We start from the raw sequence: 108,150 nt of genomic DNA, 5'->3' as shown, positions 1-108,150 counted from the left end.
GGCACGCCGGCGGGAAGGCCCTCCAGCGTCGCGACGAGTGCGGGACCATGGGACTCCCCCGCGGTCAGCCAGCGCAACCTGCTCAACGGTGCTCCCCGGAGACGATCAGCGCCCGCACGGCCACAGCACCCCTGACAGCGCGTCGCCGACGATGCGTACCCCGTCCTGGGTGAGGACGGACTCGGCGTGGAACTGCATCGAGGCGAATCCCGGCCCGCGCAGCGCGTGCACCTCCGCCGTGTCGGCGTCCCGGCTCGTCTCGACGACGCCGGTACCGGGGACCTCGAACAGGTCCCTCGGGCTGCGGGCGGCGAACGTGTTGTAGAAACCGACCCGTTCCCGCGCGCCGAACAGGTCGATCTCCCGCTGGACGCCCTGGTGGGGCTCCGGGCGCCGGACGAGTTCCAGCCCGAGCAGGGAGCTGAGCACCTGGTGGCTCAGGCACACGGCGAGGAAGGGCCGCTCCTCGTCCAACAGGGTCCGGATCGCTGACCGCAGGTGCCGGATCTTCGGATGGCCCGTGTCACGGGGGTCGCCGGGGCCGGGACCCATCACGACGACGTCGTAGCCGTCGAGGGAGTACGCCTCGTCGAAGCGGCGGACCGTCGGGGTGAGCCCGATGGCGCGCAGTTGGTGGTCGATCATCGAGGTGAACGTGTCCTCGGCGTCGACCACGAGCACGCGTCGCCCGGCCAGTTCGGGCCGTCCGGCGGACGGGGTGCCGCGCGTGCTCAGCCAGAAACCGGCGACGGTGCGGTTGCGCTGTTCGAGCGCCGCGCGCACCCGGGGGTGGTCGGCGAAGCCCGGCGTCCCCGCGGTGCCGAGCGCGGCGAGGAGACCGGCTGCCTTGGCCCGGGTCTCGGCCACCTCCGACCCGGGGTCGGAGTGGCGTACCAGCGTGGCGCCGACCCCGATGCCCAGTCGCCCCGAGGCGTCGATCTCGGCGGTGCGGATGAGGATCGAGGAGTCCAGGGTGCGTCGGCCCCGCTCGTCCCGTCCGATCAGCGCGGCGACCCCACTGTAGTAGCCGCGTCCCCGGGGTTCGTACCGGTTGATCACCCGGCAGGCGCTCTCCAGCGGGCTGCCCGTCACGGTGGGCGCGAACATCGTCTCGCGCAGGATCGTGCGGGGGTCGTGGCCACTGGTGCCCTCGATGAAGTACTCGGTGTGCGCGAGCCGTGTCATCTCCTTGAGGCGGGGGCCGACGACCCGGGGCGCCGGGTCGCAGATCCGCGCCATCATCTTCAGCTCCTCGTCGACGACCATGTACAGCTCGTCGGTCTCCTTGCGGTCGGCGAGGAACTCCAGCACCTCGGTCAGCTCCGGGCCCGACGGCGGGTACCGGTAGGTGCCGCTGATCGGGTTCATCACGGCCCGGCCCGCGTGCAGGCTCACGTGCCGTTCGGGGGTGGCGCCGACGAAGGTGCGCTCCCCGGTGTGCACGAGGAAGGTCCAGTACGCCCCCTGCTCCCGCTCCAGCAGCCTGCGGAAGAAGGACAGCGCGCTGGCCGGGGTGTAGTCGGTGATGTCGGCGACGAACGACCGCTTGATGACGAAGTTCGCTCCCTCGCCGGTGCCGATCTCGTCGGCGATCACCTTGCGGACGATGCCCGCGTACTCGTCGTCGTCCAGGTCGAACCGGCCGCCGCGCAGAGCGACCGACTGGTCCGGCAGCCGACGCAGCGCCTCGTCGACGGGGAGTGCGGTCTGCTCGTCGACGGTGACGACGACGAGGGGTGCCCCGTCGTCGGTGCAGGCGTAGCCCCGCTCGGCGACCTGGCGGAAGGGCACCAGCGCCAGGACGTCGTGCCGGACTCCGGAGGACGGGTCCCCGCGGTCGGCGAGGGGGACGCGGGCGAGGGTGTCCACCGTGGACGCCGTGCCCGTCAGGACCTCCAGGGTCTCCGGCCCGGCCGTCTCCGGGCGGTACAGCAGGGCGAAGGCGGAGGGTGCGGAGCGCAGGATCCGGTCGAGCAGGTCGGGTTCGCGGGAGGAGGTCGCCTGCGTCATCGTTCGAGCTCCGCTGTGAGCGACTTGGTGGTGGTGACGACGGCACACCGCTCGGCGGCGTAACGGAGCGCCCGCCGGTGGTGGTCTTCGGTGAAGTCAGCGACGGCGTCGGCGACCAGGAACGTCTGGATGTCGTGGGTGAAGGCGTCGACGGCGGTCGTGAGCACCCCGATGTGCGCGTACACCCCGCACAGGACGAGCTGGTCACGGCCCCGGGAGCGCATCCGCTCCAGCAGGTCGGACCGGAAGAACGCGCTGTAGCGCCACTTGGCCAGCATCCAGTCGTCCGGGGCGGGGGCCAGCGGCGCGACGACCTCACGGTCGGCCGGGTCGACCCGCATCCCCGGTCCCCAGAAGTCCTTGAGCAGACCGCGCTGTTCCTCGGTCATGCCGCCCGGCTGGGCCGTGTAGGCGACGGGCATCCCGGTGGCCACGGCGCTTTCACGCAGGCGGGCCGCGTTGCCCACGAGGTCGGTGACGGGTGCCTCACCGGCGGGGAACTTCCGCAGGAAGAAGCGTTGCATGTCGTGGATGAGGAGGACCGCTCGGTCCGGATCGGCCTGCCAGGGGGCCGTGTTGGCGGGCAGCTCGCCTGTCTGGGGCATCGGATAGGGCTCGATGGGGGGTATCCCTGCCATGTGTCTTCCTCGTGTCGGCATCGGCTGTCGGACGCGGGCGGCCCGGGACCCGGTCAGGTGGTCAGAGCGCGGTCCACCAGGCCCCCGGCCGCTCCCGGGTAGGTGGTGGGATCGCAGAGCTCCGCCAGTTCCGCGGCGGTGAACCACCCGGCCGCGTCGGCCTGTCCGGACGTCTCCGCCAGTTCGGCCAGGACGGCCAGGAGCGGTCGGCCGGTCGCGGCCGCCTCGGTGGAGGCACGGGTGAGCAGGTGCCGGGCGCGGACCCGGCCGAGACGGGGCGTGAGCCGGGCGGCGATCCGCTCCGACACGACCTGACTGCCGGTCAGGTCGAGGTTGGCCCGCATCCGCCCGGGGTGCACCTGGAGCCCGGTGGTCAGCTCGACCGCCGTGTGCGCGGCGCCGCCGACCAGCCGCAGGCACTCCCGCAGCGGCAGCCACTCGGCGTGCCAGGCGCCGGCGGACCGTTCGTCCTCCGTGACCAGGCAGTGGGTCAGCACCGAGGCCAGCGCGGGCACCTGGAGCGCGGCGGCGCGCACCATGGTGGCGAGGACGGGGTTGCGCTTGTGGGGCATCGCCGAGGAACTGCCGCGGCCGGTCACCGCGGGTTCGGTGACCTCACCGATCTCGGTCCGGGCCAGGTTCTGCACGTCCACGGCGATCTTGCCCAAGGCCCCGGAGGCGCAGGCGAGGGCCGCGGCCAGGTCGGCGAGGGGCGTGCGCAGCGAGTGCCATGGCAACGCGGGCACCGCCAGGCCGGTCTCCTCGGCGAACGCCTCGGTGAGGCGGACCGCGTAGGCGCCCCCACCGCCGCCGTCCCCGGGCGCCCCGTCGATGGCCGCGTACTCCAGATAGCCCGCGAGCGTGCCCGCCGCGCCGCCGAGGGAGACCGGCAGCCCCTGCTCGGCCACCCACGCCAGGCGGCGGTCCGCGGCACGCAAGGCTTCCCGCCACCCGACGGCCTTGAGGCCGAAGGTGGTCGGGACGGCGTGCAGCGCCAGGGTCCGGCCGGCCATGGGGGTGTCGCGGTGGACCCGGGCCAGGTTGCCCAGCGCGTCGATCGACGTGCCGAGGGCGGTGCGCACCAGGCCCAGGGCACGTCGGGTCACCAGCATGGCCGCGGTGTCGAGGATGTCCTGACTGGTGGAGCCGCGGTGCACGTACTCGGCGGCGGCCGGGTCCACCTCGGCGACCCGGCGGGTGAACAGCCGCACCAGGCCCACCACGGGGTTGGCGCTCTCCCGGCAGGCCAGGGCGAGGGCCCGGGTGTCCGGTTCCGTCGTGGCGGCCGTCTCGGTGATGACCCGCGCCGCGGCGGCGGGAACGGTGCCCAGTCGGGCCTGGGCCCGAGCCAGCGCCGCCTCGGTCTCCAGCATGGCCCGCACCCAGGCGGGGTCGTCCACCGCCGCCTCCACGGGGGTACCCGCCCGCACGGGGGAGAGCAGTCCGGTGTCGGGGGCCGACGGCTCCCGCGGAACGCCCGTCACACGATCACCCCGGCGAGGTCGGCCTCGTCCAGCGCGGGCCGGACTTCGAGGGGTACCTGGGACAGCGGCGGCAGGGCCAGTACGGCCCGCGCGATGGCGTCGGAGTCCCCGAGAGTCACCGAGTCCACGCCGGGGCGGATCCCGGCGGCCGTGACCCAGTGCACCGCCTCGGTCGGCACGCCGAAGGCGAAGCGCCGCGGATGCGCTCGGCCCCGGGCGTCGAGGAGGTGGTACGGGCGCTCGGTGACGGCCAGGCCGCCGGTCTCGTACGTGGTGCCGCAGGCGCCGGTGATGCGGTAGGGCCCGGCCTGCTCGGTGGCGAGCAGATGCCTCAGCAGCGGGTCCCGGGTGCGGCGGACGTCGGGTTCGGGCAGTCGCGCCTCGATCAGCGCACGGGCCCGTACGGGCGGGCCGGGGACGGTGCTGGACTGGGCGACGAAGGACGGGTTGGTCGTGTCGAAGCGGATCTGGGTGCCGGGCCCGGTCAGGGTCAGCACGCCCGCGTCCAGCAGCGCGATCATCTCCTCGATCCGCGAGACGGGCGGGCCGATGGAGAGGAAGGCGTTCAGCGGCGTGTACCACCCCTCGACGTCGTCCCGGTAGGAGTTGCCGTCGATGCCGCCGTGGTCGACGGCGAGCCGGATCTCGTTGCGCAGGTCCCGCAGCACGTCGAGCGCGGCCTTGACCGGCCCGTCGACATTGCCCGCCCGTGCCTCGCGCACGTCCGCGGCGAGGTACTCGCGCAGCCACGCCTGGAACGCGTCGCGGTCGGCGAACCCCTTCCCGGCCAGCGGGGAGATGAGCCGCTCCCAGTCCCAGCGGGCCGCGGGCTCGATACCGGCGGACTCCAGCAGCGCGACGGGGTCCTGGTCCGGGCCGAGGGCCAGGTAGGCGTCGGTGAAGGCGGCTCCGTCCCGACCCCGGGAGGCGAGCAGGGTGGCGTAGTAGACGCTCTCCACCTCCCGCCTGATCAGCGGCCAGAGATCCTGCGCGAAGTAGGGCCGCCGCGCGTCCGCGGAGGCGGCCCGCAGTCGCTCGATGTAGTCGGTGGTCAGCAGCCGCGGGTGGTAACGGCCGTGCGCGCCCTTCTGGTTGGCGCCGCGCGCGTGGTACGGCACCCCGCGGCGGGACGACGCGTACATCACCGGCTCCCGGCCGCTGGGCCGGTAGGTGAGCGTCCCGTCGGGCTCCCTGTCGAACGTGCCGCCGCGGCCGAGCGTGAGCAGTGCCATGTAGTCGAAGAAGTTGAGCCCCAGACCGCGCAGCAGCACCGGTTCACCGGGCCGGACGCCCCCGAGGTCGGCGTCGGCCGGGTTGGTGGGGGTGATGTAGGTCAGGTAGTGGATGCGGGCGAGGGCCGCGGTCCGTTCCTGCCGGGCGGTGAGCCGGGCGGGTACGTGGCCCTGGGCGAGCACCACCGCGTCCAGGCCGTTGAGCCGGGTGCCGTCGGCGAGCCTGACCCCCTGTGGACCGCCCCGCACACCGTGGGTGTCGGACATGGCGACCGCCTCGGACCGGTGCACGTGGACCTTCACGTGGTCCGGCGCGCGGGCCACGATCTGCCGGAAGCAGTCGCGCAGGTAGTGACCGTAGAAGGCCCGGGAGGGGTACGAGTCGGGCTCCAGCCGACGGGCCTCCGCGAGGGTCTCCTCGTCGTAGTCGTGCCCCCGCACCCCGAGCAGGGCCAGCTGCTGGGCCCATTCGTACAGGCTCGGCCCGGGCTCGACCGGGCCGTGGATCCGCACGCTGTCGTCGGTGAAGACGGTCACCTGTGAGGCGACGGTGTTCATCAGCAGGTGACGGGACTGCTCCTGGCGCCAGACGCGGCCCGCGCCGGGGGCGTGGGGGTCCACCAGGTGGACCACGACCGCCGCGCCCGACGGCGCGTGCCGCTCACTCGCGCACAACCGCTCCAGCACGGACAGTCCTCGCGGGCCCGCACCGACGATGCAGACCTCCACACACCTTCGGGTCATGTGCGTGTCTCCTCACCACTCCGCGAATTCCCGTGGAGAACTTCCGGTCGGGGACCCGGGTGGGTCAACGCGGGCCGGGCCGGTACGTCAAGTCAGGGGCCCCGCGGGATGGCGGACGCAGCCGCGCCGCCGGGGACTTGACGCATTCCGGCGCGGGACGTGCCCGTTCGGTCCGGGCGCCGACAGTCTGAGGCCATGCGTGCTGCCTACATCCCAGAACTCGGACCCGCTGAGGAGATCCGCTACGGCGAACTGCCCGAACCGCGCCCAAGCCCGACCGATGTGCTCGTCGAGGTGCTGTGCACCACGGTCAACCCGGTCGACACCTTCGTCCGCTCGGGCCTGTTCCGGACCCCGGTGCCCTTCCCGCTGGTCGTCAGCCGCGATCTCGTCGGCACGGTCGTCGAGGCCGGTCCGGGCGCCCCCGGGTTCGCCCCGGGTGACCTGGTGTGGAGCAACAGCCTGGGCCACGGTGGCCGTCAGGGCGCCGCCGCCGAGCGCGCCGTGGTGCCCGCCGACCGGCTGTACCACCTGCCGTCCGGCGTCGACCCGGAGCGGGCCGTCGCCGTACTGCACCCCGCGGCCACCGCTTACCTCGCGCTGTTCACCCATGCCCGGGTCCGGCCCGGCGAGACGGTGTTCGTGGCCGGCGGGGCGGGGAACGTCGGCTCCGCCGTGGTGAGCCTGGCCGTGGAGGCGGGTGCCCGGGTGGTGGCCACGGCCTCCGCCGCGGACGCGGCGTACGTCAGCGGGCTCGGCGCCGCCCGCGTGCTGGACTACCGGGACCGGGACCTCGACGAGGCCGTGCGGGCGGCGTGCCCCGACGGGATCGACGTCCACGTGGACACCTTCGGGCTGAACGACCTGCCCACGGCGGTGGAGCAGTTGGCGCCGCGCGGCCGGATCGTCCTGCTGGCGGGTGTCGGCGCGCGGCCGACGCTGCCCGTGGGGCCGTTCTACATGAAGGACGCCTCGATCCTCGGTTTCGTCATCTCCCACGCCACGACCGACCAGCTCGGCGCGGCGGCGGCCGAGATCAACCGGCTGCTCGGGGCGGGGCGGCTTCGCCCGCGGTACGTCGAGCGCGTCCCGCTGAGCGCCATGGCCGAGGCCCACCTGCGCCTGGAGAAGGGCGAGTTGCGCGGCCGCCGACTGATCGTCCGTCCCGACCTTGACCGTTAGGAGACAGCTGTGGCACACGTCGTAGTCGTCGGTGGCGGCATCGGCGGACTGGCCGCCGCGGTGGCCCTCGCGCGGTACGGGCACCGGATCACGGTGCTGGAACGCCGCGCCGAGTTCACCGAGCTGGGCGCCGGCATCCAGCTCGCCCCGAACGCCTACCACGCCCTGGACCGGATCGGCGTGGGCCACGAGGTGCGGGCCCGCTCCGTCTTCGTCGACGCGTTGCGACTGTTCGACGGCACCACCGACGAACTGGTCAACGCCATGCCGCTCACCGAGGGGTACCGCCGTCGCTTCGGCAACCCGTACGGGGTGGTGCACCGCACCGACCTGTACGCGCCGCTGCTCGCCGCCTGCCGCGAGCTGCCGGAGGTCGAGTTGGCCACGGGCGCCCGGGTGACCGGGTACGACCAGGACGCGGCCGGAGCGGTGGCCGTGCTGGCGGACGGGTCCCGGGTGCGGGCCGACGTCCTGGTCGGCGCCGACGGCATCAGGTCCGCCATCCGCGCCCAACTGGTCGGCGACGGTGAGCCGAGGGTGTCGGGGCACACGATCTACCGATCCGTGATCCCGATGGAGAAGGTGCCCGAGGAACTGCGGCAGAACGCCGTGTGTCTGTGGGCGGGCCCCCGCTGGCACTTCGTGCACTACCCGATCAGTGGCGGCCGTGAACTGAACCTCGCCGCGACCAAGGACGACGGCGCCCGGACGGTCGTCACCGGAGAGGCCGTCGAACGCGGTCTGGTCCTCGACGAGTTCCCCGGACTGGGGAGGAGCGCGGGACGGCTGCTGGCGCTCGGCGACGACTGGCGCCGCTGGGTGCTGTGCGACCGGGACCCGGTGGACACCTGGGTCGACCGGCGGGTGGCGCTGCTCGGGGACGCCGCGCACCCCATGCTCCAGTACGCCGCCCAGGGTGCCTGCCAGGCGCTGGAGGACGCGGTGCTGCTGGGCGGGCTGCTCGGCCGGACGGACGGCGACCAGGGGGCGGCCGGGGATCCGGTGCCGCTGCGGCTGGCCGCCTACGGGGCGCTGCGGCGTGCTCGCGCGGGGCGGGCCCAGCGCGTGGCCCGGTACATGGGCGAGGAGGTCTACCACCCCGCCGGGGTCGCGGCCAAGGAACGCAACGCCACCCTGTCGGCCTTGTCCGTGGACGAACTGCACGAGGAGGTCGCGTGGCTGCACGGCGACCGCGCGTTCCACCGCGCCGCCTGACCGGGCCCCGCGGCGCACCACCCGGGATAGGCCCTTCTGTTGACCCGCGCGTGCGGCTCGGCACGGATCGCGGATGTTCCTGGAGAGAGTGAGGAGAGAACGATGACCGATCACGAGCGCGACGGCGTCACCACTTTTCAGGTGCGCGCCCAGGTGTTCGTCGCGGCGCCTCCCGAGACGGTGTACGAGGCCGTGAGCGACCTGTCCCGCAGTGGTGAGTGGAGCGTCGAGTGCCAGGGCGGCACGTGGGTCCGGGGCGAACCGTCGACGGTGGGCGCCGTCTTCGAGGGCAAGAACGTGCGCGGTCCGGAGGCCGTGCCGTGGGCGCCGGTGATCCGCGGTGAGTGGACCACCCGGGCCGAGGTGGTCGAAGCCGTGCCGGGCAGGGTGTTCCGCTGGGTCATCCTCACCGAGGCCGGGGAGCGGCAGGAGAGCACCTGGTCCTTCGAGATCCAGCCCGCCGAGGGGGGCAGCACCCTCATCCACCACTACCGGCTCGGCAGGCTGACCGAGGGCCTGGCGAAGATCTTCCGTTCCGGGCTGGACGAGGCCGGCCGGAAGCGCTTCGTCAAGGAGTGGAACGCCAAGCTCGCCTCGGACGTGGAGCAGACGGTCCAGCGGATCAAGGCCGTCATCGAGCACGGCTAGGCCCTGGGGCCCCCGCTGTCCAGGCCCGCCCGCACGCCGCTTCCCGCCGTGCGGGCGGTTCCTCTTCCGCACGGCGGAACGCCCGGCCGGGACGACCGGCCGGGCGTTCCCGGGGTGTCACCCCTTCGGATACACGGGGAGGGCCCGCGCACCGGACTCGAACAGCGCCTCGACCACCCTGGCCTGCTCCACGGCGTCCGCACGGCCGTACACCGGGTCCTCACCCTTCCTGATCGCGGTGGACACCGCGTCGAACTGGAGGCGGGAGACCGCGTACGGGTCGCCGCAGCGGTACTCCCCGTCCGGGTCCACGGCGAGGTACTCGCTGACCGGGTCGGCGTGCGGCGGCGGCCCCTGCCGCTGAAGTTCGACACGCCGGACGTCCCGGCAGAACCACGGGTCCTCCAGGACGAGCCGACCGGTGGTGCCGACGATGTGCAGGGCGTCCCCGCGGCACACCTCCTGACCGACCTCGAACTGGGCCAGCACGTCACCCGGCATCCGCAGGGTGGCGGCGAAGTTGTGGTCGGCCTCGCCGTCCCTGCGCACCTCCTCGGCGTAGACCCGCTCGGGCGTTCCCCCGTACATCCGGATCGCCGCCAGGGTGAAGGCACCGAGGTCGAGCAGGCCCCCGCCGCCGCGCTCGGGGAAGCGGCGGAAGTAGTCGGGCGGGAGGCTGGCGGTGCAGGCGGCGTAGAGGTAGCGCAGCTCACCGATGAGCCCTTCGTCCAGCAGCCGCTTCGCCAGCAGGTGCTGGGGGTGGTGACGGAACATCACCCCTTCGGTGCAGACGCGCCCGGCCGCCTCGGCCGCGTCGAAGACCCGCTCGGTGTCGGCGGCGGTGAGGGCGAGCGGCTTCTCGACCAGGACGTGCTTGCCCGCCTGGAGCGCCTTGACCGCCCACTCGGCGTGGTCCACCGGGTCCAGGGCGATGAAGACCGCCTCCACCTCATCGTCGGCGAGGAGTTCGGCCCGACTCGGGTAAGCCCGCGCGATGGTGTGGGTCTCGGCGTAGGCTTCGGCCGACCGCGCGTCGTCGTGCGCGACCGCCACGAACTCTGTCGTGTGGGAGGACGCCTTGGCCTTCATGGCCACGTCGGCGTACCCGCCGGTGGCCAACAGGCCCCAGCGCACCTTGCTCATGTCCGTGATCCCTTCCGGGGCCCGGCGGGCCCTCGAACCACCTTGCGCGAGGGGGCCGTTGACCGGACAGGCAGGACCTCATACTCCGTCAAGTACCGCGTCCTAGGGGCGACAGGGACGTCCTTGAGGTAAAACGATAGAGGGCGGTCGCTTTTTTTACTTCTCGCGGGCCCCCCGCACGCCCCCGTCCCGCGAGGACTCCCCTCGGATCGTTCCGGTCCGTCGTCCAGACAGCCCCTGTCACTCTTCGGAGAGGAACATGGCGAAACAGGAGAGAGCCCTCAAGACACGTCACGCGCTCGTACGGGCAGCCGCGACACGGTTCGACCGTGACGGCTACGCCGGCGCGTCCCTGTCACAGATCCGCGACGCGGCGCGGATATCCATGGGGGCGCTGACCTTCCACTTCTCGTCCAAGGCGGAACTGGCCGACGCCATCGAGGGCGGCGCACGGGCGATGATCGCCGAGGTGGTGGAGCAGGTGAGCGCGAAGGGGACGCCGAGCCTCGACCTGGCGGTCGAGCTGACGCTGGAACTGACGCGGCTGCTTGAGGAGCAGGAGATGGTGCGCGCGGCGGCGCGGCTGGCCCGGGAACGGCCGGGCAGTCCCGAGTGGTCGTCGGCCTGGGTGCCGGCGCTGCGGCGGATGCTGGAGCAGCTCCAGCGCGAGGGGAGCCTGCGTCCGCCCGCCTCCCCGGAGCGGGTGGCCGCGCTCGCGGCGTGCCTGGTCGAGGGGATGGACATCGTGCTGCGTCGGCGCGCGGACCCCGCGACGGCGTCGACGGTGCCGGTGAGCGCCGTGGAGGAACTGGCCCAGATGTGGGGGCTCATCCTGACGGGTCTGCGGCCGGGACCGTCAGGATGAGCCCTGGGACGGGCAGGCAGAGCGGTGAGGAGCGGCGGCGGCCCGGGCGGACACGGCCGGGCGGACACGGCCCGGGCGGAGGCGGCCCCTACGGCAACGGACCGCGCGACACCGGTTCGGACGGCGGTGGCCCGGACGGCACCGGCCCCACGGCAGGGGACCGGGCAGCACGGGCCCACACACCAGCGGACCCGGCGTCACCGGTTCCGGCGGCGGTGGCCCCACGGCAGCGCACCGGACAGCACGGGCCCACACACCAGCGGCCCCGGCGACACCGGTTCCGGCAGCGGTGGCCCCACGGCAGCGCACCGGACAGCACGGGCCCACACACCAGCGGTTCGGGCGGCGGAGTGGCGGACGCGTCCGCCACTCCGGCCCTGGCGGTCAGACGGCCGTCCTGCCGCCGTCCACCGGTACGGCGGCACCCGTGACGAACGACGAACGCTCGCTGCACAGCCAGGCCGCCGCCTCCGCCACCTCCCGAGGGTCGGCGATGCGCCGCTGTGGTGTGCGCCCGGCGAAGCCCGCCTCCGCCGTCGGGCCCTCCGCCAGGGCGGCGTCCAGCAGTTCCGTCCGGGTGGCGCCGACCACCAGCGCGTTGGCACGGATGCCGACCGCGGCGTACTCCTTCGCCACCGCCTTGGTCAGTCCGACGACCGCGTGCTTGGCGGCGACGTAGGGCGCGATGGCGCTGCTGGCCAGGACGCCCGCCGTGCTGGCCGTGTTCACGATCGCGCCGCCCGACTCCAGCATCGGCGGGATCTGGTGCTTCAGGCAGTTCCACACCCCGCGCAGGTTGACGTCGAGGACGCGGTCGAAGACGGCGTCGTCCGTCTCGTGCACGCGGCGGCCCATGGGGGTCCAGCCAGCGTTGTTGAAGGCGGCGTCGAGCCGTCCGAAGGCGTCGACGGCCTGCCGCACCACCCTGCCGACATCCCCGCCGCGGCAGACGTCGCCCGGCGCCGCCAGGGCCTGCCCGCCCAGGCCACGGACCTCCTCGGCGACGGCGTCGAGGAGCTTCGCCCGGCGGGCCATCAGCACCACCGTGGCCCCTTCCGCGGCGAACACCCGTGCCGCCGCGGCTCCGATGCCGCTGGAGGCACCGGTGATCATGACGACCTTGCCGCTGAGCAGTGCCGGGCCGCCCGTCGCGCCACCCCCGCTCACGGCCACCCGCCCCAGCAGGTTCCCTCCGCCGCCTCCGCGTCGATCCGCAGCAGCAGTTCCTCGTCCACGGCGTCCAGTGAGTCGACGAGGTGCCGGACCCCGGCCTCTTCCATCAGCGTGCGCTGGAAGCTCGCGTGGTACGTGCTGGGGTGTCCGACGAAGGGGGTGCGCAGCCTCCTGGCCTCCTCGGCGACGCGGGCCACGTCGTCGATGAACAGCACCTGGTCGTGGGCGAGTCCGAAGAGATCGCTGGTTATCTCCTTCAGCCCCGGCCTGAAGGAGTTGGTGCACACGTAGTGCGGCGGGGCGAAGTACCCCGTCAGCGCGCCGAGGTAGGTGTCGAAGTGCTCGTTGTCCAGGCCGCCGTAGCAGATCACCCGGGCACCGAGGGAGCGGATCCGGGCCAGCAGTTCCACCGCCCCGTCGAGGAGCCGGACGGGATTCTCGTCCAGGTACTGGTTCCGCGCCTCGAAGTAGAGCCGCAGCGCCTCGGAGCCGGAGACGTCGACACCGGCCGCGGCGGCCAGTTCGGGGCCGGCCACGCTGCGCGGCTGGGAGAAGATGCGCCGTTCGACGTCGGCCGTGTAGCGGCCGCCGCGGCTGGTGATGAACTCGTGGATGACAGGGCTGAAGGTGTCGTTGAGCAGCACACCGTCGATGTTCAGGGACACCAGACGAAGCTGCCGAAGACGCGGTGACATGTGCGCTCCGGGAACAGGCATGGGGGGGGGAGGTGATCAGGGAGAGGTGACGAGCGCCGCGACGTGCCCGTTCAGACGGTGGCGGCGTCCCGGAAGAAGGCCGTGGCCTGGAAGGCGCTGCGACCGCCCTGTTCGGCGCGGACCTCCACGTCGCCGCGGGCGCCGCCGTGCTGGGCGGCCGTCGCGGGCACGTCCACCCAGCAGGGGGCGTCGAACTCGATGTACCGGTCGAAGGTGATCTCGACTCCCGTGAGGAAACCGGGGCGTTCACCGTGCCGGGCGGCGAGCGCGGCCTGACGCACGGCTTCGATGCTCAGCATCCCGGGCACGTGGTCCAAGGGGTGGTCGAAGAGGGTCGGGTGGCTGGTGTCGACCCGCAGCCGCCAGGTGTGGGCCGGGTCGCCCGCCGGGGAGAGCACGATGTCCTGCGTCCGGTCCCGGCCGACCAGCGGCCCGGGGGCGGGTGGGGTGGGGGCGGGGGCGGCGGCGAAGACGGCTTCCTTGTCGGCGTACCTGCCGCGCAGCCGCCGGTAGACCTCGCCTACGCGGCACCAGAACCGCGTCTCGGACCATCCGGCCAGGGACTCCCCGCGCCACACCTCGGTGCGCACCCTCATGGACGTCGGCAGACCGGCGCGGAAGCGTATGTCGTCGCACACCGTGCGCAGTTCCAGCTCGGCGGGTCTGGTCGTCACCTGGAGGGCCTCGGGCCGGACGTGGAAGCCGAAGAAGACCCAGCCGCACTCGTAGCTGTGGGGCAGGCCGTACTCGCAGTGGAGAAGCAGCGGCACCGACTGGCGTACGGTCTCGGCCAGGAGCAGCGGGTCGTGCAGGCCGTGTTCGGGGGTGAAGAACGCGTGTCCGCGAGGCCACTGGGCGGTGACGGTGAAGGTGTCCGCGCCGGTGCGTTGCCAGCCGGTCAGGAAGACCTCCGACAGCGCGGCCCGGTGGACATGCTCCCTCGCCACCGTGGTGGTCAGCCGGGGCCCGTCGGTCGCTAAGGCAGGTCGTGCGGCTAAAGCGGTCATCTGCTTCTCTCCGTTGAGAAACGCTGGTTACCCGTTTCTGGCGTCCTGAGCTGCGGTGATGTAAATATAAAGGATGACCGTTATTTTGTCGACGAAGCGAAGTTGACCCATGCGCGAACCCAAACAGGAACGAGCAGTCAGGACCCGGGCGATCATTCTGCGAGCCGCGGCCGAGGTCTTCGACGAACTCGGCTTCAGCGGCGCCAACATCCGTGAGATCACTCACCGCGCCGGGATCACCCAGGGCGCCATGTACTTCCACTTCAAGTCGAAGGAGGACCTGGCGCGGGCCCTGATGAAGGCCCAGCCGAGCACTGTGCTTCCGCACACGGCGACCAGCGGACTCCAGGGACTGGTCGACCTGACCCTCGTCTGGTCCCACCAGTTGCGCCAGGACGTGCTCCTGCGCGCGGGCGTACGCCTCACCGGGGAGCAGAACAGCTTCGGCGTGCACGACGCCACCCCCTACCGGGAGTGGGCCGAGGTGCTGGCGGAGCGCCTGCGGGAGGCCCGCGCACAGGGCGAACTGGCCGACCACGTCGACATCGGGTCGATGGCCGACTTCGTGGTGAGCGCCTGCACGGGTATGCAGATGTACTCCCAGGTGGCCACCGGACGGCAGGATCTGTCGGAGCGCGTGGTGGCCATGTGGCAGCACCTGCTGCCGGCGCTGTGCACCGGGGAGGCCCGGGCGTCGATCGACGCCAGCGCGTCCCGGGCGGAGGCCCTCACCCACAGCGGTGTTCCCGTGGGTGAACGCATCGCGCCCAGCGTGCTCGCGTCGAGAGGGCGCTGAGGCGTCGGCGATCCCGGTAGCGCCGACACCCCGGGGCCTGCCGCACCGGGCCCCGCGCCGCCGGGCGCACGCAGGGACGAGCCGTCATCACTGTGGGAGCTCAACGGTATTCGATAAAAAAATCGATCGTTCTGTATTATTCTTGGGGCGTGACGGCCACCGCCACCCAGCGCGCCGACCGTCACCCGGTCCCGGCCACTTCCGCCCAGGAACGGCCGCCGACGTCGACCCGGACCACTCAGGCACTCGCGTTCGCACACGAAGTGAGGGAGTTCCATGGCGGGCAGACCCACACCCCAGGGGCGGGCGACGGAACTGGCCCCGGGCCGGGCTCCGTTGGACATCAAGATCCTCGGTCCGTTGCGGGTCACCGTGGGCGGCATGGCCGTCCAACCACCCGACGTGGCGTCCTGGCGTCTGCTGGCGCTGTTCGTGGTACACGCGGACCACGTGGTGCCCACCCACGTGATGACGGAGGAACTGTGGCCCGACGGCCCGCCACCCGGGGCCGAGTCCGAACTGCACCGGCGGATCAGCGACCTGCGGGACCGGCTGGCACGGGCCGACGAGAGCGTCCCGCGCCATGACGGTCCGGTGTCTTCCCGGGGCGCCACCGGCACCCGGCTGACCGCGGCCCCGGGCGGGTACCGGCTCGACTGCGCGCACGCCACCGTGGACGTACGGCAGTTCTGGCGCGACTCGGGCGCGGGTTTCCGCGCCCTGGCGGCCGACGACGTGGGGACCGCCGCGCACCGGCTCGGGTCCGCGCTGCGCCTGTGGACGGGGGACGCGCTGGCGAACGTACCGCTCGGGCCCCGGCTGCGCCGGGAGGCCGCACAGCTGGCGGCGGCTCGGGCGCGAGCCGCCGAACAGTGGTGGGAGGCCGAACAGCGGCTCGGCCGCCGTGAGCAGGCCGCGGAGCTGGTGGGCGCCACCGCCCAGGCCAGCGGGCGCGAAGGGTTCTCCACCGCTGCCTCCCCCGCCGGGCCGCACCACGGGGCGCTCGGCGCGGAGGCCGTCGAGATGTTCGAGTGGGTGCGCAACACCAGGCACCTGCCCTGGTGGGGAACGCCCGACGGCCCGTCCCGCGCGCCCCTCGCGGCGGCCGGGGCGCGGGAGGAGTGGCGGCTGACCACACGATGACCTGACCGGACGACGCGCGGGGGTTGGGTCCGCCGGGCGCTGTCATTCATCGGCCTACCGGGGGAAGGTTCCGTGCCGCACCGCACGCTGACACAGGATCACGTACTCAGTCTGCTGGGTCTCCTCGCCGAGGAGGCCGCTCCCGCCCGGTTCGAGGAGGTCCTCCAACGGGCACGCCAGGACGAGACCGCCGAGCCCCCCGGCTACCTCGACCACGTCGGCGACCTGGCACTGCGGGTCCGCGCGCTGATAGGCGACCAGCGGCGGCGCGAGGCCGAACTCACGGCCCTCGTCGACGCCGCGCGTGAGCTGTCCGCCCAGGGCGACCTGGCTGGGCTGCTGGACATCCTCACCAAGAAGGCCCGCAGCCTGCTGGGCCTGTCCATCGCCTACGTGAGCCTGCGCGACGGCCCACAGGCGTCGACCGTACGCGCCTCGGACGGCGAGACCACCGCGAGCAACGTCGGACGCGTCACCCCCAACCGGTACGGGATAGCGGGGCTGATCCACCAGAAGAAGACCGCGGTGTGGACCGCCGACTACCTGGAGGACGACCGGTTCGCGCATGACGACGCCATCGACTCCTTCGTACGGACCGAAGGGCTGCGGGCCGTACTGGGCGTACCGCTGCGCCGTGGTGACGTCGTCTTCGGGGTGCTCTTCGGCGCGGACCGCAGGGTGCGCCACTTCACGCCCGGCGAGGTGAGTCTGCTGTTCTCGCTGGCCGACCTGGCGGCCGGACCCATCGAGCGGACCCAGCTGCTCGCCGGGGCCCACGCCGAGGTCAGCGACCTGGAGCGGGACCGGTCGCGGTTCCGGACGGCGCTGACCTCGCTGCGCCACATGCTCGACGTCCACCACCGCGCCTTCGACCTGGTGCTCGGCGGATGCGACATGCGGGCCCTGATGACGGCCGTCTCCCTCGCCCTCGACGGCGCGGTGGTACTGCGCGACTCGGGCGGGCACACCGTGGCGTCGAGCGGCGAGATACCGGGCCTGCCTCCGGCGGTCGCGGACACCGCGGCCCTGGAGGCGCACACGCGTGGCGAACCCGTCCGGCACGCCGACAACACCTGGACGGTGCCTCTGGTCGCCGCCGACGAGAACCTCGGCGTCCTGACCGTGCGGCCGGAGCTGCCCCTCGTCGACGACGACGCGCCTCTGCTGCGGCTGGTCGCGCAGACCATCACCGTCGCGGTGCTGCTGCAACGCGGCGCCGTGGACGGCCCCGGGAAGGACGACCTGCTCGACGACGTGCTCGCCGAGCCGGCGCACCCCCACCGGTTCGCCCAGCGGGCCCGGCGGCTCGCGGTGGACCCGGACGCCCCGCACGTGCTGGTGGTGGCCCGCCCCGAGGGCGCGGAACTGGGCCGGGCCACGGTCTGGGCCTCGTCGTACGCCAGCCGTCTGTCGGGGCTGAAGACCGTGCGCGACGGCTGTGTGGTGCTGCTGTTACCCGGCGAGGACGCCGCAGCCGCCGCGCGCAAGGTCTCCTCGGCGCTGTCACCGCTGCTGGACCGCCCGGTCTCCGTGGCGTCGGCGGGCCCGGCGCCGGGGACAGCCGCGGTTCCGGGCCTGTACCGGGAGGCGATGCGGACCCTGGACGCGCTGACCCTCCTGCACGGACCGGGCGCCACGGCCGCCACCTCCGACCTGGGCTTCCTGGGACTGCTGCTCTCTGACGACCATGACGTCGACGGCTTCGTCCGATCGACCATCGGACGAATCCTCGACTACGACGACAACACCCCCGGGGAACTGGTCAAGACCCTCCAGGTGTACTTCGACTCGGGCAACAACCAGCGGCTCGCGGCGGACCTGCTGCATGTGCACCCCAACACCGTGGCCCGGCGCCTGGAGAGGGTGACACAGCTGCTCGGCGACGACTGGCAGCGCCCGCACCAACGCCTCCAGATCCAGCTGGCCCTGTTGGTCCATCGCGCCCGCACGGCCCTGGCGAGGCCGTCTACCGGGCGCCGCTGACCGGCCCGACCGGCGACCGTTCCCCGCCCCCGGTCCCGTCCGCGACGCCAGCGGGCCGTCCCGTACGGCGCCGTCCTCCGCGGCGGATCCGGCCGGGGCTCCGCGCTGCCGTGCGCGTCCACGTGGACGGACTTGACGCACGGGGAGCCGACTTGACGCAAAGCCACGTCAGCCGTTGGTGACGGTGCCCGGGCCGTTGACGATCGGAGTGTCGAGTGGGCCCGGCGGCGCCGTCCCGCGCCGCCGCCCGCGGGCGGCCCCGCCATCGGGGCGGACAGCGGGGCCGCCCGCACCCGTTCCGCGGGGCCGCACCCACGCACCGCACGTCCCGCGTCCGGCCGCCGACGGCAGCACACCGCTCACCGTCAGTCAGGGAGACCTCAGTGGACCACACTCAGCTTGGAATACGGCACAAAGCCGCGCAGCAGCAGCCCGCGTGGGAGGACAGCGAGCAGATCGACCTGGTGCGCACGGAACTCAGTATCCGTCCCCCGCTGGTCGCCGCTGACGACATCCACACCCTGCGCGCCCACCTGGCCCGGGTCGCCGCGGGCGAGGCCCACGTCATCCAGTGCGGGGACTGCGCCGAGGACCCGGCCGAGAGCACGGCGGCCCAGGTGCACCGCAAGACCGCCGTGCTGGACCTGTTGGCGGGCGCGCTCAAGATGATCACGCACAAGCCGGTGCTGCGCGTCGGACGCATCGCGGGCCAGTTCGCCAAGCCCCGCTCCCAGCCCACCGAGGTGGTGGACGGCCGGGAACTCCCCGTCTACCGGGGCCACTTGGTCAACTCCCCCGATCCGGACCCCGAGCAGCGCCGCCCGGACCCGCTGCGGCTGCTCACCGGCTACATGGCGGCCAGTGAGATCACCCGGCACCTGGGCTGGGACGCGACGCGTCCGGCACACCCGGAGCCGCGGGTGTGGACCAGCCATGAGGCCCTGCTGCTGGACTACGAACTGCCCCTGGTCCGCAAGGGCGACGACGGTCGCCGACTGCTGGCCTCCACGCACTTCCCCTGGATCGGCGAGCGCACCCGCCAGGCGGACGGCGCGCACGTGGCGCTGCTCGCCGAGGTCGCGAACCCGGTCGCGTGCAAGGTCGGCCCGGCAGTGAGCGAGGACGAGCTGCTGGGGCTGTGCCGCCTGCTCGACCCGCAGCGGGAGCCCGGTCGGCTCACCCTGATCGCCCGGATGGGCGCCCGGACGGTCAGCGAACGGCTGTCGGCCCTGGTTCGCGCCGTACGGGCCGCCGGGTTCCCGGTGATCTGGCTGTGCGACCCCATGCACGGCAACACCGTCAAGACGCCCACGGGCCACAAGACCCGGTTCCTGGAGTCCATCGAGCGGGAGGTGCGGGCCTTCCGGTACGCGGTGGCGGAAGCCGGCGGGGTGGCGGGCGGTCTGCACCTGGAGACCACTCCGGACGATGTCACCGAGTGCACCCAGTCCGTGGAGACCGCACACCGGGTGCCCGACTGCTACACCACCCTCTGCGATCCGCGGCTCAACCCGAGCCAGGCCATCTCGGTAGTCACCGCCTGGCAGTCCTGAGTCCCGGTTCCGCTCCCCCAGCGTCCCCTCGCCCCGGCCGGGGCGACACACCACGGAGGTCGAAGGATGCACGGCAAGGTCGCGCTCGTCACCGGAGCGGCGGGCGGCATCGGAGCCGCCACGGTCCGCGCGCTCGCGTCACGCGGCGTTCGGGTCGCGGCGGTCGACCGCGACGGGCAGGGTCTGCGCGAGCAGGCCGGGAAACTGGCCGCGGACGGGCTCACCGCCACCCCCTTCCCGCTCGACGTCACCGAGGCCCGCGAGGTGGAGGCGGCGGTCAGCCGGATCGAGGACGGACTCGGCCCGGTGGAGTACCTCGTCAACGCCGCGGGCGTGCTGCGGCTGGGGACGGCGACCGGCTACGAGGACGCGGACTGGCAGACCACGTTCGCGGTCAACGTCGACGGTGTCTTCCACGTGTCCCGGGCGGTGGTGCGGCGCATGGTACCCCGGGCGTCCGGCGCCCTCGTCACGGTGGCGTCCAACGCCGCGGTGACACCGCGCGTCGGCATGGCCGCCTACGCCGCGTCCAAGGCGGCGGCCGCCATGTTCACCAAGTCGCTCGGTCTGGAAGTGGCACGGCACAACATCCGGTGCAACGTGGTCCAGCCCGGGTCGACCGACACCCCGATGCTGCGCGCCATGTGGGGGCCCGACGACGGCGCCGCCCGCGCCACCGTGGAGGGCGACCCCGCCGCCTTCCGCGTGGGCATCCCGCTCGGCCGGGTGGCTCAGCCGGAGCAGGTGGCCGAGGCTGCGGTGTTCCTGCTCTCCGACGAGGCGGCCCAGATCACGCTCCACTCCCTGACGGTGGACGGCGGCGCGTCGCTGGGCGCCTAGCTGTCTTGCCCTGTGAGGTTCGGGACGCGGCTGACGGGTGGGTGGCCGCCGAGTGCGGTGTGGCAGCGGTGGTGGTAGGTGTGCCGCAGACGCGGGGCGGGCGGGGCGGCCTGCCGCCCCGCCCGCCCCGCGTTCGCCTGCGGGTCGCAGCCCGCGCGGCTCTCAGGCCGGGAGCCAGTCGACGTCGTCCCAGAAGCGCAGTTGGCGCAGCTTGGACGGGGCCGCGACGCGGGCCACGCCGGGCCCACCGAGCACCAGCGCGCTGGGGCTGCCGGGGCGGTACTCGGGCCAGCGCGGGGTGTGCGGGCTGCCGGGCTCGGCACCCCGGGCGAAGGAGGCCACGAGGTCGACGAAGGCGTCCGAGACCCGTCGCTCCAGAGGGCTGTCGCCGAACTGGTCCACGAAGGCCGGGTGGGCGTGCGAGCCGAACAGGAACTTCGAGGTGGCGTCGTGCGGGGTGCCGAAGTGGGGCGGGCGGACGGGGTGGGCGAACTCCATCACGTACTGCGACGAGGTGCCCTGGCGTGCGTGCCGCTCGGCCAGCCGCACGATCTGGTAGCGGAAGACCGCGTCGCCCCAGATCTCCGTCCACAGCGAGAGCGGGTCGGCGGGCCGCTCCTCCTCCGCGGCGGCGTCCCGGTAGGCGCGCAGACAGGCGTCGGGGAGGTGGTCGTCGACGTGCGGGGCGCACTTGAGCATCACGTCGCGGACGGCGGCGCGCAGTTCGTCCTCGGTGCGGGGCGCTGGCGGGGCGGGCGGGAACGAGACGCTGTGCGGGTCGGTGAAGAACGAGCCCTCGGTGCGGTTGTGCACGGACATCACGGGCACCGTCGGCGGCGACGGCTCCGGTGCCACCCCCGTGGCCGGGTCCACCACCGGGCCGCGGTACTCCCGTCCACTGCTGAGCGGGCGCCGCTCGGGCGGCCCGTCGAACAGGGCCGTCCACGCCCGTTGCAGGACGGCCGCGGGCACGGTCCGCAGTCCGGGCACGGTCGTGCCCAGGTCGGCGGCGAGACGCTCGTACGCCGACGCGGCGTCCTGCGGGGTGAGCGACAGCGCCGGGGCCCAGGGACGGCTGGCGCTGATGGCGATGAGTCGGCGGGCGATGCCGCGGGTGCCCTCGGCACCGACCAGCAGACGGGCGGTGACCGCGCCCGCGGAGGTGCCGCACAGGGTGATGTTGCCCGGGTCGCCGCCGAACGCCTCGGCGTTGTCCCGTGCCCACCGCAGCAGCGCGGCCTGGTCCTGAAGGCCCCAGTTGGCGGTGAGTCCGGTGGCGGGGTCGGCGAGTTCCTCGTGCAGTCCCCAGCCGAAGGCCCCGAGCCGGTAGTTGAAGTTGACGACGACGAGCCCGCCCAGCGCGGCTGGCTTGGCCCCGTCGAAGGTGGGGACGCTGCCGGCGCCGACCTGCCAGCCGCCGCCGTGGACGTAGACCAGGACTGGCAGGCGTCCGGCCGGGTCCGGCGTCCAGACGTTGGCGTACAGCGCGTCCTCCGCGCTGCCGGGGTCTCCGGGCTGGAGGAAGGCCGGGGCGAAGGAGGTGGCGTCGCGGACGCCGGTCCAGGGACGCGCCGGGCGCGGGGAGGCGAAGCGCAGGGCGCCGACGCAGGGTTCGGCGTACGGGATGCCGCGGAAGACGCACAGCGGGCGCCCTCGGTAGGGCTCCGTGGTCCCGCGGACCAGACCGGTTCGGGTGCGCACCAGTGGGCCGGGCCGGGGGGCGAGAGGGGCGGCCGGCGCGTCGGGGGTCAGGCCGGATGTCATGGTTCGGGCACTCCTCGGAGGTAGGGGACGGTGGGCAGGCGTCCGGCGTGCGAGGGGCCCCGGCGTCGCCGGGGCCCGGAGGTCCGGTGGGTGGGTTCCGCCCGTGCCGTGCCACCCGCCCCGGCGGCACGCCGGCCGCCCGGCGGGCGTGGCAGCCACCCGGCGGGCGTGGGAGGGCGCCGTCACCTCGGGGCCGCGGCGCGCCGGGCCGGTCCGGCGCGGCGGTGGTCAGCCCGCCAGCAACAGGGAGCGGGCCTCGGCGAACAGCTCGTACTGCCGGTAGGGGTCGTCGTCATCCGCGCCGGAGGGGACCAGGACGAACCGCCGTGCGCCGGCCTCGGCGTACTCCCGCAGGCGTTCGGCCACCTGGCGGGGGGTGCCGCCGAGGCCGATCTCGCTGGCCGCCGCGCGGTCCAGGCCGTACTTGGCGCCGAGCCGGTCGGCGACCACGGCCGACGCGGTGGCCGCGGCACCGGCGCGCTCGGTCATGCGCAGGAACACGTAGATGCCGACCGGCGGCGCGGGTACGCCGCGCTCAGCCGCGATCCGCTCCAGCTGGTCCGCGTCCTGCGCGAGCCGCTTGGGCGACTTCAGGGACGCCAGCCAGCCCTGGCCGTGGGTCACGGCGCGCAGCAGGGCGCTCCCGGAGCCGCCCCCGATCCAGACGGGCGGCATGGCGACGGCCGGAGCGAGGGTCGCCGTGGGCCGTCCGGGCAGGTCGGTCAGAGCGGTGGGTTCACCGGCGAGCAGACCGGGCAGCAGGCCCAGCAACTCCTCGGTGCGTCTGCCGCGCCCCTGCGGCGGAACCCCGGCCGCTGCCCACTCGGCCCGGTCCCCGCTCCCCACGCCGACGCCCAGGACGACCCGGCCGCGGGAGAGGTGCTGGAGGGTGCCGATCTGTTTGGCGGCCCATGCCGCGGAGCGCAGGGCGAGCAGCATGACGCCGTAGCCGACCTCCACGCGCTCGGTGGCCGCCGCCGCGGTGGCCAGCACCAGGGACGGGTCGAGGACGGGGAAGCCCGCGCTCAGCCGGTCCCCGACCCACACGGAGTCCAGTCCGAGCAGTTCGGCGTGCCGGGCTACCCGGCCGAGGTCGGGGTTGGTGCGCTCCCCCGCGATCGAGTTGACGGGCAGTTGGACGCCCACGTGGTAGGTCATGCCGGGCCCCGCTTCCCCAGCGTCAGGACGGCACCGAGCTCCTGTTCCAGTCGGCCGAGGTCCTCCTCGTGGCCGTGGGCGGCGATGTGTCCGTCCGGGCGCACCAGGTGGTAGCCGGGCCGACGACAGCCGACGGCCGCGGCGGCGGTCCCGCCAGGCAGGGTGACCACGCGGAGCCGCGGTCGCCGGGCCACGATGTGGTCGATCTCGGCACGCCAGCCACCGGGACAGCGGGAGCTCTCGGTGACCACGAGCGTCCAGGCGGTGCGGTCGGTGCCGGGGCCCGCGAGCTGGTGGGCGAGGGCGTGCTCGCGCGGGAAGAGGGCGCCGACCCCGACGCCTCCGGGCAGCCGGGCGAGCCGCTGGCAGGGCGACCAGCCGGAGGGCAGTTGTGTGGCGCGTCGCGGGAGGTAGCGCTGACGGCGCCCGGCCAGGACGGGGGCGTAGAGGCGGGCCACCGCGCCGGTGCGGTCGGCGAGCCGGAAACCGGCGTCGCGCGCCCACGTCCTGGCGCGGCCCCTCACCATCCACGCCTTGGTGTGCAGGTCGGTGTCGCGGACGCTGCGCCGGGTGGCCTCGGCCCGCTCCGGTCCGTAGCTGGCCAGCAGGGAGGCGGGCGAGTCACCCCGGATCACGGCGGCGAGTTTCCATCCGAGGTTGTGCGCGTCCTGGAGTCCGTTGTTCATTCCCTGGCCGCCGGCGGGGCTGTGCACGTGGGCGGCGTCCCCGATCAGGAAGACCCTGCCGAGCTGGAAGTCGGCGGCCAGCCGGGCGTGCACGCGGAAGACGGTGGTCCACACGGGTTCTTCGACGCGCACGCCGCGCGGGCCGCGTTCGTCCACGATGTCCTGCATCATGGCCACGCCCGCCGTCCGGGAGCCCCGGGGGAGCACGGAGAGGAAGCGGAAGACGCCGTCCGGCTGCGGTACGACCGCCAGGGTGCCCGTCGGGTCCTGGTAGTAGAGGATCTCCTCCGGGTCCAGGTTCCCGCGTACCCTGGCGTCGACCAGGGCGAACTCCAGACCGTAGGTGGACCCCTCGAAGCCGATGCCCAGTTGGCCGCGGACCGCGCTGCCGGCGCCGTCCGCGCCGACGACGTAGGGCACGCTGGCCCGTTCGATGACGCCGTCGGGTCCTTCGAGGACGGCGGTGACGTGGGGGCTGGCCTCGATGTCACCGGTGTAGTCGACATCCTCCAGGCACAGCAGCCGCACGCCGCGCTCCACCTTGCCGCCCAGTTCCTCCAGGCGTGCGGTGAGGATCCGCTCGGTCTCGTACTGCGGCAGCACGCGGGCGGCGTGCTGCCGCGGGATGTGGAAGGAGGCGAGGTGGTTACGGTCGGAGAAGTAGCTGAGGGTGCGGATGGTGCTCGACACGGCGAACACCGCGTCGCGCAGTCCCTGGTCCTCCAGGATGTCCATCGCCCGCGGGTAGATGGACAGCGCCCGGGGCACGCGCATCGGCTCGGGGCTCCGGTCGACGATCCGGACGCGGATCCCGCGGTTGAGCAGTTCGCAGGCCAGGAGGAGGCCGGACGGCCCTGCTCCGACCACGAGGACGTCGAAAACCGTATCGGAGTGTGTACCGCTCTTCATCGCCTTCCACTTTCTGGGTCGGTGGCTCGACTGGAGGCCCGCGGGGGCCCAACGGTCCGTCAGGCCCCGTCGGCGGGCATCGGGGGCAGGTGGGGCAGCCGGTCCAGCTCGATGCCGAACCAGCGTCGGCACGCGGCGGGGAAGGCGTCGTCATCGAGCACCTCGCGGACCTGCCGGCCGTCCTCGGTGCGGGAGAGCGTGCGGTCCAGCAGGGAGACGCGGCCGTCAGCGGTGACGATGGAGGCCCAGACCGATCCGCCGGTGACCGGGGAGTCGGGGGAGGTGCAGTACCACCAGAGGGTGGGGACGAAGTCCTCGACGTCACGTTCGCGGGTCTCGAGCCGGATCCGGGGGACGCCGTCGTGGACGATCGCCACGTCGCCGTGGTCTCCGTCGACGATCCGGTACTCGCCGTTGTCGTCCTTCTGGGGCTCGCGGTCCCTGAGCCGGAGCGGGCCGCGGCTGGCCCAGCGGAAGCCCACGTCGACCAGCCAGGGCTCGCCCTCGATGGTCACCCGGAGCATCATGTGCCCGCCGTGCACTCCGAGCAGCGGCTCCTTGCCGTTGTGCAGGGTGCGCGCCGGGAGCAGATCGACGGTGAAGCCGAGGCTGCGCAGGAGTACGGCGAAGGCGGTGTTCAGTTCGTAGCAGCCGCCCCCGCGCCGCCGGTCCACTATCTTCTCCAGTACCTCCTCGCCCATCTTCACGGGTACGCCGAGGTTGAAGTCGATCGTCTCGAAGGGCACCGACCTCAGATGGCGTTCCTGCAGGTGGGTGAGCGTCTTCAGGTCGGCCCGTTCGGGACGTTCGGCCCCGATGCGCCGCAGGTACGCGTCCACGTCGACCACGTGCGTCCTCCGCTCTCTCGTGTCCTGTGCCGCGCTTGGCGGCGTCACCACTCGACCAGGGCGTATCCGAAGGAGAAGCCGCCGCCGAACGCGCTGAGCAGCACCTTCTCGCCGGGCCGCAGGGCGCCTTCGCGCACTGCCGCGTCGAGCGTTACGGGGATGGAGGCGGCACCGGTGTTGCCGTACTCGTCCACCGTGGTGTGTAGGCGGGCCAGCGGGAAGCCGAGTTCCTTCTCCAGTTCGCCGAGCATCACCCCGTTGCCCTGGTGCGGGATGACGTGGGCGATCTCCTCCTTGCCGACGCCGGCCTCGTCGAGGAAGGCGAAGAGGGTCTCCGGGAGTTTCTCGGACACGATCTCCTTGACGCCGCGTCCGTTCATCACGAAGTGGTGGAGCCCGGCCGCGACGGTCGCGGACGTCACGCCGAGTCGGGTGCCGCCGGCCGGCACGCCGACCAGGTCGTGGCCCTCGCTGTGGGTGAGCAGCCGGGTCGCGGTCAGTCGCCGTCCGTCGCGCACGGGGCCGAGGACCACCGCCCCGGCCCCGTCGCCGAACAGGACCCGGGTGCGTCGGTCGGTGGGGTCGGTGATCCGGCTGTAGAGGTCGGCGCCGATGACGAGGGCGTGCCCGCCGCCGGTGGCGACCATCCGCTGGGCGGTGGCGAGCGCGTAGACGAAGCCGCTGCACACCGCGTTGAGGTCGAAGGCGGCGGCCGTGCTGGGGGCGTCGAGCAGATGGGCGACGAGCGCGGCCGTCGGCGGCTGCGGGGAGTCCGGGGTCGAGGTGGCCACGATGATCAGCGACAGGTCGTCGACCGGGACGCCCGCGTCGTCCAGCGCGCCCCGGGCCGCGGCTGCCGCCAGGTCGGACGTGGCCTCGTCGTCCTTCGCGAAGCGGCGTCGGTGAATGCCGGTCTTGCGGACGACCCACTCGTCGGTGACCCCCGCCAGCGGCCCGAGATCGTCGTTGGTGACCACGCGGGACGGCAGGTGAGCACCGGTTCCCAGGATCCCCACCGGTATCGGGGGTGTCCCGGCCCGGCCTGCGACTGCAACGTTCATCTGAGGCTCCCTCGGCGGTTTTCCTCTTCTGCGTCGTTATCATCAGCCGCTGTTCAGGTCCCGCTCAACGGTCTCCGAGGGAATCCGTCAGGTCGGCTCTTTCCCTCTGGCGGAAAAAGGAAAAGGCCGCTCTCCCGGGACGGGAAAAGCAGCCCACACGGCTAGGCAAAAGCCCGCATTCGATAGGTGACCGACCACGCGCCGGACCTCGCCCGGCCCGTGTCGTCCCGGATTCCGGGACCGACGTGACGGGGGATTTCTACGCCGGTCCCGGAAGTCTCCGCCGCTCCTCGGGCCCTCGGTCAGACCAGGAGGATGCGAGCCGCCAGCGCGTCGATGAGGTCGTTGAGCAACGACAGCGTCATCGGGTCGGTGACGTCACCCTCGGCGTTCACCCGCTCGTGGCAGTGGAACACGGCGACCTCGGGCTTGGCCAGGACATCGGCACCGATGGAGGCCAGGATCTGGCGCAGCGCGAGCTGGCCGCGGGACGACCCGAACGCCCCTGGCGAGGCGCCCGCGATGGCGATGGGCTTGCCCACCAGGATGCCGCCCGCGGGCTGGGTGCTGGTCCAGTCGAGGGCGTTCTTCAGCGCGGCCGGGACGGAGGCGTTGTGCTCCGGCGTGACGATGAACAGCCCCGCCGCCTCCGCCACGCGACGCCGCAATTCCACCACTTCACGCGGAGGATCGTCATGGTCGTGGTCCTGGTTGTACATCGGCAGCCGAGCGAGATCCTCGTAGATCTCGATGGTCGCCTTCCCGGAATTGTGCTTGACGGCGGCCTTCAACAGAGCCGTGTTGTAGGACTGCGCCCGCAGGCTTCCCGATAAGGCGAGAATGGTTCCCCGGTTTCCCTGGGCCATGGCAATTACCGTCCCTTGACGTGTGGTGCTGGAAGGGGGTGCGCGCCGCGGGTGGCGTGGGGCCGCCTCCCGCTCTAAGCTCCGTATCCATATCCGAACACCCCTGGTATCTGACTGTCAAGTCTCTTACCGTTCAGATACACACCGAGGAGACTCCATGACAGACGCAGTGGACGCCATCCGGGATCTGTGGCGCGCGGAACGCCCCGACCTCGACACCTGGCCGACGGGCATCGTGGGCCGTGTGCAACGGCTGAGCCGGATCCTGGAACGGGAGCTGCGGTTCTTCGACTCCCGGCACGGGCTGGAGGCAGGCGAGTTCGACGTGCTCACCACGCTGCGCAGGTCGGGCCCGCCCTACCGCATGACGGCGGGCGCCTTCCTCAAGGCGTCCATGGTCACCTCGGGGGCGGTCACCAAGCGCATCGACCGCATGGAGGCGAGGGGCCTGGTGGAGCGGGTACGCCCCGCGGGCGGCGACCGGCGCTCGGTGCAGATCCAGCTCACGGACAAGGGCATGGAGATGGTCGACGAGCTGTTCCCGCTGCACCTGGAGAACGAGAGCCAACTGGTCTCCGCCCTCAGCCGCGAGGAGTGCGAGGAACTCTCCCGCCTGCTGCGCCGCCTCCTGGAGTCCTTCGGGGACTCGTCACTGAACTGAGTCACCCTCCCCCGCCTGGAGGAGGGCGACGCGGACCGTACGGCGGCCCACGCGCCGCCGGGTCGGTTCCGCCGGGCGGTCGGCGACCCGTCAGGCCGTGGCCGGACCAGCGCCGTACAGCCGCAGGAAGGTGTCCACCCCGTCGACCACGATGCCGGTGGTCTCGGACTCGGGCAAGGTCAGCGCCCCGTAGAACGTCCGCTGGTTGACGTCCGTGACGGTCAGCAGATTGAAGTGGTTGGCGGCCCGCTCCGCGTCATCGAGGACGAGCAGGCCGAGGTCGGCGATCCGCCGCAGGTAGGGCGCGAGCTTCTTGTGGGAGGAGAGCGGCCCGACCTCCTTCCACACCTCCAGCACGTCGGGCGGAATACGGGTCACCTCGGCCTCGATGGTGCGCACCAGAGCGAAGTGGTCGGGGAACCTGGTGACCGCGGTGACCCGCTCCAGCCCGAAGCCGATGAGGTCCTCCCGCAGGTCGACGATCTTGCGGAGATGGCGTTCGAGGATCTCCCCGACAGCCTCGGTGACCTGCTGGGCGCCCTCCAGGGCGACCGTCTGGAAGAGCTGTTCCTTGTCGGTGAAGTGGTTGTAGATGGTCCGCTTGGACACCCCGGCCTCGACGGCGATGACGTCCACGCTGGCGCGGGAGTACCCCTCCCGGCCGAAGACGGCCCGCGCCGCCCGCGTGATGGCACGCCGCTTGTCCGGCATCCCCCGGCGCACACCCGTCGGCGCCGTCCCCGCGCCCGTGCCCATGCTCATGGCAGTCCTTCCCCGCGCCCGCGTTCCGCGCAGCCTACCCGGGTCCCCGCATCCCTCCCCCGTTCCACGGGAGAGCGCCGACTCCGGACGCGGTCTGATGGCCGAGACTGAGATTGCACTGTTCAGTGCAATGGGTACTCTACACGGTGTAGTTCATTTTGAACCGCACTCCGTGCCCCGAGGAGGCACCCATGCACCGCTCGTTACCCGAGAGGCCCGGCGCCCACGGCCGTACGCCGTCGCGCCCCGGCCCCGGCCGCGCCAGGACGGGGGCCTCCGACGGCGCGGCGATATCCGCGATTGCCCTGGGCCTGCTGGCCACCCCGACCGCACTGAGCGCCAACGCCACCACGATGACGCTGCCCGACATCGCCCGGGACATCGGCGTGTCCGTGAGCACGGCGACCTGGCTCGCCACCGTCTTCGGCCTGGCCGTGGCGGTGAGCACCCCGCTGACGGCGGCCCTGCTGCGCCACCGGGGCGTGCGGGTCGCCGTGCTGACGAGCGCCGCCCTGGTCGCCGTCGGCACGCTGACCGTCGCCCTGGCGGAGTCGATGCCGGGACTGCTGGCCGGCCGCGCGGCCCAGGCCCTCGGCGGCAGCGGCTTCGTCACCACCGCCATCACCCTCGCCGGGACCCCGCGCCGGATGGCCGTGATCACGGCGGGCAGCGGCATGTGCGGGGCGCTCGGCCCGCTTTCCGGCTCGCTGCTCACCGACGGCCTGTCCTGGCACGTCGCCCTCGCGCTCTCGGCCGTCGCCCTGCTCGCCGTCCCGCACGTCGCCCGCCGGGCGCCGACCCCCCGGCCGCGGACGGACGGCACCGCCTTCGACGGTGTGGGCGCCGCCCTGTCGGTCGCGCTGATCTGCTCCCTGGTACTGCTGGCCCGCTTCCCCGTCCCGGCGCTGACCGGCACGGCGGTACTGGGCGCCACCCTGGCCCTGTGGGTACGGCGCCGACCGGACGGCTTCCTTCCGGTCGCGGTGCTGCGCTCCCCCGTCTTCCTCCCCGTCGCCGGGGTCGTGTGCGCCCTGTCGACGGCGTACTTCGCGATCCTGTACACCGTGCCGCGGCTCCTGGAGGACGACGCGGGCTGGGACGCCGTCGACATCGGGGTGGGCAGCCTGGTCGCCCTGCTGGTCGGCTCCGCGGCCTCGTGGGGGATGGCCGCGCACGCCCACCGCATGGGCCGCTCGGCGGCGTTGGCGGTGCTCCTCACGCTGGGTGTGCTGGCCCCGGTGACCGCGGCCGCAGGGTCGGCGCCGGGACCGTGGCTCGCCGCGGCCGGGGTCGCGGTGTTCGTCGCGGCCTCCGGGCAGGCCATCCTGGCGCTGGTGGCGGGCGGCGCGGTGCCGGAGCGGCAGCGCACCACCGCGCTCGGCCTGTTCACCCTCTGCTACCAGCTCGGCGGCGCCTTCGGTCCCGCCATCGCCGCCCTGTTGCTGGCCTGATCCGACGGCCGCGGGCCCGCGCCGATGACATCCGGCAGCTCGGGCGACCGGTCCCCGGCTCCTGCCTCCCCGTACGTCCCCGTGCCACCACCCGGCTCCTCGCGGGTGGTGGCACGGCTACACCCGCGACGCCTCCGGGCCGCCCGCGGGGCCGACGGCCGCTGTGTCCGGCGCCACAGCGGATCCGCCGGACGGTGGGCCGCCCACCATTCCCCGCGCCGGACGGGTGGACGGAGTCCCTCCACTCACGCGGCGGCGGCCCCAAGAGTGGCGTGGAGTCGCCGCGAACCGAGGAGGGACCGGATGAGCACCATGCCGTTCATGGACACCGCCGTGGACGGGCGCGGGCGCAGACAACCGTCCGCTCCGCCCCAGGACGAGGTGGCGCGCGAACTGTGCGCCGCGGTGTTCGGCTCACTGCCCCGACGGGACCAACGCCACCGGGCCGAGCAGTACGTGCGCGGTCTGCTGTGCACCCCCGGCCGCAAGTCCATCCGCAACATCACCGCGCACCTCGGCGGTGACGCGGCGGCCGAGCAGCGCCTCCAGCACTTCATCACCAGCTCCACCTGGGACTGGCGTCCGGTGCGGGCCGCGCTCGTCGCATGGCTGCAAGCGGCGCACACGCTGTCGACCTGGGTGGTGCAGCCCTTGCCCATACCCAAGACCGGGGAGCGCTCGGTGGGCGTGGGCCGCCGCTTCGACCCCCATCTCGGCCAGATCCTCTGCGGGCAGCAGTCGTTCGGCGTCTGGTTCGTCTCCCCCGAGGTGGTCACCCCGGTGGGGTGGCGGCTGCTGCTGCCGGAGGAGACCCACGAGGACAGCGTCCTGGCCGCCGTACGGGAGACCGTGGGCACGCGCACGGCGCCCACGCGGCCCGTCGTGCTGGACGTGCGGGGCATCGACGTCAGGACGACGCTGAGCCGCCTGCCGCTGGCCGGTCTGCCAGTGGCCGCGCGGGCCGAGCCGGGCACCCGGCTGTGGGTCGCCGACCCGGCCATGCCGGGGTACGGGGCGGGCCCCCAGCCCGCCCGCGACATCCTCACCGCGGTGAAGGCCCTGCGCCGCCCCGTGGAGTGGTACGACGGCACCCTGCCCACCGATCCGCGCGTCTCCCTGGCCGCCGCGATGCCCGTGACGACGGCCGCCGGGCCCCTCTCCCGCACACCGCCCCTGCTGCTGGGCGAATGGGCGGATCCCCGCCGCGCCCCCGCGCAGTTCTGGCTCAGCAACATGCGGCTCCCCGTGCCGCCGCTGCTGCGCCTGACCAAGGAGGCGGGCCGTGTCAGCCGCGCGGCGGCGCACTACGCCCGCCAGACCGGCCTGCGGGACTTCGCCGGGCGCTCCCTGCCCGGCTGGCACCGTCACCTCACCCTCGCCTCCGTCGCCTGCGCCGTCCGGGCGCTGTCCGCCGTGCCCGACGAGGGCGCCGTGGCACGGCCCGCGGCCCTCACGGGCTGAGACGCCCGGTCTTCCCCACGGACCTGACGGACTGGCCCCGAGCCGATTGCCCGGCACCGACCCCCCTCGCAGGATCCGACACATGCCCATGGACAACACCGTGCTCAGCCCACCCGTCGCCGCCTCCGACCACCGGGACCCGCACTGGGAGACGGAGTCGTTCGATCCCGGCGCCTACCTGGCTCGCGTCGGCTACGCGGGGCCCCGCACCGCGACGGTGGCGACGCTGCACGCGCTGCACCGCGCCCACCAGACCGCCATCGCCTTCGAGAACATCGACGTGGCCCTCGGCCGGGAGGTCTCCCTCGACCTCGCCGACATCCAGCACAAGCTGGTGCGGTCCGGGAGGGGCGGCTACTGCTTCGAACAGAACCTCCTTTACGCGGCGGCGCTGGAGCACTTCGGCCTGCCCGTCACCCGGCTGCTCGCCCGAGTCCGGCAAGGCCGGTCCACGGTCCGCTACCGGGCCCACACCACCCTCCTCGTCACCGCCGAGGACCGGCTCTTCCTCACCGACGTCGGGTTCGGCGCGGAGGGCCCGCTCACCCCGTTGCCGCTGGCCGACGGAGCCACTGCCGGAAGCGGCGGCTTCCACTGGCGGCTGGTGCGCGAGGGGGACCAGTGGGTGCTCCAGACACTGCACGACGACGGCTGGTTCGACCTGTACGCGTTCCGCATGGAGCGCCACTACGCGGTGGACTTCGACGTCTCCAACTACTACACGGCGCACCACGAGCGCTCCACGTTCACCGGCAAGCTGGTCGCCATGCGCGGCGACGGCCGCGTGCAGCGGACGCTGACCAACTCGCGGCTCCTGACCCGCCACGCCGACGGAAGCGCGGAACAGGCCCACCTCACCGGCGACGAGGTGATCGACGCGCTGCGCGAGACCTTCGCCATCCGCCTGAGCGACCCCGACGCGCGGCTGCTGCGGCAGCGCCTGTCCACCACCTTCTCTTCGCCCCTGGAGGCATGATGGTGCTCCACCTGCCCGCCAGCAAGAAGCCGCTGTGGCTCGGCCTGCTCCCCGAGGAGGCCGCCGCCCGGCACCCGGGTGTCCCGGTCACCCTGGACCACGACATCGACTCGGCTCCGGAGGCCGGGCGCGAGCTGACCTTCGCGTCGCTCGCCGAACTGGTCGACGACCTGGCCGCGCGGCTGTGGGCGGCCGGGGTCCGGGCCGGTGAACACCTGGCGCTCTACAAGAGGCACAACTTCGACATCTACCTCCTGGCCTGCGCGGCTTCCCGGATCGGCGCCGTGCCCGTCCTGCTGTCCCCCGCCCTCGACGGGCCGACGGTGCAGGCCCTGCTGGACCGGCTGGAACGGCCGAACCTGCTGACGGACGAGGGCAAACTCGCCGGTGAGCTGGCCGCGCTGCCGCTCGCCAAGACGGCCGCCCGGGTGCTCGTGCCGCGCGGCGAGCACCCCGGCACCGTCTCGCTGGACTCCCTGACGGGCGCGCCGCGGCGCTCCCCGGTGCGGCTGGACGGTGACCAGCCCGCGCTGATGACCCACACCTCGGGCACCACGGGCGTTCCCAAGCTGGTCGTGCACACCGCGTTGTCGCTGCGCGGACGCTACCGGCCGCAGGAACAACTGGTCGGCCTGATCCGCCGCAAGGAGACCTACGCCGTGCACGTCTCCTTCGTGCACTCGCGGATGTACATGGCGCTGGCGGTGATGCTGGAGCACGGTATGCCGGTCGTGGTGATCGACGACGGGGAGCCGGAGCGGGTGGCCCCGCTGCTGGCACGGACCCGGCCGGGCATCATCGAGACCCACCCCAACACCTTCGTGGAGTGGGAGCGGTTGGTGGACCACCCGCTGCGCCCGCTGTCCCACGTCAAGTACTACAGCGGCACCTTCGACGCGATCCACCCGCCCACGATCCACAGGCTGCTGTCCGCCTCGCTGCGCCGCAACCCGGTGTTCTTCCAGTTCTACGGGCAGAGCGAGTGCGGTCCACTGGTCGCCCGCTGGTACACGCGGAAGAACGCGCTCCGGGCCAACGGCCGGTGTCTCGGCTACCCGCTGCCGGGCATGACGCACGTGCGGGTGGTCCCCCGGAAGGGGCGGCGCCCCTCGAAGAGGACACCCGGTTTCATCGAGGTGATGAGCGACGGGCGGGCCGTCACCTACTACGCCGAGGACGAGCGCTACCAGCAGGAGTGTGACGGCCGTTGGTGGCGTACCGGCGACGTCGGCTACCGGGACCGCCTCGGCAGGGTGCACGTGCTGGACCGCGCCGTCGACGTCATCGACAGCGTGGACTCCACGCTGGAGGTCGAGGACACCATGCTCGGCCGACTCGACGAGCTGATCGAGCTGGTCCTGGTGCCGGGCCCGGGCAACGAGCCCGTCCCGGTGGTGTGCACGAAGAACAACGTGCCGCTGGACCGGGCCCGCTGGCGGCGTGCCGTGACCGACTTCCCGCAACTCGCCGACCCGGTGCAGCTGCCGCTGTCGGAACTGCCGCGCACGGCCACGATGAAGGTCCAGCGGCTCGAACTGGCCCGTCGGCTCCGGGAACGGCTGGAACCGGCCTGACGCGGGGCCGCGAGGGGCGCACCGCGCACGGGGGCGGGCGCCAGGGGCGCCGCCCCTCCCCGCCAGCTCGCCCGCCGCCGCACGCGGACCGACGCGTGCGGCGGCGCACCGGTGACGCGCCCGGTCCGGACGGCTTCCGCGGGCGAACCGCTCGCGGGTGCCGTTCGTACCCCGCTCCGGGCCCGGCCGGAACCGGGGCCAGCGCCGTCAGGTCAGCTGTCCCCGGTAGGGCGCCCACCCCTCCGACCGGGACAACTGCCGTGAGTCCGGGACGGTCACCTCAGGCACCGCCCGGCAACCCACCGCTCGGCACGGGGCAGGGCCCCGCAGATCAGGAAACGGACGCGCACGACGGCGCGGCCCGGGCGGGCCCGTCCCCGCGTCCGCCTCAGGCGCAGGTGCGTATCCGGTCACGGAACTGTTTGGCTACCTCACCTCCGGTTATCCCCTTCTCGATGTCACCGTCCTCACATCCGGCGTCCTCGCGGGCGCGTTCCGCGTTCGGGGCGGCGCATCACTGCTGTTGGGCGACCTAGGATCCGAGGACATCCGTCACTCTCACCGGAGGTACCCGTGAAGATGCTCATCAACGTCCCCGAGACAGTGGTCGCGGACGCCCTGCGGGGCATGGCGGCGGCGCATCCCGAGTTGACCGTGGACGTGGAGAACCGGGTGATCGTACGGCGGGACGCGCCCGTCGCGGGGAAGGTCGCCCTGGTCTCGGGCGGTGGGTCGGGGCACGAGCCGTTGCACGGGGGGTTCGTGGGGCCGGGGATGCTGTCGGCGGCGTGTCCCGGTGAGGTGTTCACCTCCCCGGTGCCGGACCAGATGGTGCGGGCCGCCGCGGCGGTGGACAGCGGGGCCGGGGTGCTGTTCATCGTGAAGAACTACACCGGCGACGTGCTGAACTTCGACATGGCCGCCGAACTCGCCGAGGACGAGGGCATCCAGGTCGCGAAGGTGCTCGTCAACGACGATGTCGCGGTCACCGACAGCCTCTACACGGCCGGGCGGCGCGGGACCGGCGCGACGCTGTTCGTCGAGAAGATCGCGGGCGCGGCGGCCGAGGAGGGCCAGTCGCTGGAGCGGGTGGAGGCGATCGCGCGGCAGGTCAACGAGAGTTCCCGGAGTTTCGGGGTGGCGCTCAGCGCGTGCACGACGCCCGCCAAGGGCTCCCCGACCTTCGACCTGCCGCCGGGTGAGCTGGAGTTGGGCATCGGCATCCACGGTGAGCCGGGCCGGGAGCGGCGGCCGATGATGACCTCCGGGGAGATCGCCGACTTCGCGGTCAACGCGGTGCTGGAGGACCTCGACCCGCGCAGTCCCGTCCTCGTCCTCGTCAACGGCATGGGGGCGACGCCGCTACTGGAGCTGTACGGCTTCAACGCCGAGGTGCAGCGGGTGCTCACCGAGCGCGGGGTCGCCGTCGCCCGCACGCTCGTCGGCAACTACGTCACCTCCCTCGACATGGCGGGCGCCTCCGTCACCCTGTGCCAGATCGACGAGGAACTGCTGCGGCTGTGGGACGCGCCGGTGCGCACGGCGGGGCTGCGCTGGGGCATGTGACGCGACGGGCAGAGCGGGCAACGCACCTATCACGCAAGGAGATCCAGTGCTCGACGCCGATTTCTTCCGCCGTTGGATGACGGCGACCGCCGCGTCCGTCGACCGGGAGGCGGAGCGGCTCACCGCCCTCGACTCCCCCATCGGGGACGCCGACCACGGCAGCAATCTGCAACGCGGGTTCACCGCCGTGGTGGCGGCGGTGGGGCAGGAGGCGCCGGACACGCCCGGCGCCGTTCTCATCCTCGCCGGGCGGCAGTTGATCTCGACGGTCGGCGGGGCCTCGGGGCCGCTGTACGGCACGCTGCTGCGCCGTACCGGCAAGGCGCTCGGGGACGCGGCCGAGGTCAGCGAGGAGCGGTTCGCGGAGGCGCTGCGGACCGGCGTCGACGCGGTGATGCAGCTCGGTGGGGCCGCGCCGGGTGACAAGACGATGATCGACGCGCTAGTGCCGGCGGTGGACGCGCTGGGTGAGTCGTTCGGGGCGGCCCGGGTCGCCGCCGAGCAGGGCGCGGAGGCGACGACGCCGTTGCAGGCCCGCAAGGGCAGGGCGAGTTACCTCGGCGAGCGGAGCATCGGGCACCAGGACCCGGGCGCCACCTCCTCCGCGCTGCTGATCGCCGGGCTGGAGCAGGCCGCCGGGGGCGGCGATGAGTGACGGCGCGCTGGTCGGGGTCGTGCTGGTGTCGCACAGCGCGGAGGTGGCGGCGTCCGTGGCCGAGCTGGCGCGGGGACTGTCGGGCAGCGGCGCGGTGGTGCCGCTGGCCGTGGCGGGCGGCACGGAGGGCGGCGGGCTGGGCACCAGCTCCGAACTGGTCGCCGCGGCTGCCGCGTCCGTGGACCGGGGCGCCGGGGTGGCCGTCCTGGCCGACCTGGGCAGCGCCGTCCTGACGGTGAAGGCCCTGCTCGCCGAAGGCGACGAACTCCCCGAGGGCACCCGGCTGGTCGACGCCCCGTTCGTCGAGGGCGCCGTCGCCGCGGTGGTCACGGCGGCCACGGGCGCGGACCTGGACGCGGTGGCCGCGGCGGCGTCGGACGCTTACACCTATCGGAAGGTGTGAGCCCCGCGGAAGGTGTGAGCCCCGGAAACGGCTGAGGGCTGCCCTCGTGCGCGGCCAAGGGTAGCCCCCCGGAACCGACTTGAGACGGGCCGCCCGAACCGGCTGAGGGCAGCCCTCAAACCCAGCTGGGGGGCGGCCCGGACCGCGCTGAGGGCGGGCCCCGGGCTCGGCATACGCGGAGCCCGGCAGACACGAGGGCCGGCAGACGCGGAGCCCGGCAGACGCAGGCCCCACAGGCGCAGGCCCCGCCCCACCGATCGCCGGCCCGGCCCCGGCTACGTCATCCCCGCGCCGCGACCCCCAGGGCCGAGCGGATGGTTGCCGTCAGCTCGGCCTCGGCCGTCGCCGGGTCGTGGTCGTGGTCGGGGTCGGGGTCGGGGTCGGGGTCGGCGGTGTGCCAGGCGTAGTGCTCGGCGGCGACCCGCAGGGCCGCGTTGAGCATGGCCGCGCCGGTGGCGGGCCACAGGTCGTCGGCGGGCAGGCCGTCGTGGGCGGTAAGGGCGCGGGCGGTGAGGGCGGGGGCGAAGGCCGGTTCGCCCTGCATTTCTCGAGGAGCGGCGGTCGGCCCGTGCGTGTCATCCGGGCCTCCGGTTCGATCGGGACTCAGTCGGCGGTAGCGGGCGGTGACGTGGCCGTACTCGGTCGTCCGCCGCCCTCGACGAAGGCGCGGGCGAGGCGCGTCCCCTCCGTCACGGCCGCCTCCCGGTCGTCGATGGGCGTGACGCGGGAGTCCCTGAAGACGATGTAGGTGACCCCGGAGCCCGTGCCGCCGCCGTGCGGGTCGGGGCGGATGCCGAGGGCGCGGGCGGCGGCGTAGGACGCCTCGCCGATGATGTCCCGCGGCCCGGTGTCGCCGACGACCGCGTAGCGCACCCGGTCGCGGTACACCACCGCCGCGACGGAGCCGCCGCGCACGCCGTGGGCGCGGTAGTCCCAGGTGTCGCTGGCCACCGGCACGACGATGTACGGCAGCCGTTCGGCGTCCAGCGGGCGGCCGTTGGACCCGGCGAAGGCGGTGGTGTCGGAGTAGTACGGGTCGGTGCGGGCGTTGCAGCGGCGTCCGGGGCGGCCGTCGCAGTCGATGTCCAGGTCCGCCTTCCAGTACACGGCGTCCGGGGTACCGCAGACGGGGACGGTCCTGGGTGCCCCGGCGTCGGTGCGGTACCGGCCGCGCGAGATCTGGTCGCAGTCCCGCACCCGGGCCAGCAGCTCCGCCGCGCCGACCTCACCCGCGTCCCGGACCACCGCGCCCTGGACCACCGCGTCCCCGACGACCGGGTCCCGGCGCGGACGGTGGGCCGTGTCGACGGGAGCGGGCAGCGCCGCCGGGGCGAGGAGGGCGGCGCTTGCCGCGGCCAGCGTCAGTGACTGGACACGCACGATGAGGGAACCTTCCGCCGGGGACAGTGACGGTCACCCGGCCCAATCTGTCGCCGATCCGCTCCCGAAGCCACCGACCGCGGGCCGCCAGGAGTGTGGGCCGGGACCGACACGCCCGGCGCGTGAACCGCGCACAGGGGCCGGGCGCCTGAGCCTGGGTCAGGCTCGGGACGCCCGGCCGCCCGTGTCGGCGCGGCATCAGCGACGACAGCGGTCCGCGCCTTCGGGTGTGAACTCCCCAGCCCTCTCTGGCGAGTTCGCACCGCGGGAGGTCTCAGCATACGTAACGCCCGGGGGTGCTCGGAAACCCCGCCCTCTTGATGTGGCCGCGTCACTAGCGCACGCTATTGGTCCGGACCATTGCCGGTCAGTACGCCCCGGGAGGCAGAGTCGTGCGACACGCTGGTGTTCCTCCGTTCGTGGTCTGCGGCACCCTGCTGCTGGTCGCCTCCTGCGCCTGGGGCGGCGGCACCGGCGACCCGGGCGAGCGGCCGCCCGGCGCGCCCACCGGGGTGACCGCCGAGGCGGGCAGCGCGACCAGCGTGCACGTCATGTGGAACGCCGTCAGCGCTGATCCGAGCATCGCCGGGTACGAGGTGTACCGCGGCGGCACCAAGGTCGACGACGTGCCCGCCACCGCGCACATGACCGACGTCACCCGGCTGGCCCCCGGCACCAGCTACGTCTTCACCGTGCGCGCCCGGGACGCCGAGGGGCGGCTCGGACCGCGCAGCCGGGCGGTCCGGGCGACCACGCCCGCGGCGGTCGCGGCGGACGGCTCCGCGCCCACCCGGCCCGGCTCCCTCCAGGGCCGGGCGGCGGGGGGCCGGGCCGCCCAGCTGTCCTGGACGGCGTCGGAGGACGACCGGGGCGTGGTGTCGTACGACGTCTTCCAGGGCGACACCAAGATCCACAGCGTGGGTGGCGGGCAGACCGCCACGGTGGTGACGGGACTGCGGCCCGGCACCCGGTACGCCTTCACCGTCCGGGCCCGGGACGCGGCGGACAACGTCTCGCCCCCGTCCGCCGTCGTCCGGCTCACCACAGCGCCCGGCGCCGACGACGGCCGCGGTACCGCGCCCACCGACTTCCGCGCGACGACCCGGCGGGCGGACGGCGCCTGGCACATCGAGCTGACCTGGGTGCCGCCCCGCGCGGACGGGGTGATCACCGAGTACGAGGTCCAGCTGGACGGGCGCAAGGCCACCTCGCTCGTCTTCGGCGGGACCGCGCCCCGTGACCGGGCCACGTACGGCTTCTACGCCGGTGAGGAGGCCGGGGTGACCCACCGGGTGCGGATCCGGGCCAAGCTGCCGGACGGCACCTGGGGCGGCTACTCGGCGGAGCGGACGGTGACCACCGGGGGCTGACGGCGCGCACAGCAGCTCCCGGTGCGCGGGGCAACTCCCGGGCGCCGTACGGAGGAATCCGTCACCTGCCCGGTGGCCGTCCGGATGCGGGACGGGTCGCGAGCGCGTTGGCTGCCGCTGAGGCAGCACGGGCGTTCCCCGATCTCGGCGGCGCAAGGGATGTACCGCCAACCGTGCCGCCGGAGGACACTCCCATGCGAACCTTCAAGCCACTCACCCGCTCCGGCCTGACCGTGGCAGCCGCCGCCGCGCTGCCGCTCGCGCTGGCCGCCGGGCCGACCGCCGCCGTCTCCGGCATCTCGGTCAGCACCAGCGGCGGCACCGTGTCGGTGACCACCAGCACCTGTACCCAGGTCAACGGCAGCTGGGGCACCGCCTCCCTGCTCAACAGCAGCCAGGCGAACTTCTCCCAGGGCCGGCAGGTCTCCCTGTCGGGGACCAGCGCGCTCCAGTCGGCCGCCTGGTCCAACGTGAGTCCGGGCACCTACACGGTCATCGTGATGTGCTCCAACAACACCACCGCGGGCACCCAGTCGGTGATCGTCTCCTCGCCCCCCACCAGGCCGACCCCCACCGCGACCCCCTCGCCCTCGCGCGGGGTGATGGGCGGCGTCGGCGGCACCTCCCGGGACTACGGCACCGTCACCCTGGTGGCGGGCGGCGTCCTGGTGGGCACCGGAGCCGTCGCGGCGGCCTGGTTCCTGCGCCGCCGCGCCTCGAAGCCGTACCGCCTGTGAGTCCGGCTCTCTGGGCCGTGTGGCGAAAGTCCCGCCTGCCGCCCGACGCCTGGCACGCCCTAGTCGCCCGGCACCTCGGTGAAGTCCTCCAGGGCGTGGCTGAGCCAGTGCGTCCAGAAGGTCTCCAGGTCGATGCCGGCGCGGAGCACCAGGTGCCGCAGCCGGTCCTCGGGGCTGTCCCGGCCGGGCGGGAAGTCGCGCCGCTCGATCTCCTCGTACTCGGCCAACTGCCTCCGGTGCAGGTCCAGATGGCGGCGCAGGTCGGCCTCGATGCCCGTCGTGCCGACCACCGCCGCCGCGCGCAGCCGGAGCAGCAGGGCGTCGCGCAGCGGCTTGGGGTCCTGGGACACGGCGGTCCAACGGGCCAGTTCGGCGCGGCCCGCGGGCAGGACCTCGTAGCTCTTCTTCTGCCCGCGGGCGGGCTGTTCGGCGGGCAGGGCCCGGATCAGCCCCTCGGTCTCCAGCTTTCCCAGCTCGCGATAGATCTGCTGGTGCGTCGCCGACCAGAAGTAGCCGATCGACCGGTCGAAGCGGCGGGTCAGCTCCAGGCCCGAGGACGGCTTTTCGAGCAGGGCGGTGAGGATCGCGTGCGGGAGTGACATGGGGGTCATCCTAGGGACGGCCCTCACAGGGTGGCCGCGACCTCCGTGCCCTGCTTGACGGCCCGCTTGGCGTCCAGTTCGGCGGCCACGTCGGCGCCCCCGACGAGGTGCGCCCGACGCCCGGCGGCGAGCAGCTCCGCGTACAGGTCGCGGCGCGGTTCCTGGCCGGTGCACAGCACGATGGTGTCGACCTCCAGGACCGTGCTCCTCCCGCCGACGGTGAGGTGGAGTCCGGCGTCGTCGATGCGGTCGTAGCGCACGCCCGGGACCATGGTGACGCCGCGGTGCCTGAGTTCGGTGCGGTGGATCCAGCCGGTGGTCTTGCCGAGGCCCGCGCCGACCTTGGTGGTCTTGCGCTGGAGCAGGTGGACGGTGCGCGGCGGGGCGGGGCGTTCGGGGACGGCGAGGCCGCCGGGCGCGGTGTAGTCCATGTCGACGCCCCACTGGCGGAAGTACGTCGCCGGGTCCTCGTGCGCCTTGTCGCCGCCGTCGGTGAGGTACTCGGCGACGTCGAAGCCGATGCCGCCCGCGCCGAGGACGGCGACCCGGTCGCCGACGGGGGCGCCGTCGCGCAGGACGTCCAGGTAGCCGAGGACGCTGGGGTGGTCGACGCCGGGGATGTCGGGGGTGCGGGGGGTGACGCCGGTGGCGACCACCACCTCGTCGTAGCCGGTCAGGTCGTCGGCCGTGACCCAGGTGCCGAGGCGTACGTCGACGCCCTGCTCGTCGAGGCGGTGGCGGAAGTAGCGCAGCGTCTCGTCGAACTCCTGCTTGCCGGGGACCTTGCGGGCGACGTTGAGCTGGCCGCCGATCTCGGCGGCGGCGTCGTAGAGGGTGACCGCGTGGCCGCGTTCGGCGGCGCTCACGGCGCACGCCAGGCCCGCGGGGCCCGCGCCGACGACGGCGACCGTCTTCCGCAGCCGGGTGGGGCTCAGCACCAGCTCCGTCTCGTGGCAGGCGCGCGGGTTGACCAGGCAGGAGGTGATCTGGCCGCTGAAGGTGTGGTCGAGGCAGGCCTGGTTGCAGCCGATGCAGGTGTTGATGGCCTCGGGGCGCCCGGCGGCGGCCTTGGCGACGAAGTCGGGGTCGGCGAGCATCGGGCGGGCCATGGAGACCATGTCGGCGCAGCCGTCCGCCAGCAGTTCCTCGGCGAGTTCGGGGGTGTTGATGCGGTTGGTGGTCACCAGCGGCACCGACACCTCGCCCATCAGCCGCTTGGTGACCCAGGTGTAGGCGCCGCGCGGGACGGAGGTGGCGATGGTGGGGATCCGGGCCTCGTGCCAGCCGATGCCGGTGTTGATGAGGGTGGCGCCGGCCGCCTCCACGGCCTTGGCGAGGGTGACCACCTCGTCCAGGGTCGAGCCGCCCGGGACGAGGTCGAGCATCGACAGGCGGTAGACGACGATGAAGTCCTCGCCGACGGCCTCGCGCACCCGGCGGACGATCTCGACGGGGAAGCGGGTCCGGTTCTCGTACGAGCCGCCCCAGCGGTCGGTGCGCTGGTTGGTCTGCGCGGCGGTGAACTCGTTGATGAGGTAGCCCTCGGAGCCCATGATCTCCACGCCGTCGTACCCGGCGCGGCGGGCGAGGCGGGCGGCGCGGGCGTAGTCGTCGATGGTCCGCTCGATCTCGGCGTCGGTGAGTTCGCGCGGCGTGAAGGGGCTGATCGGGGCCTGGAGGGGGCTCGGGGCGACCAGGTCGCGGTGGTAGGCGTAGCGTCCGAAGTGCAGGATCTGCATGGCTATCCGGCCGCCCGCGGCGTGCACGGCGTCGGTGACGGTGCGGTGCTGGTCGGCCTCGGCCTCGGTGGTGAGCCTGGCGCCGCCCTCGTAGGGGCGGCCCTCGTCGTTGGGGGCGATGCCGCCGGTGACGATCAGGCCGACGCCGCCGCGGGCGCGGGCGGCGTAGAACTCCGCCATCCGCTCGAAGCCGCGCTCGGCCTCCTCGAGGCCCACGTGCATGGAGCCCATGAGCACGCGGTTGGGAAGGGTGGTGAAGCCCAGGTCGAGCGGGCTCAGCAGGTGCGGGTAACGGCTCATGGGGGCCCTCCGTGCGCGGTGTCGTACCTCCGTAGTTGTAGAGGACCGCGCACTGTTTGTGCAACTAGTTGCACAACGAGGGCCCCATGACGTCAGCCACTCTCCAGGCGCACGTGCAGTTCACGCTCCTGGTCGCCGGAGGCGGTGCCGAGGTCCTGCACCCGGAACAGGGAGTCGAGGGTGGTGCGGAAGCGGTCGATCGCCCAGTAGCCGCCGTGCGCGTCGGCCTCCACGGAGGCGTGCAGCCGGGCCGGGCGGGCGCCCTCGTGCGGGTCGGAGACGTCGAAGGTGCCCAGCCAGACGGTGGGGCGGGTCTCGGACCACTCCCTCGGTACGTCGTCGTCGCACCGGTCGGAGGCGAAGCACGCGCAGAGGGTGTCGAACACGATCCGGGCGTCCTCCTTGCTGCAGCCGCTGATCTCGACGGAGACGGACTCGGGGTGCGGCGGTCGCCCGCCGCCCGGGGTGTCACGCGTGTCCCTCATGTCCATCGTGAACGCTCCTCTCATGGCCGTACCGCGGTACGGCGCGGGTTCCCGACGGCGGCGGGCGCACTCCGTACCGTGTCGCACTCCCAGAAAACCACCACATTCCGGGACGCACAGCTCCGTGCGTCAGCCCCGCGTGAACCGGTACGTCTTGCTGTCGGTCAGCAGGCAGAACCCCGGTGACATCACGATCACCCGCAGGGTGCCGGTACGGCGGTCGTAGTCGACGCCCTCCGTCTCGAAGCCGCCGGAGCAGCCGCTGCGCAGCGGGAGCTGGCGCAGCGCGGTGACGCGTCCGGTCACGTCGGCGGTGCCCGGCGCGGCGGACAGGTCGATCTGGAGCAGCGGCTTGGTGATGCCGAAGAGGTCGCCCGCCGGGTCGTCGGAGGAGCACAGCAGGGTCGTGGGGCCGGAGAAGTCGCAGCCCTGGACGTCGCGCACGGGGCGGTCGAGCCTGACGGAGGACACCTGCGGCAGGTCGGCGGAGGGTGAGGTGGCGGGGTTGACGCCGGGGGTGGGGAAGACCTGGAGCCGGTTCATGGTGCCCCACTCCCCCGCCAGCATCCACTGGCCCTCGGGCGCGATGGCCACCCAGGAGTTGTTGAGCGCCTCCCCGGCGCCGAGGGTGTGGACGTACTCCGACCAGCCGCCGCCGGGCGCCCGCACCCGGAACATCTTGGTGGTGCCGGAGTCCCGCTGGTACGGCTCGACGTAGTGGCCGTCGTGGGCGGCGTCGGGGTCGCCCACGTGGTTCCAGCCCCGGACGCCCACCCCGACGGGGATGGTGCCGATGCCGGTGTAGCGGTTGGGGCTCCCGGCCGGGACCTCCACGGAGGTGAGCCCCTGGCTCTCGGTGAGCGGGTCGGCCCGGTCGGAGCCGACCTCGGTCCAGGTGTCGGCGGCGGTGGCGGGTGGGGCGGCGGACAGGACGGCGGCGGTGGCCGCCAGGGCGACGAGGCCGGTCAGGGCCGCATGACAACGTTTCCGGGCGCGCGGGGGCATGGCGGATCGGCTCCTCGGGTGGGGGCGGGAAGCGGTCGGCCGTCAGTCTGGCCCGAGATGTTAGTCATGTACAGACCAATCGGAGAACGGAAACGGTCCGTCCGGTGACACCCCGGCACCGCGGCCACGTCACTCCAGCCCCGCACCTATCCCGACGGGCACCGTCGTGTTGAGGGATGGTGGAAGTGAGCGGAAGTGGCCTGGAAGAGTTCGTTGAGCGCGATACAACTGGCAGAAAGCGACACGGCGCACGGCGTGCCGGGGTGGTCGGACGAAGGCGGTGCGTGGAATGGGTTCAGCCGGGCCACCAGAGGCCGGGAACGACGGGCCGCTCCGCGGACCGGCGCGGCCCAGCGGGCTGCTCGACGTGCTGGGAATGGCCTCGGTGGTCCTGGACACCAAGGGCCGCATCGTGCTGTGGAGCCCGCAGGCCGACGACCTCTTCGGCTACTCCGCGTGGGAGGCGCTCGGCCACTACGCCGCGCGGCTCGTGGTCCACGAGCAGCACCGGGATCTGGTCACCAAGCTGTTCGACGACGTCATGTCCACCGGTCGGGGCTGGGCCGGCGCCTTCCCCGTCCGGCGCAAGGACGGCTCCACCCGATTGGTGGAGTTCCGCAACATGCGCCTGCTGGACGACCGGGGCGACGTCTACGCCCTGATGCTCGCCGCCGACCAGGAGACCGTACGGCGGCTGGAGCGGGACGTGGCGCTGTCCACCGGGATGGTGTCCCAGTCGCCGATCGGGCTGGCCCTGCTCGACACCGGTCTGCGGTTCGTGTCGGTCAACCCGGCGCTGGAGCGGATCAACGGCATCCCGGCCGGGGAGCACACCGGCCGCCGGATCAGCGAGGTGCTGCCGCTGCTGGAGGCCGGTCCGCTGGAGGACGCGGCCCGCGAGGTCCTCGACACCGGCCGCCCGCTCGTCGACCAGCCGGTGGCCGGGCGCACCCCCGCCGACCCCGGGCACGACCACGCCTGGCGGGCCTCCCTGTACCGCCTGGAGGACGCCTACGGCACGGTCCTGGGCGTGGCGGTGTCGATCATGGACGTCACCGAGCAGCACCGGGCCAGCATCGAGGCGGAGGCCGCGCGGCGCCGTCTCGCCCTCGTCGCGGACGCCTCCGCGCGGATCGGCACCACCCTGGACCTGGAGCGCACCGCGGGCGAACTGGCCGACGTCGCCGTGCCGGAGCTGGCGGACGTGGCCGCCGTGGACCTGCTGGACGCGGTGCTCGAGGGGCGCAGCGGCAGCTTCGGACCGGCCGAGGGGGCGGTGTTCCGGGCCATGGCGCTCCGCGCCGACCACGCCTCGCGCGTGCTGGGGGCGGCCGACCCGCCCGGCCAGATCGCCCGCTACGGCGCCGACCGGCTGGTCACCGAGTGCGTCCGCACCGGGGAGCCGGTCCTGGTGGCCCAGGTGGGCGAGGAGGACCTGGCGCGCATCGCCCACTCGCCGGAAGCGGCCGAACAGCTCGCGCGGGCGGGCGTCCACTCCTACCTCGCCGTCCCGCTGATCGCCCGCGGCGAGGTGCTCGGCGCCCTGGACCTGACCCGCACCCGCAACCCCCTGCCGTTCAGCCGCGACGACGTCCTGCTCGCCCGGGAGCTGGCGTCCCGCGCGGCCGTGCAGATCGACAACGCCCGCTGGTACCAGAACGCCCGGAACACCGCCCTGACCCTCCAGCGCAGCCTGCTGCCCAGCCACCCGCCGGTCGTGGGCGGTCTGGAGGTCGCCTCGCGGTACCAGCCCGCCGGGGCCACCACCGAGGTCGGCGGCGACTGGTTCGACGTCATCGGGCTGGACGGCGGCAGGACCGCGCTGGTCGTCGGCGACGTGATGGGCAGCGGCATCGGCGCCGCCGCGACCATGGGCCGGCTGCGCACCGCCACCACCACGCTGGCCTCCCTCAACCTGGACCCGGCCCGGCTCCTGGAGCACCTGGACCGCATCACGTCCGGCCTGGACCACGCCATCGCCACCTGCCTGTACGCCGTCCACGACCCCGCGCTGCGGCAGCTGCGCGTCGCCAACGCCGGGCACCTGCCGCCCGCCCTGGTCCGGCCCGGACAGGAGCCGGAACTGCTCGACCTGCCGACCGGGGCGCCCCTCGGCGTCGGCGGCGTCCCGTTCGCCACGACCGGGTACGACTTCGCCCCCGGCGACGAGCTGGTGCTCTACACCGACGGTCTGGTGGAGACCCGTTGCCATTCCCTCGACGAACGGCTCGCCACCCTGCTGGGCCTGCTGACCGACCCCACCCGCCCCCTGGACGACGTCTGCGACCTGCTGCTGCGCACCCTGCACCACCCCGACGTCCACGACGACGTGGCGGTGCTCATCGCCCGCGCGAGGGCGTGAGCGGCCCGCCCTCAGGCGCCGGGGCACCCCACGTCCCGACCACCACGTGGGCGCTCCACTCCTCCGAGACCGCGACCCGCGCCAAGAGGCCCGCCGCGGCGAAGATCCCGACGGCCACCGGGGCCTGGCGTCCGCTCGTCTCGACCAGCACACAGCCGCCGGGCGCGAGCCACCGCGCCGCCCCGGCCGCGACCCGGCGCAGCACGTCGAGGCCGTCCGCGCCGCCGTCCAGGGCGGTCAGCGGCTCGTGGTCGCGGGCCTCGGCGGGCAGTCGGCGGACCTCGGCGGTGGGGACGTAGGGCACGTTGGCGGCGAGCAGGCCGACGCGCCCGCGCAGCCCGTCGGGAAGCGCGTCGAACAGGTCGCCCTCGTGGACCTGACCGCCGTACCCCGCGACGTTGCGCCGGGCGCAGCGCACCGCGGCCGGGTCGATGTCGGCGGCGTGCAGCTCCACCCGGCCGAGCGTGTCCGCGAGGGCCGCGCCGACCGCGCCGGAGCCGCAGCACAGGTCGACGACGACGGACGCGTCCGGGGCCTGCGCGAGGGCCTGCTCGACCAGGAACTCGGTGCGCCGCCGGGGCACGAACACACCCGGTTCCACGGCGACCCGCAGACCGCGGAACCCGGCCCAGCCCAGCACGTGTTCGAGGGGCAGACCGCGCGTACGGCGGTCCACCAGGGACGTCAGCTCGTCCGGGGTGCGGGCGGCGGCGAGGAGCAGTTCGGCCTCCTCCTCGGCGAAGACGCAGCCAGCGGCACGCAGCGCGGCCACGACGGAGGCGGGAGCGTGGGAACGGGAGGAAGAAGAGGAAGGCGAGGGGACAGACATGAGAGCCGGTGGCCTTTCGGGTGCCGAAGGGCGCTCTCGGATCCGGCTACCGCCGGGGACGAGGTGAGAGGGCCCGAGCCGATGCAGCGGTAATGGGTCTCACCTCCGAAGGTCGTCGCCGGGGCTGTCCCGGCCGGGCGTCACTGTACCCCACCCTCGAACACGGCAGGTGGTTTCGGGGAACGCCCGGGACGCCCGTACGGTTGAACCGGCAAGAACCCACCGCACCGACTGTCGGGCCGCCGTACGACGGCCTGGAGGCACCACCCGTATGAACGTCACCCGAGGCTTCACCGGGCGCCCGCGCGTCGACGATCCGGGGCTCCCGCCCGGGCAGTACGACGCGGGCGACGACTGGCCCGTCCTGTCCGCGGAGGTCACGCCCGAGCTGACGCCCGAGGAGTGGACCTTCCGGATCGACGGCCTCGTCGAGGCCCCCCGCACCTGGGACTGGGCGCGGGCCCACGCGCTGCCCCGGTCCGCGTACGAGGGCGACATCCACTGCGTGACGGGCTGGTCGAAGTTCGGGGTGCGCTTCGGCGGCGTCTGCCTGGACGCGTTCCTGGCCGAGGCGGGCCCGCTGCCGACCGCCACCCACGCCGTCGCCTGGTCGCACACCGGGTACACCACCAACCTGCCGCTCGCCGACCTGACCGGCGGACGCGCCTGGATCGCCTGGGAGTACGACGGTCAGCCGCTCGCCGCGGAGCACGGCGGCCCGGCGCGGCTGCTGGTGCCGCACCTGTACTTCTGGAAGAGCGCCAAGTGGATCGCGGGCCTGCGCCTCCTCGACCACGACGAGCCCGGCTTCTGGGAGCGCAACGGCTACCACCACCGGGGCAACCCCTGGGAGGAGCAGCGCTATGCGGGCGACTGAAGCCGTGCCCCCGCCGTTCTCGCCGCCCGCGCGGTTCGCGGTGCCCGGCCGGATCGAGGTGACCGCGCCCGCCGCGGCGCACTGGCGGACGGCGACCCTGACCGGCGTCCGCCGGGAGACGCCGCGCGCGGCCACCTTCCGGTTCGCGGTGCCCGGCTGGCCGGGGCACGTGCCGGGCCAGCACCTGATGCTGCGGCTGACCGCCGAGGACGGCTACACCGCCCAGCGGCACTACTCCATCGCCTCCGCCGACGACGGCTCGGGGCACGTCGAGCTGACCCTGGACCACGTCGAGGGCGGCGAGGTCTCGGGCTGGTTCCACACCGAGGCCAGGGTCGGGGACCGGGTCGAGGTGCGCGGCCCGGTGAGCGGCTTCTTCGCCTGGCCCGGCGACCGGCCCGCGCTGCTCCTCGGCGCGGGATCCGGCGTCGTACCGCTGATGTCGATGGTGCGCCACCACCGGGCGCGCGGGCTGTCGGTGCCGCTGCGGCTGCTGGTGTCGGCGCGCGGCCCGAAGGACCTGATCTACGCGCGGGAGTACGGCCCCGAGACGACGCCGGTGTTCACCCGTACCGCGCCCGGGGGCGTGCCGGTGGGCCGACTGGCCGCCGCGCACCTCGCGCCGCTGCTGGCGGAGCGCCCGCCGGGCGGCTGGGAGGCGTACGTGTGCGGTTCCAACGGCTTCGCGGAGCACGCGTCCCGGCTGCTGGTGGCGGCCGGGCAGCCGGTGGACCGCATCCGGATCGAACGCTTCGGCTGAGCCTCCGCCCTTCCCGGCCCCCTGGCGGGGGTCCGTCGCCGTCGCCGTGAACGATGTCCGCCGCACGGGGTACGCGACCTTGGTAGGGATCCCACGCGTACACACCGCGCGGAGGCGGACATGCGGACCCAGGTGCGCGGCTGGCGGTGGCGCCGCAACCCACTGCGCCGCAGGTCGGACGTGGTCGAGGCGTGGACGGTCCTGGCGGTCGTCGTCCTGCTGCTGGTGGGGGCGCCGCTGGCGGGGCTGGCCGCGGCCCGGTGGGCGCACGGCGAGGCGCGGGCCGCGGCGGCGGCGCTGCGCGCCGAGCGGCGCCAGGTCGAGGCGCAGGTGGTCGGCCGGACGGCGCGGTCGCTGCCGACGGCGCGGGACGGCGAGGAGTACGCGTTCCGGGCGACGGTGCGCTGGGTGGAGCGGCCGGGCGCGCGACCGCGTACGGCCACCGCGCGGGTCCCGGACGGCACCCACGCCGGTGACAGGGTGCCGCTCTGGGTCGACTCGCACAGCCGTCCGGTGCCCCCGCCGCCAAGCGGCACCGCGGTGCGGGAGCACGCCTTCGCCACGGGCCTGTGCGCCACCGGCGGCGCCGTCGCCGTCGTCCTCCTCGGGCACGCGGCGGTACGCCGGGCCGCCACCCGGCGACGGCTGGCCGAGTGGGAGCGCGCGTGGGCGCGCACCGAGCCGGAGTGGACGCGCCGGCAGGCGTGAGAGCGGTAGCGGGCACCCCGGAATGACAGCGCTTTCTACGCCTGGCTCTGGCGATCGGCCAGCGGGGCCACGTACGGTGTGATCACCACCGGCACCAGCCCGAAGGCGGTCATTCATGGCCCTGTTCGACCTACCGATCGAGGAGCTCCGCGAGCACCGGAGCGCCTCCACCGAGCCCGACGACTTCGACGCCTTCTGGGCGAAGACCCTGGCCGAGGCCCGCGAGTTCGAACTGGACGCCCGGTTCGAGCCGGTCGACACGGGGCTGTCCACGGTCGAGGTGTACGACGTGACGTTCGCCGGGTTCGGCGGGCACCCGGTGAAGGCATGGCTGACCCTGCCCGCCGCCGCACGGGAACCGCTTCCCCTGCTGGTGGAGTACGTCGGCTACGGCGGCGGGCGCGGCCTCCCGCACGAGCACCTGCTGTGGGCGTCCTCCGGGCGGGCGCACTTCCTGATGGACACCCGCGGCCAGGGCAGCGCCTGGGGCGCGGGCGGCGACACCGCCGACCCGGTGGGCGGGGCGCCCGCCTTCCCGGGGTTCATGACCCGGGGGATCGACGCGCCGGAGAACTACTACTACCGGCGGGTGTTCACCGACGCCGTGCGCGCGGTGGAGGCGGCCCGCTCGCACCCGCGGACGGACGCGTCCCGGACCGCGGTGACGGGCGCCAGCCAGGGCGGCGGCATCACCATCGCGGTCGCGGGGCTGGTTCCGGACCTGGTCGGCGCCGCGCCCGACGTGCCGTTCCTGTGCGACTTCCCGCGCGCGACGACACTCACCGACCGCGACCCGTACCGCGAGATCGGCCGCTACCTGAAGACCCACCGCGGCCGGTCGGCCGACGTGCGGCGCACCCTGGCGTACTTCGACGGCGTGCACTTCGCCGCCCGCGCGCAGGCGCCCACGCTGTTCTCGGCGGCGCTGGAGGACCAGACCTGCCCGCCGTCGACCGTCTTCGCGGCGTTCAACGCCTGGGCGCACGAGGACCGTTCGATCGAGGTGTACGAGTTCAACGACCACGAGGGCGGCGGGGCCCATCACGAGGCGGCCAAGCTGCGCTGGCTACGCTCCCGCGCCTGAGGAGGGCCGCCCCTTCCCTCCAGTCCGACCAGTCGGTACGTTCTGGGGAGCCCGGGTCGCGGTGTCGCGGTCCGGGCTTTCCGGCGACCAAGGGAGGGCCCATGTCCGAGTCCGCAGACGAGGCCGTGCACGGTCACTGCGACCCCCGTTTCGCGGCGGTGCGCACGGCGTTCGAGGAGAACTTCCGGGACCGGGGCGAACTGGGCGCCGCCGTCGCCGTCACGGTCGGCGGCGAGACGGTGGTCGACCTGTGGGGCGGCTGGGCGGACGCGGCCCGGACCCGCCCCTGGGGGCGCGACACGCTCGTCACCGTGTGGTCGACGACGAAGGGCCCGGTGGCGCTGTGCGCGCACCTCCTCGCCGACCGGGGGCTGCTGGACCTGGACGCCCCGGTGGCCGCGTACTGGCCGGAGTTCGCCGCGGCGGGCAAGGAGGGCGTCCTGGTACGGCATCTGCTGTCGCACCGGGCGGGCCTCGCGGGGCTGCGGGAGCCGCACTCCTTCGAGGAGCTGTGCGACTGGGGGCTGACGACCGCGCGGCTCGCCGCGACCGAGCCCTGGTGGGAGCCGGGTACCCGGTCCGGCTACCACGCGCTGACCTACGGCCACCTCGTCGGGGAGGTCGTGCGCCGGGTCTGCGGTCTGCGGCCCGGTGCCTTCCTGCGGCGGGAGGTGACCGGGCCGCTCGGCATCGACTTCACCGTGGGGCTGCCGAAGACGGAGTGGGACCGGGCGGCGGAGCTGGTACCCGCGCCCTCCCCGGCGTCCACGGGCTCGGGCGAACGGCCCACCGGCGCGCCCCAGTTGCCCCCGCTGGTCCTCGCCGCGATCGCCAACCCCGCGGTGGGCGCCGCCGAGACCGGCACCCCCGAGTGGCGCTCCGCCGAGATTCCGGCCGCCAACGGGCACGGCACCGCGCGGGCCGTCGCCGCGCTGTACGGGATCTTCGCCGGGCGGGGCTCCTTCCGTGGCGACCGGGTGCTGTCCCCGGAGGCGGTGGAGCGGCTGCGCGAGGGGCAGGGCGGCTGCCGTGACCTGGTGCTCGGGGCGGGGCTCGGCGCCGACACGGAGCTGGGGCTCGGGGTGTGGCTGAGCGGGCCGCGCGGCGGTTACGGGCCCAACCCGCGGGCGTTCGGCCACGACGGCTTCGGCGGTTCCTGCGGTCTCGCGGACCCGGAGGCGGGGGTGTCGCTGGGCTACGTGATGAACCGGATGGGCCCGCGCATAGCCGACGACCCGCGGAAGATGGCGCTGGTGGAGGCGGTGTACGCCGCCCTGTGACGGCTGCGGCCCCCGGTGCGGGTGGCCCGGCTGGCGTACGACCGGTACCCCCGCCCCGGAGACCTACGGGAGCCCGTGGGCGGCGACCAGGCGCACGCGGGGGCTCCCGTCGCGGCGGCGCCCGAACTCGGGCAGGTCGTACAGCTCGGTCCGGAACCCGGCGGCCCGGAGTTCCCGCAGGACGTCACCGAGGCGGAAGGCCCGGTAGTACATGACGAACGGGGGCCGCCACAGGGCGTTGCGCACCCGCATCACCGCGTCGAAGCCGAGCAGCATCCAGTACGCCGGGGACGTGGGACCGGGCGGCGCGACCACGGGGAAGGCGAAGGTGCCGCCGGGCCGCAGCACGGAGCGGACGCCGGCGAACAGTCCCGGCAGCTCCCGGGGCAGGAAGTGCCCGAACGCCCCGAAGCTGACGACCAGGTCGAAGGCGGGCCCGAACGGCAGCGCCCGCGCGTCCGCCCGCACCCACGACACGCGCGGCCCGTCGGCGTCACGGGGCGTCCGCTCCCGGGCGACGTCGAGCATCCCCGCGCTGAAGTCGACGCCGGTGATCCGCTCCCGGCACACCGGGGCGAGCGCGCGCAGTCCCGCGCCCGTGCCGCAGCACAGGTCGAGGCCCGCGTCGAAGGGTCCGAGGCGCCCCAGGGCCGCGGCGACGGCGTCGAGCACCGCGTCCGGCGTACGGAAGGGGGTGTGGTCGAACTTGGGTGCGAGCAGGTCGTAGCCGCGCTCGACGGAGGACAGCGCCTGCGCCGCGAGTTCGCGCGGCGTGGGGCCTTCGGAGCTGAACACCGGCGCCACCCTACGGCATCCCTCACCCCTGGACAGGCCCCCCTGGACAGGCCCCCGTGGGCTGGCTACTGTCATGCGCACCTATTCACCGAATTGACTATGAACCCTGTGAGGGTGGCGATGCGAGCGTTCCGTGAGGCCGTCGAGAAACGGGACCTGGACGCCGTTGAGGCGCTGCTGGCCGAGGACGTCGTCTTCACCAGCCCGGTCGTGTTCAAGCCGTACACCGGCAGGGCGATGACGGCGGCGATCCTGCGCGCGGTCGCGCAGGTCTTCGAGGACTTCCGCTACACGCGCGAACTGGAGGGCGGCGACGGCCGCGACCACGCGCTGGTGTTCACCGCGCGGGTCGGCGACCGGGAGATCGAGGGCTGCGACTTCCTCCACGTCGGCGCAGACGGCCTGATCGACGCCCTCACCGTGATGGTCCGTCCGCTGTCGGGCGCGCAGGCGCTGGCGGCGGCGATGGGCGCGCGGTTCGACGAGATCGCCCAGCGGGCCCAGACCGGTCAGGGAGCCAGGTCGGCGGGGCGGACGCGGTAGACCTGGAGGCGCAGGTCGTAGTACTTGGTGGTCTCGCCGACCCACTGCATCCCGAGCCGCTTGGCGGTGGCGACGGCCCGCTGGTTGGCGGGGCGGGCGACGGCGAACAACTCGTCGGTGTCGTGGGTGAACGCCCACTCGACCAGCGCGCGGGCGCCCTCCACGGCGTACCCCTGGCCCCAGGCGCTCGGGGCGAGCTGCCAGCTCAGTTCGAGGTCGTCCTCGTACGGCGGCAGCAGCCGGATGCCGAGGCCGCCGACGACCGCGCCGTCCGCGCGCCGCTCGACCGCCCAGCGGCCCCGGGGCGCGGGCAGGTTCGGCTGGCACTCCTGCCACGCCTGGAGCACCGCGCGCATGGCGGCGGCGTCCCGCACCCGTTCCATCGCGGGGGTGAGCCAGTGCGCGACGTCCGGGGAGCCGTAGATCTCCAGGGCGGCGTCGGCGTCGTCGGGGCGCCAGTCACGGATCACGAGCCGTTCGGTGGTCAAAGGCATGTCCATGCCGCGTCTCTCCTGGGTGGGTGCCGGGCCGCGGGGCGGGGCGGTTCCTACGGTGTCAGGTCGTACCCTGTGCCGTCCCCGGACGGCCGTGGATCGGGGCGCCGGGGGCGGGTTGCGTGCAGTCGGTGTCCTGTTCCCACAACACCGGCCGGATCCGTTCCCTTCCCGGCGGGACCGGGCGCGGGTGCGCTTGGATGTCCCCATGACCAGCGACGAGCGGGACGACCGGCTGATGCGGGCCAACCAGGCGAACTGGGACGCCCGCACCCCCGTCCACCTGGCCAGCCGCTTCTACGGGCTGGACGGCGACCCGGACCCGTCCCGCTGGTTCGCGCCCTGGGAGTGGCGGGACCTGGGCGACGTGGCGGGGCGGGACGTGCTCCACCTCCAGTGCCATCTGGGCACCGAGACCATCGCCTTCGCGCGGCGCGGCGCGCGGGCCGTCGGCCTCGACTTCTCGGCGGCGTCCGTCGCCGCCGCGTCCGGTGTCGCGGCCCGCGCGGGCGTCGACGTCGACTACGTGCGGGCCAACGTGTACGACGCCGTCGAGGCGCTGGGCGGGCGGCGCTTCGACGTCGTCTACACCGGCAAGGGCGCGCTGTGCTACCTGCCGGACCTGGACCGCTGGGCCGACGTGGTCGCCCGGCTGCTGCGGCCCGGGGGCCTGCTGTACGTCGTCGAGTTCCACCCCCTGCTGAACGCGCTCGGCCCCAAGCCCGGCCCCGGCGAGGGCCCCGAACTGCTGCTGCGCCACGACTACCTCGGCGGCGCCGGACCCGTGCACCGGGACGCCACCCACACCTACACCGACGGCCCGGCCGTCGAGGGCGCCACCGACAGCTACGAGTGGACGCACGGAATAGGCGAGGTCCTCGACGCGTTGACGGCGGCGGGACTCACCGTGCGCTCCCTGCGGGAGAGCGACGAACTGCCGTGGCCGCGCTGGCCGCAGATGGTCCGTACGCCGTCCGGCTGGTGGCGGCTTCCCGAGCCGCGCATCCCGTTGCTGTACGGGCTGCTCGCCGCACGCTGACCCCGTTCCCGAGACCCGTCACCGTCCCGCGTGGTACGGTGCGGAGAGCACCTGCTCAGGCGCGCGGTTCTCCGGCGCCGGTGCTCGTTCCCTCCTCAGCCAGTCGCACCGCTCGCCGCGTCCGCGGCCGGGCGTACCGGCTTTCCGCACATCGCCTCCTCCAGCCGGACCGCGCGTCCGAGGTGATGTTCCCGCCGCCCGGAGGCGTGCCCCCAGGGCCCTCCGCCCATCGCGGCTTCCCCCCTCACGTCCGCTGCTCCACCGCACGACCCACGACGTCCGTCCGCGAAAGGACCCACCACATGACCACCACACTCGAACCCCCCGTCGGGCAACAGCAGTCCGCCCGGATCGTCACCGGCGTCCTCGACGTCGACGCGGGCGGGAAGGGCGGCCGACTGCGGCCCACCAGCCTCCACCCGTCCGCCGACGACCCGCAGCTCTCCCCCGCGCTGATCCGCCGGTACGGGCTGCGCAAGGGCGACCTCGTCGAGGCCGTCCGCGGCGAGCGGCGCGAACTGACCGGCGTCGCCCGCGTCAACGGCCGCGCCCCCGACGTGGCGCGCGGCAGGCGGCACTTCCACGACCTCACCCCGCTGCACCCGCGGGAGCGGCTGCGCCTCGAACACCCCGCGTCCGGGCTGGCCGGGCGCGTCACCGACCTGATCGCCCCGGTCGGCAAGGGCCAGCGCGGGCTGATCGTCGCCCCGCCCAAGACCGGCAAGACCGTGCTGATCCAGCAGCTCGCCGCCGCCGTCACCGGCAACCACCCCGACTGCCGTCTGATGGTGGTACTGCTCGACGAACGCCCCGAGGAAGTCACCGACATGCGGCGCTCGGTGCGCGGCGAGGTGTACGCCTCGACCTTCGACCGGTCGCCGAAGCAGCACATCGCGCTGGCCGAGCTGGTCGTCGAGCGGGCCAAGCGGCTCGTCGAGGCCGGTGAGGACGTCGTCATCCTGCTCGACTCCCTCACCCGGCTGTGCAGGGCCCACAACAACGCGGCGGGCTCCGGCGGACGCACCCTCAGCGGCGGTGTCGACGCCGCCGCGCTCCAGGGGCCCAAGCGGTGGTTCGGCGCCGCGCGGCTCGCCGAGGAGGGCGGCTCGCTGACGATCCTCGCCACCGCCCTGGTCGAAACCGGCTCCCGCGCCGACGAGTTCTTCTTCGAGGAGCTGAAGGGCACCGGCAACATGGAGCTGCGCCTCGACCGCGAACTCGCCTCCCGCCGGGTCTTCCCCGCCGTCGACATCGCCGCCTCCGGCACCCGCCGCGAGGAACTGCTGCTCTCCCCCGCCGAGTCGGCCGCCGTACGGGGGCTGCGCCGCGCCCTGACGCCCCGGGACGGCGACGCCCACCTGGAGACGCTGCTCAAGCGGATGCGGGAGACCCCGGACAACGCCACGTTCCTGCGGCGCGTCCAGCCGACGCTGCCCACCGGCTGACCCCACGCCGCGGACCGCCATCCGGGTGCTCGCGCCGGGTGTCCGGCCCGGCCATCGGGGCGCGTGCCGGGGCGCGTTCCTACGTTGCTCGCATGATGATCACATTCCCTGTCCGGACGGTCGCGGCGGCCTGCGCGCTCTGCGCGGCGAGCGTGCTGGGACTCGCCCCGGACGCGGCGGGCACGCCGGGCGGCGCCGACCCCGGCCCGACCGCCGGCCCACGGAGCACGGCACCGCCCGCGGACCCGCTGCGGCGCCCCGGCACCCAGGTCCGGGCACCGGCCGGGGTGCGCCCGCTGCCCCGGGTGTCGGCGCTGTCCTGGGTGGTGGCCGACGCCGACAGCGGGGCCGTCCTCGCCGCCCGTGACGCCCACCGCGCGCTGCCGCCCGCCAGCACCCTGAAGACCCTGTTCGCGCTGACCGTGCTGCCGGTGCTGCCCGGCGGGGTACGGCACACCGTGCGCGCCGGGGAGTTGAAGGGGGTCGGCGCGGGCAGCAGCCTCGTCGGGGTCGCCGAGGGGCACGCCTACCGGGTGGCCGACCTGTGGCGCGGCGTCTTCCTCAGCTCCGGCAACGACGCCGTGCACGTGCTGGCCGGGATGACCGGCGGCTGGCGCGGTACGGCCGCGCGGATGCAGGCCAGGGCGCGGTCGTTGGGGGCGCGTGACACGCGCGTGGTGTCGCCGGACGGCTATGACGCGCCGGGCCAGGTGTCGTCGGCGTACGACCTCGCCGTGTTCGGGCGGGCGGGGCTGCGCAACGCCGACTTCGCTCGGTACTGCGCCACCGTGACGGCCCGGTTCCCGGGGAGCGACGGACGGCCGTACCCCATCCGGAACACCAACCGGCTGCTCACCGGGGCCGACGGCGTGGCTCGCTACCGGGGGCTGGTCGGGGTCAAGAACGGCTACACCAGCAAGGCGGGCCACACCCTGGTCGCCGCCGCGCGGCGGGCCGGTCGCACGCTCGTCGTCACCGTGATGAACCCTCAGACGGGCGGCCCGCACGCCGTCTACGAGGAGGCCCGCGCACTGCTCGACTGGGGGTTCGGCGCCGTCGGCCGGGTGCTGCCGGTCGGCTCGCTCGCGGTGCCGCCGCGGTCCGTGGCGCTGCCCGGACCGGCGGCGACACCCGTGGCCGCGGCCAGGGCGGACGCCGGGCCCGGCTGGCGCGCGTCGGCCGCGATCGCGGGCGCGGCGGTGGTGGGCGGCGCGATGGTGGCGCTGGCGCTGCGGCTCATGTCGCGGCGCTCCGTGCCCGCCTGACGCACCGGCGGCCGGGGCGGCGGGCCCGGGGAGCCGGGGGCGTCGTCAGCCCCCGGCCACCTGACGCGCGTACCCGGCACGCGTACGGCCCGTGTTCAGGCCGACGCCGCGACCGGCGCACCGGCGAGCGCGGGGGCCGCGCGGACCGTGCCCACCGGTTCGCCGCCGCCGAGTACCGCCTCGCCGGTGAACGGGGTGAGGAGGTCCGGGTCGACCCCCGCGAGCGCGAGCGCGGCGGCGGTGACGGGGACGCGGGCCCGGCGGGCGCCGTCGGCGATCTTCACGGCGACGGCGCGGCCGTCGGGCAGCGCCGCGACCTGGACGCCCTCGTAGCCGTCCTTGGCGAGCAGTCCCGGTACGGCCCCCATCAGCGCGGCGACGTCGCGCCCGGCGCCGGAGGCCATCTCGGCGTGGGCGCGCATCGCGTCGGCGACCCGTGCCCCGGGGGTGCCCGGCGCGGCGGTGGTGAGCCGGGCGGCGGCGCGGGCGAGGCCGGTCAGGGAGACGGCGAACAGCGGGGCGCCGCAGCCGTCGACGGTGACGTGGGCGACGCGCTGGCCGGTGAGGTCCTCGACGGTCTCCGCGACGGCCCGCTGGAGGGGGTGCGCGGGGTCCAGGTAGTCGGGCAGGGACCAGCCGTTGAGGCGGGCGGTGCACAGCATCGCGGCGTGCTTGCCGGAGCAGTTCTGGGCGAGCCGGGAGGGCGCCCGGCCCGCGCGGACCCAGCTGTCCCGGACCACCGGGTCCAGCGGCAGGTCGGGCACGTTGCGCAGCTCGGCCTCGGTGAGCCCGGCCACTTCGAGGATGCGGCGGGCGCCGGTGAGGTGGCGGTCCTCGCCGGAGTGGCTGGCGGCGGCGAGCGCCAGCAGGGCGCCGTCGAGCGGGAGACCGGCGCGGACCATGGCGACGGCCTGGACCGGCTTGAGCGCCGAGCGCGGGTAGCACGCGGCGTCGGGGTCGCCGAGCTGGAACCCGGTCCGGCCGTCGGCGCCGAGGACGACGACGGAGCCGTAGTGGACGCCCTCGACGACCCCGCCGCGTATCAGGTGGGCGACGGGGGCGTGGCGGGGTTCGCGGACGGGGGGTGGTGCCGCGGGAGAGCTGGGGTGTGTCACTGCCGGTTTCTGTCCTGTTCTGTCCTCGACGGGGCGACTGGTGGTTCAGTCGGTGCGCGTGGCGCGCACGATGTCGGTGAGGGTGGTCTCGACGCGGTCGATGTGGTGGGCCATGGCTTCCCGCGCGTCCTGCTCGCTGCCGTCCGTGAGCGCCTCGACGATGGCGCGGTGCTCGCGGTTGGACTGCTCGCGACGGCCGCCGAGCTGGTTGAGGAACGCCGACTGGCGGGCCAGCGCGTCCCGGATCTCCTCGATGACCCGGCGGAAGACGGGGTTCTGGGCGGCCTCGGCCACGGCGAGGTGGAAGAGGGTGTCCATGGCGACCCAGGCGGTGGTGTCCGTCTCCCGTTCCATCCGGTCGAGCAGGTGGGCGAGGTGGTCGAGGTCCTCGGGGGTGCGGCGGCTCGCCGCGTACCCGGCGACGGGGATCTCGACATGGCGGCGCACCTCCAGCAGGTCGCTGGCCGCGTAGTCGCCGAAGGTCGGGTCCTCGACCGTGGCGGCGACCACGAAGGTGCCCTTGCCGGTCCTGGAGACGGTCAGCCCCATGGTCTGGAGCGCGCGCAGGGCCTCCCGCAGTACGGGCCGGGAGACCTCCAGGGTGCGGCACAGCTCCGCCTCGGAGGGCAGCTTGTCCCCGATCTCGTACGCACCGCTCTCGATGGCGCCGCGCAGGTGCGCGAGCACGGCCTCCATCGCGCTGACGCGACGCGGCACGGCGGGGGCTGCTGTCTGGCTGTCTGACAGGTTCACGGACGTGATGGTGCGGCGGGGGTCGACCGGTTGTCAAGAACCGTCGAGTGTCAAGAACTGTCGAGCACAGTCCTCACCCCCACACCGCCCGTGCCACCGCCACCCCCGCGACCGCCGCGGCCAGCCCCGCCGCCACGCTGGCCAGCGCGTTCGCGGCGGCGTACAGCCGGGCCCCGGACTCCGCCAGCCGCAGGGTCTCGTAGGAGAAGGTCGAGTACGTCGTCAGGGCGCCGCACAGCCCGGTGCCCAGGAACAGCAGCAGGTCCGAACCGGCGGCTCCGGCGACGGCCGCGCCGGTGAGGAGGCCGAGCAGGAGGCTGCCGACGACGTTGACCGTGAAGGTGCCCCACGGGAAGACGGAGTCGTGCCGGGACTGCACCGCGCGGTCGGTGAGGTAGCGCAGCGGGGCGCCTACCATGCCGCCCGCGACGACCAGGAACCAGTTCACTCGGCGCCCTCACGGCCCACGTACCGGATGACCTCACACGCGTCGAGGGTGACCAGGCCCTCGGTGACGAGTTCGTCGAGCCGCGGCAGGAACGCCCGTACCCGCTCCTCGGTGTCGATGATCACCACGGCCACCGGCAGGTCCTCGCTCAGGGAGAGCAGCCGGGAGGTGTGGATCAGGGAGGACGCGCCGAAGCCCTCGACGCCGCGGAAGACGCTGGCGCCCGCGAGCCCGGCCTCCCGGGCGCGGTGCACGATCTCCGAGTACAGCGGCCGGTGGTGCCAGACGTCGTACTCGCCGACGAAGACGGTCAGGCGCAGGGCGCGCCCGGTCAGTCGGGTCATCGCCGCCTCCGGGTCAGGACGCGGCGGGCCGCCGTCGCCGCGAGCCACACCGCCGTGAGCGCCGTGAGCAGGGTGGCGGCGAGGTAGGCCAGCGCGGTGCCGGGGCGGCCCGCGTCCAGCAGGTCGCGGACACCGACGGCGTAGGTGGAGAAGGTGGTGAAGCCGCCGAGGACGCCGGTGCCGAAGAAGGGCCGCAGCAGCGGGTGGGCGGGGCGGCCCTCCGTGACGGCCACCAGGAACACGCCGATGACCGCGCAGCCGACGGCGTTGGCCCAGAAGACGGCCCAGGGGAAGCCGCCCGGTTCGGCGGGCCAGCGCAGGGCCAGCGCGTACCGGGCCGCCGCGCCCGCGCCGCCGCCGAGGGCGACCACCGCGACGACGGGCAGGTGCGCGCGCCGGGCCGACCGGCGTGCGGGGCGGCTGTCCACGGGGAGGCTGTCGGCCTCGGGGGCTGTCATCGTCCTACGTCTCCTACTCGCCAGGCCCGGACGGGGACGCCTGTCGTCGCGAGGAGGGACCGTTGGCGGCACCGGTGCCGCGGTTCGGGTACGGCGGGCCCCACCGCCGCGCCGCGCGGGTGATCGCGGCCGGGCAACAGCGTAACTCCGGGTCCGGGGCCCGGTCACCTCGGGAGCCGTCGACCGGGCGGGGCTGCCGGTCGGCGCCGGGGCGGTGCCGCGCAGACCGCGGCGCCGTGCTCCCGCAGACTGCCGAGGACCGAGCGGCCGTCGGTCTCGCGGACGCTGGTGGCCCTGCGGAAGCGGGTGTGGCGGCGTGCTGGGTGGGGGACGACCCGAGGGCGAGGAGTCCGACCACGCGGGTGGGGCGGCAGGGCACGTGGACGGCGGCGCGGGAAGATGTGAACGGTGCTCCCCGGCGTTCTCCCGTTACCGGGGTTCACCAGCCCTTCTCGAACATCCGGGCGACCTCGGCGACGCGCACCTCGTCGCGGCGGTAGTACGTGCGGCGCCTGATCCTCTTGGCGCGCAGCACGCCGATCGCCGTGAGGAGGGCGAGGTGGCGCTCGGCGACGGGGCGGGTGACGCCGAGCCGGGCGGCGACCGCGTCGGCGGTGACGCCGTCGGTGCCGGGGTCCGCGTGCCGTGGGGCGGGGAAGTGGGCGGCCGGGTCCTTCAGCCACTGCAGGATCTGCAGGCGCACGCCAGTGACGGGAGTCCTCAGCATCTCGTCGTCCCTCTCGGTCCGGCCCTGAACGGACGGCTTCCCACTGTGCCGCCCCGCAGACCCCCGTGTCCGGGACTCGCGGGTCGTTGTCCGGGACCGGACGGCGTTTTGACGCGGGCGCGCCGGGGCCGGTCCGGGCGGGCCACCGCCCCGACGCCGGAGGCCCGGCCGCGCGCGAGACGCTGCCGCGCGCGGCCGGACCCCTCACCCGTGGGTCAGCCCAGGGTCAGCCGCCGGTCAGCGGTGGCGGAACCACGCCATCGCCGGGAGCGCCCGGTCGTCGTACCCGAACAGCGCCTGGTTCTCCCAGCCGTTTCCGGAGGCGGGGTCGGCGGGGTCCCAGCCGTTGCCGTCCACCGCGGTCCAGGTGGCCTCCCAGGAGAAGACGCCCAGTCCGCGGCCGTGGGGGACGGCCTCGACGATGCTCGCGACGTCGTTCATCCACCGGGTCTGCCCGGCCGTGCTGGCGGGGTAGCCGGGGACCAGTTCCCCGCTGACGTCGATGATGTTCTCCAGCGCGTCCTCGCTGTCCAGGCGGAACGGGTAGGCCGTCTCGGCGACGTAGACGGGCTTGCCGTAGCGGGCCGCGGCGTCGTCCAGGGTGGTCTGGAAGTCGGACAGGGTGCCGTGCCAGTAGCCGTAGTACGACAGCCCGACGACGTCGAACTTCACGCCCTTGGCCACCGCGTTGTCGAACCACCAGCGGGTTCCGGCGAGGTCGCCGCCCTTGGCCAGGTGCAGGGCGACGGTGGTGGCGGGGCTGACCGCCTTGACGGCGTCGTAGCCGGAGTTGAGCAGACCGGCGAGCTGCGTCCAGTTGTCGGTGGAGCCCTCGCTCCACAACATGCCGCCGTTGATCTCGTTGCCGACCTGGACCATGTCGGCGGTGGTGCCCTGCGCCTTCAGCGCGTTCAGCACGTCGTACGTGTGGCGGTAGACGTCCGTCCTGAGCTGGCCGTAGGAGTGACCGGCCCAGGCGGCGGGCTTGGTCTGGGTGCCGGGGTCGGCCCAGGTGTCGGAGTAGTGGAAGTCGACCAGGAGCCTCATGCCCCGCGCCTTGACGCGCTGGGCGACGGCCAGCACGCGCGCCTTGTTGTTGTAGCCGTCGGCGGGGTCCACCCAGACCTTCAGGCGCGCGTAGTTCATCCCGGCGGAGCGGAGGATGGTGAGGGCGTCGCCCGGGGCGCCGGACGCGCTGCGGTAGACGCCGCCCTTGGCCTCGCTCTTGGCGAGGGAGGAGATGTCGGCGCCCTTGATCGCTGTACCGGACGTGCCGGACGTCAAGGTCAGATCGTCAACATTGATCCAGTTGCCCGCGTTCGCGTCACTGTTGACGCTGACGGTGCACTGGTTGCCGGTCACCTTGACCGGCACGACGATACGGATCCACCCTGACGCCGAGACCGGCAGATCCGTGCGCTGCTCGGCCCCGCCGCAGTTCTTCAGCGCTAGGTACGCGGCGTTCTGGCCGCCGCCGGAGCGCACCCAGGCGGTCAACCGGTAGTCGCCGTTCGCCAGCCCGGACAGGTACTGGTAGGTCTCCACCTTGTAGGCGGACGGCGACCAGTGGCTCAGCCGGTAGCCGCCGCTGTGGCCCCCGGCCTCCGTGTACGACGCGGCGACGGCGCCGTACTCGGACCAGCCGCCGGGAACGGCGGCGCCCGTGCCGTCGGCCTCGAAGCCGCCGTTGGTGAGCGTGCTCGCGGCCTGGGCCCGCGTGGGCAGGGCGGTGAGGGCGAGCCCGGCCACGAGCGGCAGGAGCAGGGCCCTGAGTGTGCGTCTGGGATGGAACATCGTCGTCCGTCGTCCCTTCGACGTGGTGGGGAGGGGAGCCTCCGCCGGGCGTACGGCCCCGCTGGAGCCGCCGCGGTGGCGGAGGCGGCCCCTCCGCCCGCGGCTCGTACGGCTCGCGCGGGCGGAGGGGAGTCGGGTTCAGCCGTCGAGCCGGACGACCCGGACGGCACCCGCCGGGACCGCCAGGCGGCCCGCGGCGCGCTCTCCCGTCAGCAGCTCGGTGCCGGGCCCGTCCAGCGGCACCTTGGCGTCGACGGCGGTGTGGTTGAGGGCGAACAGGTAGCTGCCCCGCTCCCCCGCGCGGCGCACGACCTCCACGTCCCGCGGCAGGTCGGCGCGCGGGGCGATCCGCGCGTCCGCCCCGGCCAGGGCGAGCACGGCGTCGAGGCCCTCGACGCCCAGGCGGGTGGAGACGTACCAGGCGGTGCCGTCGCCGAGGCGGTGCCGGGTGACGGCGGGGCGGCCCGCGGTGAGCCCGTCGGCGTACGCCCACACGGTCTCGGCGCCCCGCGGCACCACGAACTCCGTCCACACGTCGGCGTCCAGCCCGGCGCCGTCCGGCCCGGTCAGCCGCACCCGGTCACCGGCGAGCAGCGGCGAGAACTCCTCGACGGTGAGCCCGAGGACGTCCCGCAGCGCGCCCGGGTAGGCGCCCTCGTGCACGGCGTCGTGCTCGTCGACGATGCCGGAGAAGTACGACACCACCAGCGTGCCGCCGCCCTCGACGTACCGCCTCAGGTTGGCTCCCGCCGCCTCCGTCATCAGGTACAGGGCGGGGACGACGACAAGGGGATAGGCCGACAGGTCGGCTTCCGGGTGGGCGAAGTCGACGGTGAGGTGGCGGTCGTAGAGCGCCTCGTAGAAGGTGTCGGCGCGCTCGCGGGCGTCGTGGTCCTCGCTGGGCCGCCAGTCGAGGGACTGGGCCCACCAGGAGTGCCAGTCCCACAGCACGGCCGCGTCGGCGATGGTGCGGGTGCCGCGGATCTCGTTCAACGATGCCAGGGTGGCGCCGAGTGCGACGACCTCGCGCCACACGCGCGTGTCGGTGCCGCCGTGCGGGACCATCGCCGAGTGGAACTTCTCGGCGCCGCGCCGGGACTGCCGCCACTGGAAGAACATGGCGCCCTCGGAGCCGCGCGCGACGTGGGCGAGGGAGTTGCGGGCCATCTGCCCGGGTGCCTTGGCGGGGTTGCGGGGCTGCCAGTTGACGCCGGACGTGGAGTGTTCGAGGAGCAGCCAGGGGGCGCCGCCCGCGACGGAGCGGGTGAGGTCGGCGGCCATGGCGAGGTTGACGTGGGTGCGGCGGCCGTCGGTGATCAGGTAGTGGTCGTTGGTGACGAGGTCGACCTCGCGGCCCCAGGCCCAGTAGTCGACGGAGTCGCACTGGCTGAAGGCGGTCATGAAGTTGGTGGTGACCGGGACCCCCGGGGACAGCCGGTGCAGGATGTCCCGCTCCGCCAGGAAGTTCTCCCGCATGGTGGCGTCGGCGAACCGGCGGTAGTCGAGGGCCTGGGTGGGGTTGCCGACGGTCGGGGTGAGACGCGCGGGGTTGATCTCGTCGAGAGTGGAGTAGCGCTGGCCCCAGAAGGCGGTTCCCCACGCCTCGTTGACCGCGTCGACACCGCCGTACACCGTGGTCAGCCACCGGCGGAAGTGGGCGGCGCAGGAGTCGCAGTAGCAGGCGGAGACGGGGACGCCGTACTCGTTGTGGACGTGCCACATCGCCAGGGCCGGGTGGTCGGCGTAGCGCTCGGCCAGCTTCGTGGTGATGTTCGCGGCGGCGGCGCGGTAGTCGGCGTTGCTGTGGCAGATGGCGCCGCGCGCGCCGAAGGCGTACCGGGAGCCGTCGGCGGCGACGGGCAGCGCGTCGGGGTGGGCGCGGTAGAACCACGCGGGCGGTACGACGGTGGGGGTGCCGAGGTCGACGCGGACGCCGTTCTCGTGGAGCAGGTTCAGGACGCGGTCGAGCCAGCCGAAGTCGTACCTCCCGGGCTCCGGCTCCAGGAGCGCCCAGGAGAAGATCCCGACGCTCACCATCGAGACCCCGGCCTCGCGCATCAGCCGGATGTCCTCGCGCCAGACGCTTTCCGGCCACTGCTCGGGGTTGTAGTCCCCACCGAAGGCGAGCCTCGTGAGGCCCTGGGACGTGGTCTCCGGCATGGATCTCTCCCGATTAATCGATCATTTGGGAACGTGCACACACAACGGTGGCGCTTCGAGGCCAACATAACCGCACAGCAACAACCATTGACAAGTGTCCGGGATGTTTCTCTACTGTGAACGCTCACAGAAGCATGGCAGGCCCCCGCAGCAGGCGGAGGGCCCCAGGCCAGGGGAGAGATCCATGCCCAACACGACGCGCCGTCGCCTCGTGACCATGTCCGTCGCCGTCGCCCTCGGCGCCACCGCCCTCACCGCGTGCGGCTCGTCCGACGACGACGGCGACGCCCGGTCCGGTCCCGTCTCGCTGACGTACTGGACCTGGACGCCCGGGATGGACAAGGTCGTCGACCTGTGGAACAAGGGGCCCGGCAAGGAGAAGCAGATCACCGTCACGGTGAAGAAGCAGGCGTCCGGCGACACCCTCGTCACCAAGATCCTCACCGCGCACAAGGCGGGCAAGGCTCCCGACCTGGTGCAGGCCGAGTACCAGGCGCTGCCCACCCTGGTCAGCAACGACGCGCTCGCCGACATAGCCGACCAGGTCGGCGACGCCGAGAACAGCTTCGCCAACGGCGTCTGGCAGCAGACCACGCTGGGCACGGACGCGGTCTACGCGGTGCCGCAGGACATCGGGCCGATGATGTTCTACTACCGCGCGGACCTGTTCGAGAAGTACGGCCTGAAGGTCCCCACCACCTGGGACGAGTTCGCCGAGACCGCCCGCGCGCTGAAGGAGAAGGCCCCCGGGAAGGACCTGACCACGTTCTCCGCCAACGACTCCGGCCTCTTCGCGGGCCTCGCCCAGCAGGCGGGCGCGCGGTGGTGGACCACCGAGGGCCAGAAGTGGAAGGTCGGCATCAACGACGCGGCGACGAAGAAGGTCGCCGACTTCTGGGGCGGCCTGGTCGCGGAGGGCGCCATCGACAACCAGCCGATGTACACCCCGGCCTGGAACAAGGCGCTCAACACGGGCCAGCAGATCGCCTGGGTCAGCGCGGTCTGGGCGCCCGGCACCCTGACCACCGCCGCGCCCGACACCAAGGGCAAGTGGGCCATGGCCCCGCTCCCCCAGTGGTCCGCCAGCGAGGACGTCACCGGCAGCTGGGGCGGCTCCTCCACCGCCGTCACCACGGACTCCGAGCACCAGGACGCCGCCGCCGAGTTCGCCGCCTGGCTGAACACCGACGGGGACGCCCTGAACGCCCTCGCCAAGGAGAGCGGCATCTACCCGGCCTCCACGTCCGCCCAACTCAGCGGCGCCTTCAGCACGCCGCCCGACTACTTCTCCCAGCAGGCCGACTTCTACACCCAGGCCGCCGAGATCGCGAAGACCACCGCGCCCTCGGCCTGGGGCCCCAACGTGAACGTCGCCTACACCACCTTCAAGGACGCGTTCGGCGCCGCCGCGAAGAACAAGTCCGACTTCACCGCCGCCCTCGACACCATGCAGGAGGAGACGGTCGCCGACCTGGAGAAGCAGGGCTTCGAGGTCGCCGAGTGAGAACCGCAGCGGGCCGGAGGTCGCACGGGGTCAAGGGGGCCCCGTACGCCCACCCGTCTCCGACCACCCTCAGACGAGCGCGAAGCGCCCCCTACTTCTTCCTCCTCCCCGCGACGCTCCTGTTCCTCCTCTTCTTCGCCCTCCCCATCGGCTACGCGGTCTGGCTCAGCTTCCGCAAGGCGCGGGTGTCGGGGCTGGGCCTGGGATCCGGCGCACGCCGCGAAGTCTGGGCGGGTCTCCGGAACTACACCGACGCCCTCGGGGACGGCGAACTGCTCGACGGCGCGCTGCGCGTGCTCGGGTACGGCTGCATCGTCGTCCCCGTCATGCTCGGTCTGGCCCTGCTGTTCGCGCTGATGCTGGACTCCGACCGGGTCCGCCTCGCCCCCTTCACCCGGCTCGCGATCTTCCTGCCGTACGCCATCCCGGGGGTGGTGGCGGCGCTGCTGTGGGGCTTCCTCTACCTGCCGGACGTCAGCCCGTTCTCCTTCGTGCTGGACCGGCTGGGGCTGCCGCAGCCCGACCTGCTGGACGGCGGGCCGCTGTACCTCGCGCTGTCGAACATCGCGGTGTGGGGCGGCACCGGCTTCAACATGATCGTCATCTACACCGCGCTCCAGGCCATCCCGGTCGAGGTGTACGAGGCGGCGAAGCTGGACGGTGCCACGCCGACCCAGATCGCGCTCCGCGTCAAGATCCCGATGGTGGCACCGTCGCTGGTGCTGACCTTCTTCTTCTCGATCATCGCGACGCTCCAGGTGTTCAGCGAGCCGACCACCCTCAAACCGCTCACCAACTCGGTGTCCACCACCTGGAGTCCGCTGATGAAGGTGTACCAGGACGCCTTCGGCAAGGGCGACGTCTACGCCGCCGCGGCGCAGGCGACGCTGATCGCGCTGGTCACGCTGGTGCTGTCCTTCGGCTTCCTGCGGGCCGCGAACCGCCGCGACAGGCAGGAGGCCACGCGATGAGTTCCGTCGCCGTCCGCGAGGCCGCCCCGGCCGCGGGTACCACCCCGGGCACCGCCCAGGGCCCGCCGCCGCGCCGCCGTGTCGCGCTGGTCCCGACGCTCACCCTGCTCCTCGGCGCGCTGTACTGCCTGCTCCCGGTGGCGTGGGTGGTGATCGCGTCCACCAAGTCGGGCAGCGAGCTGTTCTCCACGTTCACGTTCCTGCCGGGCAGCGGCTTCACCGAGAACCTCACGGACCTGAACGCCTACCGCGACGGCGTGTACTGGCGGTGGATGGGCAACTCCGCCCTCTACGCCGGCCTCGGCGCGCTCCTCTCCACGGCCGTGTCGGCGATCAGCGGGTACGCGCTGGCGACCTACCGGTTCCGCGGCCGGGAGACGGTGTTCAACGTGCTGCTGGCCGGGGTGCTGATGCCGCCGGTGATCCTCGCCATCCCGCAGTACCTGCTGCTGGCGAAGGCGGACCTGACCGACTCCTACCTGTCGGTGCTGCTGCCGCAGATCCTGTCGCCGTACGGCGTCTACCTCTCGCGGATCTACGCCGCCGCGGCCGTCCCCGCCGACGTCGTGGAGGCCGGGCGGATGGACGGGGCGGGCGAGTGGCGGATCTTCAGCCGGATCGCGCTGCCGATGATGGTCCCGGGTCTGGTGACGGTGTTCCTGTTCCAGTTCGTGGCGGTCTGGAACAACTTCCTGCTGCCGTACATCATGCTCAGCGACGACGAGAAGTTCCCGATCACGCTCGGCCTGTACACCCTGCTCGAACAGGGCGCGAACACGCCCGCGCTCTACACGCTGGTGATCACCGGGGCGTTCCTCGCGGTACTGCCGCTGGTCGCGCTCTTCCTGGTCGTCCAACGGTTCTGGAGCCTGGACCTGCTCTCCGGGGCCGTAAAGTCATGACCATGAGCAACACCACGGGGGGGCGGCGCAGACCGCCGACGATCCATGACGTGGCGCGCGAGGCGGGCGTCTCGCGCGGCACCGTCTCCCGGGTCCTCAACGGCGGCCACTACGTCAGCCCGGCCGCGCAGGAAGCGGTCAACGCGGCCATCCGCAAGACGGGTTACGTCGTCAACCGGCACGCCCGCTCGCTGATCACCGGCCGCAGCGACTCGGTCGGCTTCCTGCTCACCGAGCCGCAGGAGCGGTTCTTCGAGGACCCCAACTTCAACGTGCTGCTGCGCGGTTGCACCCAGGCGCTGGCCGCGCACGACATCGCGCTGCTGCTGATGCTGGCGGGCACGGAGGACGAGCGGCGGCGCATCACCCGGTACATCACCGCCGGGCACGTCGACGGGGTGCTGCTGGTCTCCAGCCACTCCGGCGACCCGGTGGCGCAGGAACTGCGCGAGGCGGGGGTGCCGCTGGTGGCGTGCGGCAAGCCGCTCGGCCTCGGCTCCAAGGTCAGCTACGTCGCCGCCGACGACCGCGACGGGGCCCGGGACATGGTGCGGCACCTGCTGTCCCTGGGACGGCGCCGGATCGGCGTGGTCACCGGCCCGCTGGACACCCCGGGCGGGGTGGAGCGTCTCGCCGGGTACGAGGAGGTGCTCGCGGAGGCGGGCATCGAGGTCGACGAGCGGCTCGTCGTCTCCGGCGACTACAGCCGGGCCAGCGGGGAGGCGGGCGCGGAGCGGCTGCTCCAGCGGGCGCCGGACGTCGACGCGGTGTTCGTCGCCTCCGACCTGATGGCGCAGGGCGTGCTGGCCGCGCTCCAGCGGGCCGGGCGGCGGGTGCCGGAGGACGTCGCGGTGGGCGGCTTCGACGACTCCCCCGCCGCGGTCTCCGCCAGCCCCGAGCTGACGACCATCCGGCAGCCGTGGGACCGCATCAGCGCCGAGATGGTGCGGGTGCTGATCGCCCAGATGGGCGGCGAGGACCAGGCGGCGGTGATCCTGCCGACGGAGCTGGTGGTGCGGGAGTCGACCTGAGCGGTCGCAGGGCGCGGGCACGGCGAACCGTGCGGGGGCACGGCAACCGGTCAGGATTCGAGAAGCCGTCCCCCGCCGCCCCGGCCTAGCGTGAGACCACCGGCAGGACGGACGCGCCGGGCAGCTCCCACCTCCTACCCGAGGAGTACGCCATGACCGAGGCAGCGAACACGATCATCTACCCCGTCAAGGACCTGGACCGCGCGAAGGGGCTGTTCAGCGCCCTGCTGGGGGTCGATCCCTACGCGGACGAGCCCTACTACGTCGGCTTCCGGGTCGGCGGGCAGGACGTCGGGCTCGACCCCAACGGGCACGCCAAGGGCATGACGGGTCCGGTGCCCTACTGGCCCGTGGCCGATATCCGGGGAAGCCTCGCGGCGCTGCTGGCCGCCGGATCGGAACCCGTCCAGGACGTCCAGGACGTGGGCGGCGGCAAGCTGATCGCCTTCGTGAAGGACGCCGACGGCAACCTGGTGGGGCTGACGCAGAACCCGCCCGCCTAACTAGTTGCACGCTCAACGATTGCGCGCATCGGTGTTACCGTGCGGGTATGGCAGCGAAGACGGCCGAGGCGGGCCTTGCGCAACGGTGGCGGGAGATCCTCGGCGTGCACGCGCGCACCGTGGCCGAGATCGACCGGGCCCTGCACCCGTACGGCCTCGGCGCCAGCGACTTCGAGGTGCTCGACGTACTCACCACCGAGGCTCCCGACGAGGCCAGCCAGTGCCGGGTGCAGAACCTGGTCGGACGGGTCCACCTGACGCAGAGCGCGCTGTCCCGGCTCATCGGCCGCCTGGAGAGGGAGGGCCTCGTCGAGCGCTCCGTCTGCACCGACGACCGGCGCGGCGTGTGGGTACGGCCGACCGACAAGGGGCGGGCCCTGCACGCCGAGGTGCTTCCGGTGCAGCGGGCGGTCCTGGAGCGGATGCTCGGCGAGCGGCCCGCGCCTTAGGGGTCCTTTCAGGTCGCGTGGTCCGGTGCCTTGCGTCGGAAGGCACCGGAGCGCCCTCGTGGCGGAGCCACGTGGGCGTTTCGGCGACGCGGCGAGGTGCGGTGCCAGGCCGCGCGACCCGGACGGGCCCAGTGAGAGGCCCCCCTGAGGGCCCCTCAGCGCGGTGAGACCTTCTCAGGGCCGTGCCAGCAGGTTGCGGACGCCCTCCGAGGTGAGGGTCAGGCCGTGCGCCGAACTGGCGTCGATGGTGAGGGACAGGTCGTCGGAGGGCCACTGCGAGGCGAGCGCGCCCAGCGGCACCATGCGGTAGCGGGAGACGAACGGCAGCAGCTCGGCCATCTCCGGCTCCGAGGTGAACACCGGCACCACGGGCTCGCCACCCGGCTGCTCGAGGACCGGCAGCGCCACGGCGGCCGGGTCGGCGGCGTCCTCGTCACCGATGTCGTCGGGCACCGGCACCAGCACCTCGCTGCTCGCGAGCGTGTCCAGCGCCTCCTGGTCCTCGGTGTTGGCGACCAGCGCGTCCAGCGCCTGCTGGGCCGGGGTGGCGTTCGGGTCGTTCGCGGGTGTCTCCATGGTGGGTTCCCTGGTCGTGGCGGTCGTACGGCCTCCGCCCGGGCGAAGATCGCCACCCGGTGCGGTGCCCGACGCGTACCCGGTCGAGGGCCGGGCAATCCTGTCCGGCCGGGGCGAGTGGTGAGGTGGCCGCGGTGAGGGCGGGGCGCGCGTGGTTACCGGGACGGAGTGACCGGAGAGATCCGAGAGTCTCCAGAGACAGGAGGTGTGGCACTCATGGACCGCACGACGAGTGCCCGGGACGTCGTCAAGGCCGTCAAGGACGTCGACTTCCCCGCGGGCAAGGACGATCTGATCGACGCGGCCAAGCAGGCCGGCGCCTCACAGGACGTCGTCGCGGCGCTGCGCGGGATGCCGCGGGAGTCGTACGCCAACCGGGACGAGGTCGCCCGGTCGGTGCGCGTGGACCCCGGCTCCGACCTCCACCTGAGCGAGGCGCAGCGGGCCGAGCAGGCCCGCGAGGGTGGCAGGCCCGGTCAGTCGCAGCACCTGCGGGACGTGCCGAAGCCGCCGGTGCAGGACGAACTGGACCGCTAGGCGTGGGGGGAAAGTCCCGCCTGCCGCCCGACGCCCGGCACGCCCCGGGCGGACGTCAGTGCCCGCCGCCCTTGCCCTGACCACCCTTCCTCCCCTGGCCGCCCTTCCTCCCCTGGCCGCCCTTGCCTTCGCCACCACCGTCCTCACGCGCCTTCTCGCCGCCCTTGTCGCCGTCTTCAGGCGTCGGCGCGGGGGTCGGGGGCGCGTGGGGCGCGTCGGGGCGCGGGGTGTGCGGGGTGTCGGGAGCGCCGCCGGTGGTGAACGAGGCGCCCAGGGCGATGCCCGCCGTCAGTACGGCGGCTCCGGCGAGACCGGCGACGCCCTTCAGCGGCCGGGCGAAGCGGGCCGGGCGGGCCGGGCGGGCCGGGCGGGCCGGGCGGGCCGCTGGCACCGGCCCCGACAGCACGGCGGTCGCGGGGAGCGGCTCCCCCCGGGGCAGGACGGCCGTCGTCTCCCCCTGCGGGCCGCCGGGGGCACCGTGCCGCAGGGCGGCCAGCCACGCAGCCGCCTCCGCCGCCGTCGGACGCTCCTCCGGGTCCTTGGCCAGCAGCCGCAGCGCGTAGTCGGCGAGCGGCCCGCCGGCCGCGGGGCGCAGCTCGCCCGGCGGCACGGGCGCGGCGTCGACGTGCTGCTGGACGACCGCGAGTGAGGTGCCGACGAACGGCGGGCGCCCGGTGAGCAGCTCGTAGAGCACACAGCCGAGCGCGTACACGTCGGAAGCGGGCCCGCTGGGCCGGCCGACGGCGCGTTCCGGTGCCAGGTAGGCGGCGGAACCGATGATCTTGCCGGTGGCGGTGAGGGTGCGGGCGGCGGCGTCGGTGAAGCGGGCGATCCCGAAGTCCGTGATCTTCACAGTGTGGTCGGTCGTGAGCATGACGTTGCCGGGCTTGATGTCCCGGTGGACGACCTGCCCGCGGTGCGCGGCGGCCAGGCCCGCGGCCATCTGCGCGGCGATGTCGGCCGCCTCCTCAGGGGCGAGCACGGTGCGCTGGTCGCGTTCCTGGGCGAGGCTGCGCCCGTCGACGAGTTCCATGACGAGGTACGGCCGTCCCCGGTGGGAGCCGACGTCGTAGACCCGCACCAGGTTGGGATGGCTGACCCGGGCGGCCGTCTGCGCCTCCAGGCGGAACCGTTCGGCGTCCTTCGCGTCGGCCTCCCGGGTGCCCTCCGGGGAGAGGAGCTTCACGGCGACGGGGCGGCCCAGTACCTGGTCGGTGCCGCCCCATACCTCGCCCATCGCGCCGCGTCCCAGCGCTCGGTCCAGCCGGTACCGCTCCGCCACTAGCACGCCTACACCCACCTCGTTCCTGAAGCCGCGCGGACGGCGTCGGGGCGCGCGGGGTGGGCAGGCGGACGAGGGGAAACGTCCCCCGCCCACCCCGTGCGGGAGGACCCGCTGGGAGGGAGGACGCGGGCCCCGCGGGACCGTGGTCACGGGCCCACCCGGTACAACGCACCGGCAGATACGGGTGTCACGTCCGGCGGCGGGCAAACCCCGGCCGTGGTCCGGACCCCTTCGGGCCGACGGTTTCCGGACCACGGCGGCTGCCCGACGGGCGTGCCGCGTTACGGCAGTTGGGTGAACGGCGCCAGGAACGCGCGGGCGCCGGGGGTGTCCAGGCGGTACGTCACATTGGTGGCGTAGCACGGGGAGTCACCGGTGATGGTGGTGGCGGCGAGCACGGCACGGCCGCCCAGCACCGCGAAGTTGGGGCCGCCGGAGTCGCCGTAGCAGGCGCCGCCGTTGCCCTGCGGTGCGGTCATCGCGAGGCGGACCCAGGTGTTGTTGAGGGCGTCGAAGGTGACGGGCGCCTTCATCCGGACGCCGCCGCCGGGGTGGGTGTGGCCGCCGGGGCCGCGGTCGGCCTCCTGGGTGCCGTAGCCCGCGACGTACCAGTCCGTGGCGTTGAGGCCGCGCGGGCCGAGGGCGTCCAGCCGGCCCTCGGTCGGCAGGACGGCCGGGGTGAAGTCCCAGCGCGAGGCGACCTGGGCGGCGGGCAGTTCGACGACCGAGATGTCCCGGGTGTCGGACGCCGGGCCGGGGTAGCCGGGGTGGCTGTGGGCGGTGCCCTCGACGGCGACGGCCCTGGCCTGGGCGGCGGGGTCGCCCGGGTGGTCCGCCGCGGCGGCGTCGAGCCCGGACTGCACGTCCTGGTCGAGCGACACGTAGAACCGGACGTTGTCCGGCCAGTCGGTGGTGCAGTGCGCGGCGGTCAGGAAGGTGTCGGCGTCGATCATGGTGCCGGAGCAGACCCAGTCGACCCGGTCCGGGGTGGCGGGGTCGCCGTCGTTGTCCCAGGTGGCGACGAGCGCGCCGACCTCGGTGCGTTCCGGGGCGGGCGTCGCGTTGTACGAGTTGACGGCCGAGGACGGCAGCGCGGTGGCGAGCACGGCCGCGGCTGCCGCCGCGGTGACGGCGGTGGCGCGTATGGCTGACAAAAGAACGGACCCTTCTGCTGGTGGATCGGGGTGTTCTCCTGTGGGAGGTGGGCCAAGTGAAGCGCCTGAAATGATCTAGGGCAAGGGTCGCCACCGCATGCGTCGCGCCAGGGCCACGGGTCCGCAGGGCGCGTCTGCCCGTGTGCCGCGCCGTGCTGTGGGCACCATGGACGGATGAACGGATGGCAGCCGGTAGCGGTCCTCCTCGGCCTCACCGTGGGAGGTGTCGCGCTCCTGTACGCCTGGGGCGTGTGGCTCTCGGCGGCGGCGAGACCCCTGCCGACCGGGCCGTTCGGCGGCGGCCGGGCCCCGCGCGAGCACGCGTTCTCCCGTTTCCACGTGCGCTGGTACCCCGTCACCATGGTCTTCCTGGCCTTCGACATGGAGATGCTCTTCATGTACCCCTGGGTCAGGGTGGTGTCCGAGGTCGGCGCGAGCGCCGTGGTGGAGATGTTCCTGTTCCTCGGGATCCTGTTCGCCGGTGTGCTGTACGCCTGGCGCGAGGGGGCGTTCCGATGGGCCTGAGAGCCGCCCTGTGGCGTACGGCCCTGGCCCGCCCGGCCGCCCTCCTGGTGCCGCTGCCCGGGGCGACCGCCGTCCGGCTGGCCGCCGAGGCCGAACTGCGGCGCCGCGGCTGGCCGCTGGCGGAGACCCCCGCCGCCGCGAACCTGCTGGTGGTCGCCGGGAGCACCGCCGACGAGGTGGTCGAGACGGTGTGGCGGCAGCTCCCCCGCCCCCGGGCGCGCGTGGACCTGCCCGGGACGGCTGACGTCACCCCCCGCCTCGACTCGGCCGCCGCCCGGCTCGCGTCCCCTCCTGAACCACGGCGGGGCCGCGACACGCCCCCGCAGCCCGACGCCGCCGACCTGCCCATGGCCGACCGCGCCGACGACCGCGACGGCCTCCGCCTCGACCAGCTCCACGTCCCCTTCGGCCCCGTCCTCCCCGACTGGCCCTGCGGCCTGGTCCTGGACACGGCCCTCCAGGGCGACGTCATCCAGGAGGTGGAGACCGGCCACCTGCCCGTCCCGGCCGGGACGGCACCGTACTGGAACGCGCCCTGGCTGCGGGTTCTGCGGGGCGAGGACGTCACGCGGGGCGAGGCCGCCCGGTGCCGGTGCGCGGCGCATCTCGACAGCCTCGGCCGGTTCCTCGCCGTGGCCGGCTGGCGGGACGCGGCGGCCCGCGCGCGGCGGCTGCGGGACGCCGCCCTGGCCGACGGCACGGCCTCCGACGGGTACGACGGTGAGGTGCTGCGGCTGGTTCGGCGGGTGTCACGCTCCCGCACCCTGCGTTGGCTGACCGCCGGGCTCGGCCCCCTGCCCGCCGGGCGCGCCCGGCGCCTGGGGGTGACGGGTCCGGCGCTCGCGGCGGACGGCGACGTGCACGACCGGGTACGGGTGTGGCTCGCGGACGTGGCGGAGGCCGTGGGCGGGTTCGGGGACCGTACGCCGCTCACGCGCGGGGACGCGGACGGGCCCCGGGGCCGCCTGGACGGGGAGCGACCGCCCTCGGCCGCGCTGCTCGACGCGCTGCCTGAGCTGCTGACCGGGGCCGAGTTCGGGGCCGCGCGGCTGATCGTCGCCAGCCTCGACCCCGACCTCGACGAACTGGCCGCCGTACCGGCCCGGGAGGCGTCGCATGGCTGACCCGGCACCCCTGTGGCCGGTGTTCGCGCTGCCCCCGCTGCTGGTGGGCACGGCGCTGGTGACGGCCGGTCTCGACGCCGTGCTGGACGCCGTGGCCCGCGACGGACGGACCGGCTCGCCGAGGCGGCTGCTGGGGTACGCCCTGGCGCCGCCGCGTGCGGCGCTGCGGTCGCTGGCGCAGCAGCGGCGCCGTACGGCCGCGTCGGACGCCGTCCTGGGCCGGGTCGGAGTCGTCCTCGTGCCGGTCGCCGCCGTGCTGGCGGGTGCGGTGCTGCCGCTCGGTTTCACCTCCGTGAGCGACTTGTCGGTCGGCGTCGTGTGGTTCAACGCCATGGAGGCGCTGGCCTGGGCGGCGGTGTGGCTGGCGGGCTGGGGGCCGAACTCGGTGCTGTCGCTGGTCGGCGGCTACCGGTTCCTGGCCCAGGGGCTGGCGTACGAGCTGCCACACATGCTCGCCCTCACCACGGCCGCGCTGGGCGCCGAGTCGCTGCGGGTGGGCGAGGTGGTCGACGCCCAGCGCGGGCTGTGGTTCGCGGTGTGGATGCCGGTGGCGTTCGTGGTCTATCTGGTGAGCGCGCTGGCCATGTCGTTCTGGGGTCCGTTCGACGCGCCGACCGGGCGGGACGTGGCGGGCGGCGCAGCGGCGGAGCTGTCGGGGGTGGACCGGCTGGTGCTGCTGGGCGGGCGGTGGCTGCTGCTGGTGGTGACCGCCGCGTTCAGCGTGCCGCTGTTCCTGGGCGGCGGGCACGGTCCGCTGCTGCCGGGCTGGGCGTGGACGCTGGTGAAGACGGCGGCGGTACTGGGGCTGCTGGTCGTGGGCAGACGTCTGGTGCCGGTGCTGCGGATGGACCGGTACCTGGAGCTGGCGTGGCTGGTCCTGGTACCGGCCGTCCTGGCGCAGGCGCTCGTCGTCGCCGTCGTCGTACTCGACTGAAGACCCCTCGGAACGGAAAGCCCATCAGAGACGGAGGCCCTCTCACATGCTCACGGACGTGGTGTTCTGGGTGCTGGGGGTGGTCGCCGTCGCCGCCGGGGTCATGGTGTTCCGCTTCGACTCCATGGCGCGGGCGACCTACGCGCTGCTCACCGCCCTGCTCTGCGTGGGCGGCGAGGTGCTGCTGCTGGGGCTCGACTACCTCGGTGTGGTCATCGTGCTGATGATGACGATCGAGATGGCCCTCATGGCCGTCTTCATGGTGATGTTCATGATGAACCCGGCCGGTCTGATGCCGATGAGCATGGTGCACAACACCAAGGGGGCGGCCGTGATCTGCGGGGTGGTCTTCGCCGGGCTGGCCACCGGCATCCTGCTCACCGACTGGCCGGACCGCCGGGGCGGGCCGCCCGCGGATCCCACCAAGGCGCTCGGCATGTCGCTGATGGGTCCGCAGATGCTCACCATGATGACCTTGGGCATGGCCCTGTTCGCCACCATCGTCGGCACCGTCGTGCTGGCCACCCGCCGTGGCCGCCACGACTCCGCGCGGGAGGCGGGCCGATGACGCTGGAGCTGTTCCTGCTGCTGGCCGCCGCGCTGTTCAGCACCGGTCTGTTCGGCGCGCTGACCCAGCAGTCCGTGGTGATGCTGATGATGGGTCTGGAGCTGATGCTGGGCGGGCTGATCGTCGCCGCCGCGGCGGTCTGGCGGTACGTCTCCCCCACGGCGGCGGACGGGCAGGTGCTGGTCGTCGTCGCGGTCACCGTGATGGCGGTGGAGATGGCCGTCGGTTTCGCCGTCGTCACGGCGCTCTTCCGCGCGCGTGAGGTCGACATGACCGACATGGCGGCGGAGTTGCGGGAGTGAGCGGCCGGTGAGCGCGGTGCTGTGGGCGCTGCTCGCCCTGCCCCTGGCGGCCGGTGCGGTGCTGCTGGCCGCCGGGCGGGCCGCCGACCGCGCGGCCCCGGCCGTCGCCGTCGCCACGGCCGCCGCCTCGCTCGCCCTGGCCTGTGCCGCCGCCTTCGGCCATCCGGCCGTCCGGGCCCCGCTGCTGTCCGGGCTGCCGCTGCGGCTGCGGGTGGACGGGCTGTCGGGGCTGCTCGTGGTCACCGTCGCCGCCGTGACCGTGGCGGTGCTGGTGTTCAGCGTCTGGGACATCGGTCCCGGCGAGGCCCGGGCCCGCTTCTTCGGGCTGATGCTGCTGTTCGCCGGGGCGATGCTCGCCACGGTCACCGCCGCCGACCTGCTGACGCTGCTGATGGCCTGGGAGGTCATGGGCGCCACCTCATGGGCGCTGATCGGCTACTGGTGGCGGGACCCGGACCGGGTACGCGCGGCGGACACCGCGTTCCTGACCACCCGGGCGGCCGACCTCGGCCTGTACCTGGCGGCCGGTGCCGCGCTGGCGGGCGGGCGGCCCGGCTCGCTCGCGCTGGGCCGGCTCGACACGGCCACCGGCCCCTGGCTGCACCTGGTCACCGCGGGGGTCGTGGTGGCGGCGCTCGGGAAGTCGGCGCAACTCCCGTTCGCGTTCTGGCTCTCCCACGCCATGCGGGGCCCGAGCCCCGTCTCGGCGCTGCTGCACTCGGCGACGATGGTGGTGGCCGGGGCGTATCTGCTGCTGCGGCTCGGGCCGCTGCTCGACGCCTCCGGCTGGGGCGCACCGGCCGTCGCGTGGACGGGGGCCGCGACGGCGCTGCTGCTGGGGCTGGTCGCCGTGGCGCAGCGCGACCTCAAGCAGTTGCTGGCGGCGTCCAGTTGCGCGCAGATCGGGTTCATGGTGCTGGCCGCCGGGGCTCACGGGACGGCCGGGGGCACCCTCCAGCTCATGGCGCACGCCGCCGCCAAGAGCCTGGCCTTCCTCGCCGCCGGTGCCTGGCTGACCCTGCTCGGCACCAAGGCGCTGCCCGCGCTGCGGGGCGCGGCACGGCGGCACCGTACGGCCGGGGCCACCTTCACGGTGGCCGCGCTGACGTTGGCGGGGGTGCCGCCGCTGGCGCTGTGGGCGGCCAAGGACGTCCTGCTCGCCGCCGCGCTGGAGCGCGGGCCGTGGCTGTACGCGGTGGGGCTGGCCGGGGCGGTGGTGTCGGCGGCGTACAGCGTGAAGGCGCTGTGGTGGGTGTGGCGGCGACCGGACGGCGACGGCCGGGTGGCGGGCACCGGGCGCCGGGTTCCCCTCGTCGGCGGGCTGCCGCTGGTCGTGCTCGCGGTGGCCTGTGCCGCGCTGACGGTACCCGCGGTGCCGCCCGCGCGGGACGCCGTCGTCCGCGTGCTCGGCGGGGGCCCGCTCACCGCGCCGCACGCCTGGGAGGTCGTCCTCTCCGGCGCGCTGGCCGTCGTGGCGTCCTCGGTCGCGTGGTGGTGGGGCGCGCGGGACGTGCCGGTGCGGTACGCGCGCGTGCGGGGGTGGTTCGGGGGCTGGCTGGGGCTGGAGGCGGTCGCCCGCGCCGTCGTCGTACGGCCGGTGCTCGGGCTCGCGCGGGCGCTGGCCGCGTTCGACGACCGGGTGCTCGACCGGGGGGTGGAGGATGCGGCGCGCGGAGTCGTCGGGCTCGCGCGGGCGCTGGCCGCGTTCGACGACCGGGTGCTCGACCGGGGGGTGGAGGGTGCGGCGGGCGGAGTCGTCGGGCTCGCCGCGCGGACCGACCGGCGGGCCGAGCAGGGGGGCGTCGACGCGGCCGTGGAGGGGGTCGCGTCGGCCGCCGGGGCGCTCGGGCGGTGGGCGCGGCGCCCGCAGACCGGGCAGCTGCACCAGTACCTCGCCCAGGCCGTCGCCGCCTTCACCGTGCTCGCCGTCGTGCTCGTCCTGGTCAGGTGACTTCCGTGTCCGCCGTTCCCGTCGTCGTGAGGTGACTTACGTGCTCACCGTCCTGGTCCTGCTGCCGACCGTCGTGGCGGCGCTGCTGCTGTGCGTGCCGGGCGCCGCGCCGCACGGGCTGTTCCGCTGGGCCTGGGTGGCGACCGCCGCCGCCGAACTGGCCCTCGCCGTCACCGTGTGGGTGGGCTACCGCGCCGACGGCGGCGAGGGGATCGGGTACGAGGTCCGGGCCCGCTGGATCCCCAGCGCGGGCGTGGGCTACCACGTGGGCGTCGACGGGCTGTCGCTGCCGCTGACGGCGCTGACCTGCGTACTGTTCCTGGCCTGCGCGCTGTACGGGCTGCGGGGGAGGCAGCGGGTGCGGGAGTTCGCCGCGCTGTTCCTCTTCCTCCAGACGACCTGTCTCGGGCTGTTCGTGGCGCTGGACCTGATCCTGTTCTTCCTCTTCTTCGACCTGTCGATCGTGGCGATGTACTTCGTGATCGCCGGTTGGGGCCACGGGGGCGCGGCCCGCGCGGCGCTGAAGTTCTTCCTCTACACGTTCCTCGGGTCGCTGGCGCTGCTGCTCGGCTTCATCGGCCTGTACCTCGCCGCCGAACCGCACACCTTCGACATCGTCGAGCTGACCCGGGAGGACCCCCTCGCGGGCCGTTCCGCGTACGGGGCGCTGGTGCTGCTCGCGGTGGCGGTCGGGCTCGCGGTGAAGACGCCGACCGTGCCGTTCCACACCTGGCTGCCGCCCGCGCACACCGAGGCGCCCGCCGCCGGTTCGGCGATCCTGGCCGGGGTGCTGCTGAAGATGGGCACGTACGGGTTCCTGCGGATCGCGATGCCGGTGCTGCCCGCGGCGTGGCGGACGTACGCCGTGGTCTTCGTGGTCGTCGGTGTGGTCTCGGTGCTGTACGGGGCGCTGGTGGCGCTCGCCCAGACCGACTTCAAGCGGATGATCGCCTACACCTCGGTCAACCACATGGGGTACGTCGTGCTGGCCGTCGGCGCCGCCGGGTCCGTCGGCGGCGGTCGGGACGCGGCGCGGCAGCTCGCGGTGACCGGGTCGGTGGTGCAGATGGTCAGTCACGGGCTGCTCACCGGCGCGCTGTTCCTGCTCGCGGGGGCGCTGTACGAGCGGGGCCGCACCTACGACATGGCCGCCTACTCCGGGGTCGCCGGGCGGGCGCCGGTGCTCGCCGCGTGCACGGGAGTCGCGGCGTTCGCGTCGCTGGGGCTGCCCGGGTTCTCCGGGTTCGTCGCCGAGTTCCAGATCCTCGCCGGGAGCCTGGGACCGCGGCCGGTGGCGACCGCGCTGGCCGTGCCGGGGATCCTGCTCACCGCCGCGCTCTTCCTGCGCGCGCTGCAGCGGGTGTTCCTCGGCCCGCCGCGGCTGCCGGTGGCGGCGCCGGGCGCGGACCGGCCGTTCCCCGACCTGCGGGCCCACGAGGGTGCCGCCGTCGTGCCGCTGCTCGTGCTCGGCGTGGTGATCGGCCTCGCGCCGCGGTTCCTCCTCGACGTCGTCGAACCCGCGTCCCGTCAGGTGCTGGAGCTGCTGGCACGATGACCACGCTGACCGCGGCCATGGACGAGAACCCGCTGGACCTGCTCCCCGAGGTCCTCCTCGCCGCCTCCGCCGTGCTCGGGCTGCTGCTGGGTTCCTGGCTGCCGCGCTCCCGGCAGTGGCTGGTCGGGGCGCTGGCCGCGGGGGCGTGCGCGGCGGGCGTGGTGGCGGCGGTGCTGGCCCCGGCGACCACCGCGTTCGGCGGTGCCTTCCTCGTCGACCAGGTCACCGCCACCGCCCGCGTCACCATCCTCGGCGGCACGCTGGTGGTGCTGGCGCTGAGCGTGGTGCCGCTGCGGTCCGACCCGCGCGAGAGCGAGTTCTACGTCCTGCTCCAGCTCGCCGCGCTGGGCGCGCTGATGCTCGCCGGTGCGGGCGACCTGCTGTTGCTGGCGGCGGCGTACCTGCTGGCGAGCGTGCCGTCGTACGTCCTCGCGGGGTTCCGCAAGGACGCCCACGGCACGGAGGCGGCGCTGAAGTTCTACGTCGTCGGCGCGTTCCTCGGCGTGCTGATGCTGACCGGGGTGACGATCCTGTACGCCGCCGGGCGCGGAACGTCGTACGCCGTGCTGCGCGCCGGACTGCCCGCGGCACCCGACGGGTTGGCGGCGGCCGGGGTCGTCGCGCTGCTCGCCGGGCTGCTGTTCAAGGCCGGGGGTGTGCCGGGGCACTTCTGGGTGCCGGACGTGGTGCAGGGCAGTACGGCGCCGGTGGCGGCGTTCCTCGCGACGCTGCCGAAGGTCGGGGCGCTGGCGGCCCTGTACCGGCTGGGCGCGCGGGTGCTGCCGGGCGCGGACGTGCCGTGGGCGGCGCTGCTGGCCGTCCTCGCGGCGGCGTCGATGACGCTCGGCAACCTCGCGGCGTTCTTCCAGCGGGACGTCAGGCGGCTGCTGGCGTACTCGACGGTCAGCCAGGTCGGCTACCTGCTGATGCCGGTGGCCGTGGCGGACCGCAGCGACCTCGCCCAGCAGGCGCTGCTGTTCTACCTCGCCGCGTACGCCGTGACGAACCTCGGCGCCTTCGCGGTGGTCTGCGCTCTGCCGGAACGCCGGGAGACGTCCGACTACCGGGGGCTGGCCCGGGACCGGCCGGGGCTCGCGGCGGCGCTGGGCGTCTGCCTGCTCGGCCTGCTCGGGACGCCGCCGACCGCGGTGTTCCTCGGCAAGCTGGAGGCGTTCGGCGCGGCGTTCGACGGCGGTTTCGCCTGGCTGGCGGTGGTGGCCGCCGTCAACACCGTGGCGTCCCTCTTCTACTACCTGCGCTGGCTCGCCCCCGCGGTCTTCCCACCTCGCGACGCGGTCCCGGACGAGCCGGTCCGCACGGCGTCCGTCACCGCGTACGCGGCGGCGGCCCTGTCCGTCGTCCTGGGCCTGACGGGCGGCCCGGTGCTGGCGCTGCTCGACCGGGCGGGCGGCGGCTGAGGCTCCGCCTCCGTGGTCAGTGCGCGTGCGGTCCCCCGGTCGGCTGCGGCTTCCCCCGGGGTACGAGGGCCAGGGAGAGGACCGCGGCGACGGCCGCCGCCACCGCGCACAGGGTGAAGGCGTCGGTGAAGCCGCCCACCGTGCCCCGCTCGATGCCCGTCGCGGCGACCGTGGAGACCACCGCCACGCCGATCGAACCGCCCACCTCGTGGAAGGTGTTGACGACTCCGGAGGCGAGGCCCGCCTCCTGGTGGTCGACCAGGGCGAGCGCGGTGGTGGTGGCGGTGACGAAGACCGCGCCGATCCCGAGGGAGGCGACGGCGAAGCCGGGCAGCAGGACGGCGTAGACGCTGCCGGTGTCGGAGAGCCGGGTCAGCGGGGCGCAGCCCGCGGCGGCGACCAGCAGGCCCGCGACCGCGGTCGGACGGCTGCCGAGCGTGCCGACGAGCCGGGAGCCGAGGTGGGCGCCGAGGCCGGTGGCGACGGCCACGGGCAGGAAGACCAGGCCGGTCTCCAGCGGGCCGAAGCCGCGGGCGTGCTGGAGGTAGACCGAGCCGAGGAAGAAGAAGGCGATGAGCAGCGCGGTGGCGACCAGCATCAGGAACGCACCCGCCTGCACCGGCCGCCGGGTGAACATCCTCAGGTCCATCAGCGGGGCCCGGCTCGTGCGCTCCACGGCGCCGAAGACGGCGTACAGCACGACGGCGGAGGCCAGCGGCAGCAGGGTGCCGGAGCCGGTCCAGCCGGAGTCTCCGGCCTCGACCAGGCCGTAGATCAGCGCGGCCGTGCCCGAGGTGACCAGCAGCGCGCCGGGGAGGTCGAGCCGGGCAGGGCGCGGCGGCCGGGCCGGGACCAGGGCGGGCAGCGCGACCAGGACGGCGAGGCCGACGGGCACGTTGACGTAGAACACCCACCGCCAGCCGGGGCCCTCGGTCAGCGCGCCGCCGAGCAGCACCCCGGCCGCCGCGCCGCTGCCGCCGAGGGCGGCCCACACGCCGAGCGCCCTGGTGCGTTCGGCGCCGTGGAAGGCGGTGGTGACCAGGGACAGCGCGGCCGGGGAGAGCAGCGCGGCGCCGACGCCCTGGGCGATGCGCCCGCCGAGCAGCGCGGGCGCGTCCTGCGCCAGCCCGGTCACCAGGGAGGCCGCGGTGAACACGGCGAGCCCGGCGAGCAGCGTGCGGCGGGCGCCGAGGGCGTCGGCCAGCCGCCCGCCGAGCAGCATCAGCCCGCCGAAGCAGAGGGTGTACGCGGTGACCGCCCAGGTCAGGGTGGTTCGGCCGAGCTCCAGGTCGACGGCCATGTCGGGCAGCGCGACGTTGATGACGGTGACGTCGAGGATGAGCATGAACTGGGCGACGCAGAGCAGCGCGAGGGCGGCCCAGCGGCGCGGGTCGGGCGGCGGGGCGGTGCCGGGGTGGGCGTGGGCGGTGGAGGAGGGCTGGGTCATGACGGTTCCTCAAGGGCCGGGGGCTGATCTCCGAGGGGACGCGGGACCTGACAGGAACTGAACTGTACGGCACAGTTCATTTGAACTCAACGGTACAGTTCAGTCGGCTGCTAGCCTCGGGGCCATGAGCGTGGACACCCCGAAACCCCGGCCCAGCGGCCCCCGTGCCGAGCAGAAGCGGCGGGCGATCGTCCGGGCCGCCCGGGAGCAGTTCCTGCGTTCCGGGTTCGGTGTCGGCATGGACGCCATCGCCGCCGCGGCGGGCGTCTCCAAGGTCACCGTCTACAACCACTTCGGGAGCAAGGAGGCGCTGTTCTCAGCGGTCATCGCGGGCGCCCTCGACGAGCCCCTCGCCGGGGAGTCGTCGGCCGCCCTGGAGAAGCTCGCCGACGCCGAGGACCTGCGCACGGCCCTCCTGGAGGCCGCCCGTTCCTGGGTGCACGCCGTCCGCGACAACGAGGACGTGGCCGCGCTGCGCGCCCTGGTCGCGGCGGAGGGCCACCGCTTCCCCGAGATCGCCGGCGCCTGGCGCCACCACGGACCCGAGGGCCACCACCCCGCCCTCGCGAACGCCCTGCGCGCCCTCGACGCCCAGGGCCGCCTGACCATTCCCGACCTCCGCACGGCCCTGCTCCAGCTGTACTCCCTGCTGGTCTTCCCGCACATGGTCTTCGGCACCTACGGCACCCGGGTCGACGACGACCTCACCGAGCGGCTGCTGGTGGGCGGCGTGGACATGTTCCTGGGGCACTACGCCCCGGGGGTGGGCTGACACACGGGCGGCGGGGCCCCACCGTCCTCCCCACCCACCAGGTCACGCACCCTCTGCTCACCGGTCCCGACGGCCAGCGACCGCTGGCGCCTCCGGGTCGTGAGGTGTGGCTGGCCATGCTCCGCGGCCCACCAGATCGAGGACGAGCGCGGCGATGTTCCAGGCGTCGTCCTCGCCGCGGTGATGACGTCCCTCAAGCGGCAGTCCGGCGATCCGCAGGGCGTGGTCCATGCCGGGCTTCCCGCGCAGTCCGTAGGCCGCGGCGAACACGGCCTTGGCGTTGGTATGGGTGCGCTCCGCGGGGTGGCCGAAGGGGTAGGCCACCCCGTCGGTCCGACTCTGCCGGGCGAACTGCCGACGGTCGTACTCGCCCCAGCTCGCCCAGGGACGCGTCCCTGCCTCGTACTCCTCGACGAGGATCCGACAGGCCTCGGCAAAGGTGACACCCTGTTCCACCTCGGCCTGCGTCAGGCCGGTCAGCGTGGTGCAGAAGTCGCTCACCGCCGACCGGGCGGGACGGACCAGGAGACGATGCCGGGATACCCGGCGCCGTGCCGGGACGTCCACGACGGTGAGGCCGATCTCGATGATCTCGTTCACGGAACCGGGCGGCGGCTGCCCTTCCCAGCAGGTGGCTTCCACATCAATGACGTTCAGCAGGGCGGATTCCTGGCGCATGGGCCGAGGGTAGGGGGCGGCCCGCGGCGGCGAACGGCGGGCCTCCCGCCACTGCGGTGCGCCGGCTTCGACCACGGAGGACGCCAGCAGCCCGGACACCGTCGACCGCGCTGCGCGGGCGCGGCAGACGCCCGGAACCGTCGTCGGCGACGGCCACGACGTCCCGTTGGACATCCATCACCAGAAGTGCGCTGTTCGCCATGCCTACGGCCCCTTGTCCCTCGGGAGACGGGTCAAGCCCGGTGGATCAAGCGAGCCGCGGCGGAGGTCCCGGAGATCCTCGGCAGCGTCGTGCCCCAGGGCGCCCCGGGACCTGAGAGGCCTGGACCGGCTGTCCCGGGGTATCCGTGAACCCACGCGGCCCGGCACCAGGCCGGGCGCCTCGAAGGAAGGAGCGGCGTGTCCGCACTACTCGAAAAGATCAAGCGCTTCGCGAGGAGCCCGCAGGGTCGGCGTGCGATCGGCCAGGCCCGCCGTACCGCGGCCGATCCGCGCCGCCGCGCCCAGGCCCAGCGGTTCATGAGCAAGCTGCGCGGCCACCGGTAGCGGGGCGAAGCGCTGTCGCCGACGCCCCGCTGCCGTCCCTCTCGAACAGGTCGACGCGCTTCTCCCCCGCGCCGCGCGGAGCGTCACGACGCCGTTACGTGGCGTACGCGTAGTGGTTCACTGGCCGTATGCCCTTCGACCACTACGGCGTGCTCTCGGGAACCCTGCACGCACACCACCGCGACCAGCCGGACGACCAGGGCCGCTGGTTCCACGTCAACCTCGAGGTGGACGCGCCCGACGGGCGTTACCACTGTGCTGTCGACGTCGACAGTCACAAGTCGTCCGTGGGTGTGCGGTGGAAGACGTTCACCCTGGACGCCGCCGCCCTGGAACCGGCCGTGACGCTGCCTCCCGGCTACCACGAGCTGGACCGCCAGTCGGCGTCCGGCGCCTTGGACTACCTGCGTCATCCCGCGCTGGTGGACCAGTCCGGCGTGCTGTTCGAGCGGCGCCCGCCGTCCTGGCTCCAGGAACTCCTCGACCTGTTCGGCTCCCGGCCGTGGCACGCGGGCAGCAACGTCGAGGCCGCCACCGCGCTGGAGGGCATCCTCGCCCCCGGACAGCGCGTCCTCGTCTTCGGTGAACCCTTCGGCCTCCGGTCCAACGGAGACATGGGGATGCACAACGTCCACCAGAACCAGGGCGACCCGGCGGGGTCCCAGTGGTGGCAGGAGAACGGTGTCTGGCAGGACGGCGCCACGATCACCCACCGTCCCGACGGCCGCTACGACGTGTTCCTGAACAAGTTCTCCAGCCAGGCAGGTCTCACCGACGGCGCTGGACACCCGGTCACGTGAGCCTCGGCGGCACCGCACCGCGTCGGCGGCGCGGGCAGCGGCGTCACGCTCCCTACGACGCCGTGACGACGGCTCGTCACGGCGGCCTCCCCTCGTGGTCCCCTCCCCCGGCGGCCCCGCGGAAAAGCCCGCGCGCCACGTCCCGCCCCCGCAGTACCGTCACCCCGTGATGAGCGACCACCAAACCCGGACGAGCCAACCAGCCGACCCCGACGGGCACTTCGGGGAGAGTGCCGCCGCGACCTACGACGCCCACGCGGCGGACATGTTCACCCCCGAGGCCGTGGACCCGGTGCTCGACGTCCTGACCGAGCTGGCCGGGGACGGACCGGCCCTGGAGCTGGGCGTCGGAACCGGCCGGATCGCGCTGCCGCTGGCCGGGCGCGGGGTCGGGGTGCACGGCATCGACATGTCCCGGGCGATGGTCGCCCGGCTGCGAGCCAAACCCGGCGGGGACGCGATCGGCGTCACCGTCGGCGACTTCGCCACGGCGAGGGCGGACGGGGCGGGCGGCTACACCCTGGCGTACCTCGTCTACAACACGATCAACAACCTGACCACCCAGGCGGCCCAGGTGGCCTGCTTCCGCAATGTCGCCGCCCATCTGGCGCCCGGCGGAACGTTCGTGATCGAGGTCGGGGTCCCCGACCTGCGGCGGCTGCCGCCCGGACAGACCGTCGTCCCCTTCCACATCAGCGACAACCGCTGCGGCTTCGACGAGTACGACACCGCCACCCAGTCGCTGATCTCGCACCACATCCGGATCGAGGGCGACCGCGGTTCCTCCGTGTCGGTCCCGTTCCGGTACGTGTGGCCCGCCGAGCTGGACCTGATGGCGGAGCTCGCCGGAATGCGGCTGCGCCACCGCTGGGACCACTGGACGCGCGAGCCGTTCACCAGCGACAGCCGCCAGCACGTGTCGGTGTGGGAGAAGCCCGAGTAGGAGGCTCCGGACCAACGCCCCGGACCGTCAGGGTCCCGGTGCGCGGGCCTGCCGGGCTCCGGCACCGGGACCGTTCTCAAGGCTCCCCGCCGCCATGCTGCCCCACGGGCGGCCACCCCCGCATTGCCGGTTCCCGGCAGCGTTCACTAAGGTCTCCATGCCGGTCGCCGGTGCGTGGAACGCCACCGGCACATTCACTCGACGGGGGCAGGCGTGGCGGAACAGGGCGTACCGGGGGACTACCTGAGCGGCTACGCGGACATCCTCACCGAGGTCTCGGCCACCGGACGCCGGTTGACCCGCGACGAGATCGAGTCCCGTCGGGTGCTCGGCGAGCGGGCCGCCGACGCCGGGTTCGGGCTGCGGTCGCTGGTCGGCGCGCACCTCGCGGCCACCCGCGCCGCCTGGCCGGGCACCCCCGGTTCCGCCGACAGCGTCCTCGCGGCGATGCAGCAGGTCGTCGACGCCTTCGCCGAGGGCTACGAACGCGCCCAGCGGCTCGCCGTGCGCCAGGAGGAGGCGGCCCGCCGCGAGTTCATCGACGACCTCCTCTACGGCCGCAGCGACCTGGGCCGACTCGCCGAGCGCGCCGAACGCTTCGGGCTGCGGCTCTCGCACGCCCACGCCGTGGCCGTCGCCGAGGGCCCGGCCGCCTACGACGAGGGCGACCCGGTCCCCCGCCATGTCGAACGGTCCCTGATCACCCGGTTCGGCGACCGCAGCATCCTGCTCACCACCAAGGACGGCCGGATGCTGTGCATCGCCCCCGGCGACCAGGAGCAGGTGCTCACCGCCTTCGCCAAGCAGGCGTACGCCGCCACCGACGGCGGCCGGGTCGCGATCGGCCGCGCCCAGCCCGGCCCCGGCGGGGTCGTGCAGTCGTACGAGGAGGCGCTGAACACCCTGGACCTCGCGGGGCGTCTCGGTCTCGACGACCCGGTGCTGCGCGCCGCCGACCTGCTGGTCTACCCGGTGCTCACCCGGGACCGGCAGGCGATGGCCGACCTGGTGCGGGAGGCGCTGGGCCCGCTCGGCGCCGCGCGCGGCGGCGCCGGTCCGCTGCTCGACACCCTCACCGCCTACTTCGACTCCGGCTGCGTGGCCGCCGAGGCCGCCCGGCGCCTGTCGCTGAGCGTGCGGGCGCTGACGTACCGCCTGGAGCGCATCCACAAGCTCACCGGCGCCAACCCGGCCGACCCCGCGCACCGTTACATGCTCCAGACCGCGGTGATCGGCGCCCGGCTGCTCGACTGGCCCGCGAAGGCGCTGTAGCGCCCCCGGGCCTGCCTCCGACGACTCCTGGGCCGTCTTGACGCGTCCTTGACGGGACGGCCGCCGGGGAACACGGTCGACCGGTGTACTTGCGGGTAAGGTGTGCGGCCGGGATCTTGATGAATCCTTTTCGCCGAGCCGGGGAGCACGGCGGACCGGACCGGCGGAGAAGGCAGTGATGGCGGGATCGACGACGCGGGCACGGGCGCGCCTGGCGCTGCTGGCCCTGCATCCCGCCCGCGCGGTCGTGGTCGGCTTCGCCCTCGTGGTGCTCGTCGGGGCGGCGCTGCTGTCGCTGCCGTTCGCCACCGAGCAGCGGGCCGCGGCCGACTTCGTGACCGCGCTGTTCACCGCGACCTCCGCGGTGTGCGTCACCGGCCTGGTGACCGTGGACACCGGCACCTACTGGAGCGGCTTCGGCGAGGGCGTGATCCTCGCCCTGATCCAGGTCGGCGGCTTCGGCATCATGACGATGGCGTCCCTGCTGGCCCTGCTCATCTCGGGGCGGCTGCGCCTGCGGATGCAGCTGACCGCCCAGGCGGAGACCAAGAGCCTCGACATCGGCGACGTGCGCCGGGTGCTGCTCGGCGTCGCGGGCACGACGGTCGCCGTGGAGCTGGCGGTCGGCGCGGTGCTCGCCCTGCGGTTCCGGTACGGGTACGGCGAAAGCGTCGGCCACGCCGTGTACTTCGGGTACTTCCACTCCGTGTCCGCGTTCAACAACGCCGGGTTCGGGCTGCACCCCGACAGCCTGACCCGCTACGCGCAGGACGGCTGGGTCACCCTGCCCGTCGCCGCCGCCGTGATCCTGGGCGGCATCGGCTTCCCGGTGCTGCTGGAACTGCTGCGGCACCGCGGACGCAGGCACCGCACCGGCCGCCGCAACTGGTCGCTGCACACCAAGCTGACGCTGGTCACCACCGCGTTCCTGCTGGTGGTCGGGACCGTGCTGACCTGTCTGCTGGAGTGGTCCAACCCCGCCACGCTCGGCGGGCACTCGGTCGCCGGGAAGATGCTCGACGGCTTCTTCCACTCCACGATGTCCCGCACCGCCGGTTTCAACGCCGTCGACATCGGCGCGCTGCACGCCTCGACCCTGCTGATGACCTGTGTGCTGATGTTCATCGGCGGCGGCAGCGCCGGAACCGCGGGCGGCATCAAGGTGACGACGTTCGCGGTGCTGGCCGCCGCGATGTTCGCGGAGGTGCGCGGCGAGCCGACCTCCGCGGTGCTGGGCCGCAGGCTCGCCCCGCACGTGCTGCGGCAGTCGCTGACCGTGGCGCTGCTCGGCATCGGCCTGGTCATCGGCTCCACGCTCACCCTGCTGGCCATCACCCGGCAGGAGCTGGAGGCCGTGCTGTTCGAGGTGGTCTCCGCGTTCGGCACGGTGGGGCTGTCCACGGGCATCACCGCCGATCTGCCGACGGCCGGGGAACTGCTGCTGACCGCCCTGATGTTCGTCGGCCGTCTCGGTCCGATCACCCTGGTCTCGGCGCTCGCCCTGCGCGAGCGGACCCGACGTTACGAACTGCCCGAGGAGCGACCCATCATTGGCTAACTACCTGCACTCCCTGCGTGAACGGCGCCGCAAGCGCCGCTCCGACGCCGCCGCCCGCAGCAGTGGTGACCAGCGCGTCGCCGTCATCGGTCTGGGCCGCTTCGGCTCGTCGCTCGCCAGTGAGCTGATGCGCCGCGGCTGGGACGTCCTCGGCATCGACACGGACTCCCGGCTGGTGCAGAAGTACAGCGACGACCTGACCCACGCGGCGGTCGCCGACTGCACCGACGCGGAGGCGCTGCGCCAGCTCGGCGTCAACGAGTTCACCAGCGCCGTCGTCGCGATCGGCACCGACATCGAGGCGTCCATCCTGGTCAGCACCAACCTGCTGGAGGCCGATGTGCCCAACATCTGGGCCAAGGCCATCAGCCGCCAGCACGGGCAGATCCTGGAACGCCTCGGCGTCCACCACGTCGTCCTGCCCGAGCACGAGATGGGCGAGCGCGTCGCCCACCTGGTCACCGGCCGGATGCTGGACTTCATCGAGTTCGACGACGACTACGCCCTGGTCAAGACCGTCGCCCCGGAGGTCGCCACCGGTGTGCCGCTCGGCGAGAGCCAGGTCCGCAGGCGGTTCGGGGTCACGGTCGTGGGCATCAAGCGCTCCGGCGAGGACTTCACCTACGCCACCGCCGAGACGGTCGTCGAGCGCGGGGACGTGATCATCGTCACCGGCAAGACGCACGCGGTGGAGGAGTTCGCCGAGCTGAGCTGACCCGAACCGGTCGGACACCGGGACCGGACCAGCGATCATGGAGGGCGCGGAGCGTCACAGGGCGGGGACGGCCCCGGGCATCGCCGTACGGCGACCGGTCGGCATACCGTGTCCGCACGACGTTTCGGGCCGAGACACCGAGAACGAGAGTGGGGCCGAACCATGCGCGCACGTGACATGGCGGTTGAGTACGAGACCGTGAGCGTGGGCAGCGACGCCATCGACGCCGCGCGGCTGCTGGCGGAGCACCGGCTGCCCGGGCTGCTGGTGGTGGACGACGGCGGGATGCCGGAGGCGATCCTCCCCGCCTCCCAGATGATCAAGGTGCTGGTGCCGGGGTACGTCATCGAGGACCCGACGCTGGCGTCCGTGGTCGACGAGCGGCACGCCGACCGGCTGTGCCAGTCCCTGGCCGGTCTCAAGGTGCGCGACTGTCTGTCGAAGACCACCCCGGCGCCGCCCGTCGCCGCGCCGGACGACACCGCCCTGGAGGTCGCCGCGCTGATGGCGGAGGTGCGCAGTCCGCTGGTGGCGGTGGTGGACAAGGCGAAGGACGGCACCCATCTGCTCGGTGTGATCACCGCCTCCCACCTGCTGGAACGGCTGCTCGGCGCCGCGGGCGCCAGCTGAGGGCTCCGCCCGGCGGGCCTGGAGACAGGAAACGGTAGGGTTCCCTCCGGTGTGCGGGGGAGCCTGATCAGCGGGCCGGGAACGGGTCGCGTCGACGCTCGCCACCGTGGCCGTCCGGCCGCCGTCGTCGCCGGTGCGGTGCGGCCCGCCCGCGTTGCGAATTCATCGGAGGACCGTGAACGACTGGCACAGCTGGGCGGCGATCGTCGTCTTCGTCGGCGCCTACGCCCTGATCATCAGCGAGAAGATCCACCGTGTCGCCGTGGCTCTCGGCGGTGCGGGCCTGATGCTCGCGATCAGGGCGACCGACGACGAGTCCGCCTTCTACTCCGAGCACTCCGGTATCGACTGGAACGTCATCTTCCTGCTCCTGGGCATGATGATGATCGTCGGGGTCCTGAAGAAGACCGGCATGTTCGAGTACCTGGCGATCTGGTCGGTGAAGCGGGCCCGCGCCAAACCGTTCCGGGTGATGGCGATGCTGGTCGTCATCACCGCGGTGGCCTCCGCGCTGCTCGACAACGTCACCACCGTGCTGCTGATCGCCCCGGTGACGCTGCTGGTCTGCGAGCGCCTCGCGCTGCCCGCCGCGCCCTTCCTGATCGCCGAGGTCCTCGCCTCCAACATCGGCGGCACCGCCACCCTGGTCGGCGACCCGCCCAACATCATCATCGCCAGCCGCGCGGGCCTGACCTTCAACGACTTCCTGGTCCACCTGGCTCCCCTGGTGGCCGTGCTGGTGGTCGTCCTGCTCGGCCTGTGCCGGGTGATGTTCCGCAAGTCCTTCCGCTACGACGAGGACCGCGCCGCCGAGGTCATGGCGCTGGAGGAGCGCGAGGCCATCCACGACCCCCGGCTCCTGGTCCAGGGCCTGATCGTGCTGACGCTGGTGGTCGCCGGGTTCGTGCTGCACCCGGTGCTGCACTACGAGCCCAGCGTCGTCGCCCTGCTCGGCGCCGGACTGCTCGTGGCGATCTCCACCGCGGAGACCGGGGAGGTCCTGCGCGAGGTGGAGTGGCCCACCCTCGCCTTCTTCGCCGGACTCTTCATCATGATCGGCGGCCTCATCGAGACCGGCGTCATCAACGAGATCTCCACCGCCCTCGCGGACCTCATCGGCGACAACGAACTCGGCGGCTCCATGATCCTGCTGGGCGCGTCCGCCGTACTGTCCGGCATCGTCGACAACATCCCGTACGTCGCCACGATGGCCCCCATCACCAGCGACCTGGTCGACTCCATGGGCGGCGGCGGGGACCACGTGATGTGGTGGGCGCTCGCCCTCGGCGCGGACCTCGGCGGCAACGCCACCGCGATCGGCGCCAGCGCCAACGTCGTCGTCCTCGGCATCGCCGAACGCAACCGGCAGCCGATCTCCTTCTGGCAGTTCACCAAGTACGGCCTGATCGTGACCGCGGTGACGGTGCTGCTGGCGCTCGGCTACGTGTGGCTGAGGTACTTCGCCCTGGCGTGACACACCCACCCGAGCCCGGCCGCGGACGCTCAGCGGTGCGCGGTGGCCCGCAGGCGGAAGGACCGCACCACCGCGAGCGCGCTCGCCACGACGAGCCCCGCGGCGGTGAGGGCGAGACCGCGCGCCGGGCCCGACTCGGCGACACCGCCCGCGACACCCCGGGGCGGCACCCGCCCCTCGGGGTCGTACACCACGGCGAGCGCGTCGCCGGGCCGGGTGCCCGGGCCGCAGCCGCGCCGGATGCGGACACCGAGCGGGTCGCCGTCGCGGTCGGCGACGGAGCAGAGGTAGCGGTCGTGCCCGTTGCCCGACTGGTCGCCGTGCTCGACCGACATCACCACCGCGGACCGCACCTGGCCGCGCTCGGCCAGCACCACCCCCGCCGCGACCTGCGGGGTCTGCGCCACGAGGCAGACCCCGAGCACGGCGACGATACCGATCAGTGCCCGCCCGGCCCGCAGCGCCGCGAGGTGCGCGCCGAGTACGGCCACGGCCAGCAGGCCCGCCTCACCGCTGCGGAACACCGGCGGTCCCGCCCAGGCCCCGGTGATCCCGGCGCCGACGATCGCCACCGCGCCCAGCACCCCGGTGGCCAGGCCCTTCACGGACAGCCGCCAGGGCGGCAGGCCGACGAACTCCGCCGGACCCCACACGGTGGCCGTGACATGGGCGGGCAGTCCCGACTCGGCCGGGGGCGGCGGGCGGAGCGGACGCCGTGTCCGCATCTCCCACCTCCGGCGTCTCTCGCTCTTCGGGGTCCCTTGCCGGAGTCCGGCAGCGACGGCCGTTCGGCTCACACGGCGTCCTTGCATTATGCAAAACCCCGTGCGGGCGCTCCGGCAGCACTCCGAGTCAGACGCCGTGCCCCAGGACGCCGTCCGTCCAGCCCAGTGGATGGGGGCCCGGGGCGTCGGTCGCGGGGGCCGGCGGCTCGCCACCGGCGGTGTTGAAGGCGGACAGCGCCTCGACCAGCGTGGCGCGCTGCTCCGGGGCCAGCCGCTCGACGATCCCGGCGATCTCGGCGCGGCGCCGCGCGGTGACGTCCTCGACCGTGCGCCGCCCCTCCGCGGTGAGCCGCAGCAGGGTCTCGCGGCGGTTGTCCGGGTTGACCTGCCGGTCCGCGAGTCCGGCGGCGATCAGCCGGTCCACCATGCGCATCGCCGTGGACGGTGCCACCCCGAGCAGCTCGGCGAGCGCGACCAGCTTGGTCACACCACGGCTGGACAGCACGACCAGCATCCGGAACTGGGGCAGGGTGACCCGTTCCTCCACCGCCGCCAGCGACCGCGCCGAGACGGCGACCAGGACGCGGGAGGCGGTGAGGACCGCGCGGGTCACCGCGTCGACGTCGTCCTGCTGGTGCCCGGTGGGGGGTACATGCTCCGGCATGGGTCCTTTCTACCGCGCCGGAGCGGGGGCCAGGGCCCCGGTCCGGCGGGTGGGCGCCGGGCGACCGGTCGCGCCCCCGGGTCGGCCGCACGAGCGTCACCGCTCCCGGCGCCGCAGCGCCTCGCGGGGGTCGGTGGCGCGGGTGATGGCGGACTCGACCGCGGCGATCCGGTCGGCCAGCAGCCCCAGCGCGGCGACGGCCCTGGTGAGGGGCTCGTCCTCGGCACCGCCGAGCGCCCGGGCACGGACGTGCGCGGCCTTCAGCTCCGCCCACCGCTGCGCCCACTCGGGCGTGAGGGTGCCGCGCAGCTCGGCCAGTTTCAGCAGGTTGGCCTCCGCGCCGGTGGTGAGGGTCTGGGCCTCGGCGGTGTAGTGGTCGTCGAGTACGGCGGCCAGTTCGGCGTCGTTCATGACCGGCTGGACACGCTGGGCGATCTTGTTCATGTTGCGGTAGGAGCCCTGGAGCCGGAACGGCGGCTCGGTGCGGGCCTCGTCGGACTGCGCGGCGGAGGCGATGTACGCCGCGTTCACGGCGAGGACGGTCTCGCGGGCGGTGAGCAGGTGGCGCAGCACAGCGAGGACCTGTTCCAGCTCGGCCGGGGCGTAGGGGTGGGTGAGCCGGTCGGCGCGGGCCGCCGGGTCGCCCTCGGCGAGCCGGATCAGCAGGTCGAGGTCGGCGCGGTCCCGTCCGGCCAGCGGCGCGAGGACCGGGTTGGCGGTCAGCGCGTTCTCGATGAAGCTGACGGAGAAGGTGTCGGCCTTGCCGGAGAGCACGTCGCCGAGGTTCCACACGTCGGCGCGGTTGGCGAGCATGTCGGGCACCCGGAACCGGCTGCCCGACTCGGTGTAGGGGTTGCCCGCCATGCAGACGGCGAACCGCTTGCCACGCAGGTCGTAGGTGCGGGGCGCGCCCTCCCAGACGCCCTCGATCCGACGGGTGGCGTCGCACAGCGGGATGAACTTCTGCAGCAGCTCGGGGGAGGTGTGCTGGATGTCGTCGAGGTAGAGGAGGGTGTTGTTGCCCGCCGCCAGCGCGAAGTTGATCTTCTCGACCTCCTGGCGTGCGGTGGCGTCGGGCGCCTCGGCCGGGTCGAGGGAGGTGACGGTGTGGCCGAGCGCGGGTCCGCTGACCTTGACCAGGACCAGGCCCAGCCGGTCGGCGACGTACTCCATGAGCGTCGTCTTGCCGTAGCCCGGCGGGGAGAGCAGCAGGAGCAGGCCGCCGGTGTCGGTGCGCTTGTCGGCGCCGGTGGAGCCGAGCTGTTTGGCGAGGTTGTCCCCGATGAGCGGGAGGTAGACCTCGTCGACGAGTCGGCCGCGGACGAACGACGACATCACGCGCGGGCGCAGCTCGTCGAGGCGCAGCCGGGCGCGTTCGGCGGCGACGAGTTCGGTACGGCGGCGCTGGTGGGCGCGGAAGGCGGGGGTGTCCCGTTCGCGGAAGGCGCGGGTGCGGGCGAGGAACTCGTCGACGCGGACGGTCAGGGTACGGCCGGTGAGCCGGGGGTGGCTGCCGAGCAGGCCGGTCACGGTGGCGGTCAGGGGTGCCTCGCCGGTGTGGCGGGGCAGGTCGGGGCAGAGTTCGGCGGCGACGGCCTCGGCCAGGTCGCCGGGGGTGAGCGGGGTGCCGGTGGCGGTGGCGTAGGAGCTGAGCCACGCCTCGGCCAGCTGGTGGCGGGCGGTGAGGTCGTCGAGGGCGGCGAGGTCGTCGTCGTAGGCCGGGGAGCCCGTCGTGCGGCGGAACTTGTCGAGCAGGGTGCGGGTGGCGGCGGCGAGGACGAAGCCCTCGGGGCCGCTGGTCAGCTCGTCGAAGAGGTAGTCGGCGGCGGGCTCGGGCGCGCCGGGGCCCATGCCGAAGTCGGCGATGGCGGCGGTGAGTTCGGCGCGCAGTCCGTCGATCGCGGGGGTGGGGCCGAAGGTGTCGCGGGCGCGGGCGAGGGAGACGGCGCGGCGCCGCCAGTGCGCGCGGGACCCGTCCGTCGTGCCGTGCGCCCAGAACAGCTGGGCGGCGGCGCGGGCGGCGGGCTGGTGGCGCAGCGCCCCGGCACCGTCGTACAGGCGGAGGACGGCGGTGAGGATGGCGGTGGCGTCGTGGTCGTGGACGCCGCGCTCGTAGCCCTCGTCGTACGCCTCCCGCGCCGCGTCGCGGACCAGGGCGGGCAGGTCGTCGTGGGCGGCGAGGGCGGCGGGCCCGTGTGCGGCGAGCAGCCGGGCGGCGAGGTGTTCGGCGCGGTACACCTCCGGCGACTCCGAGGGCAGGTGGCGGTCCCGGTAGGGGCGGGTGGCGGCGAGGCCGGGGAAGGCCGCCTCGGTGACCGGGGCGCGGTAGTCGGTGCCGGTGACCGCGAACGCGAGGCCGTCGCCGTGCGGGACCAGGGTGAGGTCGAAGGGCTGGGTGTTGACGGCGAAGCGGTGGCGGCCCAGGCGGAGGGTGCGGCCGTCGTCGGCGTACAGGTCGGTGCGGTCGCGCAGGGCGCGTACGGCCTCCTGCCGGGCGGCCTTGAGGCGGCCGTCGAGTTCCTCGGCGCGGACCTGGTCCCCGGCTGCGCGCAGGGCGTCGGCGGTGCGGCGGACCTTGGCGGGCATCGGGTCGGAGGTGAAGTAGGCGGCGACCGCGTCCGCGTCGGGCAGGGTGGCGGCGCGGCGGGTGACGGTCTGCAGGACGCGGTCCGCGGCGGCGGCGAGCTGGTCGGCGCGGCGGGCGCGGGCGTCGGCGAGGGACTGCTTGCGGGCGGAGAACGCCTCGTAGACCTCGGCGCGCTGGTCGGTGAGCTGGGTGAGGAAGTCGTCGAACTCCGCGAAGCGGGACTCCAGGTCCTCGATCTGGACGAGCAGCCGGGCGAGCTGGGCGTCGCACTCCTCGGGGCTGTCGGCGGCCTGCAGCGCTCCGGTGACCGCCTGGCCGAGCAGGGCGAACTCGGCGCCGAAGGCGGCGCGGCCCTCGTGGTCGAGGAGGGCGCGGCGGCGGGCGTCGAGGGTGGCGCGGGCGCGGTTGACGCCGCCGAGGCCCTCGGCGACGCGCTCCAGGACGGCGGTGCGGACGGTGGTGTCCGCGATGTCGAGGCCGCCGACGACCTCGGTGACCGTGCGCAGTGAGTCGGCCAGTTGGTCGAGGCGGGCGGCGACGGGCGCGGCGTCGGCGGCGGTGGTGAGGGCCTCGGCGTCGGCGACGAGCTGTTCGACGTCCCGGTGCTGGTCGTCGAAGGCGTCGTCGCGGGCGAGGAAGGCCACGGCGCGGCGGCCGAAGGCGGCGAGGTCCGTCTCCGCGGCCCCGGCCAGCGCGTCGATCCGGGCGGTGTCGGCGTACCGCATCTCCTTGCAGGTGAGCAGGTGGCCGAGGGCGTGCCGCAGTTCGGTGAGACCGGTCACCCAGGCGGCGGCCTCACGGGGTGCCTCAGCGCGCAGTCGGCGCACCACGGCGGCGATCCGCGCGTCGGCCTCGTCGAGGGCGTCGGCGGCCCGCCGGGTGAGCGTGCGGACGGTCTCGAACTCGGCGAGCGCCTGCTCGGCGGTGGCCCGCAGCTCGCCCAGCGGCGCGCGCAGGTCGCCGAGTTCGGGGTCGCCGAGCCAGTGGTGGGCGTCGGTCGCGCGGGCGCAGGCGGTGAGGAGCGCCTCGTACCTCTCGGCCGTGGGGCTGGTGTCCCCGGCGGCGCGGGTGAGGGACAGGCAGTCGGAGATGCCGCGGACCAGGTCGGCGTTGCCGACCCGGGCGAGCGGTCCGGCGGCGGTGGGCGCGGCGGCGGCGTGGGTGTCGGAGACGTACGGGGAGCGCCACACCTGGAGCGGGTGCACCCGTGCGGGCTCGTCGCCCGCGGCGCGCAGCACCATCAGCGTGCCGTCGTCGAACAGCGCCCAGCCGTGGCAGGTCAGCGGGGTGGCGACCGACTTGCGGATCATGTTGTACGGCAGCAGGAGACTGCGGCCGGGCACGCGCGCGTGGAACGCGTACAGCACGTCCTCGCCGTTGGGTGAGCGCACCTCGCGCTCGAACTCCAGGCCGTCGGTGTCGACGTCGTAGGTCTTGTGGGCGCCGCTGGCCAGGCAGTAGCCGCCGGGGAAGACGATGCCCTGGTCCTCGGGGAGGCGGCGGCAGGCCCGTCCGATGCCGTCGAGGCGGACGACGGTCCTGGTGAGGGTGTTGAGGACCAGGTGGCGGTCGGCGGTCTCCTTGTAGGGGCGGATCCGCAGCAGGATCAGCGGGCCCACGCGGGCGTGCGCGATGTCGGCGTCCGCGAGGGACTGGAGGGGCTCGTCGACGGGTTCGGCGTAGACGCCCTCGCCGGTCTCGGTGTCGTCGTCGGTCTTGACGGTGAGGGTGCCGCCGAGCGTGTCGACGTAGATCCCGTCCTGGACGCGGACGTGGGGGTGGCGGCCGAGGACGTGGTCCTCACGGGTGGTGGCGGTCCACTCGACGTCCTGGGCGGCGGGCAGGACGTGGTCGCGTTCGCCGCGGGCGTCGAGGAAGGCGACGCTGTCGTCGTCGGCGACCGCCCAGCGCAGGACGCGGATGTCGGCGGCCTTCTCGCCGGTCTGGAAGACGGCCAGCAGTCTGCCCTCGACGCGGCGCAGCTGGAGCAGCCGGGCCTGCCGGTAGTAGCGGTGCAGGGCGGCGAACTCGCGGACGAAGGTGGGGTCGTCGAGGAGTCCGGGGACGGCGCTGTCGGGCAGCGGGTCCAGGTCGCGGTCGTACAGGCCGAGGACGTCGGCCACGGCGGGCTCGCCGGTGTGGGCGGGGGAGGTGTTGCGGCCGAGCAGCAGGTGCCCGCCGATCGCGACGACGTCGCGGGGCGCACAGGGCTGCTCGGTGCGGAGCCGCTCGGTGCCGGTGAGTTCGAGGCGGGTGGCGCCGAACTCCTCGATCCGGCGGGCGTTCAGCTGCTCGGCGCGCCGGGCCAGTTCCCGGGCCTGTGCGGCGAGCCGGTCGCGCAGCACCTCGTAGGAGCCGGTGTCCAGGCCGGTTGTCATGCGGGTCCCTCTCAGGAGGTCAGGGGGGAGCCGGGCCGCTCGGTCGGTGCCGGGGCGGGGCCGGGTGGTGGCGGCAGCGGTGTGCCGGGACGGCGGTGCGGGGCGCGGTCAGGCGGCGCGGCGGGGGTGGGGGCGCGCGCCGGTCGGGCCGTCGGTGGGCCGGGGCGGTGACGCCGACCGTCCGGGCCGTCGCCGGGGGGCGCGTCGGTGGCGGTCCGTCAGCCGTACCATCCGCCGTGTCGTCCGCCAGGCGACGAGCAGCGCGCCGGCCGTCGTCACCAGCCGCAGCGCGCCCGCCGGGGCGCCGGTGGGCACGAGGTGGGCGAGCAGGGCGGCGGCGCCGACGGAGACGCCCCAGGCGACCACCGTCAGCAGGGAGAAGGCGACGGCGACCGGTACCCCGTCCAGGCCCCAGGCGCGCAGGTCCGCGTCCGCGTCGAAGGCGTCCACGGTGGTCAGGCGCAGGGCGGCCAGCAGCCAGAAGACGCCGACGACGACCAGGGCGGCCGTCAGCGGCAGGGTGGGCAGGCCCGTGGCGGCTTCCAGGAACGTCTCCATGGTCCGCACCCCCTCTCCCGTGCTGCCGGTGTACGGCATCGGCGCCGACCGCCATGTGTGCCGCGGCCCATGCTGACCGCCCAGGAGGCCCTCGCGCATTGCCGGTTCCCGGCAGTGTTCCCTCGCTTTTGGATGCCGGTCAGCCGCTCACGGGGCGTCAGGCGCGCTTCCGCCGCGGTGCCGACGGGTCCGCGGCGACGAGTGGGGGCACCTGTTCGTTCCACTGCCGGGCCGCGTCGTCCAGACCGCGGACGACGGACCGCCGTATCCGCGCCGCGACGAGGCGCAGGGCGACGGCGGTCAGGGGCCGCAGCGGGCCGCGACCGCGCACGGAGACGGTGACCCGGACCTCCCAGCGGCCGTCGTCGGCACGGCGGACGGGCTCGGCCCGCGCCTCCGCGCGGCCCAGCCGGTGGTCGAGGCGGACGCGTGCGGGGGCGGCGCGCGGGGCGCGCTCGTGGTCGAACGCCGTCCACCAGTCCTCCGGCCGCAGCCGGGCCCGGCCCCGCACCCGCCGCAGCGACGGCCAACGGCCGCTGCCCGCCGCCTCCCCCGTGACCTCGACCAGCCGCGGCCGGTCCAGGCCGCGCAGCACGCCCTCCATCCGGAGGGTGCCGTCGGATCCGCCCGCGTCGAGGCCGAGCCGCACCCCGCCCCGCCGGTCCCACTGCCGGATGGTGACGCGCGCGGAGGCGTCGGCGTCGGAGGCGGCGTCGGAGGCGGAGGCGGAGGCGACGTACACCGCGCCGGGCCGCAGGTGCCGCCCCGTCACCAGGCGGACGTCCGGGACGGCGGTGCCGTCCGGCAGGAGCACCCGACCGGCCTCGGCACGGCTGTCCCGCGCCAGGTCGTCGAGGAGGGCGAGGGCCGCCAGGGCCCAGGACCGGGGGACGGCCTCGACGAGCACCGTGTGTCGCGCACTGACCATGGCGGCAGGATGCCGCCCCGCACACCGGGGCGGTCAGACCCCGGCACGGCAGGACCCGGCCCCGGCACCATGCCGGGATCCGGCAGCGAGGGTGGGCTCAGAGTGCTCGTGGGACCCCTGTCAATGCCGCGTAAGGACCGTGTAGGGTTCCCAGCGGTGTGCCGGGAAGCCTGGTCGGCGTCTTGACAGAAGTCTCTTTGCCGATCGGGGGTACACCATGGTGCTCGTCGTGGTCTTCGGGGTGGCGCTGCTCATCGCGGTGCTGTTGTCCGGGCTGGCCGCCCGGACCGTCCTGTCCACGTCGTTCCTCTTCCTCGTCGGCGGCGCGCTGGTCAGCGACGGGTTCCTCGGGCTGATCCACATCACGCCGGAGAGCGAGATCGTCTCCGTCACGGCGGACCTGGCGCTGTTCGCGGTGCTGTTCACCGACGGGATGCACGTCTCGTTCCCCAAGCTGCGGGAGAACTGGAAGAACCCGGCGCGGGCGCTGGGGCTCGGGATGCCGATCGCGTTCGTCGGCATGGCGCTGATCACGCACTTCCTGGTGGGCCTGGACTGGACGACGTCGTTCCTGGTCGGCGCGGTCCTCGCGCCCACCGACCCGGTGTTCGCCTCGGCGATCGTCGGGCGCAAGGAGGTCCCGGCGAAGCTGCGTCAGTTGCTGAACGTGGAGAGCGGCATCAACGACGGGCTCGCCCTGCCGGTGGTGCTCGTCTTCATCGCCGCGGCCGGGCCGACCAGCGGGCACGTGGAGGCCGACCTGCCGACGATCCTGCTGGAACTGGTGCTCGGCCTGGTCTTCGGTGTGGTCCTGCCGTTGGCCGTCGTCGCGCTGGTGCGGTTCCGGCTGCTGGGCGCCGAACCCAAGCTCCAGCCGCTGCTGCCGCTGGCCGTCGGCGTGACCCTGTACGCGGCCTGCCACCTGACGCACGCCAACCCCTACCTGGCGGCGTTCTCGGCGGGCGCGGTGCTCACCGCCTACTCGCCGGAGGCGAAGGAGGCGTTCGAGCCGCTCGGTGAGGCGCTGGCGGAGCTGGCCAAGTTCGCGGCGCTGCTGGTGTTCGGGGCGCTGCTGACGCCGTCGCTCTTCGGTGACCTGTCCTTCGGCGGCTATGTCGCGGTGGTCCTCGCCATCGTGCTGATCCGGCCCGCGTCGCTGCTGCTGTCGCTGCTCGGCACCCGCTTCACCCGGCGGGAGAAGCTGGTCGCGGCGTGGTTCGGGCCGAAGGGCTTCGCCTCGGTGGTGTACGGGCTGCTGGTGCTCCAGGCCGGTATCCCGCGGGGCGAGGAGGCGTTCACGCTGATCGCCGTCTGCATCGCCTTCTCGATCATCGCGCACAGCTCCACGGACGTCCCGATCGCCCGCCTCTTCGACGTCGAGGACCTGGCCGGGGTGGACGGCGGCGACGAGGAGCCCCGCACCGCCCCGGACGACAAGGCCAACCAGGGCGCACGGGTCGGCGCCTGACCCTTCCGCACCAGCCCCGTACGGACGGGCGGTGGCCGATCCGGCCGCCGCCCGAGGACACGACACGTCGGAGAATCGTGAACGACTGGCACAGTTGGGCGGCGATCGCCGTCTTCGTCGGCGCCTACGCCCTGATCATCAGCGAGAAGATCCACCGGGTGGCGGCGGCCCTCGGCGGCGCGTCGCTGATGCTGGCCATCGGGGCGACCGACGACAAGTCCGCCTTCTACTCCGAGCACTCCGGTATCGACTGGAACGTCATCTTCCTGCTCCTGGGCATGATGATGATCGTCGGGGTGCTGAAGAAGACCGGCATGTTCGAGTACCTGGCGATCTGGTCGGTGAAGCGGGCCCGCGCCAAACCGTTCCGGGTGATGGTGATGCTGGTCGTCATCACCGCGCTGGCCTCCGCCCTGCTCGACAACGTCACCACCGTCCTCCTCGTCGCGCCGGTGACCCTGCTCGTCTGCGAGCGCCTGGCGCTGCCCGCGGCCCCGTTCCTGATCGCCGAGGTGCTGGCCTCGAACATCGGCGGCGCCGCGACCCTCGTCGGCGACCCGCCCAACATCATCATCGCCAGCCGGGCGGGCCTGACCTTCAACGACTTCCTGGTGCACATGGCCCCGCTCTCCGCGGTGCTCGTCCTGGTCCTGATCGCCCTGTGCCGCTTCCTGTTCCGCAGCTCGTTCCAGTACGACGAGAAGCGCGCCGCCGAGGTCATGGCGCTGGAGGAGCGCGAGGCCATCCGCGACCCCCGGCTCCTGGTCCAGGGCCTGGTCGTCCTGGGCCTGGTGGTCGCCGGGTTCGTGCTGCACCCGGTGCTGCACTACGAGCCCAGCGTCGTCGCCCTGCTCGGCGCCGGACTGCTCGTGGCGATCTCCACCGCGGAGACCGGGGAGGTCCTGCGCGAGGTGGAGTGGCCCACCCTCGCCTTCTTCGCCGGACTCTTCATCATGATCGGCGGCCTCATCGAGACCGGCGTCATCGGCGAGATCTCCACCGCCCTCGCGGACGCCATCGGCGACAACGAACTCGGCGGCTCGATGCTGCTGCTCGGCGCCTCGGCCGCGCTGTCCGGCATCGTCGACAACATCCCGTACGTCGCCACGATGGCCCCCATCACCAGCGACCTGGTCGACTCCATGGGCGGCGGCGGGGACCACGTGATGTGGTGGGCCCTGGCCATCGGCGCGGACCTCGGCGGCAACGCCACCGCGATCGGCGCCAGCGCCAACGTCGTCGTCCTCGGCATCGCCGAACGCAGCCGCCAGCCGATCTCCTTCTGGCAGTTCACCAAGTACGGCCTGGTCGTCACCGTCGTCACGGTGGGACTCGCGGCCCTGTACGTCTGGCTGCGCTACTTCGCCCTCGCCTGACGCCTCCGCGGTGCCGTGCCGGGCTCCCGGCACGGCACCCGCGTCAGCCGGTCTTCCAGCCGCGCGGGCTGTCGAACCGCTCCCAGTCCGCCTCCCACCGCGCCATCCGCTGCCGGTCCAGACCGAGCCGCACCAGCCACACGGCCGCCAGCACCGCTCCCCCGGTCCCCAGCGCCGTCAGCACCCCGCCCGCCGCCATGTGCATCCGGGCCTCGCCCGCGCTCAACGGCTCGGGTACGACCTCGCCGCTCCGGTCGGCCCACACGGTGACCGCGCTCCCGGCCGAGGACCTCGCCGGTACCCGCGCCTCGTCCGTGTGCGTGACGCCGTCGGGTCCGGTCCAGCGGACCGTCGCCCAGACCCGGTAGTCGGACGGCAGCCGGGACGGCATCTGGTCGCCCGCGTCCTCGACGAGTTCCGCCGTCACCCGCTGCCGCTCGGCGCGCTGCGCGTCGGCCGCCCGCTCCACGCCGTGCGCCGCCGCCATGCCCGCGAGCGCGCCGCCGAGCAGCGCGAGGACCCAGCCGAGCAGCACGACCCAGGCTTCGACGACGTCGCAGCGCCGCTTGAGCGGGCTGCGCCGCCATCGCCACAGCCGCACCCCCCTGGCTCGCCGCGACGCAGGCATCGGCCGACACCCCCTTGTGAGCACCCGACGGCACCCTTCCAGTGTGCTCCCGCCCGCCCCGAACGGCACCGCCCCCGGCACCCGGGCGGGCGCCCTCCGGAACACGGGTGGTCCGTGCCCTGGCCGGGCGCCCGGCGGTGTACGACGCTGGGTACGGAGAGCTACGCCGTTGGCTGTGCCGCCCGCTGAGGGCCGACGAGGAGGTCGCCATGCGTGCCCGTGAACTGGCCGTCGACTACGAGACGGTGGACGTCGACAGCGACGCGCTGGCGGCGGCCCGGCTGATGGCCGAGCACAGCCTGCCCGGGCTGCTGGTGCTGGACCGGCGCGGCGCCCCGAAGGCGGTCCTGCCCGCCGCCGAGATGATCAAGTTGCTGGTGCCGAACTACGTCGTGGAGGACCCCGCCCTCGCCGCCGTGGTCGACGAGGCGCACGCCGACCGGCTCTGCCTGGCGCTGGTGGGCCGCCGGGTCGGCGACTGCCTGCCCGGCAGGGCGGCGCCACCGCCGGTCGCCGACCCCGACGACACCGCCCTGGAGGTGGCCGCGCTGATGGCACGGGTGCACAGCCCGGTGGTGGCGGTGGCGGAGCGGACGAAGGACGGCCCGCGACTGCTCGGCGTGATCACCGCCTCCCACCTGCTGCACCGGCTGCTCACCCGCACCGGGACGATCGGCGCGCCCTGAGCACCCGCGCGGCGGTGCCTCACTCCCGAGGGCGGGGGAACGTCTCCAGGGCCCGGGCGAGGCCGCTGAGGTCGGTGCCGATCTTCCGGTACACGGCCGACAGCAGCTGCCGTACGCCCTGCTCGGTCAGGCGCAGGTCCTTCGCGACCACGGCCGGCGCCTGGCCCAGCGCCGTCCGCTCGGCGGCCTCGCGCTCCTGCGCGGTGAGGGTGTCGGTCTGCGGGTAGCGCAGCGGCAGCGGTCGCAGTCCGGCCGCGGCCAGCTCGCCGCGCGCCCGCGTCGCCAGTGCCTCGGCACCGCAGTGCACGGCGGCCTCCAGGCCCTGGTACAGCCGGTCGGCGGCCTCCTGCACCCGGCCGGTCCGGGACAGCGCGGCGCCGTGTCCGACCAGCGCGCGGGCCAGTTCGTAGGCGGCCGGTGACTTCAGCAACTGCTCCACGGCCCCTTCGTACAGCTCCAGCGCGGCCGGTCCCCCGGTCACCCGGGCCTCGGTGTGCAGCGCCTGCCCGATCACCGACGCGGCGCCGAAGTCCCGGGCCCGCTTGACGGCGTCCCGCGCGAGCCGGACCGCCCGCGCCGGGTCGGTCGGGGCGAGCGCGTCCGCGAGGTCCTGGCGCCAGGAGCACCACCCGGGGTTGCGCCAGCCCCGGGCGTCCAGCCGCTCCCCCACCTCCGTCAGCAGCCGCTGCGCCTGCGCGCTCCGCCCCTCGGCGATGAGCAACTCGGCGTAGACGGTGCGCGGATCGGGGTAGATGACGGCGTTCGGCACGACCCCGCCGTACCGGTAGGAGTCCGCGAGCCGCCGCGCGTCGGCGGTCCGGCCGCGGGCGAGCAGCGTCTTGATGAGGACTCCGACGGCGAACCACTGGGCGGGGACGGCGCCTTTGACGCGGTCGGCGGTCTGGAGGCCCTCGCGGGCCCAGTGCTCCGCGTCGGCCAGACACCCCCGGCGGAAGCGGATGTACCCGAACAGGGTCTGGCCGACGGCCAGATGGGAGCCGCGCCAGCCCGTGCGCTCGCACTCGGCCATGCCCTGGGTGAACAGTTCCTCGGCACGGCGTGGCTGGTCGCCGTACATGAAGATCAGAGCGAGGGAGACCGGGATCTCGAAGCCGCGGTTCTCCGCGGTCCAGCTCATGCCGCCGTTCAGGGCTTCCTCGGCGCAGGCGAGGACGGAGCTGCGGGGTTCGCCGCGCACCAGGGTGTCCCAGGCCCACAGCCCCAGGATGTAGCGCTCCTCCAGACCACGGCCGGTCAGCCGTCCGGCCAGCCGGCCCAGCCTGCGGGACCGGGCGGCCGAGTCGGGTTCGTCGGCCCGGAACATGCTCCACACGAAGTGGTCGGCCTGCATACGCAGCCGGACGCGGGCGTTGGCCGCCTGCCGAGCCTCCTCCGCGGCGACGGTCGCGGCCTCCTCGATGCGGTCCGTGTGGGCCAGCGCCTGGGCGAGCCGGTACACGATGGCGGCGCGCAGGTCGGGGTCCACGCCGGGTTCTGCCAGCGCCTCCCTGAGCAGTCCGACGGTGGCGGTGGGTTCGATCAGGAAGGTGGAGCAGGCGAGTTCGTGCAGGACCTCCACGCGCTCCTCAGGAGCGGGCGGTTCCTGCAGGGCCCGGCTGAGCAGTCGGCGGGCGGCCTCGGGCGCTCCGGCGCGCAGGCACTCACGGGCGGCCTGCCGCAGACAGGCGACCGCCTCGTAGTTGCCCTCGCAGGGGACCTCCAGCAGGTGCCGGGCGGCGGCGGTGGGCCCGAGACCCGCGGCACGGACGGCCACCGCGGCGGCGTTGTGCAGCCCGATGCGCAGCGACGGGCGGATGGAGCGGTAGATCGTCGTGGCGATCAGCGGGTGCACGAACTCCAGCTCGTCCCCGAGCGCGTTGCCGTCGGCCAGGATCCGGGCGGCGCGCAGTTCCCCGGTCGCCTCCGCCGCCGACTCCCTGCCGATCACCGCGATGGC

The 108,150-nt window shown here is 73.9% G+C and carries 101 protein-coding genes and 1 pseudogene (1 of these 102 cut by a window edge); 56 read left to right on the top strand and 46 right to left on the bottom strand.

Going from position 1 to position 108,150, the window contains the following annotated elements; translation table 11 throughout:
• From ABZ659_RS21580 to ABZ659_RS21560, 5 genes are all read right to left on the bottom strand, one after another.
• A partial coding sequence (locus tag ABZ659_RS21580) for a chorismate synthase (protein WP_158693198.1) occupies positions 1 to 86 on the bottom strand: 86 nt, incomplete at its 3' end.
• 19 nt (positions 87 to 105) lie between these two features.
• Entirely contained in the window at positions 106 to 2,010 is a 1,905-nt protein-coding gene (locus ABZ659_RS21575) for an anthranilate synthase family protein (RefSeq protein ID WP_360222347.1), read from the bottom strand.
• A complete protein-coding gene (locus tag ABZ659_RS21570; RefSeq protein ID WP_360222344.1) occupies positions 2,007 to 2,648 on the bottom strand; it encodes an isochorismatase family protein in 642 nt (213 codons plus the stop codon). The genes ABZ659_RS21575 and ABZ659_RS21570 overlap by 4 nt, the downstream gene beginning before the upstream one ends.
• A gap of 53 nt (positions 2,649 to 2,701) precedes the next feature.
• On the bottom strand, positions 2,702 to 4,132 hold the full coding sequence (locus ABZ659_RS21565) for a lyase family protein (RefSeq protein WP_360222341.1): 1,431 nt from the start codon (positions 4,130 to 4,132) through the stop codon (positions 2,702 to 2,704).
• Complete coding sequence (locus ABZ659_RS21560; protein ID WP_360222338.1) at positions 4,129 to 6,108, bottom strand: FAD/NAD(P)-binding protein; 1,980 nt, start codon at positions 6,106 to 6,108, stop codon at positions 4,129 to 4,131. Before ABZ659_RS21560 ends, ABZ659_RS21565 begins: the two co-directional genes overlap by 4 nt.
• 195 nt (positions 6,109 to 6,303) lie before the next feature.
• Between ABZ659_RS21560 and ABZ659_RS21555 the strand changes: the two genes are divergently transcribed.
• From ABZ659_RS21555 to ABZ659_RS21545, 3 genes are all read left to right on the top strand, one after another.
• Positions 6,304 to 7,290: an NADPH:quinone reductase gene (locus ABZ659_RS21555; protein ID WP_360222335.1), complete on the top strand. Its 987-nt coding sequence runs from the start codon at positions 6,304 to 6,306 to the stop codon at positions 7,288 to 7,290.
• Positions 7,291 to 7,299: 9 nt separating this feature from the next.
• Positions 7,300 to 8,505: an FAD-dependent oxidoreductase gene (locus tag ABZ659_RS21550; RefSeq protein ID WP_360222332.1), complete on the top strand. Its 1,206-nt coding sequence runs from the start codon at positions 7,300 to 7,302 to the stop codon at positions 8,503 to 8,505.
• A gap of 102 nt (positions 8,506 to 8,607) precedes the next feature.
• Positions 8,608 to 9,153 (top strand): SRPBCC family protein, encoded by a 546-nt coding sequence (locus ABZ659_RS21545; protein WP_360222329.1) that lies wholly within the window; start codon positions 8,608 to 8,610, stop codon positions 9,151 to 9,153.
• Between the two features lie 117 nt (positions 9,154 to 9,270).
• On the opposite strand, the gene ABZ659_RS21540 is transcribed toward ABZ659_RS21545, so the two are convergent.
• Positions 9,271 to 10,296: a Gfo/Idh/MocA family oxidoreductase gene (locus ABZ659_RS21540; RefSeq protein WP_360222326.1), complete on the bottom strand. Its 1,026-nt coding sequence runs from the start codon at positions 10,294 to 10,296 to the stop codon at positions 9,271 to 9,273.
• A gap of 259 nt (positions 10,297 to 10,555) precedes the next feature.
• Here ABZ659_RS21540 and ABZ659_RS21535 point away from each other — a divergent pair, with 259 nt between their 5' ends.
• Entirely contained in the window at positions 10,556 to 11,161 is a 606-nt protein-coding gene (locus tag ABZ659_RS21535) for a TetR family transcriptional regulator (protein WP_360222323.1), read from the top strand.
• 384 nt (positions 11,162 to 11,545) lie between these two features.
• Here the strand turns inward: ABZ659_RS21535 and ABZ659_RS21530 are convergent, their stop codons facing one another.
• The 3 genes from ABZ659_RS21530 to ABZ659_RS21520 form a co-directional block, all read right to left on the bottom strand.
• Positions 11,546 to 12,328 carry a glucose 1-dehydrogenase gene (locus tag ABZ659_RS21530; RefSeq protein ID WP_360222320.1) on the bottom strand — a complete coding sequence of 261 codons (783 nt, stop codon included), beginning with the start codon at positions 12,326 to 12,328 and terminating at the stop codon, positions 11,546 to 11,548.
• On the bottom strand, positions 12,325 to 13,029 hold the full coding sequence (locus tag ABZ659_RS21525; protein ID WP_360222317.1) for an HAD family phosphatase: 705 nt from the start codon (positions 13,027 to 13,029) through the stop codon (positions 12,325 to 12,327). The genes ABZ659_RS21530 and ABZ659_RS21525 overlap by 4 nt, the downstream gene beginning before the upstream one ends.
• A gap of 71 nt (positions 13,030 to 13,100) precedes the next feature.
• Positions 13,101 to 14,057 (bottom strand): ScbA/BarX family gamma-butyrolactone biosynthesis protein, encoded by a 957-nt coding sequence (locus ABZ659_RS21520; protein WP_360222314.1) that lies wholly within the window; start codon positions 14,055 to 14,057, stop codon positions 13,101 to 13,103.
• 109 nt (positions 14,058 to 14,166) lie between these two features.
• Between ABZ659_RS21520 and ABZ659_RS21515 the strand changes: the two genes are divergently transcribed.
• The 5 genes from ABZ659_RS21515 (at position 14,167) to ABZ659_RS21495 (ending at position 20,372) form a co-directional block, all read left to right on the top strand.
• Positions 14,167 to 14,853, top strand: coding sequence for a ScbR family autoregulator-binding transcription factor (locus ABZ659_RS21515; RefSeq protein ID WP_360222311.1), 687 nt, complete (start codon positions 14,167 to 14,169; stop codon positions 14,851 to 14,853).
• A gap of 276 nt (positions 14,854 to 15,129) precedes the next feature.
• Positions 15,130 to 15,996, top strand: a complete 867-nt coding sequence (locus tag ABZ659_RS21510; protein WP_360222308.1) for a BTAD domain-containing putative transcriptional regulator — start codon at positions 15,130 to 15,132, stop codon at positions 15,994 to 15,996.
• Between the two features lie 72 nt (positions 15,997 to 16,068).
• Positions 16,069 to 17,979, top strand: coding sequence for a helix-turn-helix domain-containing protein (locus tag ABZ659_RS21505; RefSeq protein WP_360222305.1), 1,911 nt, complete (start codon positions 16,069 to 16,071; stop codon positions 17,977 to 17,979).
• A 383-nt stretch (positions 17,980 to 18,362) separates the two neighbouring features.
• Positions 18,363 to 19,532 carry a 3-deoxy-7-phosphoheptulonate synthase gene (locus ABZ659_RS21500; protein WP_360222302.1) on the top strand — a complete coding sequence of 390 codons (1,170 nt, stop codon included), beginning with the start codon at positions 18,363 to 18,365 and terminating at the stop codon, positions 19,530 to 19,532.
• A 66-nt stretch (positions 19,533 to 19,598) separates the two neighbouring features.
• Positions 19,599 to 20,372 carry a 2,3-dihydro-2,3-dihydroxybenzoate dehydrogenase gene (locus ABZ659_RS21495; protein ID WP_360222299.1) on the top strand — a complete coding sequence of 258 codons (774 nt, stop codon included), beginning with the start codon at positions 19,599 to 19,601 and terminating at the stop codon, positions 20,370 to 20,372.
• Between the two features lie 162 nt (positions 20,373 to 20,534).
• Here the strand turns inward: ABZ659_RS21495 and ABZ659_RS21490 are convergent, their stop codons facing one another.
• From ABZ659_RS21490 to ABZ659_RS21465, 6 genes are all read right to left on the bottom strand, one after another.
• On the bottom strand, positions 20,535 to 22,136 hold the full coding sequence (locus tag ABZ659_RS21490) for a carboxylesterase family protein (protein WP_360222296.1): 1,602 nt from the start codon (positions 22,134 to 22,136) through the stop codon (positions 20,535 to 20,537).
• A gap of 228 nt (positions 22,137 to 22,364) precedes the next feature.
• On the bottom strand, positions 22,365 to 23,294 hold the full coding sequence (locus tag ABZ659_RS21485) for an LLM class flavin-dependent oxidoreductase (RefSeq protein ID WP_360222293.1): 930 nt from the start codon (positions 23,292 to 23,294) through the stop codon (positions 22,365 to 22,367).
• Positions 23,291 to 24,889 (bottom strand): FAD-dependent monooxygenase, encoded by a 1,599-nt coding sequence (locus ABZ659_RS21480; protein ID WP_360222290.1) that lies wholly within the window; start codon positions 24,887 to 24,889, stop codon positions 23,291 to 23,293. Before ABZ659_RS21480 ends, ABZ659_RS21485 begins: the two co-directional genes overlap by 4 nt.
• A gap of 59 nt (positions 24,890 to 24,948) precedes the next feature.
• Entirely contained in the window at positions 24,949 to 25,737 is a 789-nt protein-coding gene (locus ABZ659_RS21475; protein WP_360222287.1) for an arylamine N-acetyltransferase, read from the bottom strand.
• 44 nt (positions 25,738 to 25,781) lie between these two features.
• Complete coding sequence (locus ABZ659_RS21470; protein ID WP_360222284.1) at positions 25,782 to 26,798, bottom strand: ketoacyl-ACP synthase III; 1,017 nt, start codon at positions 26,796 to 26,798, stop codon at positions 25,782 to 25,784.
• 302 nt (positions 26,799 to 27,100) lie between these two features.
• Entirely contained in the window at positions 27,101 to 27,664 is a 564-nt protein-coding gene (locus tag ABZ659_RS21465; protein WP_360222281.1) for an NADPH-dependent FMN reductase, read from the bottom strand.
• Positions 27,665 to 27,821: 157 nt separating this feature from the next.
• On the opposite strand from ABZ659_RS21465, the gene ABZ659_RS21460 reads away from it, so the two are divergent.
• Positions 27,822 to 28,325, top strand: coding sequence for a MarR family transcriptional regulator (locus ABZ659_RS21460; protein ID WP_360222278.1), 504 nt, complete (start codon positions 27,822 to 27,824; stop codon positions 28,323 to 28,325).
• Between the two features lie 90 nt (positions 28,326 to 28,415).
• Here ABZ659_RS21460 and ABZ659_RS21455 read toward each other — a convergent pair whose 3' ends face one another.
• Complete coding sequence (locus ABZ659_RS21455) at positions 28,416 to 29,087, bottom strand: TetR/AcrR family transcriptional regulator (protein WP_360222275.1); 672 nt, start codon at positions 29,085 to 29,087, stop codon at positions 28,416 to 28,418.
• 191 nt (positions 29,088 to 29,278) lie between these two features.
• Here ABZ659_RS21455 and ABZ659_RS21450 point away from each other — a divergent pair, with 191 nt between their 5' ends.
• The 7 genes from ABZ659_RS21450 (at position 29,279) to ABZ659_RS21420 (ending at position 37,173) form a co-directional block, all read left to right on the top strand.
• Positions 29,279 to 30,538, top strand: a complete 1,260-nt coding sequence (locus ABZ659_RS21450; protein WP_360222272.1) for an MFS transporter — start codon at positions 29,279 to 29,281, stop codon at positions 30,536 to 30,538.
• Positions 30,539 to 30,841: 303 nt separating this feature from the next.
• A complete protein-coding gene (locus ABZ659_RS21445; protein ID WP_360222269.1) occupies positions 30,842 to 31,999 on the top strand; it encodes a transposase in 1,158 nt (385 codons plus the stop codon).
• 82 nt (positions 32,000 to 32,081) lie between these two features.
• On the top strand, positions 32,082 to 32,975 hold the full coding sequence (locus ABZ659_RS21440) for an arylamine N-acetyltransferase (protein ID WP_360222266.1): 894 nt from the start codon (positions 32,082 to 32,084) through the stop codon (positions 32,973 to 32,975).
• The gene (locus ABZ659_RS21435) at positions 32,975 to 34,549 is read left to right on the top strand and encodes an AMP-binding protein (protein ID WP_360222361.1); all 1,575 of its coding nucleotides are present in this window, start codon (positions 32,975 to 32,977) and stop codon (positions 34,547 to 34,549) included. Before ABZ659_RS21440 ends, ABZ659_RS21435 begins: the two co-directional genes overlap by 1 nt.
• 573 nt (positions 34,550 to 35,122) lie before the next feature.
• Entirely contained in the window at positions 35,123 to 36,115 is a 993-nt protein-coding gene (dhaK, locus tag ABZ659_RS21430) for a dihydroxyacetone kinase subunit DhaK (RefSeq protein ID WP_360222263.1), read from the top strand.
• 46 nt (positions 36,116 to 36,161) lie between these two features.
• Complete coding sequence (gene dhaL / locus ABZ659_RS21425) at positions 36,162 to 36,770, top strand: dihydroxyacetone kinase subunit DhaL (protein WP_360222260.1); 609 nt, start codon at positions 36,162 to 36,164, stop codon at positions 36,768 to 36,770.
• Positions 36,763 to 37,173 (top strand): PTS fructose transporter subunit IIA, encoded by a 411-nt coding sequence (locus tag ABZ659_RS21420; RefSeq protein WP_360222257.1) that lies wholly within the window; start codon positions 36,763 to 36,765, stop codon positions 37,171 to 37,173. The genes dhaL and ABZ659_RS21420 overlap by 8 nt, the downstream gene beginning before the upstream one ends.
• Positions 37,174 to 37,453: 280 nt before the next feature.
• On the opposite strand, the gene ABZ659_RS21415 is transcribed toward ABZ659_RS21420, so the two are convergent.
• Both ABZ659_RS21415 and ABZ659_RS21410 read right to left on the bottom strand, forming a co-directional pair.
• Positions 37,454 to 37,717: a hypothetical protein gene (locus ABZ659_RS21415; protein ID WP_360222254.1), complete on the bottom strand. Its 264-nt coding sequence runs from the start codon at positions 37,715 to 37,717 to the stop codon at positions 37,454 to 37,456.
• A 59-nt stretch (positions 37,718 to 37,776) separates the two neighbouring features.
• Positions 37,777 to 38,553 carry a glycoside hydrolase family 75 protein gene (locus tag ABZ659_RS21410; protein ID WP_360222251.1) on the bottom strand — a complete coding sequence of 259 codons (777 nt, stop codon included), beginning with the start codon at positions 38,551 to 38,553 and terminating at the stop codon, positions 37,777 to 37,779.
• Between the two features lie 392 nt (positions 38,554 to 38,945).
• Between ABZ659_RS21410 and ABZ659_RS21405 the strand changes: the two genes are divergently transcribed.
• Both ABZ659_RS21405 and ABZ659_RS21400 read left to right on the top strand, forming a co-directional pair.
• Positions 38,946 to 39,923: a fibronectin type III domain-containing protein gene (locus ABZ659_RS21405; RefSeq protein ID WP_360222248.1), complete on the top strand. Its 978-nt coding sequence runs from the start codon at positions 38,946 to 38,948 to the stop codon at positions 39,921 to 39,923.
• Positions 39,924 to 40,117: 194 nt separating this feature from the next.
• The gene (locus ABZ659_RS21400) at positions 40,118 to 40,660 is read left to right on the top strand and encodes a hypothetical protein (RefSeq protein WP_360222245.1); all 543 of its coding nucleotides are present in this window, start codon (positions 40,118 to 40,120) and stop codon (positions 40,658 to 40,660) included.
• A gap of 59 nt (positions 40,661 to 40,719) precedes the next feature.
• On the opposite strand, the gene ABZ659_RS21395 is transcribed toward ABZ659_RS21400, so the two are convergent.
• The 4 genes from ABZ659_RS21395 to ABZ659_RS21380 form a co-directional block, all read right to left on the bottom strand.
• Entirely contained in the window at positions 40,720 to 41,262 is a 543-nt protein-coding gene (locus ABZ659_RS21395) for a PadR family transcriptional regulator (RefSeq protein ID WP_360222242.1), read from the bottom strand.
• Positions 41,263 to 41,285: 23 nt separating this feature from the next.
• The gene (locus ABZ659_RS21390) at positions 41,286 to 43,301 is read right to left on the bottom strand and encodes an NADPH-dependent 2,4-dienoyl-CoA reductase (protein WP_360222239.1); all 2,016 of its coding nucleotides are present in this window, start codon (positions 43,299 to 43,301) and stop codon (positions 41,286 to 41,288) included.
• A 92-nt stretch (positions 43,302 to 43,393) separates the two neighbouring features.
• Positions 43,394 to 43,786: a hypothetical protein gene (locus tag ABZ659_RS21385; protein ID WP_360222237.1), complete on the bottom strand. Its 393-nt coding sequence runs from the start codon at positions 43,784 to 43,786 to the stop codon at positions 43,394 to 43,396.
• A 129-nt stretch (positions 43,787 to 43,915) separates the two neighbouring features.
• Positions 43,916 to 44,791 (bottom strand): hypothetical protein, encoded by an 876-nt coding sequence (locus ABZ659_RS21380; protein WP_360222234.1) that lies wholly within the window; start codon positions 44,789 to 44,791, stop codon positions 43,916 to 43,918.
• 289 nt (positions 44,792 to 45,080) lie between these two features.
• On the opposite strand from ABZ659_RS21380, the gene ABZ659_RS21375 reads away from it, so the two are divergent.
• A complete protein-coding gene (locus ABZ659_RS21375) occupies positions 45,081 to 47,153 on the top strand; it encodes a SpoIIE family protein phosphatase (protein ID WP_360222231.1) in 2,073 nt (690 codons plus the stop codon).
• Here ABZ659_RS21375 and ABZ659_RS21370 read toward each other — a convergent pair.
• Positions 47,131 to 47,982, bottom strand: a complete 852-nt coding sequence (locus ABZ659_RS21370; RefSeq protein ID WP_360222227.1) for a putative protein N(5)-glutamine methyltransferase — start codon at positions 47,980 to 47,982, stop codon at positions 47,131 to 47,133. The two genes, ABZ659_RS21375 and ABZ659_RS21370, sit on opposite strands and share 23 nt — an antisense overlap.
• Before the next feature lie 271 nt (positions 47,983 to 48,253).
• Between ABZ659_RS21370 and ABZ659_RS21365 the strand changes: the two genes are divergently transcribed.
• From ABZ659_RS21365 to ABZ659_RS21345, 5 genes are all read left to right on the top strand, one after another.
• Positions 48,254 to 48,859, top strand: coding sequence for a sulfite oxidase-like oxidoreductase (locus tag ABZ659_RS21365; protein ID WP_360222224.1), 606 nt, complete (start codon positions 48,254 to 48,256; stop codon positions 48,857 to 48,859).
• A gap of 4 nt (positions 48,860 to 48,863) precedes the next feature.
• Positions 48,864 to 49,619, top strand: a complete 756-nt coding sequence (locus ABZ659_RS21360) for a ferredoxin reductase (RefSeq protein ID WP_360222358.1) — start codon at positions 48,864 to 48,866, stop codon at positions 49,617 to 49,619.
• A 120-nt stretch (positions 49,620 to 49,739) separates the two neighbouring features.
• Complete coding sequence (locus ABZ659_RS21355; protein ID WP_360222221.1) at positions 49,740 to 50,327, top strand: hypothetical protein; 588 nt, start codon at positions 49,740 to 49,742, stop codon at positions 50,325 to 50,327.
• Positions 50,328 to 50,442: 115 nt separating this feature from the next.
• A complete protein-coding gene (locus ABZ659_RS21350; protein ID WP_360222218.1) occupies positions 50,443 to 51,411 on the top strand; it encodes an acetylxylan esterase in 969 nt (322 codons plus the stop codon).
• A 101-nt stretch (positions 51,412 to 51,512) separates the two neighbouring features.
• Positions 51,513 to 52,691, top strand: a complete 1,179-nt coding sequence (locus ABZ659_RS21345; protein WP_360222215.1) for a serine hydrolase domain-containing protein — start codon at positions 51,513 to 51,515, stop codon at positions 52,689 to 52,691.
• A gap of 63 nt (positions 52,692 to 52,754) precedes the next feature.
• On the opposite strand, the gene ABZ659_RS21340 is transcribed toward ABZ659_RS21345, so the two are convergent.
• Positions 52,755 to 53,486, bottom strand: a complete 732-nt coding sequence (locus ABZ659_RS21340; RefSeq protein ID WP_360222212.1) for a class I SAM-dependent methyltransferase — start codon at positions 53,484 to 53,486, stop codon at positions 52,755 to 52,757.
• A 120-nt stretch (positions 53,487 to 53,606) separates the two neighbouring features.
• On the opposite strand from ABZ659_RS21340, the gene ABZ659_RS21335 reads away from it, so the two are divergent.
• A complete protein-coding gene (locus ABZ659_RS21335; RefSeq protein ID WP_360222209.1) occupies positions 53,607 to 54,029 on the top strand; it encodes a nuclear transport factor 2 family protein in 423 nt (140 codons plus the stop codon).
• Here the strand turns inward: ABZ659_RS21335 and ABZ659_RS21330 are convergent.
• Positions 53,996 to 54,529 carry a GNAT family N-acetyltransferase gene (locus tag ABZ659_RS21330; RefSeq protein WP_360222206.1) on the bottom strand — a complete coding sequence of 178 codons (534 nt, stop codon included), beginning with the start codon at positions 54,527 to 54,529 and terminating at the stop codon, positions 53,996 to 53,998. The genes ABZ659_RS21335 and ABZ659_RS21330 overlap by 34 nt on opposite strands.
• Before the next feature lie 202 nt (positions 54,530 to 54,731).
• On the opposite strand from ABZ659_RS21330, the gene ABZ659_RS21325 reads away from it, so the two are divergent.
• The 3 genes from ABZ659_RS21325 (at position 54,732) to ABZ659_RS21315 (ending at position 58,272) form a co-directional block, all read left to right on the top strand.
• Positions 54,732 to 55,562, top strand: coding sequence for a class I SAM-dependent methyltransferase (locus ABZ659_RS21325; RefSeq protein ID WP_360222203.1), 831 nt, complete (start codon positions 54,732 to 54,734; stop codon positions 55,560 to 55,562).
• 185 nt (positions 55,563 to 55,747) lie between these two features.
• Positions 55,748 to 57,007, top strand: a complete 1,260-nt coding sequence (gene rho, locus ABZ659_RS21320) for a transcription termination factor Rho (protein WP_360222200.1) — start codon at positions 55,748 to 55,750, stop codon at positions 57,005 to 57,007.
• Positions 57,008 to 57,099: 92 nt separating this feature from the next.
• A complete protein-coding gene (locus ABZ659_RS21315) occupies positions 57,100 to 58,272 on the top strand; it encodes a D-alanyl-D-alanine carboxypeptidase (RefSeq protein ID WP_360222197.1) in 1,173 nt (390 codons plus the stop codon).
• 95 nt (positions 58,273 to 58,367) lie between these two features.
• Here ABZ659_RS21315 and ABZ659_RS21310 read toward each other — a convergent pair whose 3' ends face one another.
• From ABZ659_RS21310 to ABZ659_RS21275, 8 genes are all read right to left on the bottom strand, one after another.
• Positions 58,368 to 59,387: an asparaginase gene (locus ABZ659_RS21310; RefSeq protein WP_360222194.1), complete on the bottom strand. Its 1,020-nt coding sequence runs from the start codon at positions 59,385 to 59,387 to the stop codon at positions 58,368 to 58,370.
• Between the two features lie 45 nt (positions 59,388 to 59,432).
• Entirely contained in the window at positions 59,433 to 60,140 is a 708-nt protein-coding gene (locus ABZ659_RS21305; protein ID WP_360222191.1) for a FadR/GntR family transcriptional regulator, read from the bottom strand.
• A 73-nt stretch (positions 60,141 to 60,213) separates the two neighbouring features.
• Positions 60,214 to 60,588 (bottom strand): fluoride efflux transporter CrcB, encoded by a 375-nt coding sequence (gene crcB / locus ABZ659_RS21300; RefSeq protein ID WP_360222188.1) that lies wholly within the window; start codon positions 60,586 to 60,588, stop codon positions 60,214 to 60,216.
• On the bottom strand, positions 60,585 to 60,932 hold the full coding sequence (locus ABZ659_RS21295; RefSeq protein WP_360222185.1) for a DUF190 domain-containing protein: 348 nt from the start codon (positions 60,930 to 60,932) through the stop codon (positions 60,585 to 60,587). Before ABZ659_RS21295 ends, crcB (ABZ659_RS21300) begins: the two co-directional genes overlap by 4 nt.
• A complete protein-coding gene (gene crcB / locus ABZ659_RS21290; RefSeq protein WP_360222182.1) occupies positions 60,929 to 61,390 on the bottom strand; it encodes a fluoride efflux transporter CrcB in 462 nt (153 codons plus the stop codon). Before crcB (ABZ659_RS21290) ends, ABZ659_RS21295 begins: the two co-directional genes overlap by 4 nt.
• Positions 61,391 to 61,829: 439 nt before the next feature.
• Positions 61,830 to 62,117 (bottom strand): ArsR family transcriptional regulator, encoded by a 288-nt coding sequence (locus ABZ659_RS21285; protein WP_360222179.1) that lies wholly within the window; start codon positions 62,115 to 62,117, stop codon positions 61,830 to 61,832.
• Between the two features lie 237 nt (positions 62,118 to 62,354).
• Positions 62,355 to 63,911 carry an arabinogalactan endo-1,4-beta-galactosidase gene (locus tag ABZ659_RS21280; protein ID WP_360222176.1) on the bottom strand — a complete coding sequence of 519 codons (1,557 nt, stop codon included), beginning with the start codon at positions 63,909 to 63,911 and terminating at the stop codon, positions 62,355 to 62,357.
• 138 nt (positions 63,912 to 64,049) lie between these two features.
• Positions 64,050 to 66,071: a beta-galactosidase gene (locus ABZ659_RS21275; RefSeq protein WP_360222173.1), complete on the bottom strand. Its 2,022-nt coding sequence runs from the start codon at positions 66,069 to 66,071 to the stop codon at positions 64,050 to 64,052.
• A gap of 184 nt (positions 66,072 to 66,255) precedes the next feature.
• Between ABZ659_RS21275 and ABZ659_RS21270 the strand changes: the two genes are divergently transcribed.
• From ABZ659_RS21270 to ABZ659_RS21245, 6 genes are all read left to right on the top strand, one after another.
• Positions 66,256 to 67,575 (top strand): extracellular solute-binding protein, encoded by a 1,320-nt coding sequence (locus tag ABZ659_RS21270; RefSeq protein WP_360222170.1) that lies wholly within the window; start codon positions 66,256 to 66,258, stop codon positions 67,573 to 67,575.
• Positions 67,572 to 68,546 (top strand): sugar ABC transporter permease, encoded by a 975-nt coding sequence (locus tag ABZ659_RS21265; RefSeq protein WP_360222167.1) that lies wholly within the window; start codon positions 67,572 to 67,574, stop codon positions 68,544 to 68,546. The genes ABZ659_RS21270 and ABZ659_RS21265 overlap by 4 nt, the downstream gene beginning before the upstream one ends.
• Positions 68,543 to 69,448, top strand: a complete 906-nt coding sequence (locus ABZ659_RS21260; protein WP_360222164.1) for a carbohydrate ABC transporter permease — start codon at positions 68,543 to 68,545, stop codon at positions 69,446 to 69,448. The genes ABZ659_RS21265 and ABZ659_RS21260 overlap by 4 nt, the downstream gene beginning before the upstream one ends.
• A complete protein-coding gene (locus ABZ659_RS21255) occupies positions 69,445 to 70,479 on the top strand; it encodes a LacI family DNA-binding transcriptional regulator (RefSeq protein ID WP_360222161.1) in 1,035 nt (344 codons plus the stop codon). The genes ABZ659_RS21260 and ABZ659_RS21255 overlap by 4 nt, the downstream gene beginning before the upstream one ends.
• A 152-nt stretch (positions 70,480 to 70,631) precedes the next feature.
• Entirely contained in the window at positions 70,632 to 70,982 is a 351-nt protein-coding gene (locus ABZ659_RS21250) for a VOC family protein (RefSeq protein ID WP_360222158.1), read from the top strand.
• A 47-nt stretch (positions 70,983 to 71,029) separates the two neighbouring features.
• A complete protein-coding gene (locus tag ABZ659_RS21245; protein WP_360222155.1) occupies positions 71,030 to 71,431 on the top strand; it encodes a MarR family transcriptional regulator in 402 nt (133 codons plus the stop codon).
• 174 nt (positions 71,432 to 71,605) lie between these two features.
• Here ABZ659_RS21245 and ABZ659_RS21240 read toward each other — a convergent pair whose 3' ends face one another.
• On the bottom strand, positions 71,606 to 72,007 hold the full coding sequence (locus ABZ659_RS21240; protein WP_360222152.1) for an SseB family protein: 402 nt from the start codon (positions 72,005 to 72,007) through the stop codon (positions 71,606 to 71,608).
• A 216-nt stretch (positions 72,008 to 72,223) separates the two neighbouring features.
• Between ABZ659_RS21240 and ABZ659_RS21235 the strand changes: the two genes are divergently transcribed.
• Positions 72,224 to 72,544: a DUF2795 domain-containing protein gene (locus ABZ659_RS21235; RefSeq protein ID WP_360222149.1), complete on the top strand. Its 321-nt coding sequence runs from the start codon at positions 72,224 to 72,226 to the stop codon at positions 72,542 to 72,544.
• A gap of 55 nt (positions 72,545 to 72,599) precedes the next feature.
• Here the strand turns inward: ABZ659_RS21235 and ABZ659_RS21230 are convergent, their stop codons facing one another.
• Entirely contained in the window at positions 72,600 to 73,832 is a 1,233-nt protein-coding gene (locus ABZ659_RS21230) for a serine/threonine-protein kinase (RefSeq protein ID WP_360222146.1), read from the bottom strand.
• Positions 73,833 to 74,110: 278 nt separating this feature from the next.
• Positions 74,111 to 74,983 carry a trypsin-like serine protease gene (locus ABZ659_RS21225; RefSeq protein ID WP_360222143.1) on the bottom strand — a complete coding sequence of 291 codons (873 nt, stop codon included), beginning with the start codon at positions 74,981 to 74,983 and terminating at the stop codon, positions 74,111 to 74,113.
• A 174-nt stretch (positions 74,984 to 75,157) separates the two neighbouring features.
• Here ABZ659_RS21225 and ABZ659_RS21220 point away from each other — a divergent pair, with 174 nt between their 5' ends.
• The 8 genes from ABZ659_RS21220 to ABZ659_RS21185 are packed head-to-tail and all read left to right on the top strand — an operon-like array spanning position 75,158 to position 83,360.
• Complete coding sequence (locus ABZ659_RS21220; RefSeq protein WP_360222140.1) at positions 75,158 to 75,508, top strand: NADH-quinone oxidoreductase subunit A; 351 nt, start codon at positions 75,158 to 75,160, stop codon at positions 75,506 to 75,508.
• Positions 75,499 to 76,632 carry a hypothetical protein gene (locus ABZ659_RS21215; protein WP_360222137.1) on the top strand — a complete coding sequence of 378 codons (1,134 nt, stop codon included), beginning with the start codon at positions 75,499 to 75,501 and terminating at the stop codon, positions 76,630 to 76,632. Before ABZ659_RS21220 ends, ABZ659_RS21215 begins: the two co-directional genes overlap by 10 nt.
• On the top strand, positions 76,625 to 77,566 hold the full coding sequence (locus ABZ659_RS21210; protein WP_360222134.1) for an NADH-quinone oxidoreductase subunit H: 942 nt from the start codon (positions 76,625 to 76,627) through the stop codon (positions 77,564 to 77,566). Before ABZ659_RS21215 ends, ABZ659_RS21210 begins: the two co-directional genes overlap by 8 nt.
• Before the next feature lie 46 nt (positions 77,567 to 77,612).
• The gene (locus ABZ659_RS21205; RefSeq protein ID WP_360222131.1) at positions 77,613 to 78,134 is read left to right on the top strand and encodes an NADH-quinone oxidoreductase subunit J; all 522 of its coding nucleotides are present in this window, start codon (positions 77,613 to 77,615) and stop codon (positions 78,132 to 78,134) included.
• Positions 78,131 to 78,436 carry an NADH-quinone oxidoreductase subunit NuoK gene (gene nuoK / locus ABZ659_RS21200; protein WP_360222128.1) on the top strand — a complete coding sequence of 102 codons (306 nt, stop codon included), beginning with the start codon at positions 78,131 to 78,133 and terminating at the stop codon, positions 78,434 to 78,436. Before ABZ659_RS21205 ends, nuoK begins: the two co-directional genes overlap by 4 nt.
• 7 nt (positions 78,437 to 78,443) lie before the next feature.
• Positions 78,444 to 80,387 (top strand): proton-conducting transporter membrane subunit, encoded by a 1,944-nt coding sequence (locus ABZ659_RS21195; protein ID WP_360222125.1) that lies wholly within the window; start codon positions 78,444 to 78,446, stop codon positions 80,385 to 80,387.
• A gap of 40 nt (positions 80,388 to 80,427) precedes the next feature.
• Complete coding sequence (locus ABZ659_RS21190; RefSeq protein WP_360222122.1) at positions 80,428 to 81,942, top strand: NADH-quinone oxidoreductase subunit M; 1,515 nt, start codon at positions 80,428 to 80,430, stop codon at positions 81,940 to 81,942.
• Positions 81,939 to 83,360 (top strand): proton-conducting transporter membrane subunit, encoded by a 1,422-nt coding sequence (locus ABZ659_RS21185; RefSeq protein WP_360222119.1) that lies wholly within the window; start codon positions 81,939 to 81,941, stop codon positions 83,358 to 83,360. The genes ABZ659_RS21190 and ABZ659_RS21185 overlap by 4 nt, the downstream gene beginning before the upstream one ends.
• Positions 83,361 to 83,376: 16 nt before the next feature.
• Here ABZ659_RS21185 and ABZ659_RS21180 read toward each other — a convergent pair whose 3' ends face one another.
• Entirely contained in the window at positions 83,377 to 84,807 is a 1,431-nt protein-coding gene (locus tag ABZ659_RS21180) for an MFS transporter (RefSeq protein ID WP_360222116.1), read from the bottom strand.
• Positions 84,808 to 84,931: 124 nt separating this feature from the next.
• Here ABZ659_RS21180 and ABZ659_RS21175 point away from each other — a divergent pair, with 124 nt between their 5' ends.
• Positions 84,932 to 85,579, top strand: a complete 648-nt coding sequence (locus tag ABZ659_RS21175) for a TetR/AcrR family transcriptional regulator (protein WP_360222113.1) — start codon at positions 84,932 to 84,934, stop codon at positions 85,577 to 85,579.
• 57 nt (positions 85,580 to 85,636) lie between these two features.
• On the opposite strand, the gene ABZ659_RS21170 is transcribed toward ABZ659_RS21175, so the two are convergent.
• Both ABZ659_RS21170 and ABZ659_RS21165 read right to left on the bottom strand, forming a co-directional pair.
• A complete protein-coding gene (locus ABZ659_RS21170) occupies positions 85,637 to 86,257 on the bottom strand; it encodes a 3'-5' exonuclease (RefSeq protein ID WP_360222110.1) in 621 nt (206 codons plus the stop codon).
• 79 nt (positions 86,258 to 86,336) lie between these two features.
• A pseudogene (locus ABZ659_RS21165) lies at positions 86,337 to 86,459 on the bottom strand (cysteine hydrolase); the annotation flags it as partial.
• A 197-nt stretch (positions 86,460 to 86,656) separates the two neighbouring features.
• Here ABZ659_RS21165 and ABZ659_RS21160 point away from each other — a divergent pair.
• From ABZ659_RS21160 to ABZ659_RS21125, 8 genes are all read left to right on the top strand, one after another.
• On the top strand, positions 86,657 to 86,803 hold the full coding sequence (locus ABZ659_RS21160; protein WP_360222107.1) for a hypothetical protein: 147 nt from the start codon (positions 86,657 to 86,659) through the stop codon (positions 86,801 to 86,803).
• A 128-nt stretch (positions 86,804 to 86,931) separates the two neighbouring features.
• Entirely contained in the window at positions 86,932 to 87,603 is a 672-nt protein-coding gene (locus ABZ659_RS21155; RefSeq protein ID WP_360222104.1) for a DUF2278 family protein, read from the top strand.
• Between the two features lie 169 nt (positions 87,604 to 87,772).
• Positions 87,773 to 88,546, top strand: coding sequence for a class I SAM-dependent methyltransferase (locus ABZ659_RS21150; protein WP_360222101.1), 774 nt, complete (start codon positions 87,773 to 87,775; stop codon positions 88,544 to 88,546).
• A gap of 213 nt (positions 88,547 to 88,759) precedes the next feature.
• Positions 88,760 to 89,818, top strand: coding sequence for a helix-turn-helix domain-containing protein (locus ABZ659_RS21145; protein WP_360222098.1), 1,059 nt, complete (start codon positions 88,760 to 88,762; stop codon positions 89,816 to 89,818).
• Positions 89,819 to 89,996: 178 nt separating this feature from the next.
• The gene (locus tag ABZ659_RS21140; RefSeq protein ID WP_360222095.1) at positions 89,997 to 91,376 is read left to right on the top strand and encodes a potassium transporter TrkG; all 1,380 of its coding nucleotides are present in this window, start codon (positions 89,997 to 89,999) and stop codon (positions 91,374 to 91,376) included.
• Entirely contained in the window at positions 91,369 to 92,091 is a 723-nt protein-coding gene (locus ABZ659_RS21135) for a TrkA family potassium uptake protein (protein ID WP_360222092.1), read from the top strand. Before ABZ659_RS21140 ends, ABZ659_RS21135 begins: the two co-directional genes overlap by 8 nt.
• Positions 92,092 to 92,253: 162 nt before the next feature.
• Positions 92,254 to 92,721: a CBS domain-containing protein gene (locus ABZ659_RS21130; protein WP_360222089.1), complete on the top strand. Its 468-nt coding sequence runs from the start codon at positions 92,254 to 92,256 to the stop codon at positions 92,719 to 92,721.
• A 175-nt stretch (positions 92,722 to 92,896) separates the two neighbouring features.
• The gene (locus tag ABZ659_RS21125) at positions 92,897 to 94,195 is read left to right on the top strand and encodes an ArsB/NhaD family transporter (protein WP_360222086.1); all 1,299 of its coding nucleotides are present in this window, start codon (positions 92,897 to 92,899) and stop codon (positions 94,193 to 94,195) included.
• A gap of 29 nt (positions 94,196 to 94,224) precedes the next feature.
• Here ABZ659_RS21125 and ABZ659_RS21120 read toward each other — a convergent pair whose 3' ends face one another.
• From ABZ659_RS21120 to ABZ659_RS21100, 5 genes are all read right to left on the bottom strand, one after another.
• Complete coding sequence (locus tag ABZ659_RS21120) at positions 94,225 to 94,920, bottom strand: hypothetical protein (RefSeq protein WP_360222083.1); 696 nt, start codon at positions 94,918 to 94,920, stop codon at positions 94,225 to 94,227.
• A gap of 127 nt (positions 94,921 to 95,047) precedes the next feature.
• The gene (locus tag ABZ659_RS21115) at positions 95,048 to 95,584 is read right to left on the bottom strand and encodes a MarR family transcriptional regulator (RefSeq protein WP_360222080.1); all 537 of its coding nucleotides are present in this window, start codon (positions 95,582 to 95,584) and stop codon (positions 95,048 to 95,050) included.
• 96 nt (positions 95,585 to 95,680) lie between these two features.
• A complete protein-coding gene (locus ABZ659_RS21110) occupies positions 95,681 to 100,549 on the bottom strand; it encodes a DNA repair ATPase (RefSeq protein WP_360222077.1) in 4,869 nt (1,622 codons plus the stop codon).
• 108 nt (positions 100,550 to 100,657) lie between these two features.
• Positions 100,658 to 101,107, bottom strand: a complete 450-nt coding sequence (locus ABZ659_RS21105; RefSeq protein ID WP_360222074.1) for a hypothetical protein — start codon at positions 101,105 to 101,107, stop codon at positions 100,658 to 100,660.
• Between the two features lie 157 nt (positions 101,108 to 101,264).
• Positions 101,265 to 102,035: a hypothetical protein gene (locus tag ABZ659_RS21100; protein ID WP_360222071.1), complete on the bottom strand. Its 771-nt coding sequence runs from the start codon at positions 102,033 to 102,035 to the stop codon at positions 101,265 to 101,267.
• A 217-nt stretch (positions 102,036 to 102,252) separates the two neighbouring features.
• Here ABZ659_RS21100 and ABZ659_RS21095 point away from each other — a divergent pair, with 217 nt between their 5' ends.
• Positions 102,253 to 103,503 carry a cation:proton antiporter gene (locus ABZ659_RS21095; RefSeq protein ID WP_360222068.1) on the top strand — a complete coding sequence of 417 codons (1,251 nt, stop codon included), beginning with the start codon at positions 102,253 to 102,255 and terminating at the stop codon, positions 103,501 to 103,503.
• A 77-nt stretch (positions 103,504 to 103,580) separates the two neighbouring features.
• Positions 103,581 to 104,879, top strand: coding sequence for an ArsB/NhaD family transporter (locus ABZ659_RS21090; protein WP_360222065.1), 1,299 nt, complete (start codon positions 103,581 to 103,583; stop codon positions 104,877 to 104,879).
• A gap of 43 nt (positions 104,880 to 104,922) precedes the next feature.
• Here ABZ659_RS21090 and ABZ659_RS21085 read toward each other — a convergent pair whose 3' ends face one another.
• Complete coding sequence (locus ABZ659_RS21085) at positions 104,923 to 105,507, bottom strand: hypothetical protein (protein ID WP_360222062.1); 585 nt, start codon at positions 105,505 to 105,507, stop codon at positions 104,923 to 104,925.
• 209 nt (positions 105,508 to 105,716) lie between these two features.
• Between ABZ659_RS21085 and ABZ659_RS21080 the strand changes: the two genes are divergently transcribed.
• Positions 105,717 to 106,193 (top strand): CBS domain-containing protein, encoded by a 477-nt coding sequence (locus tag ABZ659_RS21080; RefSeq protein WP_360222059.1) that lies wholly within the window; start codon positions 105,717 to 105,719, stop codon positions 106,191 to 106,193.
• A gap of 19 nt (positions 106,194 to 106,212) precedes the next feature.
• Here the strand turns inward: ABZ659_RS21080 and ABZ659_RS21075 are convergent, their stop codons facing one another.
• On the bottom strand, positions 106,213 to 108,150 hold the 3' portion of the coding sequence (locus tag ABZ659_RS21075; RefSeq protein WP_360222056.1) for an ATP-binding protein. Its footprint extends 357 nt past the window's final position; the window shows 1,938 of its 2,295 coding nt (coding positions 358-2,295); its start codon lies off the right edge, out of view; it ends in the stop codon at positions 106,213 to 106,215.

This window comes from Streptomyces sp. NPDC006997 (assembly GCF_040635175.1).
Classification (GTDB): domain Bacteria; phylum Actinomycetota; class Actinomycetes; order Streptomycetales; family Streptomycetaceae; genus Streptomyces.
Note: the sequence above shows the minus strand (reverse complement) of the source record. Positions and strands in the feature narration are given on the sequence as shown.

Bases quoted from the DNA above. Each gene is read 5' to 3' on its own strand.
- ABZ659_RS21335 (WP_360222209.1), top strand. From the start codon at position 53,607: ATGCGAGCGTTCCGTGAGGCCGTCGAGAAACGGGACCTGGACGCCGTT.
- ABZ659_RS21205 (WP_360222131.1), top strand. From the start codon at position 77,613: ATGCTCACGGACGTGGTGTTCTGGGTGCTGGGGGTGGTCGCCGTCGCC.
- ABZ659_RS21245 (WP_360222155.1), top strand. From the start codon at position 71,030: ATGGCAGCGAAGACGGCCGAGGCGGGCCTTGCGCAACGGTGGCGGGAG.
- ABZ659_RS21080 (WP_360222059.1), top strand. From the start codon at position 105,717: ATGCGTGCCCGTGAACTGGCCGTCGACTACGAGACGGTGGACGTCGAC.
- ABZ659_RS21240 (WP_360222152.1), bottom strand. From the start codon at position 72,007: ATGGAGACACCCGCGAACGACCCGAACGCCACCCCGGCCCAGCAGGCG.
- ABZ659_RS21180 (WP_360222116.1), bottom strand. From the start codon at position 84,807: ATGACCCAGCCCTCCTCCACCGCCCACGCCCACCCCGGCACCGCCCCG.
- ABZ659_RS21110 (WP_360222077.1), bottom strand. From the start codon at position 100,549: ATGACAACCGGCCTGGACACCGGCTCCTACGAGGTGCTGCGCGACCGG.
- ABZ659_RS21485 (WP_360222293.1), bottom strand. From the start codon at position 23,294: ATGACCTACCACGTGGGCGTCCAACTGCCCGTCAACTCGATCGCGGGG.
- ABZ659_RS21270 (WP_360222170.1), top strand. From the start codon at position 66,256: ATGCCCAACACGACGCGCCGTCGCCTCGTGACCATGTCCGTCGCCGTC.
- ABZ659_RS21365 (WP_360222224.1), top strand. From the start codon at position 48,254: ATGAACGTCACCCGAGGCTTCACCGGGCGCCCGCGCGTCGACGATCCG.
- ABZ659_RS21170 (WP_360222110.1), bottom strand. From the start codon at position 86,257: ATGCGCCAGGAATCCGCCCTGCTGAACGTCATTGATGTGGAAGCCACC.
- crcB (WP_360222182.1), bottom strand. From the start codon at position 61,390: ATGACAGCCCCCGAGGCCGACAGCCTCCCCGTGGACAGCCGCCCCGCA.
- ABZ659_RS21570 (WP_360222344.1), bottom strand. From the start codon at position 2,648: ATGGCAGGGATACCCCCCATCGAGCCCTATCCGATGCCCCAGACAGGC.
- rho (WP_360222200.1), top strand. From the start codon at position 55,748: ATGTTCCCGCCGCCCGGAGGCGTGCCCCCAGGGCCCTCCGCCCATCGC.
- ABZ659_RS21375 (WP_360222231.1), top strand. From the start codon at position 45,081: ATGGGTTCAGCCGGGCCACCAGAGGCCGGGAACGACGGGCCGCTCCGC.
- ABZ659_RS21525 (WP_360222317.1), bottom strand. From the start codon at position 13,029: ATGTCACCGCGTCTTCGGCAGCTTCGTCTGGTGTCCCTGAACATCGAC.
- ABZ659_RS21520 (WP_360222314.1), bottom strand. From the start codon at position 14,057: ATGACCGCTTTAGCCGCACGACCTGCCTTAGCGACCGACGGGCCCCGG.
- ABZ659_RS21380 (WP_360222234.1), bottom strand. From the start codon at position 44,791: ATGCCCCCGCGCGCCCGGAAACGTTGTCATGCGGCCCTGACCGGCCTC.
- ABZ659_RS21130 (WP_360222089.1), top strand. From the start codon at position 92,254: ATGCGCGCACGTGACATGGCGGTTGAGTACGAGACCGTGAGCGTGGGC.
- ABZ659_RS21440 (WP_360222266.1), top strand. From the start codon at position 32,082: ATGCCCATGGACAACACCGTGCTCAGCCCACCCGTCGCCGCCTCCGAC.
- ABZ659_RS21535 (WP_360222323.1), top strand. From the start codon at position 10,556: ATGGCGAAACAGGAGAGAGCCCTCAAGACACGTCACGCGCTCGTACGG.
- ABZ659_RS21460 (WP_360222278.1), top strand. From the start codon at position 27,822: ATGACAGACGCAGTGGACGCCATCCGGGATCTGTGGCGCGCGGAACGC.
- ABZ659_RS21445 (WP_360222269.1), top strand. From the start codon at position 30,842: ATGAGCACCATGCCGTTCATGGACACCGCCGTGGACGGGCGCGGGCGC.
- ABZ659_RS21085 (WP_360222062.1), bottom strand. From the start codon at position 105,507: ATGCCTGCGTCGCGGCGAGCCAGGGGGGTGCGGCTGTGGCGATGGCGG.
- ABZ659_RS21560 (WP_360222338.1), bottom strand. From the start codon at position 6,108: ATGACCCGAAGGTGTGTGGAGGTCTGCATCGTCGGTGCGGGCCCGCGA.
- ABZ659_RS21510 (WP_360222308.1), top strand. From the start codon at position 15,130: ATGGCGGGCAGACCCACACCCCAGGGGCGGGCGACGGAACTGGCCCCG.
- ABZ659_RS21275 (WP_360222173.1), bottom strand. From the start codon at position 66,071: ATGCCGGAGACCACGTCCCAGGGCCTCACGAGGCTCGCCTTCGGTGGG.
- ABZ659_RS21295 (WP_360222185.1), bottom strand. From the start codon at position 60,932: ATGACCCGACTGACCGGGCGCGCCCTGCGCCTGACCGTCTTCGTCGGC.
- ABZ659_RS21115 (WP_360222080.1), bottom strand. From the start codon at position 95,584: ATGCCGGAGCATGTACCCCCCACCGGGCACCAGCAGGACGACGTCGAC.
- ABZ659_RS21235 (WP_360222149.1), top strand. From the start codon at position 72,224: ATGGACCGCACGACGAGTGCCCGGGACGTCGTCAAGGCCGTCAAGGAC.
- ABZ659_RS21350 (WP_360222218.1), top strand. From the start codon at position 50,443: ATGGCCCTGTTCGACCTACCGATCGAGGAGCTCCGCGAGCACCGGAGC.
- ABZ659_RS21395 (WP_360222242.1), bottom strand. From the start codon at position 41,262: ATGTCACTCCCGCACGCGATCCTCACCGCCCTGCTCGAAAAGCCGTCC.
- ABZ659_RS21355 (WP_360222221.1), top strand. From the start codon at position 49,740: ATGCGGACCCAGGTGCGCGGCTGGCGGTGGCGCCGCAACCCACTGCGC.
- ABZ659_RS21545 (WP_360222329.1), top strand. From the start codon at position 8,608: ATGACCGATCACGAGCGCGACGGCGTCACCACTTTTCAGGTGCGCGCC.
- ABZ659_RS21100 (WP_360222071.1), bottom strand. From the start codon at position 102,035: ATGGTCAGTGCGCGACACACGGTGCTCGTCGAGGCCGTCCCCCGGTCC.
- ABZ659_RS21095 (WP_360222068.1), top strand. From the start codon at position 102,253: ATGGTGCTCGTCGTGGTCTTCGGGGTGGCGCTGCTCATCGCGGTGCTG.
- ABZ659_RS21315 (WP_360222197.1), top strand. From the start codon at position 57,100: ATGATGATCACATTCCCTGTCCGGACGGTCGCGGCGGCCTGCGCGCTC.
- ABZ659_RS21540 (WP_360222326.1), bottom strand. From the start codon at position 10,296: ATGAGCAAGGTGCGCTGGGGCCTGTTGGCCACCGGCGGGTACGCCGAC.
- nuoK (WP_360222128.1), top strand. From the start codon at position 78,131: ATGACGCTGGAGCTGTTCCTGCTGCTGGCCGCCGCGCTGTTCAGCACC.
- ABZ659_RS21255 (WP_360222161.1), top strand. From the start codon at position 69,445: ATGACCATGAGCAACACCACGGGGGGGCGGCGCAGACCGCCGACGATC.
- ABZ659_RS21220 (WP_360222140.1), top strand. From the start codon at position 75,158: ATGAACGGATGGCAGCCGGTAGCGGTCCTCCTCGGCCTCACCGTGGGA.
- ABZ659_RS21330 (WP_360222206.1), bottom strand. From the start codon at position 54,529: ATGGACATGCCTTTGACCACCGAACGGCTCGTGATCCGTGACTGGCGC.
- ABZ659_RS21120 (WP_360222083.1), bottom strand. From the start codon at position 94,920: ATGCGGACACGGCGTCCGCTCCGCCCGCCGCCCCCGGCCGAGTCGGGA.
- ABZ659_RS21260 (WP_360222164.1), top strand. From the start codon at position 68,543: ATGAGTTCCGTCGCCGTCCGCGAGGCCGCCCCGGCCGCGGGTACCACC.
- ABZ659_RS21400 (WP_360222245.1), top strand. From the start codon at position 40,118: ATGCGAACCTTCAAGCCACTCACCCGCTCCGGCCTGACCGTGGCAGCC.
- ABZ659_RS21215 (WP_360222137.1), top strand. From the start codon at position 75,499: ATGGGCCTGAGAGCCGCCCTGTGGCGTACGGCCCTGGCCCGCCCGGCC.
- ABZ659_RS21435 (WP_360222361.1), top strand. From the start codon at position 32,975: ATGGTGCTCCACCTGCCCGCCAGCAAGAAGCCGCTGTGGCTCGGCCTG.
- ABZ659_RS21210 (WP_360222134.1), top strand. From the start codon at position 76,625: ATGGCTGACCCGGCACCCCTGTGGCCGGTGTTCGCGCTGCCCCCGCTG.
- ABZ659_RS21575 (WP_360222347.1), bottom strand. From the start codon at position 2,010: ATGACGCAGGCGACCTCCTCCCGCGAACCCGACCTGCTCGACCGGATC.
- ABZ659_RS21185 (WP_360222119.1), top strand. From the start codon at position 81,939: ATGACCACGCTGACCGCGGCCATGGACGAGAACCCGCTGGACCTGCTC.
- ABZ659_RS21455 (WP_360222275.1), bottom strand. From the start codon at position 29,087: ATGAGCATGGGCACGGGCGCGGGGACGGCGCCGACGGGTGTGCGCCGG.
- ABZ659_RS21325 (WP_360222203.1), top strand. From the start codon at position 54,732: ATGACCAGCGACGAGCGGGACGACCGGCTGATGCGGGCCAACCAGGCG.
- ABZ659_RS21490 (WP_360222296.1), bottom strand. From the start codon at position 22,136: ATGACATCCGGCCTGACCCCCGACGCGCCGGCCGCCCCTCTCGCCCCC.
- ABZ659_RS21415 (WP_360222254.1), bottom strand. From the start codon at position 37,717: ATGCAGGGCGAACCGGCCTTCGCCCCCGCCCTCACCGCCCGCGCCCTT.
- ABZ659_RS21150 (WP_360222101.1), top strand. From the start codon at position 87,773: ATGAGCGACCACCAAACCCGGACGAGCCAACCAGCCGACCCCGACGGG.
- ABZ659_RS21280 (WP_360222176.1), bottom strand. From the start codon at position 63,911: ATGTTCCATCCCAGACGCACACTCAGGGCCCTGCTCCTGCCGCTCGTG.
- ABZ659_RS21470 (WP_360222284.1), bottom strand. From the start codon at position 26,798: ATGAACGTTGCAGTCGCAGGCCGGGCCGGGACACCCCCGATACCGGTG.
- ABZ659_RS21105 (WP_360222074.1), bottom strand. From the start codon at position 101,107: ATGGAGACGTTCCTGGAAGCCGCCACGGGCCTGCCCACCCTGCCGCTG.
- ABZ659_RS21390 (WP_360222239.1), bottom strand. From the start codon at position 43,301: ATGAGCCGTTACCCGCACCTGCTGAGCCCGCTCGACCTGGGCTTCACC.
- ABZ659_RS21555 (WP_360222335.1), top strand. From the start codon at position 6,304: ATGCGTGCTGCCTACATCCCAGAACTCGGACCCGCTGAGGAGATCCGC.
- ABZ659_RS21480 (WP_360222290.1), bottom strand. From the start codon at position 24,889: ATGAAGAGCGGTACACACTCCGATACGGTTTTCGACGTCCTCGTGGTC.
- ABZ659_RS21140 (WP_360222095.1), top strand. From the start codon at position 89,997: ATGGCGGGATCGACGACGCGGGCACGGGCGCGCCTGGCGCTGCTGGCC.
- ABZ659_RS21450 (WP_360222272.1), top strand. From the start codon at position 29,279: ATGCACCGCTCGTTACCCGAGAGGCCCGGCGCCCACGGCCGTACGCCG.
- ABZ659_RS21495 (WP_360222299.1), top strand. From the start codon at position 19,599: ATGCACGGCAAGGTCGCGCTCGTCACCGGAGCGGCGGGCGGCATCGGA.
- ABZ659_RS21370 (WP_360222227.1), bottom strand. From the start codon at position 47,982: ATGTCTGTCCCCTCGCCTTCCTCTTCTTCCTCCCGTTCCCACGCTCCC.
- ABZ659_RS21385 (WP_360222237.1), bottom strand. From the start codon at position 43,786: ATGAGGGACACGCGTGACACCCCGGGCGGCGGGCGACCGCCGCACCCC.
- ABZ659_RS21175 (WP_360222113.1), top strand. From the start codon at position 84,932: ATGAGCGTGGACACCCCGAAACCCCGGCCCAGCGGCCCCCGTGCCGAG.
- ABZ659_RS21515 (WP_360222311.1), top strand. From the start codon at position 14,167: ATGCGCGAACCCAAACAGGAACGAGCAGTCAGGACCCGGGCGATCATT.
- ABZ659_RS21465 (WP_360222281.1), bottom strand. From the start codon at position 27,664: ATGGCCCAGGGAAACCGGGGAACCATTCTCGCCTTATCGGGAAGCCTG.
- ABZ659_RS21250 (WP_360222158.1), top strand. From the start codon at position 70,632: ATGACCGAGGCAGCGAACACGATCATCTACCCCGTCAAGGACCTGGAC.
- ABZ659_RS21155 (WP_360222104.1), top strand. From the start codon at position 86,932: ATGCCCTTCGACCACTACGGCGTGCTCTCGGGAACCCTGCACGCACAC.
- ABZ659_RS21285 (WP_360222179.1), bottom strand. From the start codon at position 62,117: ATGCTGAGGACTCCCGTCACTGGCGTGCGCCTGCAGATCCTGCAGTGG.
- ABZ659_RS21420 (WP_360222257.1), top strand. From the start codon at position 36,763: ATGAGTGACGGCGCGCTGGTCGGGGTCGTGCTGGTGTCGCACAGCGCG.
- ABZ659_RS21345 (WP_360222215.1), top strand. From the start codon at position 51,513: ATGTCCGAGTCCGCAGACGAGGCCGTGCACGGTCACTGCGACCCCCGT.